Source organism: Streptomyces sp. NRRL B-24484, assembly GCF_000717715.1.
Taxonomy (GTDB): Bacteria; Actinomycetota; Actinomycetes; order Streptomycetales; family Streptomycetaceae; genus Kitasatospora.
Genome location: NZ_JOAI01000051.1, coordinates 1 through 115,343 on the forward strand (window position 1 = coordinate 1; position 115,343 = coordinate 115,343).

General features: G+C 74.3%; 94 protein-coding genes, 6 tRNA genes and 2 pseudogenes (1 of these 102 running past the window's edge). 49 read left to right on the forward strand and 53 right to left on the reverse strand.

Translation table 11 applies throughout. The annotated features are described in order from the left end of the window. Positions 1-191: 191 nt before the first annotated feature. A complete protein-coding gene (locus tag IE98_RS0134490) occupies positions 192-944 on the forward strand; it encodes an MBL fold metallo-hydrolase (RefSeq protein ID WP_030275735.1) in 753 nt (250 codons plus the stop codon). A gap of 22 nt (positions 945-966) precedes the next feature. On the opposite strand, the gene IE98_RS0134495 is transcribed toward IE98_RS0134490, so the two are convergent. Then, positions 967-1,872: a branched-chain amino acid transaminase gene (locus IE98_RS0134495; RefSeq protein ID WP_030275736.1), complete on the reverse strand. Its 906-nt coding sequence runs from the start codon at positions 1,870-1,872 to the stop codon at positions 967-969. A 139-nt stretch (positions 1,873-2,011) separates the two neighbouring features. Between IE98_RS0134495 and IE98_RS0134500 the strand changes: the two genes are divergently transcribed. Continuing rightward, complete coding sequence (locus tag IE98_RS0134500; protein WP_052391369.1) at positions 2,012-2,968, forward strand: helix-turn-helix domain-containing protein; 957 nt, start codon at positions 2,012-2,014, stop codon at positions 2,966-2,968. Here the strand turns inward: IE98_RS0134500 and IE98_RS0134505 are convergent. From IE98_RS0134505 to IE98_RS0134525, 5 genes are all read right to left on the reverse strand, one after another. Continuing rightward, positions 2,965-3,453 carry a hypothetical protein gene (locus IE98_RS0134505; protein ID WP_052391370.1) on the reverse strand — a complete coding sequence of 163 codons (489 nt, stop codon included), beginning with the start codon at positions 3,451-3,453 and terminating at the stop codon, positions 2,965-2,967. The genes IE98_RS0134500 and IE98_RS0134505 overlap by 4 nt on opposite strands. Further along, positions 3,450-3,974, reverse strand: coding sequence for an RNA polymerase sigma factor (locus IE98_RS0134510; RefSeq protein WP_052391371.1), 525 nt, complete (start codon positions 3,972-3,974; stop codon positions 3,450-3,452). The genes IE98_RS0134505 and IE98_RS0134510 overlap by 4 nt, the downstream gene beginning before the upstream one ends. Next, on the reverse strand, positions 3,967-4,446 hold the full coding sequence (locus IE98_RS43515) for a DUF3995 domain-containing protein (protein WP_078661528.1): 480 nt from the start codon (positions 4,444-4,446) through the stop codon (positions 3,967-3,969). Before IE98_RS43515 ends, IE98_RS0134510 begins: the two co-directional genes overlap by 8 nt. Before the next feature lie 187 nt (positions 4,447-4,633). Continuing rightward, complete coding sequence (locus IE98_RS0134520) at positions 4,634-5,908, reverse strand: PTS transporter subunit EIIC (RefSeq protein ID WP_030275741.1); 1,275 nt, start codon at positions 5,906-5,908, stop codon at positions 4,634-4,636. Positions 5,909-6,142: 234 nt separating this feature from the next. Beyond that, complete coding sequence (locus IE98_RS0134525) at positions 6,143-7,435, reverse strand: PTS transporter subunit EIIC (protein WP_030275742.1); 1,293 nt, start codon at positions 7,433-7,435, stop codon at positions 6,143-6,145. A gap of 347 nt (positions 7,436-7,782) precedes the next feature. Here IE98_RS0134525 and IE98_RS0134530 point away from each other — a divergent pair, with 347 nt between their 5' ends. The 4 genes from IE98_RS0134530 (at position 7,783) to rdgB (ending at position 10,022) form a co-directional block, all read left to right on the forward strand. After that, a complete protein-coding gene (locus IE98_RS0134530) occupies positions 7,783-8,019 on the forward strand; it encodes a glucose PTS transporter subunit EIIB (protein ID WP_030275743.1) in 237 nt (78 codons plus the stop codon). 83 nt (positions 8,020-8,102) lie between these two features. After that, a complete protein-coding gene (rph, locus tag IE98_RS0134535; RefSeq protein WP_030275744.1) occupies positions 8,103-8,837 on the forward strand; it encodes a ribonuclease PH in 735 nt (244 codons plus the stop codon). A 149-nt stretch (positions 8,838-8,986) separates the two neighbouring features. Continuing rightward, a complete protein-coding gene (locus tag IE98_RS0134540) occupies positions 8,987-9,376 on the forward strand; it encodes a hypothetical protein (RefSeq protein ID WP_030275745.1) in 390 nt (129 codons plus the stop codon). Positions 9,377-9,413: 37 nt separating this feature from the next. Beyond that, positions 9,414-10,022: an RdgB/HAM1 family non-canonical purine NTP pyrophosphatase gene (gene rdgB, locus IE98_RS0134545; RefSeq protein ID WP_030275746.1), complete on the forward strand. Its 609-nt coding sequence runs from the start codon at positions 9,414-9,416 to the stop codon at positions 10,020-10,022. Positions 10,023-10,087: 65 nt separating this feature from the next. Here the strand turns inward: rdgB and IE98_RS0134550 are convergent. Continuing rightward, a tRNA-Leu gene (locus tag IE98_RS0134550) sits at positions 10,088-10,169 on the reverse strand. 53 nt (positions 10,170-10,222) lie between these two features. Then, positions 10,223-10,879, reverse strand: coding sequence for an HNH endonuclease (locus IE98_RS0134555; RefSeq protein ID WP_030275747.1), 657 nt, complete (start codon positions 10,877-10,879; stop codon positions 10,223-10,225). A gap of 364 nt (positions 10,880-11,243) precedes the next feature. Here IE98_RS0134555 and IE98_RS0134560 point away from each other — a divergent pair, with 364 nt between their 5' ends. After that, positions 11,244-13,598 carry a chitinase C-terminal domain-containing protein gene (locus IE98_RS0134560; RefSeq protein ID WP_052391388.1) on the forward strand — a complete coding sequence of 785 codons (2,355 nt, stop codon included), beginning with the start codon at positions 11,244-11,246 and terminating at the stop codon, positions 13,596-13,598. 99 nt (positions 13,599-13,697) lie between these two features. Here IE98_RS0134560 and IE98_RS43520 read toward each other — a convergent pair whose 3' ends face one another. Both IE98_RS43520 and bcp read right to left on the reverse strand, forming a co-directional pair. Then, positions 13,698-14,375 carry a hypothetical protein gene (locus IE98_RS43520; RefSeq protein ID WP_052391373.1) on the reverse strand — a complete coding sequence of 226 codons (678 nt, stop codon included), beginning with the start codon at positions 14,373-14,375 and terminating at the stop codon, positions 13,698-13,700. 204 nt (positions 14,376-14,579) lie between these two features. Then, positions 14,580-15,053 (reverse strand): thioredoxin-dependent thiol peroxidase, encoded by a 474-nt coding sequence (gene bcp, locus IE98_RS0134570; protein ID WP_030275750.1) that lies wholly within the window; start codon positions 15,051-15,053, stop codon positions 14,580-14,582. Between the two features lie 133 nt (positions 15,054-15,186). Here bcp and IE98_RS0134575 point away from each other — a divergent pair, with 133 nt between their 5' ends. Beyond that, positions 15,187-15,534 carry a DUF3618 domain-containing protein gene (locus IE98_RS0134575; protein WP_420706249.1) on the forward strand — a complete coding sequence of 116 codons (348 nt, stop codon included), beginning with the start codon at positions 15,187-15,189 and terminating at the stop codon, positions 15,532-15,534. Positions 15,535-15,804: 270 nt separating this feature from the next. Then, complete coding sequence (locus IE98_RS0134580) at positions 15,805-16,107, forward strand: GroES family chaperonin (RefSeq protein WP_052391389.1); 303 nt, start codon at positions 15,805-15,807, stop codon at positions 16,105-16,107. Between the two features lie 76 nt (positions 16,108-16,183). Here the strand turns inward: IE98_RS0134580 and IE98_RS0134585 are convergent, their stop codons facing one another. After that, the gene (locus tag IE98_RS0134585; protein ID WP_052391374.1) at positions 16,184-18,664 is read right to left on the reverse strand and encodes a transglycosylase domain-containing protein; all 2,481 of its coding nucleotides are present in this window, start codon (positions 18,662-18,664) and stop codon (positions 16,184-16,186) included. A 280-nt stretch (positions 18,665-18,944) separates the two neighbouring features. Here IE98_RS0134585 and IE98_RS0134590 point away from each other — a divergent pair, with 280 nt between their 5' ends. The 8 genes from IE98_RS0134590 to mycP all read left to right on the forward strand — a co-directional run bounded on the left by IE98_RS0134590 (position 18,945) and on the right by mycP (position 28,246). Beyond that, positions 18,945-19,787 carry an ABC transporter permease gene (locus IE98_RS0134590; RefSeq protein WP_234443788.1) on the forward strand — a complete coding sequence of 281 codons (843 nt, stop codon included), beginning with the start codon at positions 18,945-18,947 and terminating at the stop codon, positions 19,785-19,787. Further along, complete coding sequence (locus IE98_RS0134595; RefSeq protein WP_420706250.1) at positions 19,780-20,646, forward strand: ABC transporter permease; 867 nt, start codon at positions 19,780-19,782, stop codon at positions 20,644-20,646. Before IE98_RS0134590 ends, IE98_RS0134595 begins: the two co-directional genes overlap by 8 nt. 61 nt (positions 20,647-20,707) lie before the next feature. After that, the gene (locus IE98_RS0134600) at positions 20,708-21,667 is read left to right on the forward strand and encodes an ABC transporter ATP-binding protein (RefSeq protein WP_030275756.1); all 960 of its coding nucleotides are present in this window, start codon (positions 20,708-20,710) and stop codon (positions 21,665-21,667) included. Between the two features lie 89 nt (positions 21,668-21,756). Beyond that, positions 21,757-23,064 (forward strand): DUF445 domain-containing protein, encoded by a 1,308-nt coding sequence (locus tag IE98_RS0134605; RefSeq protein WP_234443789.1) that lies wholly within the window; start codon positions 21,757-21,759, stop codon positions 23,062-23,064. A gap of 38 nt (positions 23,065-23,102) precedes the next feature. Further along, positions 23,103-24,140, forward strand: coding sequence for an adenosine deaminase (locus IE98_RS0134610; protein ID WP_030275758.1), 1,038 nt, complete (start codon positions 23,103-23,105; stop codon positions 24,138-24,140). Positions 24,141-24,465: 325 nt separating this feature from the next. Beyond that, positions 24,466-25,059, forward strand: a complete 594-nt coding sequence (locus IE98_RS45345; protein WP_052391375.1) for a hypothetical protein — start codon at positions 24,466-24,468, stop codon at positions 25,057-25,059. 34 nt (positions 25,060-25,093) lie between these two features. Beyond that, positions 25,094-26,698: a WXG100 family type VII secretion target gene (locus tag IE98_RS52365; protein WP_052391376.1), complete on the forward strand. Its 1,605-nt coding sequence runs from the start codon at positions 25,094-25,096 to the stop codon at positions 26,696-26,698. Between the two features lie 111 nt (positions 26,699-26,809). Further along, positions 26,810-28,246: a type VII secretion-associated serine protease mycosin gene (gene mycP / locus IE98_RS0134625; RefSeq protein WP_030275761.1), complete on the forward strand. Its 1,437-nt coding sequence runs from the start codon at positions 26,810-26,812 to the stop codon at positions 28,244-28,246. 126 nt (positions 28,247-28,372) lie between these two features. On the opposite strand, the gene IE98_RS0134630 is transcribed toward mycP, so the two are convergent. Further along, positions 28,373-29,443: a Gfo/Idh/MocA family oxidoreductase gene (locus tag IE98_RS0134630; RefSeq protein WP_030275762.1), complete on the reverse strand. Its 1,071-nt coding sequence runs from the start codon at positions 29,441-29,443 to the stop codon at positions 28,373-28,375. A 36-nt stretch (positions 29,444-29,479) separates the two neighbouring features. Beyond that, positions 29,480-30,520: a lytic polysaccharide monooxygenase auxiliary activity family 9 protein gene (locus IE98_RS0134635; protein WP_030275763.1), complete on the reverse strand. Its 1,041-nt coding sequence runs from the start codon at positions 30,518-30,520 to the stop codon at positions 29,480-29,482. A 379-nt stretch (positions 30,521-30,899) separates the two neighbouring features. Here IE98_RS0134635 and IE98_RS0134640 point away from each other — a divergent pair, with 379 nt between their 5' ends. After that, on the forward strand, positions 30,900-31,679 hold the full coding sequence (locus IE98_RS0134640; protein WP_030275764.1) for an HAD-IIA family hydrolase: 780 nt from the start codon (positions 30,900-30,902) through the stop codon (positions 31,677-31,679). A 100-nt stretch (positions 31,680-31,779) separates the two neighbouring features. Here IE98_RS0134640 and IE98_RS47160 read toward each other — a convergent pair whose 3' ends face one another. Continuing rightward, positions 31,780-32,316 (reverse strand): excalibur calcium-binding domain-containing protein, encoded by a 537-nt coding sequence (locus IE98_RS47160; protein ID WP_234443790.1) that lies wholly within the window; start codon positions 32,314-32,316, stop codon positions 31,780-31,782. A gap of 416 nt (positions 32,317-32,732) precedes the next feature. Between IE98_RS47160 and IE98_RS0134650 the strand changes: the two genes are divergently transcribed. Further along, positions 32,733-33,977, forward strand: a complete 1,245-nt coding sequence (locus IE98_RS0134650; protein WP_234443791.1) for a low temperature requirement protein A — start codon at positions 32,733-32,735, stop codon at positions 33,975-33,977. A gap of 171 nt (positions 33,978-34,148) precedes the next feature. After that, positions 34,149-34,859, forward strand: coding sequence for a uracil-DNA glycosylase (locus tag IE98_RS0134655; protein ID WP_078661529.1), 711 nt, complete (start codon positions 34,149-34,151; stop codon positions 34,857-34,859). A gap of 91 nt (positions 34,860-34,950) precedes the next feature. Here the strand turns inward: IE98_RS0134655 and IE98_RS0134660 are convergent, their stop codons facing one another. After that, positions 34,951-35,694, reverse strand: coding sequence for a CoA transferase subunit B (locus tag IE98_RS0134660; protein ID WP_234443797.1), 744 nt, complete (start codon positions 35,692-35,694; stop codon positions 34,951-34,953). A gap of 113 nt (positions 35,695-35,807) precedes the next feature. Continuing rightward, positions 35,808-36,569, reverse strand: a complete 762-nt coding sequence (locus IE98_RS0134665) for a CoA transferase subunit A (protein ID WP_030275769.1) — start codon at positions 36,567-36,569, stop codon at positions 35,808-35,810. Positions 36,570-37,115: 546 nt separating this feature from the next. Here IE98_RS0134665 and IE98_RS0134670 point away from each other — a divergent pair. From IE98_RS0134670 to IE98_RS0134695, 6 genes are all read left to right on the forward strand, one after another. Continuing rightward, a complete protein-coding gene (locus tag IE98_RS0134670; protein WP_030275770.1) occupies positions 37,116-38,324 on the forward strand; it encodes an ABC transporter substrate-binding protein in 1,209 nt (402 codons plus the stop codon). Between the two features lie 188 nt (positions 38,325-38,512). Beyond that, on the forward strand, positions 38,513-39,271 hold the full coding sequence (locus IE98_RS0134675; RefSeq protein WP_234443792.1) for an ABC transporter ATP-binding protein: 759 nt from the start codon (positions 38,513-38,515) through the stop codon (positions 39,269-39,271). An 86-nt stretch (positions 39,272-39,357) separates the two neighbouring features. Further along, a complete protein-coding gene (locus IE98_RS0134680; RefSeq protein ID WP_078661532.1) occupies positions 39,358-40,119 on the forward strand; it encodes an ABC transporter ATP-binding protein in 762 nt (253 codons plus the stop codon). Continuing rightward, a complete protein-coding gene (locus tag IE98_RS0134685) occupies positions 40,116-40,982 on the forward strand; it encodes a branched-chain amino acid ABC transporter permease (protein WP_030275773.1) in 867 nt (288 codons plus the stop codon). The genes IE98_RS0134680 and IE98_RS0134685 overlap by 4 nt, the downstream gene beginning before the upstream one ends. A 107-nt stretch (positions 40,983-41,089) precedes the next feature. Continuing rightward, positions 41,090-42,196 carry a branched-chain amino acid ABC transporter permease gene (locus tag IE98_RS0134690; RefSeq protein ID WP_052391397.1) on the forward strand — a complete coding sequence of 369 codons (1,107 nt, stop codon included), beginning with the start codon at positions 41,090-41,092 and terminating at the stop codon, positions 42,194-42,196. Next, the gene (locus IE98_RS0134695) at positions 42,193-43,098 is read left to right on the forward strand and encodes an alpha/beta fold hydrolase (RefSeq protein WP_030275775.1); all 906 of its coding nucleotides are present in this window, start codon (positions 42,193-42,195) and stop codon (positions 43,096-43,098) included. Before IE98_RS0134690 ends, IE98_RS0134695 begins: the two co-directional genes overlap by 4 nt. A gap of 207 nt (positions 43,099-43,305) precedes the next feature. Here the strand turns inward: IE98_RS0134695 and IE98_RS0134700 are convergent, their stop codons facing one another. After that, positions 43,306-44,571: a hypothetical protein gene (locus IE98_RS0134700; RefSeq protein ID WP_030275776.1), complete on the reverse strand. Its 1,266-nt coding sequence runs from the start codon at positions 44,569-44,571 to the stop codon at positions 43,306-43,308. 384 nt (positions 44,572-44,955) lie between these two features. After that, a complete protein-coding gene (locus tag IE98_RS0134705; protein ID WP_030275777.1) occupies positions 44,956-45,555 on the reverse strand; it encodes a DedA family protein in 600 nt (199 codons plus the stop codon). 550 nt (positions 45,556-46,105) lie between these two features. On the opposite strand from IE98_RS0134705, the gene IE98_RS0134710 reads away from it, so the two are divergent. Further along, positions 46,106-47,344 (forward strand): LLM class flavin-dependent oxidoreductase, encoded by a 1,239-nt coding sequence (locus IE98_RS0134710; RefSeq protein WP_078661533.1) that lies wholly within the window; start codon positions 46,106-46,108, stop codon positions 47,342-47,344. A gap of 69 nt (positions 47,345-47,413) precedes the next feature. Here the strand turns inward: IE98_RS0134710 and IE98_RS51370 are convergent, their stop codons facing one another. After that, positions 47,414-49,591 (reverse strand): putative bifunctional diguanylate cyclase/phosphodiesterase, encoded by a 2,178-nt coding sequence (locus IE98_RS51370; protein WP_234443793.1) that lies wholly within the window; start codon positions 49,589-49,591, stop codon positions 47,414-47,416. A 434-nt stretch (positions 49,592-50,025) separates the two neighbouring features. Next, positions 50,026-50,451, reverse strand: coding sequence for an OsmC family protein (locus tag IE98_RS0134720; RefSeq protein WP_030275780.1), 426 nt, complete (start codon positions 50,449-50,451; stop codon positions 50,026-50,028). A 247-nt stretch (positions 50,452-50,698) separates the two neighbouring features. On the opposite strand from IE98_RS0134720, the gene IE98_RS0134725 reads away from it, so the two are divergent. Further along, on the forward strand, positions 50,699-51,073 hold the full coding sequence (locus IE98_RS0134725; protein WP_078661534.1) for a chorismate mutase: 375 nt from the start codon (positions 50,699-50,701) through the stop codon (positions 51,071-51,073). A gap of 304 nt (positions 51,074-51,377) precedes the next feature. Continuing rightward, complete coding sequence (gene lepB / locus IE98_RS0134730) at positions 51,378-52,193, forward strand: signal peptidase I (protein ID WP_052391380.1); 816 nt, start codon at positions 51,378-51,380, stop codon at positions 52,191-52,193. A gap of 33 nt (positions 52,194-52,226) precedes the next feature. Here lepB and IE98_RS0134735 read toward each other — a convergent pair whose 3' ends face one another. Beyond that, positions 52,227-53,288, reverse strand: coding sequence for an EamA family transporter (locus IE98_RS0134735; RefSeq protein WP_078661535.1), 1,062 nt, complete (start codon positions 53,286-53,288; stop codon positions 52,227-52,229). 142 nt (positions 53,289-53,430) lie between these two features. After that, positions 53,431-55,788, reverse strand: coding sequence for a transglycosylase domain-containing protein (locus IE98_RS0134740; protein WP_052391381.1), 2,358 nt, complete (start codon positions 55,786-55,788; stop codon positions 53,431-53,433). Between the two features lie 242 nt (positions 55,789-56,030). Here IE98_RS0134740 and IE98_RS0134745 point away from each other — a divergent pair, with 242 nt between their 5' ends. Beyond that, positions 56,031-56,855, forward strand: a complete 825-nt coding sequence (locus IE98_RS0134745) for a hypothetical protein (protein WP_030275785.1) — start codon at positions 56,031-56,033, stop codon at positions 56,853-56,855. Positions 56,856-56,926: 71 nt separating this feature from the next. Here IE98_RS0134745 and IE98_RS49665 read toward each other — a convergent pair. Then, positions 56,927-57,016: transfer RNA gene (locus IE98_RS49665), tRNA-OTHER, on the reverse strand. Positions 57,017-57,090: 74 nt separating this feature from the next. Continuing rightward, a tRNA-Lys gene (locus tag IE98_RS49670) sits at positions 57,091-57,161 on the reverse strand. Between the two features lie 390 nt (positions 57,162-57,551). On the opposite strand from IE98_RS49670, the gene IE98_RS0134750 reads away from it, so the two are divergent. Both IE98_RS0134750 and IE98_RS0134755 read left to right on the forward strand, forming a co-directional pair. Further along, positions 57,552-58,775, forward strand: coding sequence for a low temperature requirement protein A (locus tag IE98_RS0134750; protein ID WP_030275786.1), 1,224 nt, complete (start codon positions 57,552-57,554; stop codon positions 58,773-58,775). A gap of 101 nt (positions 58,776-58,876) precedes the next feature. Further along, entirely contained in the window at positions 58,877-59,527 is a 651-nt protein-coding gene (locus IE98_RS0134755; protein ID WP_030275787.1) for a pentapeptide repeat-containing protein, read from the forward strand. Positions 59,528-59,555: 28 nt separating this feature from the next. On the opposite strand, the gene IE98_RS0134760 is transcribed toward IE98_RS0134755, so the two are convergent. Beyond that, a complete protein-coding gene (locus tag IE98_RS0134760) occupies positions 59,556-60,212 on the reverse strand; it encodes an NAD(P)H-binding protein (protein WP_030275788.1) in 657 nt (218 codons plus the stop codon). Between the two features lie 185 nt (positions 60,213-60,397). Here IE98_RS0134760 and IE98_RS0134765 point away from each other — a divergent pair, with 185 nt between their 5' ends. Then, entirely contained in the window at positions 60,398-62,449 is a 2,052-nt protein-coding gene (locus tag IE98_RS0134765; RefSeq protein WP_030275789.1) for a phosphocholine-specific phospholipase C, read from the forward strand. A 121-nt stretch (positions 62,450-62,570) separates the two neighbouring features. Continuing rightward, entirely contained in the window at positions 62,571-62,777 is a 207-nt protein-coding gene (locus IE98_RS0134770; protein WP_030275790.1) for a hypothetical protein, read from the forward strand. A gap of 97 nt (positions 62,778-62,874) precedes the next feature. On the opposite strand, the gene IE98_RS0134775 is transcribed toward IE98_RS0134770, so the two are convergent. Then, positions 62,875-66,090, reverse strand: a complete 3,216-nt coding sequence (locus tag IE98_RS0134775; RefSeq protein ID WP_030275791.1) for a S41 family peptidase — start codon at positions 66,088-66,090, stop codon at positions 62,875-62,877. Positions 66,091-66,337: 247 nt separating this feature from the next. Between IE98_RS0134775 and IE98_RS0134780 the strand changes: the two genes are divergently transcribed. Together IE98_RS0134780 and IE98_RS0134785 are read left to right on the forward strand one after the other, a co-directional pair. Next, a complete protein-coding gene (locus IE98_RS0134780; RefSeq protein ID WP_043175818.1) occupies positions 66,338-68,029 on the forward strand; it encodes a chitinase in 1,692 nt (563 codons plus the stop codon). 111 nt (positions 68,030-68,140) lie between these two features. Beyond that, positions 68,141-69,100, forward strand: a complete 960-nt coding sequence (locus tag IE98_RS0134785) for an N-acetylglucosamine kinase (protein WP_030275793.1) — start codon at positions 68,141-68,143, stop codon at positions 69,098-69,100. Between the two features lie 106 nt (positions 69,101-69,206). Here the strand turns inward: IE98_RS0134785 and IE98_RS0134790 are convergent. From IE98_RS0134790 to IE98_RS43540, 3 genes are all read right to left on the reverse strand, one after another. Beyond that, positions 69,207-69,268, reverse strand: a tRNA-Lys gene (locus tag IE98_RS0134790). Beyond that, on the reverse strand, positions 69,239-69,814 hold the full coding sequence (locus tag IE98_RS45800) for a YdeI/OmpD-associated family protein (RefSeq protein ID WP_199923011.1): 576 nt from the start codon (positions 69,812-69,814) through the stop codon (positions 69,239-69,241). The genes IE98_RS0134790 and IE98_RS45800 overlap by 30 nt, the downstream gene beginning before the upstream one ends. A gap of 40 nt (positions 69,815-69,854) precedes the next feature. Beyond that, the gene (locus tag IE98_RS43540; RefSeq protein WP_052391382.1) at positions 69,855-70,706 is read right to left on the reverse strand and encodes an alcohol dehydrogenase catalytic domain-containing protein; all 852 of its coding nucleotides are present in this window, start codon (positions 70,704-70,706) and stop codon (positions 69,855-69,857) included. Between the two features lie 156 nt (positions 70,707-70,862). On the opposite strand from IE98_RS43540, the gene IE98_RS0134805 reads away from it, so the two are divergent. Beyond that, positions 70,863-72,440: a Na+/H+ antiporter gene (locus IE98_RS0134805; protein ID WP_030275795.1), complete on the forward strand. Its 1,578-nt coding sequence runs from the start codon at positions 70,863-70,865 to the stop codon at positions 72,438-72,440. A gap of 139 nt (positions 72,441-72,579) precedes the next feature. After that, positions 72,580-74,241, forward strand: a complete 1,662-nt coding sequence (gene pgi, locus IE98_RS0134810) for a glucose-6-phosphate isomerase (RefSeq protein WP_030275796.1) — start codon at positions 72,580-72,582, stop codon at positions 74,239-74,241. Positions 74,242-74,338: 97 nt separating this feature from the next. Here pgi and IE98_RS0134815 read toward each other — a convergent pair whose 3' ends face one another. The 7 genes from IE98_RS0134815 to IE98_RS0134845 form a co-directional block, all read right to left on the reverse strand. Next, the gene (locus IE98_RS0134815) at positions 74,339-74,680 is read right to left on the reverse strand and encodes a hypothetical protein (protein WP_030275797.1); all 342 of its coding nucleotides are present in this window, start codon (positions 74,678-74,680) and stop codon (positions 74,339-74,341) included. A gap of 80 nt (positions 74,681-74,760) precedes the next feature. Further along, a tRNA-Lys gene (locus tag IE98_RS0134820) sits at positions 74,761-74,833 on the reverse strand. After that, positions 74,819-75,391 (reverse strand): bifunctional DNA primase/polymerase, encoded by a 573-nt coding sequence (locus IE98_RS45365; protein ID WP_234443794.1) that lies wholly within the window; start codon positions 75,389-75,391, stop codon positions 74,819-74,821. The genes IE98_RS0134820 and IE98_RS45365 overlap by 15 nt, the downstream gene beginning before the upstream one ends. Before the next feature lie 158 nt (positions 75,392-75,549). Continuing rightward, positions 75,550-75,951, reverse strand: coding sequence for a hypothetical protein (locus tag IE98_RS43550; protein ID WP_043175824.1), 402 nt, complete (start codon positions 75,949-75,951; stop codon positions 75,550-75,552). A gap of 156 nt (positions 75,952-76,107) precedes the next feature. After that, entirely contained in the window at positions 76,108-77,460 is a 1,353-nt protein-coding gene (locus tag IE98_RS0134835) for an AAA family ATPase (RefSeq protein ID WP_030275800.1), read from the reverse strand. 8 nt (positions 77,461-77,468) lie between these two features. Beyond that, positions 77,469-79,052, reverse strand: coding sequence for a hypothetical protein (locus IE98_RS0134840; RefSeq protein WP_030275801.1), 1,584 nt, complete (start codon positions 79,050-79,052; stop codon positions 77,469-77,471). Positions 79,053-79,089: 37 nt separating this feature from the next. Beyond that, positions 79,090-80,289 carry a hypothetical protein gene (locus tag IE98_RS0134845; protein ID WP_030275802.1) on the reverse strand — a complete coding sequence of 400 codons (1,200 nt, stop codon included), beginning with the start codon at positions 80,287-80,289 and terminating at the stop codon, positions 79,090-79,092. Positions 80,290-80,494: 205 nt separating this feature from the next. Here IE98_RS0134845 and IE98_RS0134850 point away from each other — a divergent pair, with 205 nt between their 5' ends. Then, positions 80,495-81,133, forward strand: coding sequence for a histidine phosphatase family protein (locus IE98_RS0134850; protein ID WP_030275803.1), 639 nt, complete (start codon positions 80,495-80,497; stop codon positions 81,131-81,133). Between the two features lie 34 nt (positions 81,134-81,167). Here the strand turns inward: IE98_RS0134850 and IE98_RS49675 are convergent, their stop codons facing one another. Beyond that, complete coding sequence (locus IE98_RS49675; RefSeq protein WP_030275804.1) at positions 81,168-82,556, reverse strand: hypothetical protein; 1,389 nt, start codon at positions 82,554-82,556, stop codon at positions 81,168-81,170. A 313-nt stretch (positions 82,557-82,869) separates the two neighbouring features. Between IE98_RS49675 and IE98_RS51375 the strand changes: the two genes are divergently transcribed. Together IE98_RS51375 and IE98_RS0134865 are read left to right on the forward strand one after the other, a co-directional pair. Next, positions 82,870-83,364, forward strand: a complete 495-nt coding sequence (locus IE98_RS51375; protein WP_052391383.1) for a hypothetical protein — start codon at positions 82,870-82,872, stop codon at positions 83,362-83,364. 93 nt (positions 83,365-83,457) lie between these two features. After that, positions 83,458-84,357 (forward strand): spermidine synthase, encoded by a 900-nt coding sequence (locus tag IE98_RS0134865; RefSeq protein WP_420706251.1) that lies wholly within the window; start codon positions 83,458-83,460, stop codon positions 84,355-84,357. Positions 84,358-84,387: 30 nt separating this feature from the next. Here IE98_RS0134865 and IE98_RS49680 read toward each other — a convergent pair whose 3' ends face one another. The 5 genes from IE98_RS49680 to IE98_RS0134890 form a co-directional block, all read right to left on the reverse strand. Further along, a complete protein-coding gene (locus IE98_RS49680) occupies positions 84,388-85,125 on the reverse strand; it encodes a hypothetical protein (RefSeq protein ID WP_030275807.1) in 738 nt (245 codons plus the stop codon). A 57-nt stretch (positions 85,126-85,182) separates the two neighbouring features. Then, the gene (locus IE98_RS0134875) at positions 85,183-86,646 is read right to left on the reverse strand and encodes a GH1 family beta-glucosidase (RefSeq protein WP_030275808.1); all 1,464 of its coding nucleotides are present in this window, start codon (positions 86,644-86,646) and stop codon (positions 85,183-85,185) included. Positions 86,647-86,692: 46 nt separating this feature from the next. Then, entirely contained in the window at positions 86,693-87,571 is an 879-nt protein-coding gene (locus IE98_RS0134880; RefSeq protein ID WP_030275809.1) for a carbohydrate ABC transporter permease, read from the reverse strand. 3 nt (positions 87,572-87,574) lie between these two features. Then, the gene (locus IE98_RS0134885) at positions 87,575-88,582 is read right to left on the reverse strand and encodes a carbohydrate ABC transporter permease (protein WP_030275810.1); all 1,008 of its coding nucleotides are present in this window, start codon (positions 88,580-88,582) and stop codon (positions 87,575-87,577) included. A 106-nt stretch (positions 88,583-88,688) separates the two neighbouring features. Then, entirely contained in the window at positions 88,689-90,017 is a 1,329-nt protein-coding gene (locus IE98_RS0134890; protein ID WP_030275811.1) for an ABC transporter substrate-binding protein, read from the reverse strand. A gap of 560 nt (positions 90,018-90,577) precedes the next feature. Here IE98_RS0134890 and IE98_RS0134895 point away from each other — a divergent pair. After that, positions 90,578-91,648: a LacI family DNA-binding transcriptional regulator gene (locus IE98_RS0134895; RefSeq protein ID WP_030275812.1), complete on the forward strand. Its 1,071-nt coding sequence runs from the start codon at positions 90,578-90,580 to the stop codon at positions 91,646-91,648. Positions 91,649-91,836: 188 nt separating this feature from the next. On the opposite strand, the gene IE98_RS0134900 is transcribed toward IE98_RS0134895, so the two are convergent. The 4 genes and pseudogenes from IE98_RS0134900 to IE98_RS51380 form a co-directional block, all read right to left on the reverse strand. Continuing rightward, positions 91,837-92,283 carry a YiiD C-terminal domain-containing protein gene (locus tag IE98_RS0134900; protein WP_030275813.1) on the reverse strand — a complete coding sequence of 149 codons (447 nt, stop codon included), beginning with the start codon at positions 92,281-92,283 and terminating at the stop codon, positions 91,837-91,839. Positions 92,284-92,412: 129 nt separating this feature from the next. After that, positions 92,413-92,488 (reverse strand) — tRNA-His (locus IE98_RS0134905). Between the two features lie 205 nt (positions 92,489-92,693). Next, the gene (gene orn, locus IE98_RS0134910) at positions 92,694-93,296 is read right to left on the reverse strand and encodes an oligoribonuclease (protein WP_030275814.1); all 603 of its coding nucleotides are present in this window, start codon (positions 93,294-93,296) and stop codon (positions 92,694-92,696) included. A gap of 437 nt (positions 93,297-93,733) precedes the next feature. Then, a pseudogene (locus IE98_RS51380) lies at positions 93,734-94,924 on the reverse strand (helix-turn-helix domain-containing protein); the annotation flags it as partial. Positions 94,925-95,716: 792 nt separating this feature from the next. Here IE98_RS51380 and IE98_RS45375 point away from each other — a divergent pair. After that, positions 95,717-96,535, forward strand: a complete 819-nt coding sequence (locus IE98_RS45375; protein ID WP_052391385.1) for a GNAT family N-acetyltransferase — start codon at positions 95,717-95,719, stop codon at positions 96,533-96,535. On the opposite strand, the gene IE98_RS48530 is transcribed toward IE98_RS45375, so the two are convergent. Next, entirely contained in the window at positions 96,502-97,620 is a 1,119-nt protein-coding gene (locus IE98_RS48530; protein ID WP_159401160.1) for an HAD family hydrolase, read from the reverse strand. The two genes, IE98_RS45375 and IE98_RS48530, sit on opposite strands and share 34 nt — an antisense overlap. Positions 97,621-98,523: 903 nt before the next feature. On the opposite strand from IE98_RS48530, the pseudogene IE98_RS0134930 reads away from it, so the two are divergent. Beyond that, positions 98,524-98,961: pseudogene (locus tag IE98_RS0134930) on the forward strand (universal stress protein); the annotation flags it as partial. A gap of 30 nt (positions 98,962-98,991) precedes the next feature. Here the strand turns inward: IE98_RS0134930 and IE98_RS0134935 are convergent. The 4 genes from IE98_RS0134935 to IE98_RS0134950 form a co-directional block, all read right to left on the reverse strand. Further along, a complete protein-coding gene (locus IE98_RS0134935; protein WP_030275819.1) occupies positions 98,992-100,176 on the reverse strand; it encodes an acyl-CoA dehydrogenase family protein in 1,185 nt (394 codons plus the stop codon). A gap of 60 nt (positions 100,177-100,236) precedes the next feature. Further along, positions 100,237-101,232, reverse strand: a complete 996-nt coding sequence (locus tag IE98_RS0134940) for a hydroxymethylglutaryl-CoA lyase (protein ID WP_420706252.1) — start codon at positions 101,230-101,232, stop codon at positions 100,237-100,239. Continuing rightward, entirely contained in the window at positions 101,229-103,430 is a 2,202-nt protein-coding gene (locus tag IE98_RS0134945; protein WP_030275821.1) for an acetyl/propionyl/methylcrotonyl-CoA carboxylase subunit alpha, read from the reverse strand. The genes IE98_RS0134940 and IE98_RS0134945 overlap by 4 nt, the downstream gene beginning before the upstream one ends. Positions 103,431-103,589: 159 nt before the next feature. Further along, complete coding sequence (locus IE98_RS0134950; RefSeq protein WP_078661538.1) at positions 103,590-105,311, reverse strand: carboxyl transferase domain-containing protein; 1,722 nt, start codon at positions 105,309-105,311, stop codon at positions 103,590-103,592. Positions 105,312-105,440: 129 nt separating this feature from the next. On the opposite strand from IE98_RS0134950, the gene IE98_RS0134955 reads away from it, so the two are divergent. Then, a complete protein-coding gene (locus IE98_RS0134955; RefSeq protein WP_030275823.1) occupies positions 105,441-106,094 on the forward strand; it encodes a TetR/AcrR family transcriptional regulator in 654 nt (217 codons plus the stop codon). Between the two features lie 243 nt (positions 106,095-106,337). After that, on the forward strand, positions 106,338-110,219 hold the full coding sequence (locus tag IE98_RS0134960) for an ABC transporter ATP-binding protein (RefSeq protein ID WP_078661539.1): 3,882 nt from the start codon (positions 106,338-106,340) through the stop codon (positions 110,217-110,219). Between the two features lie 129 nt (positions 110,220-110,348). Here the strand turns inward: IE98_RS0134960 and IE98_RS0134965 are convergent, their stop codons facing one another. Beyond that, complete coding sequence (locus IE98_RS0134965; protein WP_030275825.1) at positions 110,349-111,233, reverse strand: ATP-grasp domain-containing protein; 885 nt, start codon at positions 111,231-111,233, stop codon at positions 110,349-110,351. 158 nt (positions 111,234-111,391) lie between these two features. Here IE98_RS0134965 and IE98_RS43570 point away from each other — a divergent pair, with 158 nt between their 5' ends. Next, complete coding sequence (locus IE98_RS43570; RefSeq protein WP_078661540.1) at positions 111,392-112,087, forward strand: NUDIX hydrolase; 696 nt, start codon at positions 111,392-111,394, stop codon at positions 112,085-112,087. 33 nt (positions 112,088-112,120) lie between these two features. On the opposite strand, the gene IE98_RS0134975 is transcribed toward IE98_RS43570, so the two are convergent. Beyond that, positions 112,121-113,038 (reverse strand): hypothetical protein, encoded by a 918-nt coding sequence (locus IE98_RS0134975; protein ID WP_159401161.1) that lies wholly within the window; start codon positions 113,036-113,038, stop codon positions 112,121-112,123. Positions 113,039-113,355: 317 nt separating this feature from the next. Here IE98_RS0134975 and trpS point away from each other — a divergent pair, with 317 nt between their 5' ends. Beyond that, positions 113,356-114,369: a tryptophan--tRNA ligase gene (trpS, locus tag IE98_RS0134980; protein ID WP_234443795.1), complete on the forward strand. Its 1,014-nt coding sequence runs from the start codon at positions 113,356-113,358 to the stop codon at positions 114,367-114,369. A 196-nt stretch (positions 114,370-114,565) separates the two neighbouring features. Next, positions 114,566-115,343 carry the 5' portion of a S66 peptidase family protein gene (locus IE98_RS0134985; RefSeq protein ID WP_052391402.1) on the forward strand. The gene runs 221 nt beyond the window's last position, so only the first 778 of its 999 coding nucleotides appear in the window; the start codon lies at positions 114,566-114,568; the stop codon falls past the right edge of the window.

Consider the following 115,343-nt stretch of genomic DNA (forward strand, 5'->3'; position numbering starts at 1 on the left):
CCCCTCGCCCGCCCCCCGCCCGGCCCGCCACCGGGCCCGGCCCGTTCTGGTGATTCCAGCCACAGCCCGGCACGGAGACGGGGGCAAAGTGCCGCCCGCCCCTTACCCTCGACAACGCGAAGGGGCACCGCTACCGAGAGGTAGTGCCCCGCCGGCGTGGACCATGACCCATCGGGGCGGAGGGGCTCGGCATGAAACTGACCGTGGTGGGGTGCTCGGGGAGCTTCCCGTCCGCCGACTCGCCCTGCTCCAGCTACCTCGTCGAGGCCGACGGCTACCGCCTGGTCATCGACCTCGGCAACGGCGCCCTCGGCGCCCTGCAGAAGTACACCGGCCTCTACGACGTCGACGCCGTCCTGCTCAGCCACCTGCACGCCGACCACTGCATCGACCTCTGCGCCTACTGGGTCGCCCGCAACTACCGGGTCGAGGGCTGCCCCGAGCCCCTCCCCGTCCACGGACCCCACGGCACCGCCGACCGCCTCGCCCGGGCCTACGACATGCCGGAGGAACCCGGCATGAAGGAGGTCTTCGACTTCCTCCCGCTCGGCAACCGCACCTTCGACCTCGGCCCGCTGCGCATCACCAGCGCCCGGGTCAACCACCTCGACACCGAGGCCTACGGCTTCCGTATCGAGCACGGCGGCGCCTCCCTCGCCTACTCCGGCGACACCGGCGAGTGCGCCGACCTCGTCGACCTCGCCCGCGGCACGGACCTCTTCCTCTGCGAGGCCGCCTACACCGACGGCAAGGAGACCTACGAGGCGATCCACCTCAACGGACGCGAGGCCGGCGAACACGCCGCGGCCGCCGGCGTCGGCCGCCTCGTGCTCACCCACATCCCGCCGTGGACCGACGCCGAGCAGAACCGCCGCGACGCCGCCGCCGCCTTCCCCGGCCCCGTCGAGATCGCCCGCCCCGGCGCCGTCTACGACCTGACCTGACGGGCCGCTCCTCCCGGCCCGCTCACACCCGGGTCAGCCAGTGCCCGTACCGCGGCTCCTCGCCCGACACCGCCGCCCGGTACAGCTCCGCGAGCCGCTCCGTCACCCCGCCCGGCGCCGCCGGCAGCCCGCGGTCGTCCAGCGACGCCACCGGCACGACCCCCGCCGCCGTCCCGCACACGAACACCTCGTCCGCGGCGTACAGGTCCGACCGCAGCAACCGCTCAACCCGCACCTCGATCCCCAGGTCCCGGGCCAGCACCAGCACCGTGTCCTGCGTGATCCCCTCCAGCGCACCCGCCGCCACCGGCGGCGTCCGCAGCACCCCGTCCCGCACCACGAACACGTTCTCCGCACTGCACTCGCTCACCGAGCCGTCCGCCGCCAGCAGCAGCGCCTCGTCGTACCCCGCGTCCGTCGCCTCCCGCCGCGCCAGCACCGAATTCAGGTACGGCCCGGTCGCCTTCGCCGCCGGCGGCACGCTGTTCGGATCCGTCCGCCGCCAACTGCTCGTCTTCAACCGCAGCCCGCCCGACGGCCGCTGCTCCGGCCACTCCCACGCGGCGATCGCCGTCCTGGTCCGCACCCCCCGCATGTCCAACCCCATCGAACCGTCCCCCAGGAACGCGAAGTGCCGCACGTAGCAGGCGCCCTGACCGTTCGCCCGCAGCAGGTCCACCGTGCCCGCCGCCAACTCGTCCACCCCGTAAGGCAACGGCATCCGCAGCATGTGCGCACTGCGCACCAGCCGGCGCAGATGGTCCTCCAGCCGGAACACCGCCGGACCGCCCGCCGTCCCGAACACCCGGGTGCCCTCCAACACCCCCGTCCCGTAGTGCAGACCGTGCGTCAGCACGTGCACCTGCGCCTCCTGCCACGGCACCAGCGCACCGTCGAACCAGATCCTCGAAGCCGCGTCCGTCGTCATGCCGCCATCCTGACCGCGGCACCGCCCCGCACCACCCGCCCCGCGGGCGGCAGAACCGGCCATGGCCGGGACCGGAGCCGCCGTCCCGGATGGTGGAATCCACCGTTCGCCCACCGACCGGATGGCTATCGTCCCCGCCGTGGAGCACAGCACCGCCCTCTACCGCCGCCTGCGCACCGACCCGAGCCGCCCGCTGCCCGAACTGCGCAGCGAACTCGGCTGGGACGAAGCCGAGTTCGACACCGCACTCGGTGAACTCCGGCAGCTCGGACTGCTCCGGCCCACCCCCGCCACCGGCAGCGGACTCACCGCCGTCTCCGTCGCCACCGCCGTCCGCCACCTCCTCGCCGACGCCGACGGACACCTCGCCGACCTCTTCACCGCCGTCCGCCGCACCCGCGACACCGTCGAACACCTCCACACCCGCTACCTGCCGGCCCAGACCGACACCGACGACGGCGGCACCCGCCACCTCGTCCACGGCGCCGACCGCATCGCCGCCCTCCTGGAGGACGCCGCCCACAGCGCCCGCACCGAAGTCCTCTCGCTCCGCCCCGGCCAGGACCACTCCCGTACCGCCCTCGACGGCAAACTCGCCCGCGAACGCATCGCCCTCGCCCACGGCGTCCGGCTGCGCACCGTCTACCCGGCCGCCGCCCTGCACCACCCGGACGTGCTCGACCACGTCCAGCGGCTGACCGGCGCGGGCGCCGGCATCCGGGTCGCGCACACCCTGCCGCTGTGGCTGATCGCCGTGGACAGCACCATGGCGGTGCTGCCCGCGCCCGGCGGCGCCCCGGACACCGCGCTGGTCGTCCGGGACGAGGCCGTGCTCGCCGTGGTCCGCGAACTCTTCGAGTACTTCTGGACAGCCGCCTGGGTGCCCCCGGACCTGCTCGGCCGGCCCGTTCCCGACGACCGCCACCGCGAGGTGCTCCGACTGCTCGCGGCCGGCCTCACCGACCAGGCGATCGCCCGCAAACTGGAGATCTCCGAACGCACCGTGCGCCGCCTGGTCTCCGACCTCACCACCGACCTCGGCGCCCAGAGCCGCTTCCAGGCCGGCGTCCACGCCGCCCGCCTCGGCTGGATCTAGCCGGGACCTACCCGCTCTCCGCCGCCGCTCTCCACCCGCTGCCGCAGCCGGGCCAGGGCCTGCCGTGGCTCGCGGCGGGTGCCGAGCGGGACGAGGGCCGCCCGGCCGGGCACCCGGACGCCGCCGGTCAGCGCGACCCGGGTGGTGCCGGTGCCGTCGGTGACGGCCGCCATCCCGATGACCACGAACCGGCTCTGCAGCCAGCACCAGCCCGGCCGGAGCACCCCGTCGAACCGGGCCCGCATCCCGTACCGGCTGCGTGCCAGGGCCTCCACCCGGTCGCCGTCCCGACGGGTCACGCGCAGGCTCCGCATGTCGGTCTGGAAGCGGCCGAACTCGCCCTCCAGGTCGGCCATGACCGTCCACACCCGGTCGAACGGCGCGTCGACCACGCCCTCGGTGACGTGGGCGCCGCGGATCCCCGCGGCCATCACGTGCAGCCGCCGCACCGGGTCCAGCGCGGTCGTCGGGTCGTCCGTCGTCATGCCGTCCACATCCTTCGGAATACGGTCCGGGCACGGTGCAGCCGGGACTTCACGGTGCCCTCGGGGATGCCGAGCAGCCCGGCGGCGGCCCGCTCGTCCAGGCCCTCGACGTCGCGCAGCAGCAGCACGGCCCGGTGCTCGGGGGTGAGCCGGCCCAGCACGTCGCGGATGTCCGCGGCGAGCTGGGCGTCCCCCGGCGAGGGCAGCTCGGCGAGTTCGGCGGGGGCGTCCCGGCCGTCCCGGCGGGCCACCCGCACCGCCTCCCGGACGGCCAGCACCCGGACCCAGCCGTACAGCGCCTCCGGGTCCCGCAGCGAGCGCAGGCCCCGGAAGACGGCGGTCAGCGTCTCCTGCACCGCGTCCGGGCGGGCGGCCGCGCCCGCGGGCCCGCAGATCCGTCCGCAGAGCCGCCCGACGTAGGGCGTCAGGTGGTCCAGCAGGTCGCTCATCGCGAGGGTGTCCCCGCGCCGGGCGGCGCGGGCCAGCGCCACACCGCGCGAGCGCCCGTCGGGATCAGCCACGGCGGAAGTCTCGCACCGGCCGGCGCGATCCGGCCCCGGCCGCCCCGGCCGTCAGGGCCGCCGCCGCGCCGAAGCCGAGGCAGAGCGGGGTGTAGAGCACCAGGTTGAGCAGGTGGAAGGTGCTGCCGGGCTCGGTGCCGACACCGCAGGCCCACGCCAGCCCGGCGGCCCCGCGGAGCAGCAGTCCGGCCGCCACGGCGGCGGTGGCGGGCCGGCAGAGCCGTGCGGTGCGGGGGCCGCCGAGGCCCTGCGCGTGGGCCAGCACGGCGGCCGCTGCGGCCAGCAGCAGGGCGGCGAGCGGCAGCACCACGGGCGGGGTGAACGGGACGTCGGCGTTCAGGACGGCCTGCGAGAGCGCCCGGCCGTCGGCGGCGGGCCAGGTGAGGCCGGTGGCCCAGTACAGGTGGAGCGCGGCGTCGGCGGCCAGCAGGCCGGCCACCGCCGTTCCGGTGCGCTGTGCGGTGCGGTTCACCAGGTCCCCCTCGGTACGGTCGGCCGGGTCGGCCGGTCGGCACCGTCCTGTCGACGGGCCGTCACCGCAGAGGGAGGGGCGGCCGGGGCCGGACGTTCCCTGTGTCCTGCCTCACACCGGCCGGGAACGGCGACGGACCCCGCCCTGAGCAGCGGGGCGGGGTCCGTACGGGGGTGGGGGAGGGGCGTCAGGCCTTGGTGACGTCCTCGACCTCGGTGTCGTCCTCGCGACCGGGGGTCTTGAGGTTGAACTTGGTGATCGCGAAGCGGAAGAGCACGTAGTACAGGCCGGCGAAGACCAGGCCGATCGGGATGATCAGCAGCGGGTGGGTGGCCTTGCTGAAGCCGAGGCCGTAGTCGATCAGGCCGGCGGAGAAGGTGAAGCCGGCGTGCACGCCGAGCGCCCAGGTGACGGCCATGGAGACGGCGGTCAGCACCGCGTGGATGGCGAACAGGACCGGGGCGATGAAGAGGAAGGCGAACTCGATCGGCTCGGTGACGCCGGTGACGAAGGAGGTCAGCGCCAGCGACATCATCATGCCCATCACCGCGGCGCGGCGCTCCGGGCGGGCGGCGTGCGCGATGGCCAGGGCGGCGGCGGGCAGCGCGAACATCATGATCGGGAAGAAGCCCGACATGAACTGGCCGGCGGTTGGGTCGCCGGCGAAGTAGCGGGTCAGGTCGCCGTGCACCACGGTGCCGTCGGCCTTGGTGTAGTCACCGGTCTGGAACCAGGCGTAGGAGTTCACGAACTGGTGCATGCCGACCGGCAGCAGACCGCGGTTGATCAGGCCGAACGCGCCCGCACCGAAGGCGCCCGCACCGATCAGGGAGTCGTTGAGGCTGCCGATCGCGTCGCCGACCGGGCCCCAGACCAGGGCGAAGACCACGCCCACGGCGGTGCCGACGAAGGCCATGATGATCGGCACCAGGCGGCGGCCGTTGAAGAAGCCCAGCCAGTCCACCAGCTTGGTGCGGTGGAACTTCTGCCAGAGCACGGCGCTGAGCAGGCCTATCACGATGCCGCCGAGCACGCCCGGGTTCTGGTAGGTGGGTGCGACCCACTTGCCGTCGGCGATGTGCCCGTCGGTGATCGGGAACGCGGTGAGCACGTTCTTGTACACCAGGAAGCCGACCAGGGCGGCGAGGGCGGTCGAACCGTCGGCCTTCTTGGCGAAGCCGATGGCGATGCCCACCGCGAAGAGCAGCGGGAGGTTGCTGAACACGGCGTCGCCCGCCGTGCTGAACACCGCGGCGACCTTGTCCCAGCCGAGACCGTCCTTGCCGAACACGTCGTCCTGGCCGAGACGGAGCAGCAGGCCCGCGGCCGGCAGCACGGCGATCGGCAGCTGGAGGCTGCGGCCGATCTTCTGCAGGCCCTGGATCGTGCTCTGGCCGATCTTCTTGATCGGGGAGGGGGCCGGTGCCGCAGCTGGCGCCGGTGCCTGCGCAGTCGTACTCATGGGGTGGTTCCTAACGGCAGGGCGGGTCGGTGGGGGGTGCATCGGGGGCCGACTCGCGAACTGGTCTACACCACGAGTGGTGTAGACCAGTTTTTAACACGCGCCTGACGGAGGGGGGAACCCCGGAAAGCGCCGCAGGTGGGAAGCGCTATGAAATCGAAACCTTGTTGCGGATCTTCGGTCGTGACTGTGCTCGGTCATTCGCCATTTTGGCGAGTTGCGCAACAAATGCCCTCAGGCCTTGGTCACGTCCTCGACCTGGTCGTCGTCCTCCCTCCCCGGCGTCTTCAGGTCGAACCGGACGATGACGAACCGGAACAGCGCGTAGTAGACGGCCGCGAAGGCCAGCCCGATCGGCATGATCAGCCACGGTTTCGTGGCCAGCCCCCAGTTGATCACGTAGTCGATCAGGCCCGCGGAGAAACTGAAGCCGTCGTGCACGCCGAACGCCCAGGTCACCGCCATCGAGGCGCCCGTCAGCAGGGCGTGCAGCACGAACAGCGCCGGCGCGATGTAGGCGAAGGAGTACTCGATCGGCTCGGTCACGCCGGTGACGAAGCTGGTCAGCGCGACCGAGGTCATCAGGCCGTAGATCTCCTTGCGCCGGTGCGGCTTCGCCGAGTGCGCGATCGCCATCGCCGCCGCGGGCAGCGCGAACATCATGATCGGGAAGAAGCCCGAGGTGAACTGCCCGGCCGTCGGGTCGCCCGCCAGGAAGCGCGGGATGTCGCCGTGCACCACCTCGTCCGTGCCCGGCTTGTGGAACTCGCCGAACTGGAACCAGACGAAGGTGTTGATCAGCTGGTGCATGCCGATCAGCAGCAGCGCCCGGTTCGCCACGCCGAAGATCCCCGCGCCGCCCGAGCCCAGGTCGGCCAGCCACTGCGAGAAGTCCGTCATCGCCCGGCCGATCGGCGGCCACACCCACAGCCCCAGGCAGGCCAGCGCCAGCCCCGCCACCGCCGTGATCATCGGCACCAGCCGGCGCCCGTTGAAGAAGCCCAGCCAGTCCACCAGCTTCGTCCGGTGGTAGCGCATCCACAGCCACGCCGACATCAGGCCGATCAGGATGCCCCCCAGCACCCCCGGATTCTGGTAGACCGCCGCACTCGACGTGTGCGCCGAGTAGTCGATGCACTGGTTGCCCACGATCGTGCCCGTGCACTGGTCCCGGTCCGGGAAGGCCAGCAGCACGTTGTGGTAGACGAGGAAGCCCGTCACCGCCGCCAGGGCCGTCGACCCGTCCGCCTTCTTCGCCATGCCGATCGCCACGCCGATGCAGAACAGCAGCGGAAGGCCCAGGTTGGAGTCCAGCAGGGCGCCGCCCGCCGCCGCGAACACCTTCGCCACGTTGTCCCAGCCGAGACCGTCCTTGCCGAACACGTCGTCCTGGCCCAACCGGTTCAGGATGCCGGCGGCCGGCAGCACCGCCACCGGGAGCTGCAGGCTGCGGCCCATCTTCTGCAGCCCGCCGTAGAAGGACTGCCACCACGGTGTCGGTGCGGGCGCCGTGCCTGCTGTACTCATGGGAGTCCTCCGCGTGCGGTCCACGGCTCGGCCCGGGGGTCCGTTCCGCCGCCCCGGCCCTGCACCTACTATTGGTGTAGACCACTTGGGAGACGGGTGGACGCCGGACGGCAGCCCGATGATCGCCATCCTCGGGTCCCGGCGCACATCCGTGCGCGCCAAAATGGGCCAAAAGTGGACTGACGTGGCAAACCCTCCCCAAACGGGAAATGCTTGTCGCGCCGCCGGCCGACACGGAACCTGAACCCGCGTCACCACCACCGGCACACCGCACCACCGCACCACCGCACCGAGCGGCACGGCACCCGACACCACCCGCCGAACCGCCGACACACAGGGAGACACACATGGCCAGCAAGGCAGAGAAGATCGTCGCCGGCCTCGGCGGAATCGACAACATCGAAGAGGTCGAAGGCTGCATCACCCGCCTGCGCACCGAAGTCGTCAACCCCGACCTCGTCGACGAAGCCGCCCTCAAGGCCGCCGGCGCCCACGGCGTCGTCAAGATGGGCACCGCCATCCAGGTCGTCATCGGCACCGACGCCGACCCCATCGCCGGCGAGATCGAAGACATGATGGACTGACCGGCCGCCACACCGGCCACGGCCCGCCGCCCCACCGGGACGGCGGGCCGCACCGCACCCCGCAACGGCTACGCTCGGTGCCTATGTCACGCATCGACGGCCGCACCCCCGACCAGCTCCGCCCCGTCACCATCGAACGAGGCTGGAGCAAGCACGCCGAAGGCTCCGTCCTCGTCTCCTTCGGCGACACCAAAGTCCTCTGCACCGCCAGCGTCACCGAAGGCGTCCCCCGCTGGCGCAAGGGCAGCGGCGAAGGCTGGGTCACCGCCGAATACTCCATGCTGCCCCGCGCCACCAACACCCGCGGCGACCGCGAATCCGTCCGCGGCAAGATCGGCGGCCGCACCCACGAGATCAGCCGCCTCATCGGCCGCTCGCTGCGCGCCGTCGTCGACCACCGCGCCCTCGCCGAGAACACCATCGTCCTCGACTGCGACGTCCTCCAGGCCGACGGCGGCACCCGCACCGCCGCCATCACCGGCGCCTACGTCGCCCTCGTCGACGCCGTCGCCTGGGCCCGCGACAAGAAGCTCCTCCGCGCCAAGGGCAACCCCATCACCGGCGGCGTCAGCGCCGTCAGCGTCGGCATCATCGACGGCACCCCCATGCTCGACCTCCGCTACGAAGAGGACGTCCGCGCCGAAACCGACATGAACATCGTCTGCACCGCCGACGGCCGCTTCGTCGAGGTCCAGGGCACCGCCGAAGGCGCCCCCTTCGACCGCGCCCTCCTCGACCGGCTCCTCGACCTCGGCACCCTCGGTTGCGCAGAACTGGACGAAATTCAGCACAAAGCCCTCCGCGACCTCGAGAACTGACCCCGCACCGGGCCGCGGGCGCGCATCCTGTACACGGCGCGCCCGCAGCCCGTAGCGTTCCCGACGGAACCCGCGGAACCGTCGGCGCACCACCCGCCGTCCCACACCACGGACCCAGCACGCGCCCACCACACCACGGAGGACACACGATGCCGGACAGCCTCACCCGCTCCGCCACCCTCGCCGCGGCCGGCCTCGTCCTCCTCCTCCCGCTCAGCGCCGTCAGCTGCTCCGCCGCCCAGAAGGCCCTCGACTGCGGCAACACCGCCGTCCGCATCACCAACGACGTCGCCCAGGCCGGCAACGCCTTCAACAACGCCGCCAACGACCCCGACGCCGCCGGACGGGCCCTGCAGACCCTCAAGAAGGACCTCGACCAGATCGGCCGCAACTCCAGCGACACCGACGTCTCCCAGGCCGTCACCGACCTGCAGACCCAGGTCGACAAGGCCCAGCAGGCCATCGACAACAAGCAGGTCCCCGACCTCAAGCCGCTCGGCGACGCCGCGAGCAACCTCAGCAAGGCCTGCACCGGCTGACACCCCGGGCACCCGGCCCCTCGCTAGGGTGGGCCGCATGACTGCACGACGCCTCGTCCTCGCCACCCGCAACCGCCACAAGGTCGCCGAACTCCGCGACATCCTCGGCGACGCCGGACTCGACGTCGAACTCGTCGGCGCCGACGCCTACCCCGAGATCCCCGACGTCCCCGAGACCGGCGTCACCTTCGCCGAGAACGCCCTCCTCAAGGCCCACGCCCTCGCCGAGGCCACCGGCCACCCCGCCGTCGCCGACGACTCCGGCCTCTGCGTCGACGTCCTCGGCGGCGCCCCCGGCATCTTCTCCGCCCGCTGGTCCGGCAAGCACGGCGACGACCGCGCCAACCTCGACCTGCTGCTCGCCCAGCTCTCCGACATCGCCGAACCCCACCGCGGCGCCCACTTCGCCTGCGCCGCCGCCCTCGCCCTCCCCGACGGCACCGAACGCGTCGTCGAGGGCCGCCTCCTCGGCACCCTCCGCACCGTCCCCGCCGGCGACGGCGGCTTCGGCTACGACCCGATCCTGCAGCCCCTCGGCGAGAGTCGGACCTGCGCCGAACTCACCCCCGCCGAGAAGAACGCCATCAGCCACCGCGGCCAGGCCTTCCGCGCCCTGGCACCGGTCGTCCGCGAGCTGCTCGGCTGACCCACGGAACGCCGAAGGCCCGCCGGAGGGATTCCGGCGGGCCTTCGTTTCTTAAGGCACGTACGTGCGGCCGAAGGGATTCGAACCCTCAAGCCCTCACGGGCCAACGGACCTAAACCGTTTGCGTCGCCATTGCGCCACGGCCGCTTGTATCGCAACCGACATGCTACAGCCGGACGCGTCCGGATCGGTCGGCCGGTTCAGCGAGTTCCGCGTCCCCGGTTCCGGCCGCAGTAGGTCTCCGTGGTGGCATGGCAGTTCGGGCACAGCAGGCGGAGGTTCTCGGCCCGGTTGTCCAGCCAGTCGCCGTTGACGTGGTCGACCTCCAGGGTCAGGGGTCGCCCCTGCCACACAGCCCCGGTGCCGCAGCCGGCGCAGACGTCCGGCCGCCCGATGTGCACGAGCATCGCGCGCAGTTGGCGCCCCCGGATGCGATGGCTGCCCGGCGGGCGGCGGACCAGGAGTTCCTCCGGCCTGCGCAGCGGCCCCGTCCTGCGCCCCCGGTTGTGGGCCGAGCCGGTGAAGTGCGACGTGTCGATCCGGTGTTCCAGCAGTGCGGCCTTCACCGCGCTGCGGCTGCTGCCGGTGTCGGGCAGGCCCAGGGCGCGCAGCACCGCGGCGATGCCGGTGCTCGCGGCGGCGGCCTCGGCGAGCCGCTCGGGCGGCAGGACCCGGCCGCGGCGGCGTGGCGGTTCGGCGAAGTGCGAGGTGTCGATCCCGTACTCCCTGAGTCGCCGGCTCAGATAGCCGTGGGTGCCGCCGGCGAGCGGTACGCCGAGTCGTCGGAGCATGTCGTTGACGCTCACCGCCCCCGCCGCCGTCGTGGCGAGCAGTTCTCGGGTGTATCTGATCCGCATGTGTGCCCCCGTGTGGGTTCCTGTGCCCGGTACCCGTCCCCCGGTGTGGGAACGATCGGGCGGGGCGGGGGTCACGGGGGAGTTCAACGGCCTATTGGTACAGACCTATTGACCCGGATGGTCCAGACCACATAGCTTCGGCGCACTCTGTGGTTCGGCGGCCGGGCGGTTGACGGTGCGTCGGCCGCGGTGTGTCCGACCCTCCCCCACTTGCGTGCCCCGACACCCCTCCCGGGCGCGCCGACACTCTCTCCTGGAGGACCGAGTGTTGAACCGAACCCTGACGGCGCAGCGTCCCCCTGCCGTCGGTACCCGCCGGGCCTCAGGCAGGCGGGTTGCGGCGGCCGCCACGGCGGCCACGGGCCTGGCCGGTCTGCTGCTGGCGACGCTGGGTGCGTCGCCCTCGCAGGCGGCCGCCGACAACCAGTCCTGCCGTCCCGACGGCATGTACACCACCCCGGGTGTGGACGTCCCGTACTGCGACGTCTACGACACCGCGGGCCGCGAGAAGATGGGCGCCGACCACCAGCGCCGGATCATCGGCTACTTCACGGGCTGGCGGACCGGGCAGGACGGCACGCCCGCCTACCTGGTGAACAACGTCCCGTGGGACAAGGTCACCCACCTCAACTACGCCTTCGGGCACGTCGGCAGCGACAACAAGCTGTCGGTGGGCGCGGATTCGCCGACCAACGCGGCGACCGGGATGACCTTCCCCGGCGTGGCGGGTGCGGAGATGGACCCGAGCCTGCCGTACAAGGGCCACTTCAACCTGCTGGCGAAGTTCAAGAAGCAGTACCCGAACGTGAAGACGCTGATCTCGGTGGGCGGTTGGGCCGAGACGGGCGGCTACTTCGGGGACGACGGCAAGCGCGTCGCCTCGGGCGGCTTCTACTCGATGACGGTGAACGCGGACGGCTCGGTCAACCAGGCCGGCATCAACACGTTCGCGGACTCGGCGGTCGACTTCGTCAAGAAGTACGGCTTCAACGGCGTCGACATCGACTACGAGTACCCGACGTCGATGAAGGACGCCGGCAACCCGCTGGACGCCACGATCTCCAACGCCAAGCGCGGTTCGCTGGTCAAGGGCTACGCGGCGCTGATGAAGACGCTGCGCGAGAGGCTCGACCGGGCGGGTGCCACGGACGGTAAGTACTACATGCTGTCGGTGGCGGCGCCGTCCTCGGGCTACCTGCTGCGCGGCATGGAGACGTTCCAGGTGACGCAGTACCTGGACTACGTGAACATCATGTCGTACGACCTGCACGGTGCCTGGAACAAGTACGTGGGGCCGAACGCCTCGCTGTACGACGACGGCAAGGACGCCGAGCTGGCCGCGGCGAACGTGTACGGCACCTCGCAGTACGGCGGCATCGGCTACCTGAACACCGACTGGGCGTACCACTACTTCCGCGGGGCGATGACGGCCGGCCGGATCAACCTCGGTCTGCCGTACTACACCCGCGGGTTCAAGAACGTCACGGGCGGCACCAACGGTCTGTGGGGCACCGCCTCGACGTCGACGTGTCCGGCGGGTTCGGGCCTGACGGCGTGCGGTGACGGCGCGGTCGGCATCGACAACCTGTGGCACGACCTGGACGACAACGGCAAGGAGGCCCCGGCGGGCTCCAACCCGATGTGGCACGCCAAGAACCTGGAGAAGGGCGTCGTCCCGGACTACCTCTCCAAGTACGGGCTGACCGACACCGCGCTGCAGGGTTCCTACACCCGCAACTACAGCTCCCAGCTGGTGGCGCCGTGGCTGTGGAACGACAGCAAGAAGGTGTTCCTGTCCACCGAGGACGAGGAGTCGGTGGCGGCGAAGGCCGACTACGTGGTGAACCAGGGCGCCGGCGGCGCGATGATCTGGGAGCTCGCGGGCGACTACAGGTGGGACGCCGCGGCGAACGGCGGCAAGGGCGAGTACGTGCAGGGCTCGACGCTGACCTCGCTGATGTACGACAAGTTCAAGGCGGCCTCGCCGTACGGTGCGACGCGTTCGACGATCGCGCTGCCGCAGCAGACGCTGCCGATCGACGTGTCGTTCACCAACTTCGCGCTGGGTGACTCGAACTACCCGATCAACCCGAAGATCCACATCGTGAACAACTCGACGCTGACCCTGCCGGGCGGCACCGAGTTCCAGTTCGACTACGCCGACTCGGCGCCGGGCAACGCCAAGGACCAGTCCGGCTTCGGCCTGGCGGTGATCCGGCAGGACCACACCGCGGCGAACAACGTGGGCGGTCTGAAGGGCGTTTACAACCGCGTGTCGGTGAAGCTGCCGAGCTGGCAGTCGCTGGCGCCGGGTGCGTCGGTCGACATGGACTTCGTCTACTACCTGCCGGTCTCGACCCCGGCGAACTGGACGGTCAACGTCGCCGGCACGCTGTACGGCCTGACCGGTGACCTGACCCGCGGCAGCACCGGTGCGACCTCGTCGCCGAGCGCGTCCGCGTCCTCCTCCGCGAGCCCGTCGGCCTCGGCCTCGGCGTCGGCGAGCCCGTCCGGCTCGGCGAGCAGCTCGCCGAGCACCTCGGCCAGTCCGACCGGCGGCACCTGCACGGCGCCGAGCTGGAACGCGGCGACCGTCTACGCGACCACCACCACGGTGTCCTGGAAGGGCCGCAAGTACAGCAACAAGTGGTGGACCCAGGGCGAGGACCCCTCCACCACCGGCCAGTGGGGGGTGTGGAGCGACCTCGGTCCGTGCTGACCGGTCCGGGGTGAACAGCGGCGGTGGCGGTCGACCCGGTCGGGGGGTCGGCCGCCACCGCTCCGTTTCCCGCCCTCGGTCGGGCGCCGTGCCGGGCGGCTACTGCTCCAGGTCGGCCCGCATGGCGGCGAACAGCTTGGCGGCCTGGGCCGGCGAGGACTGCGGGAAGAGCGCGACGGCGGCGGTCGAGGAGTCGGCCCAGCCGCACAGGGCGTCGGCGCCGTACGGCAGGCACTCCAGGCTGCCGCCGAGCGGGCCGGGGGCGTAGGGCGTGCCGGTGCCGGGGGTGCCCGTCGAGCCGTTGCCGGCGGCGTAGTCGATCAGTCCGCGCCAGAGGTGCTCGCGGCGCTTGCCGGTGTCCTCGGGGACGTTGTCGACGCCGACGAAGAGGATCCGCCGGCCGGAGGTCTGGCCGGCCCGGTCGTAGTTCTCCACCACGAGGTTCATGCCGTCGCGCATCTCGCCCGGGTCGACGGGTACGTCGCTGATCGTGCCGTCGCCGCTGGACTTGGTGAGGCCGGCGGCGTGCTGGGTGGAGATCACGGTTCGCTTGCCGCCGGAGGGCTTGCCGCTCGCCTTGGCGGTGGCGGTGGCGGTGGCGGAGGTGGCGACGGGCGCGGGGCTGCTCGGTGCGGCGGTGGTCGCGGCGGCGGTGGGGGCCGGTGCGGCGTCGGTGCCGGGGTCGGACTCCGGGTCGCAGGCGGTGAGGGCGAGTGCGGCGACCAGGGTGCCGGCGGCGAGGAGGGTGCGGGCGGTGCGTGATCCGGTGCTCGGCACGGTGTCTCCCGGGTGGGTGGAGGGCTCGGGCTGCTCGGCCCGACGCCCGCCGACGCTAGTGGCGCGGGGTGCGCGCCCGCCGGGTCTTGTCCTTCCCACGACCGCTTCGGAACCGGACGGTGACAAGGTGACGGGCCGTCGACCCCCGGGAACGCCGCGGCGGGCACCGGGAGACCCGGTGCCCGCCGCGGTGCCGGCGGTCGGTCAGGCGCCGATCCGCAGGTCGCGCAGCAGCTTGGCGACGTGGCCGGTGGCCTTGACGTTGTACAGCGCGTGCTCGACCTTGCCCTCCTCGTCGACGACGACGGTGGAGCGGATCACGCCGACCACGGTCTTGCCGTACAGCTTCTTCTCGCCGTACGCGCCGTAGGCCTCCAGCACCGACTTGTCCTCGTCCGCGACCAGGGTGACCTCAAGGTTCTCCTTCTCGCGGAACTTCCCGAGCTTCTCCGGCTTGTCGGGGGAGACGCCGATGACGTCGTAGCCGGCGCCGGTGAACACCGCCAGGTTGTCGGTGAAGTCGCAGGCCTGGGTGGTGCAGCCGGGAGTGAGCGCCGCCGGGTAGAAGTACACGATCACCTTGCGGCCGAGGTGGTCGGCGAGGGACACCTGGTTGCCGTCGGCATCGGGCAGGGTGAAGGCGGGGGCGGTGTCGCCCGCCTTGAGGCGCTCGCTCACGGTGGATCTCTCCTCGTGCTGGACGGGTGGTCGTACCCCGGCAAACCTACCCCGCTCGGTGGGTGGCGCTGCGCGGCGCGTGGGGGGAGCTGACAGACTGTGCGTGTCGCACAGGACAGCATCAGTGATTGGGGTGGCTCTCGTGGCCCAGGCGAGCAAGGACAAGTCGGCGCGAACGACGGCCCAGATCGAGGCGGACATCGCGCAGGCCCGTGAGCGGCTCGCGTCGACGCTGGACGAGCTGGCGATGCGGGTGCACCCCGCGACGGTCGCGGCGCAGACCAAGGCGCGGATGCTCGGCGCCGTCGAGCAGAAGGTCGGCCGGGCGTACGTGGCGGCGAGCGGTGCGCTGGAGCAGGTCAAGGCCGGCTTCACCGACGAGAAGGGCCGGCCGCGGCCGGAGCGGGTGGTGCCGGTGGCGCTGGTCGGTGTCGGCGTGGTGCTGCTGGCGGCCTCGGCCCGCAGGCGGCGCCGCGGCTGAGGCGGGCTTCCGGGGCCGGGACGCACGGGCGTCCCGGCCCTTTGCCGTGTCCGGGGGCTCGGCCCGCCGCCTGGTCGGCACAGGGCCGGTGTCGCCGTGGTGTCCCGACCGTGTCGCGGGGCCGTTCCGGATGGCGGGCACCTGCGGGCCCGCCGTGCACCCGGGGGCCTCCGGGCGGGTACGGTCGGGTGCGTGAGCAAGAACGACGAGCAGAGCGCGCGGCACGAGGAGCCCCGGCACGACCGGCTGGGGGAGAAGCTGCCGATCAGGATGTTGCACGACCGGGTGCTGGTGAAGACGGACGCCGGCGAGGGGGAGCGGCGCTCCACCGGCGGCATCCTCATCCCGGCGACGGCGGAGCTGTCCCGGCGCTGTACCTGGGCCGAGGCGGTGGCGGTCGGCCAGAGCGTGCGCACGGTGGAGCCGGGCGACCGGGTGCTGTACGACCCGGAGGACAAGCTGGAGGTCGAGGTCCGAGGGGCGACGTACGTGCTGCTGCGCGAGCGCGACCTGCACGCGGTGGCGGCCGAGCGGCTGTCCGGTGCGGAGGGGTCGACCGGCCTGTACCTGTGAGGCCGCCGGGCACGTGAGCGACGCCCCGGACCGCGTGTGCGGTCCGGGGCGTCGCCGGTGCCGGGCGGGGTGCGGCTCAGGGCCGCAGCCCGACGGTGGGCCGCGGGGCGGGCGGCGGGCCCGGGGCGGGTGCGGGGGCCGCGGCGGGCCGGGCGGCCGCGGGGCGCTTGACGGCGGGTGCCTTGGGCTTGGGCTTCGGTTGCGGCTTGGGCTTGGGCTTGGGTTTGGGCGCGGCGGGGGGCTGCGGGCTGGGCGTGGGCGGTTCGGTGTTGCCGGGGCCGGGCTGCAGGTCGAACTGGCCGACCGGGCTGCCGCCGAGGGCGGCGCCCATGTAGGAGGTCCAGATCCGGGCGGGGAAGGTGCCGCCGTTGACCCGCTCGTAGCCGGCGGTGCCGGCCAGCGACTCCTTGGCGTGGGTCTTCTTGTCCTCGCGGAACAGGCCGACCACCGTGGCGAGTTCGGGGGTGTAGCCGGCGAACCAGGCGGAACGGTTGTCGTCGGTGGTGCCGGTCTTGCCGGCGGCGGGCCGGCCGAGGGTCTGGGCGGTGGCGCCGGTGCCGCGCGGGCCGACGGTGTCGCGCAGGACGTCGGTGACGGCGTCGGCGCTGGTGCGGCTGACGGCGGTGGTGGCGTCGTGGGCGGGCAGGACGGGCCGGTCGCCGGTGCCGGGGCGTTCCAGGGCGGTGACGGCCCAGGGGCGGAAGGCCTGGCCGTGGTTGGCGAGGGCGGCGTAGACGGCGGCGAGGTCGAGGGCGCTGGGGGTGGCGGTGCCGAGCGTCATCGAGCTGTGGTCCGGGTCCATGCCCTGGAGGCTGTCGGGCAGGCCGAGGCGGATCGCGGTGCGGCGGACGTTGTCGAGTCCGGCGTCGATGCCGAGCTGGGCGTAGACGGAGTTGACCGAGCGCATCATGGCCTCGCGCAGGGTGATCTGCCCGTGGTTCTCGTTGTCCTCGTTGGGCGGGGCGTACGGGGTGGGACCGCCGACGACGAGGCGGCCGCTGGTGCCGTCGTACGGGGTCTGGGTGGTGATGGGTTTGCCGTCCTGGGTGGTGCGGTCGCCCTCCAGGGCGGCGGCGAGGTCGATCGGCTTGAAGGTCGAGCCGACCTGGTTGTCCTGGCGGAGCGCGTCGTTGTAGGGCTGCACGGCGTAGTCGGGGCCGCCGTACGCGGCGACGATGCGGCCGGTGCCGGGTTCGACGGAGGCGCCGGCGACGCGGACGTCGGTGTCGGTGCGGGGGCGCTTGGCGGGGTCGAGTTCGGCGGTGAGCTCCTGCTTGACGGCGTTGACGAAGGCGTCCTGGCGGTTCTTGTCGAAGGTGGTGGTGATCCGCCAGCCGCCGGCCTTGAGGGTGGCGGTGTCGAGGACGCCGGTCCCGGTGAGCCAGTCGTCGGCGATGTCGACGAGGTAGCCGGCCTGGCCTTCGAGGCCGCCGGCGGGCTGCGGGTCGAGGACCTCGGGGAAGGCGGTCGCGGCGCGGGTGGCGGGGTCGAGGAAGCCGAGCGAGACCATGCCGTCGAGGACGTAGTTCCAGCGGGCGACGGCCTTCTCCCGGTTGGCGGGGGAGGCGGTCTTCACGTCGTAGGCGCTGGGGGCCTGCAGCAGGGCGGCGAGGTAGGCGCCCTGGGCGAGGTCGAGGTGGGCGGCGTCGGTGCCGAAGTAGGACCGGGCGGCGGTCTGGATGCCGTAGGCGCTGCGGCCGAAGTAGCTGGTGTTGAGGTAGCCGGCGAGGATCTCGTCCTTGCTGTCCTGCCGGTCGACCTTGAGCGAGATGAACAGTTCGCGGGCCTTGCGGCTGAGCGTCTGCTCCTGCGTCAGGTAGTAGTTCTTGACGTACTGCTGGGTGATGGTGGAGCCGCCCTGGAAGGCGCGGCCGCTCTGGCCCAGGTGGCTGACGTTCTGCCAGGCGGCGCGGACCATGCCCTTGAGGTCGATGCCGCGGTTGCGGAAGAACGTGCGGTCCTCGGCGGAGACGACGGCGTCGCGGACGTGCACCGGGACCTGGTCGAGGGAGACGTCCTCGCGGTTGACGGCACCGGTGCGGGCGATCTCGGTGGTGCCGTCGGCGTAGTAGTAGACGTTGCTCTGGGCGAGGGCGTGCGCGTTGGGGTCGGGGACGGGCACGGCCAGGTAGAGCGCGGCGAACGCCCCGGTGGAGAGCAGCAGTCCGCCGCCGAGCAGGGTCAGCGAGGTCCGCCAGGTGGGGACGGTGCGGCGCCAGCGCGGGAGGCTGCGGCGGTGGTCGCGGCGGGCGCGGCGGCGCAGCCGGCGGCGGTCGCGGCGGGTGCCGGGAGCGCCGGGGGCGGTGCCGGGTCCGTCGGGCCGGTCGGTCTCGCGGTCGGGGCGGCGCGGGCCGGGAGCCCGGCCGGGCGCCGGTGCGGGCGCGGGTGCGGGGGTGGCACCGGTCGCCGGGGCGGCCGCGGCGGTGGGCCGGGCGGGGGCGTCGGGGGGTGCGGCGGTGCCCCGTTGGGCGGGCGGATCGGTGCGCGTGGCGGTGTCCTGCCCGGGGCGGTGGTGGCTGTTGCCCGCCGGGTTGTTGGCTCGCTGCGCTCGGGTCATGGGGCGATTATGGGCGATTTGACCCGTAATCAGGCGTTTTGGCCGGTCGGCTCGGGCGTGCCGGAATTCGCCTGCGCGGGCCCGCGCCCGGCGCTACGGTGAAAGGTGACAACCGCAGACCGCTGAGACACCGCTCAGCTCCGCCCGCCGCTCCGGACCCCCGGGGTGTGCCCGGTCGGAGCCGATCGGGGCTGCCCGCGCGCCCGCGTGCGGGCTGCTCGGCGTGCGCCCGTACCGGTCCGTGCACGACTGCGGGCCGAAAAGTCGACAAGGAGACATCATGGCGATGGCAGTGCAGACCGGACGGCGGGAAGGGGGCGGCGCGGCGGTCCACCTCGCGGTCGCCGCCGGCGCCTTCCGCCGCTACGCCACCTACCGCGCCGCGACCCTCGCCGGCACCGTCACCAACACCGTCTTCGGCTTCATCCTCGCCTACACCTTCCTCGCCCTGTGGCAGGCCCGCCCGGGCCTCGGCGGCTACGACACCGCCCAGGCCGTCACCTACATCTGGATCAGCCAGGCGCTGCTCGTCACCGTCGCCGTCTGGGGCGGCGGCTTCCAGGACGACGTCCAGGAACGGCTGCGCACCGGCGACATCGCCGTCGACCTGCACCGCCCCGTCGACTTCCAGACCTGGTGGCTCGCCACCGACCTCGGCCGCGCCGCCTTCCACCTGCTCGCCCGCGGCACCCTGCCGACCCTCGCCGGCGCCCTCGCCTTCGACCTGCGGCTGCCGGCCTCGCCCCTGGTGTGGGCGGTCTTCCTGGTCTCCGTGGTGCTGGCCGTCACCGTCAGCTTCGGCCTGCGCTTCCTGGTCGTGCTGACCGGCTTCTGGCTGCACGACTCCGACGGGGTGCGGGCCGTGGTGCTGGTCGTCGCGATGTTCCTCTCCGGAATGCTGCTGCCGATCGGGCTGTTCCCCGGCTGGCTCGGCACCCTCGCCGCCGCCCTGCCCTGGGCCGCGGTGATCCAGACCCCGGTCGACATCCTGGTTCAGCACCGCACCGGCGCCGCCGTGGCCACCGGCATCGCCGGCCAACTCGCCTGGGCGGCCGCACTCCTCGCCGCCGGACGGCTCACCCTCGCGCTCGCCGTGCGCAAGGTGGTGGTCCAGGGTGGCTGAGCTCCTCCTCGCACCGCACCCCGGCCGCGGGCCCGTCCGCGCCGCGTGGGCACGCGCCCGCTGGGCCGTCCGCGCCTGGTGGCTGATGGCCGGCATGTGGACGCGGTCCTCGATGTCCTACCGGACCTCCTTCGTCCTCATGCTCCTCGCCAACCTCGCCACCACCTCCCTCGACTTCCTCGTCGTCGTCCTGATGTTCCGTCACACCGCGACCCTCGGCGGCTGGACCCTGCCCGAACTCGGCTTCCTCTACGGCACCTCCGCGTTCGCCCTCGGCGCCGCCAACCTCTTCGTCGGCTCCGTCGACGCGCTCGGCAACCGGATCCGCACCGGCACCCTCGACACCATGCTGGTCCGGCCCGCCCCGGCGCTCGCCCAGGTCTGCGCCGAACGCTTCTCGCTGCGCCGCCTCGGCCGGCCGCTCCAGGCCGCCGCCGTCCTCGGCTGGTCGCTCACCGCCCTGCCCGTGCACTGGACGGCCGACCGGATCCTGCTCGTCCCGGTGCTGCTGCTCTGCGGCACCGTCATCTTCGCGAGCATCTTCGTCGCCGGCGCCACCCTGCAGTTCTGGTGGGGCGACGCCGGCGAACTCCAGCACTCCCTCACCTACGGCGGCGCCACCCTGCTCCAGTACCCGCCGACCGTCTTCGCCAAGGAACTCGTCGCCGGCACCGTCTTCGGCGTGCCGCTGGCCTTCGTCAACTGGCTGCCCGCGCTGCACGTCCTCGGCCGGCCCGACCCGCTAGGCCTGCCCACCGCCTTCCAGTACGCCTCGCCCCTCGCCGCCGCGCTCTGCGTGCTCGCCGCCGCCCTCGCCTGGCGGGCCGGGCTGCGCGCCTACCAGGGCGCCGGCAGCTGAACCGGCCCCGAACCGGGCCCACCACCACGCCGAGCAGAAGCCGAGAAGAAGGAGACACCCCATGGCACTCATCGAACTCGACGACGTCCGCCGCAGCTTCACCGTCCGCACCCGCGCCGGCCGCTTCCGCCGCGCCCGCCGCGAGGTGCACGCCGTCGACGGCCTCAGCTTCACCGTCGGCGCCGGCGAGTGCGTCGGCTACATCGGCCCCAACGGCGCCGGCAAGTCCACCACCGTCAAGATGCTCACCGGCATCCTCGTCCCCAGCTCCGGACGGCTCCGCGTCGCCGGCGTCGACCCCGCCCGCGACCGCACCGCCCTGGCCCGCCGGATCGGCGTCGTCTTCGGCCAGCGCACCACCCTCTGGTGGGACCTCCCGCTGCGCGACTCCTACGAGCTCGCCCGCCGCATCCACCGCATCCCCGACGCCCGCTACCGCGCCAACCTCGACCGCTGCGTCGACCTGCTCGACCTCGGCGCCCTCCTCGACACCCCCGTCCGGCAGCTCTCGCTCGGCCAGCGGATGCGCGGCGACCTCGCCGCCGCGCTGCTCCACGACCCCGAGGTGCTCTACCTCGACGAGCCGACCATCGGCCTCGACGTGGTCAGCAAGGCCAAGGTCCGGGCCTTCCTCAAGGAGGCCCACCGCGACCACGGCACCACCGTGCTGCTCACCACCCACGACCTCGTCGACATCGAGCAGCTCTGCGACCGGGTCATGGTGATCGACCACGGCCGGCTCGTCCACGACGGCGACCTCGACGGGCTGCACGCCGCCGGCGACAGCGAACGGACCCTGGTCGTCGACCTCGCCGAGGTGCGACCGCCGATCGCGGTACCCGGCGCCCGCACCGTCCGGGTCGACGGGCCCCGCCAGTGGCTGGCCTTCCCGGCCCGGGAGAGCGCCGCGCCGATCGTCGCCGCGGTCGCCGCCCGCTACCCGCTGGCCGACCTGTCCGTCCGCGAACCCGCCATCGAGGACGTGATCGCCCGGATGTACGCGGGCGCCGTCATCGGCTGAGCCTTCCGGCCCGCCGGCCCGGCCGTCCCGATCGCACCGCCCGGCCCGGCGACGCGATCGGGACGGCGGGCGCGGGGCAGACTGTCCGGGTGAGCGTCGAACAGAGAACCGGAACGGCCTCCCGACCTCCCACCGGGGTCAGCTTCACCGAGGCCGACGAGCGCAAGCGCCACGGCGTACGGCGGATGAAGACCATCGCCACCGGCCTGCTGGCCTTCGCCACCGTGGTCTTCGCCCTCGCCACCTGGGCCTCCGCCGCCGGGGCCGGTGCCTGGGCGGGCTACGTCGCGGCCGCCGCCGAGGCCGGCATGGTCGGCGCGCTCGCCGACTGGTTCGCGGTGACCGCGCTGTTCCGCCGACCGTTCGGCCTGCCGATCCCGCACACCGCGATCATCCCGACCAAGAAGGACGCCTTCGGCAAGTCGCTCGGCGACTTCGTCGGCGACAACTTCCTCTCCCCGCCGGTCGTCCGCGCCCGCCTGGAGGCCATCGGCATCTCCCGCCGGCTCGGCGAGTGGCTCGCCGCCCCCGGCAGCGCCGAACGCGTCACCCGGGAGGCCGCCGCCGCCCTGCGCGGCGTCATCGCCGTCCTGCGCGACGAGGACGTCCAGGCGGTCGTCGCCGAGGCCGTCACCCGCCGGGCCGCCGCCACCCCCGTCGCCGAACCCGCCGGCCGGCTGCTCGGCAAGGTCGTCGCCGACGGCGGCCACCACGGCGTGGTCGACCTGGTCAGCGTCCGCGTCCACCACTGGCTCGCCGAGCACCACGAGGACATCGTCGAACGGGTCACCCGCAAGACGCCCGGCTGGACGCCCAAGTTCATCGACCACCAGGTCGGCGAACGCGTCTACAAGGAGCTGATGCGGTTCGTCACCGACATCCGCGACGACCCGCAGCACCCCGCCCGCGGCGCCATCGACAACTTCCTCGCCGACTTCGCCACCGAGCTGCAGCACGACCCCGACACCATCGCCCGGGTCGAGCACGCCAAGGCCGACCTGCTGGAACGGCCCGAGGTGCAGGACCTCATCGCCTCCTCCTGGGCCGCCGTCCGCACCCTCGTCCTCGGCGCCGCGGAGGACGAGGAGAGCGAGCTGCGCCGTCGGCTGCGCGACGCGCTGCGCTCGCTCGGCCGCCGGCTGGCCACCGACCCGAAGCTGCAGGCGAAGGCCGACGGCTGGCTGCAGGACGCCGCCGAGTACGTCGTCGAGACCTACCGCGAGGAGATCACCGCGCTGATCTCCGACACCGTCGCAGGCTGGGACGCCGACGACGCCTCCCGCAAGATCGAGGCCAACGTCGGCCGCGACCTGCAGTTCATCCGGATCAACGGCACGGTCGTCGGCGCCGCCGCCGGGCTGGTGATCCACACCGTCGCGGTGGCCCTCGGCGGATAGCATGCAGAGTCAGTTGGACCTGCGAAGGAGCGTGTGTGGTGACCGAGGGCAGCAACCCGATCGAGGCGTTCATCGCCGGCATGCCGAAGGCCGAGCTCCACGTGCACCACGTCGGCTCCGCCTCCCCGCGGGTGGTCGCCGAGCTCGCCGCCCGCCACGAGGGCCGCACCCGGGTGCCCGCCGACCCGGCGGCCCTGGCCGAGTACTTCACCTTCACCGACTTCGCGCACTTCATCGAGGTGTACCTGAGCGTCGTCGACCTGATCCGCGACGCCGAGGACGTCCGGGCCCTCACCTACGGCGTCGCCGAGGACATGGCCCGCCAGCACATCCGCTACGCCGAGCTCACCATCACCCCGTACTCCTCGGTGAACCGCGGCATCCCCGACGTCGCCTTCATGGAGGCGATCGAGGACGCCCGCAAGGCCGCGGAGAAGGAGATCGGCGTCGTCCTGCGCTGGTGCTTCGACATCCCCGGCGAGGCAGGCCTCGCCGCCGCCGAGGAGACCGCCCGGCTCGCCGTCGACCTCGCCCCCGAGGGCCTGGTCAGCTTCGGCCTCGGCGGACCGGAGATCGGCGTGCCCCGCCCCCAGTTCAAGCCCTACTTCGACCGGGCCCGGGCGGCCGGCCTGCGCAGCGTCCCGCACGCCGGCGAGACCACCGGCCCGCAGACCGTCTGGGACGCCCTGCGCGACCTCGGCGCCGAGCGGATCGGCCACGGCACCCAGGCCGTCCAGGACCGCGCGCTGCTCGACCACCTCGGCGAGCACCGGATCGCGCTGGAGGTCTGCCCGACCTCCAACATCGCCACCCGCGCCGTCGAGCGGATCGAGGAGCACCCGATCAAGCAGATGGTCGACGCCGGCCTGCTCGTCACCGTCAACAGCGACGACCCGCCGATGTTCGGCACCGACCTCAACACCGAGTACGCCGTCGCCGCCCGGCTGCTCGACCTCGACGAGGCCGGCGTCGCCGCGCTCGCCAAGAACGCCGTGGAGGCCTCCTTCCTCGACCAGGCGGGCAAGAACCGGCTCGCCGCCGAGATCGACGCCCACCTGGCCGCCTGGCGCGGCTGACGTCCCCGCGCCCACCCCGGTCCGGCGGGCCGCCGGACCGGGGTGCGGCGTTCCCGGGCGGGGAGACGCCCACGGCGGGAACAGGACGCCCGGGCGGGGATGTTGTGAGCGTCCGGTGACAAGTGGGTACCGATGCCCCGCCGGGCGTCCGGGCCCCCTGACGGGCCGTCCGTGCGGGCCGCTATGTTACGGGTGGGGGTTGCTGCCGCCCGTTTCGGTGCGCACAACCGACCGGACGTGACCGACCCCGATTCCGGGGGTCGGAGAGATGTGGTGGTACGGCGGGCCGCGGCGGGGCCCACCGGACACGGGGGAGGTTTGAACGATGGTGAACGCGGCGGACTCCGGCGGCGGTGGCGGCGGCGGAACGTCCGGGATCTTCTACAACGTCGTCTCGACGGTGACGGCCGCTCAGACGGCGGCCATGGTCGCCCAGTCCAAGGCCCTCGCCGGCCAGGTCGGCAGCCAGGCGGTCAAGGTCGAGGTCGAGAACCTGCAGACCTTCAAGAACAAGGTCGACGCGATCCTCAAGGACCTCGACGGCTCGCCCGCGAGCCACGGCGAGGTCTCCCAGCAGCAGCTGCAGTCCTGGCAGCTCGGCCAGAACTTCGGCCAGGCCGGCAGCCTGATGAGCGCCTACGCGACGGTGCACGCCAACCTGGAGCAGCTGTCCAGGACGCTCTCCCTGCAGATCGAGGCGATGAGCGCCAGCATCGACATGGCGGCCCGCGGCTACGACAACGCCGACGAGGAACAGCGCCAGAAGTTCCACTCGATCCTCAACCAGGCCGGCACGCAGTCCCAGATGCCGCCCGCGGGCGGCTACCGGGCCGCAGGCGGCGGCACGTACGCCCAGCCGGCCTCCTACCCGCAGTCGGCCGCGCAGCCGACCACCGGCACCCAGCAGGGTGCGTACTGATGTCCGCTCCGGCAGCGGAGAGGGGGAGTGAGGCATGACCGAGAAGCGATTCGTCAGGTTCCACCGCGAGGGTGACGACTTCGGCGGCGCCAGTCACGAGCAGCTGGTGGCCATGGTCGAGAGCGCCGACCCGGTGGCCGTCATGCAGGTCGGCCAGCGGCTGCTGCTGGCCGCGCAGAAGATGGACGAGATCAGCAACGAGCTGCACGCCCACATGGGCGGCCTGGAGTGGGAGGGCCAGGCGGCCGACGGATTCAAGACCTGGGGCGGCAACGTCTCCAAGTCCACGATGCAGCTCGCCGACTACTCGCGGAACGCCGGCACCTACATGGCGACCGCCGGCGAGACGCTCAGCGAGGTCAAGTCGAGCATGCCGAACGTGCCGACCTCCGACATGGAGGTCGTCCGCCGGTACGAGGCGCAGCCGAACACCGCGGTGAGCGTCGGCGGCTTCATCGCCGGCGGCATGGCGATGCCCGGCATCGGCAGCGTGGTCGGCGGCTGGGCGGCCGACAAGGTCGCCGGCATGGTCGACTCCGACTGGGTCACCGAGGAGCAGGCGCAGGCCGCGCAGAAGCGCGTCGACCAGGCGCACCAGGACGCGATCCAGCAGATGGCCAAGCTGGGGCAGTCGTACGACCAGTCGGTGACCCGGCTGAACTCGGCGGAGCCCCCGGTCTTCCCGCCCCCGCCCGGGTCCGAGACCGGCGGTTCGGAGAACGTCCCCGTCGGCGGCGGCACCGGCGGTACCGGCGGAGGTTCCGGCGGCTCGGGCCGGCCGGCGCAGATGCCCACGTGGACGCCGCCGTCGGGCCACCAGGCGGTGCCCACGACGCCGGTCCACCAGATGCCGACCGGGCCCGGCGAGCTGCACACCATGCCGTACCCGTACACCGGCCAGATGCCGAGCACCGGCATCGACCACGCGCCGACCATGCCCACCTCGCCGACGGCGCCGACCCTGCCCGGCGGGAACCCGCCCGGTGGCACCCAGCCCGGTGGCGGGCACCCGCTGCCCGGCGGCGGCAACCTCGGCGGAGGCCTGCCCGGTGGCGGCCTGCCCGGGGGTCTCCCGGGCGGCGGTCTCCCGGGTGGCGGCGGCCTGGGCGGTGGCCGCGGCGGTGCCGGCGGCGGCGGTCTGCCCGGTGGCCGAGGTGGCGGTGGCAGCACCGTCGGCGCGGGTCGCGCGGGCGGTACGGCCGGAGCGGGCGGCACGGGTGCCGGGGCGCGTCCCGGTGGCGGCGCAGCCGGCAGCACCCCGGGGACGGGCCAGTCGGGCCGTCCCGGTGCGCCCGGCATGGGCGGCATGCCGCACGGCGGCGGTGCCGGCGGTGCCGGTGCCGGCGGCGGTGGCGGCCGTGCGGGCGGCGGCCTGGTGGGCCGGGCCGGCGGAGCGGTCGGCGGACGCCGCGGGCCCGCGGCCGGTGGCGAGTTCACCCAGGGCGGCACCGGTCTGCGCGGCCGGGCCGAGCGGGGCGCGGACGGCCGCTCCGGCCAGGGCGGCTTCGGCGGCGGCCACGGTGCCGGCGGCGCGGGCCGCAAGGACCGGAACCGCGGGAACCGTCCGGACTACCTCGTCGAGGACGAGGACACCTGGACCTCCGGTTCGGGACCGGTCAACCCGGGCGTGATTGAGTAGGGATCAGGTCGACTGCCCGGCCGCGGGGCCACGAGTCGCCTTGCGGCCGGGCAGGTCCGTGCGTCGGTGGGCGCGCCGGGCCGACGGCGACGGCTGACGAGGGAGAGCAGGATGCGGCGAACGGGCACGGCAGTGCGGGGGCGGCGGCTCGCCGCGGCGATGGCGGTGGCGGCACTGGCCGTCGGAGCGGCGGCCGGTCCGGCCGCGGGCGTGGACTCGATCCGCGAGCAGCAGTGGCACCTCGACGCCATGCACGCCCCGGACATGTGGAAGACCAGCACCGGACAGGGCATCACCGTCGGCCTGGTGGACACGGGTGTCCAGGGGGACGCCCCGGACCTGCAGGGCCAGCTCGTCGAGGGCACCGACCTCAGCGGGCTCGCCAACTCCGGCGGCGTGCTGCACGACACGGTCGGCCACGGCACCGGCATGGCCACCCTGATCGCCGGCAGCGGCAAGGGACTCGGCGGCAAGGGCGCCTACGGTCTGGCGCCCGGAGCGAAGATCCTCCCGGTCAAGGTCAACGCCGGATCGGAATTCACGGCCGCCGCGGCCGACTACGCCACGCAGCTCGCGAACGGCATCACCTACGCGGCCGACCACGGCGCCAAGGTCATCAACCTGTCCCAGGGCATCCACGCCAGCCTGGTCAGGCCGGCGGACCTCGAAGCGCTGAAGGCGGCCGTCCAGCACGCCAACGCCAAGGGCAGCCTGGTCGTCGCCTCGGTCGGGAACGAGGGCGACAAGGGCAACCCGGTGAACTACCCGGGCGCACTGCCCGGGGTGGTGGGTGTCGCCGCGACCGACCGGGACGGCAAGACGACGGCCGAGTCCGAGCGCGGCGCGCAGGTCGCCCTCGCCGCACCCGGCGCGGACATGTACCACGCGTGCACCGGCCCGTCCGGCTACTGCAAGACGCACGGCACCTCCGACGCCGCCGCCGTGGTCTCGGCGTCCGCGGCGCTCCTGTGGGCCGCGCACCCCGACTGGACCAACAACCAGGTCCTGCGGGTGCTGATCAACACCGCCAGCAACCCGAAGGAGCGCAGCGACTTCATCGGCTACGGCGCGGTGCGCCCGCGGATCGCGCTGAGCGACCCGGGTGACCCGGGTGCGGCCGGGGAGTTCCCGTTGAAGGCCGCGGCGGCCGCCGACCCGACCCCGGGTGCGGGCACCGGCGGTGCCTCGGCGCCCGCGACCGGGCAGGGACAGGGGCAGACGCCCGGGTCCTCGCAGCCCGCCGCCGCGTCCGACTCGGACTCCGGCAGCAGCATGCCGCTGATCCTCGGCGGGGCCGCGGTCGCCGTCGTCCTGCTGGTGATCGTCGTCGTGGTGCTCGCCAAGCGGAACCGTCCGGCCGCGGCCGGCTCCGCGCCGGTGCCGCCGGCCGCGCCGTACGGGGCGCAGCCGCCGTACCAGGGCCCGGGCTTCCCCGCGCAGCAGCCGCCGGCCGGCCCGTACGGCCAGCAGCCCCCGGCTCCGGGCGGCTACCCGCCGCCGCAGGGACAGACCCCGCCGCCTCCGGGCGGCAACCCGTACGCCCGCTGACGTGCGAGGACAGCACGGCCCCGGGGCCGGCCGCGATCCGCGGCCGGCCCTCGGCGTTCCCCGGACCGGCGGCGTTCCCCGGACTCGTGGTCTTCCCCGGACCCGGGCCGGCCCGTGGCGCGACCGTCAGCCGAGGCGGACGACGCTGCCGGTGGCGGCGGAGGTGCGGGCCGCCTCCAGGACGGTGAGGGCGGCGACCGCGTCCCGCGGGTCCACCGGCGGCGGGGTGCCGTCCGCCAGTGCAGCGGCGATGCCGGCGTAGTAGGCGGGGTAGTCACCCGGGTCGGTCGGGATGCGCTCGGCGGCCTCGTCCGTGCCGAGGGTGCCGTACGCGGCGGGGTCGTCGGCGCCCCACGGGTAGCCGTCGCCGGGGGTGCGGCCCGCCCTGAGGTCGCTCTCCTGCGGGTCCATGCCGAACTTGACGTACCCGGCGCTGTCGCCGAGGACGCGCAGACGGGGGCCGCCGACCGCGGCGACGGCGCTCGTCCACAGGTGGGAGCGGACGCCGGAGGCGTGGGTGAGGGCGAGGAAGGCGTCGTCGTCGACCACCGCGCCGTCGCGGCGGGTGTCGATCTCCGCGTACACCGACTCGGCCGGGCCGAAGAGCGTGAGTGCCTGGTCGACGAGGTGGCTGCCCAGGTCGTAGAGGGTGCCGCCGACCTCGGCCGGGTCGGCGAGCTCGCGCCAGCCGGGCTTGGGCTTCGGCCGGAACCGCTCGAAGCGCGACTCGAAGCGGTGCACCCGGCCGAGCGCGCCCTCACCGATCAGCCGCCGGACGGTGAGGAAGTCGCCGTCCCAGCGGCGGTTCTGGAAGACCGAGAGCAGCACCCCGGCCCGCTCCGCCGCCGCGCACAGCCGGGCCGCCTCGACGGCGGAGCCGGCGAGCGGCTTGTCGATCACGACCGGCAGGCCGGCGGCGACGGCGGCCTCGGCGAGCGGCACGTGGGTGCGGTTGGGGGAGGCGACGACCACCAGGTCGAGGTCCTCGGCCCGGTCGAACAGGTCGGCCGGGGTGTCGAGCGGCTGCGCGCCCGGGTGGGTGCGGTGCAGCCGGTCGCGGCGGTCCGGGTCGGCGGTGACCACCGCGACCAGCTGCAGTCCGGGGGTGGTGGCGATCAGCGGGGCGTGGAAGGCGGAACCGGCCAGGCCGTAGCCGATCAGGCCGACGCGGAACGGGGTGCGGGGCACGCTGCTCATGCCCCCACTCAACCACGGACGCGCCGGCCGGCCGGGTCAGCGCGTGTGCGTGCCGCGGGCGCGGTTGCGGCGGCGCAGCACGGCCATCGCGGCACCGGAGAGCACGAACGCCGTGCCGACGGCGGCGATCAGGCCCGTGGAGCGGTCGGTGCCGGTCTGGGCGAGCTGCTGTCCGGCCGGGACGGCGTCGGTACCGGCGGGCGTCCCGGAGGCGGCCGGGGTGCCGGAGGTGCCGGGAGTGCCCTGTCCGGCGCCGGTGGGGGCACCGGTCGCCGCGGCGGGCACGGCAGCCGGGGTGCCGGCGCCCGTGCCGGTGCCGGTTCCCTTGCCGGGACCGGTGGTGACGGGGGCGGGGGCGGAGTCGTGGACGTGCGGGGTGCCGCTGCCCGAGGGCGGGACCGGGGCGGTGCCGGCGGTCCTGCCGCTGCCGTCGAAGACCACGTCGGAGCAGGAGTAGAACGCCTCCGGGCTGTCCGAGCGCTGCCAGATCGCGTAGATCAGCTGGCGGCCCTTCAGCCCCGCCGGGACCTTGCCGGGGAGCACGTACTGGCCGTCGACCAGCTGCGGGTCGGTCACGGTCAGGAACGGCGTGGACTGCAGGTTCGACCAGGCGAGCGGCTTCGCCGGGTCGTACGTGCCGTTGGTGACGTACAGCCGGAAGGTGCCGCGGTGCGGCGCGGTCGCCCGGTACCGGAAGGTGAACGGGGCGCCGGCCGTCAGGTTGGTGGCCGGCCAGTCCGCGCGCGGCAGGTCCAGGCCGGTGAACTCGGCGTTGTTGGCGCTGCACAGCTTGCCGTCCGGGATCAGCTGCTGGTGGCGGCCGTTGGCGTCACCGATCCGCACACCGTTCCAGTCGTACAGCGCCTGGGTGCCGCCGCGGGCGACCACCGCCGCGCAGGCCGCCGACTTCGGGTGCTCCGGGCCCTCCAGGTAGCAGCCCTCGACGCGGCTCAGCGGGTTCTGCATCGAGCCGTGCGCGGCGGCCGTGCCGGTGCCGAGCGTGCCGGACAGGGCCAGGCCGGCGAGGGCGCCGGCGAGGACGGTGACCCGGCGGCGGGCGGAGGGACGAGCGGACATGGCGGCGCTCCAGGATCGAGGGTGAGGGACGCTGTGCCAGCACGCTAACCACTGCCGACGGGCGGATTGACGGGTGATCAGTGCTGTTATGGGGTCTTTAAGGCCTTCTTGAGGCGGCGGGGGCGGGGGCTGCTGCCCGCCCTGGGGCCGGTCGACGGGTGCCGTTCCGGTGCCGGCCGGCCGGGCCGGGGCGGGCCGCGGTGGGTTGCAGCGGAGTCCGCCGGTCGGGACGTACTCCCGTCGGGCAGGCGTGCGGATTAGGCTGGTCGCGTTGGGGCAGCCAGTAGGACCCCCACACGTCGCGGAGGGCCGGCAACGGGCACCGGGCGCGAGGGGTGCAGTTCCGTACGACCACCGCACGACCTCGGGAGACACGCACGTGGCAGACCGCAAGCCCATCGAGTCCTGGCTGACCGACATGGACGGCGTCCTCATCCATGAGGGCACGCCGATCCCCGGCGCGGAGGAGTTCCTCCGCCGCCTCCGGGAGTCCGGCAAGCCGTTCCTGGTGCTCACCAACAACTCCATCTACACCCCGCGCGACCTCAGCGCCCGCCTCGCCGGCATGGGCCTGGAGGTGCCGGAGGAGTGCATCTGGACCTCCGCCCTCGCCACCGCCAAGTTCCTCAAGAGCCAGCGGCCCGGCGGCACCGCGTACGTGATCGGCGAGGCAGGCCTCACCACCGCGCTCTACCAGGCCGGCTACGTGCTGACCGACAAGGACCCGGACTACGTGGTGCTCGGCGAGACCCGCACCTACAGCTTCGAGGCGCTCACCAAGGCGATCCGCCTGATCAACGGCGGGGCCCGGTTCATCTGCACCAACCCGGACGAGACCGGCCCGTCCACCGAGGGCGTGCTGCCGGCCACCGGCTCCGTCGCCGCGCTCATCACCAAGGCGACCGGTGTCGAGCCCTACTTCGTCGGCAAGCCGAACCCGCTGATGATGCGTGAGGCGCTCAACACCGCCGGGGCGCACTCGGAGACCGCCGCGATGATCGGCGACCGGATGGACACCGACGTGGTCTCCGGCATGGAGGCCGGCATGGAGACGATCCTCGTGCTGACCGGCCTCACCTCGCCGGCCGACGTCGAGCGGTTCCCCTACCGCCCGACGCGCGTCGTGAAGTCGATCGCCGACCTGATCGACGAGATCTGACCGCCGGGAACGGCCGCACCGCCCCCACCAGCGGGTTACCGCAGGTGGGGGCGGTGTTCGTCTGCTTCCCGGGTGCCGGTCGGCCGCACGCGGGGACCTGCTAGCGCTCGCAGGCGACCCCGTCGCCGTCGCGGTCGAGCCCCGAGCGGTAACCGGGCTCTCCGCGGTGGAGCGGGGCAGCACCGGCGGCCTTCACCGCGTCGCAGTTCTTGTAGTAGACGGACGCCGGCCGGGTGGTGCGCTCGGGTTCGGGGGCGGCCGGTTCGGTCGTGGGCACCACGGCGGGCGCTTCGGTCTCCTGGACCGGCGGTGCGGTCTGCGTGGGTGTCGGCGTGGGTGTGGGTGTCGGTGTCGGTGTCTCAGGTACCGCCGTGGGCGACGGGGTGGCCGTGGGGCTGGGGACGGGACTCGGGCTCGCGCTCGGCGTCGGGCTGGCGGCAGCCGGGGGCCCGGTGGCCGCAGGGGGTCCGGCGGGACCGCCCTCCTTGCTCGGGCCGACGATCGCCCCCAGCCAGAAGAGGGACATGAACAGGCACCACACGGTCAGCAGGACCTTCACGGCGCTGTGCAGGCGACGCGAGCGCCAGGTCATCACGGCCGCGACCGGCGGCAGGAAGACCAGCAGGAGTATGCGCACCAGCCGGTTTGCTCCGGTTCGTGGAGCCGGGTGGCCTGGGGGCACGCTGTACGGGTTCACGGGCGCGATCCTCGTTCTGCTGCGGAGGTGGGTGCGCGAATCATTGCGCACCTGCGGGGCGCGGTAGTTGAGTGCCGCGGTGTCGTTATCAAACGGCGACGGGCGCCGGCTGAACCGCCGTCCGATGCCCGCCGGGGCCGGCGTGCAGCGCCGGTGCCGCCCGCTCCGCCGCAGGCCACCGTGGTGCGCGTCCGTGCCGTCGTAGGGTGCGTGGCGCAGGGGACGGACCGGCGACGTCCGGGCCGGATCCGGTGGCCGTGCTGCTGCCACGGGCGGGCCGCGTCGGGCCGGTGCGGTGGCGGGGGCTTCGTTCGAATCGAGGGGGAACAGTGGAACGGGCAGCAGGAGTGGCAGGAGTGGGAAGACCGCGGACGGAACCGGGAGACGCGGTCGGTCCGGGGCTGACGGGGGCGGTCGTCGAGGTGGTGGACGTCCCGGCGGTGCCGGGCGGGGCGGAGACGCCCGGGGGTGCGGACGAGAAGCGGGTGACCTGGGCGGAGCTCTACTTCGACCTGGTCTTCGTCTTCGCCGTCACGCAGGTGTCCCAGCTGCTGCACCACCACCACGACTGGGCGGGCGTGGGCCGGGCGCTGGTGGCCTTCGCGCCGGTCTACTGGTGCTGGGTCGGGACCACCGTGCAGGCCAACGTCCGGGACGTCGACACCCCGCGCGACCGGGTCGGGATCTTCGGGGTCGGCCTCTGCGGACTGTTCATGGCCCTGGCGCTGCCCGGCGCCTACGGGAGCCGGGGGCTGCTCTTCGGCGCCGGCTACTGGGCCGCCCGGCTGGTCCTGCTGTGGCTGGTCCGCGGCATCCGCCGGGTCTGGATCGGCCCGTACGGCGTCGGGGCCGCCGTCAGCGGCCCGCTGATGCTCCTCGGCGGCACCGTGGACGGCCCCGCCAGGACCGTACTGTGGGCCGCCGGCGCGTGCTGCGACCTGGCCGCGCCGCTGGTGTTCCGCCGACGCCTGGCCGGCGTGACCTACCACCCCGGGCACCTGCCCGAGCGGTTCGGGCTGTTCCTGCTCGTGGCCCTCGGCGAGTCCATCGTGGGCATCGGCGGACCGGTCGCCGGCTCTGACCTGCACACCGGCCAACTGCTTTCGGTGGCCGTCGCCTTCGTGATCTCCTGCGCGCTGTGGTGGCTGTACTTCGGCTTCGCCTCGGACGCCATGCGGTTCGCCGTGGAGACGGCCGCCTCCCGCCGCGACATGATCCGCCGCGTGTTCTCGTACGGCCACCTGCTGCTGATCGCCGGTGTCATCGCGGTCGCGGTCGGCTTCGGCGAGACCGTCGCCGAACCGGGCAGCGCCCTCGGCCTCGGCACCGTCGCCCTGCTGTACGGCGGCTGCGTGCTCTACCTGCTCTCCTTCAGCTACACGCGGTGGATGATGTTCGGCAAGGTCTCGCCGACCCGGCTGGCGGCCGCCGGCCTCGTCCTCCTCCTGCTGCCGCTGATGCCCGACCTGCCGGCCTTTGCCGCCCTGACCGCACTGGCGGCCGTGCTCGTCGGCCTCAACGCGGTCGAGCACCTGCGGGTGCGCCGGGCCCGCACCCGGACGGACACCGGGCCGGACGCCGACGCGGGTCCGGCGGCCTAGCATTCCGCGGCGAGACCGGTGCGGATTCCGGGCGGATCCACCGGGGATCCGGCGCGGAGGCGGGCGGGCGGCGCGGGCTGTCGGTCCGGGTGTGTAGCGTTCAGGGTCGTAGGAAGTCGTACGTCGGAGGCGACCGCTGCGCAGTGCGGCGCGGTCGGTGGGAGGTTAGTCGTGACGGATCTGGCTGAGGCGGCCGTGGACGCCGGTTTCGAGCTGCCCGAGTCCTGGCAGGACGTGCTCGCGGACGAGGTCGGCAAGCCGTACTTCGCCCAGCTGGCCGCCTTCGTGGCCGGCGAGCGCGCCGAGCACCAGGTCTTCCCGCCGAGCGGGCAGGAGTTCTCGGCGCTGGAGGCGACCCCCTACGACAAGGTCCGGGTGCTGGTTCTCGGTCAGGACCCGTACCACGACGACGGCCAGGCCCACGGCATGAGCTTCTCCGTCCTGCCGGGCACCAAGACCCCGCCGTCGCTGCGCAACATCTTCAAGGAGCTGGACGCCGACCTCGGCATCCCCGCCCCCGACAACGGGTACCTGATGCACTGGGCCGAGCAGGGCGTCCTGCTGCTCAACGCGGTGCTGACGGTGCGTGCGCACGAGGCCAACTCGCACAAGGCCAAGGGCTGGGAGAAGTTCACCGACGCGGTGATCAAGGCCGTCAGCGAGCGCGAGGAGCCCTGCGTCTTCGTGCTGTGGGGCAACTACGCGAAGAAGAAGCTGCCGCTGATCGACACCACCCGCCACGTCGTCGTGCAGGGCGCCCACCCGTCGCCGCTGTCCGCGAAGCTCTTCTTCGGCAGCAAGCCGTTCTCCCAGATCGACGCGGCCCTGGAGGGCTTCGGCGCCGAGGCGATCGACTGGAAGATCCCGAACCTGAACGACTGACCGACCGGCTGAACGACCGACCGGGGTACGGGACGGCCGGCCGCGCGCTGTGAGGGCAGCGAGCGGCCGGCCTTCCGCGTCTTCGGGAGGCTCAGGCCGGGACGGCCGGGACGGCGGGGGCGTCGGCCGGGGTGCCGGAGTCGGAGAGGGCGTTGGCGTCGGTCGGGGCGTCGGCCGATAGCCCGGGGGAGAGGCGCAGCGGGGGTTCGGTGGCGGCGCGGACCTCCTCGACCGTGCGGCCGGGAGCCACCTCCACGAGCACGAGGCCGTCCGGGGTGACGTCGAGCACGGCGAGGTCGGTGACGATCCGGTGCACCACGCCCCGCCCGGTGGCCGGGAGCGACAGCTCGTCGACGATCTTCGGTGAGCCGTCCTTGGCGGTGTGCTCCATCACCACGATCAGTCGGCGCGCACCGTGGACGAGGTCCATGGCCCCGCCCATGCCCTTGACCATCTTGCCGGGGATCATCCAGTTCGCCAGGTCGCCCGAGGCGGACACCTGCATCGCACCGAGCACGGACACGTCGATCCGGCCCGCCCGGATCATGCCGAACGAGAAGGCCGAGTCGAAGTAGGAGGCGCCGGCCTCCACCGTCACCGTCTCCTTGCCCGCGTTGATCAGGTCGGGGTGCTCGGTGCCCGCCTGCGGGTACGGGCCCACGCCGAGGATCCCGTTCTCCGAGTGCAGGACGACGTGCACACCGGGAGGCAGGTGATTGGGGATCAGGGTCGGCAGGCCGATCCCGAGGTTCACGTACTGGCCGTCGCGCAGTTCCCGGGCGGCCCGGGCCGCCAGCACGTCCCGGGGGTCGGGTCCGGCCGCGGGAGCGAGCAGTGCCGCGTCCGCGGACGTGGACGTGGACGTGGACCGGTTCGGGGCCGGGGGCTGCGGCGGGAGCGGCGGCAGCGGCGGGGTCTGCCGGGGCAGGTCGTGCGGAGCGGGCATGGTCAGGCCTCCTGGGCGCTCGGGCGGACGGTGCGGCGCTCGATGCGGCGGTCCGCGGGATCGGCGGCGACGACCCGGTCGACGTAGACACCGGGCAGGTGCACGGCGTCCGGCGGGAGCTCGCCCGGTTCGACGATCAGATCGGCCTCGACCACCGTGACCCGTCCGGCGGTGGCGCACAGCGGATTGAAGTTGCGGGCGGCCGCGTGGAAGACGCAGTTGCCGTGACGGTCGGCGACCTCGGCCCGGACCAGCGCGAAGTCCGCCGTGATGGCCTCCTCCAGCAGGTAGCGCCGCCCCGCGAACTCGCGGACCTCCTTCGCGGGCGAGGCGAGCGCCACCGAACCGTCGACGGCGTACCGCCAGGGCAGACCCCCCTCCTCGACCTGGGTGCCCACGCCCGCCGGCGTGTAGAAGGCGGGAATGCCGGCGCCCCCGGCGCGCAACCGCTCGGCCAGCGTGCCCTGCGGGGTCAGCTCGACCTCCAACTCGCCGCTCAGGTACTGCCGAGCGAACTCCTTGTTCTCGCCGACGTACGAGGACGTCATCCGGGCGATCCGGCCCGCGCGCAGCAGCAGGCCGAGGCCCCAGTCGTCGACGCCGCAGTTGTTGGAGACGACGCGCAGCCCGGAGGTGCCCGCCGCCGCGAGCGCGCCCAGCAGCGTGCTCGGGATGCCGCAGAGGCCGAACCCGCCGACCGCGAGGGTCGCTCCGTCCGGGATGTCCTCGACGGCGCGGTCGGGGGAGTCAAGGACCTTGTCCAAGGGGTCACCTCACTGAGGGCGGGGGCGTGGGAGCTGCGGCCCGACGGCCCGACGGCCCGACGGCCCGACGGCCCGACGGCCCGACGGTCCAACGGCCGTGCAGGCGTGGGGCCGTGCGGCCGGGGCGGTCGGCTGCGAGCCGTTCCTCGGGCCGTTGTGTGCTTCCGGCCGGCGTCGGGCCTGGTCGGGCCACTCCACCCTCGTTGCGGGAGGCGGCCGGAGCCATGGCGGTACCCGACATCCGGTGCGCTCCGCCCATGGCGCCGCGCCACACGGGTCGCCCTCCGGCGCACCGACATGGCTGAGGGCCACACAGCGGGCGCGGTCGGTGCGTCGTCCGGCCATATGTCCTCGGCCCGGTCGCGCTCCTACGGTTCCGGCATCCACCCCCGCAGCGATCCCCAGGAGCCGGCCGCCATGCGCAACACAGGAGTTCCCCGCGTCAGATCCACCGGTGCGGCCCCGGCCGTGTCCACGCCTGCGTCCCCGACCGCGTCCACGATCGCGTCTGGCCCGGGTGTCGCCGGGACCGGAGCCTCGCGCCGCATCGGGCGCCGGATCGCCGTCCTGGCGGCCTGCAGTGTGCTGGCGGTCGGGTGCGCCAAGGCCGGGACGGCGGGGACGGACGCCGCGGGTGCGAGCGGTGGGGCGTCGAGCCCGGTCAAGGTCGGCCTGCTCTACTCCAAGACGGGCCCGCTCGCCGCGTACGGCAAGCAGTACCTGGAGGGCTTCAAGGCGGGCCTCGACTACGCGACCAAGGGCACCGGCGCGGTGGACGGGCACCCGATCGAGTTCGTCGAGCAGGACGACGCCGGCGATCCCGCCAAGGCCGTGTCGGGCGCCAAGGAACTGATCGGCAAGGGCTACAAGATCCTCGCCGGCTCCACCGCCTCCGGCGTGGCCCTGCAGGTGGCGCCGTTCGCAGCGCAGAACAAGGTGCTCTTCATCAGCGGCCCGGCCGCCGCCGACAAGGTCACCGCGCTCAACAAGTACACCTTCCGCTCCGGCCGCCAGTCCTACCAGGACACCCTGACCGCGGCCTCGTTCGTGGGCGACGCCAAGGGCAAGAAGGTGACGGTACTCGCACAGGACAGCGCCTTCGGGCAGGCCAACGTGGCCGCCGTCAAGGCCGTGCTCGGCAAGGAGGGCGCCACGGTCGACGCCGTCCTCGCACCGCCCAGCGCGACCGACCTGACGCCGTTCGCCACCCAGGCCAAGGCCGCCAAGCCCGACCTGCTGTACGTGGCCTGGGCCGGCGAGACCGCCTCCGCCCTGTGGACCTCGCTCAACCAGCAGGACGTCTTCTCCGCCACCCGCGTGGTCACCGGCCTCGACCTCGCCGCCTCGTACCCCCTCTTCGGTCCGGCGGGAGAGAAGATCTCCTTCCTGAACCACTACTTCGGCGGCGCGGCCGGGACGGACGTCGAGAAGGCGATGACCGAGGCCGTCGCCAAGGGCGGCAGCAAGCCGGACATCTTCACCCCCGACGGTTTCACCGCCGCCCAGATGGTGGTGCACGCCCTTGAGGCCAACAAGGGTTCCGCCGATGACACCGCAGCCCTGGTGAAGTCGCTGGAGGGCTGGAGCTTCGACGGTGTGAAGGGGCACCTCACCGTCCGTGCCGAGGACCACGCCCTGCTGCAGCCGATGTTCCAGGTGCGCCTGACCGGCACCGGTGCCGCCGCCAAGCCCACCGTGGAGAAGGTGCTCCCCGCCGAGCAGGTCGCCCCGCCCGTCCTCGCCATGGTGGGCTGACCGTGAGGCAGCCATCCGCGGCGGGACCCGGCCCGCGGCAGCCCGCTGCTGCCGGACCGGCCGGCCCCACCGGTGAGGCCCGCGGGGCCGGACCGGGCGGGGTTCCCGGGCCAGCCGACGTTCCCGGTACGGCCGGGGCTCCCGGTGAGGTCGGCGCCCGCCGACCCGTGGGCGGGAGTGCGGCTGCCGTGCGGACCCGCGAGCCGGTGCTCCGACTGACGGGGCTCGGCTGGTCGGTCCGCGGGGTGCCGATCGTCGAGGACGTGTCCTTCGCCGTGGGGGAGGGCGAGTTCGTCGCCTTCATCGGACCCAACGGTGCCGGGAAGACCTCCCTCTTCAACCTGATCTCCGGGATCTACCCGGCGAGCCACGGCACGCTGGAGCTGGACGGGGCGGACATCACGGCCCAGCCCGTGCACGCACGGGCCCGGCGCGGGATCGGACGGACATTCCAGACCTCCTCGCTGTGGGGTGGGACGACGGTCGCCGAGCACGTCCGGCTGGCCGCGCAGGCCGCGGCCGGCCCGGCCGCCTCGTACCGGTTCTGGAGCCGGGCCGACCGGTACTCGGCAGAGGTCGCCGAGACCCTGGAGCGGACCGACCTCGCGCACCGGGCCGACACCCTGGCGAACGCCCTCTCGCACGGTGAGAAGCGCAAGCTCGAACTGGCCGTGCTGCTGGTCGCCGAGCCCCGGCTGATCCTGCTCGACGAACCGATGGCCGGCGTCAGTGCGGAGGAGGTGCCCGCGCTCACCGAACTGATCCGCTCGGTGCACCGGGAGTCGGGCCGGACGGTGCTGATGGTGGAACACCACATGGACGTCCTGCTCGGCCTCGCCGACCGGCTCGCCGTGATGCACCACGGCTCACTTCTGGCATTGGACACGCCTGCCGTCGTGATGGCGGACGCCACCGTGCAGCAGGCCTACCTGGGTGAGGCGCTGTGACGGACGACTCCTCTCTGACACGGCATCGGGAAACGGCGGCGGACGGTCCGGCACCCGGCGCCGCAGCGCCGGAGCCGTTGCTCGCGTTGCGGGACCTGCGGGTGGTCATCGACGGTCTGCACATCCTGCACGGCGTCGACCTCGACGTCGCACCCACGGGCGTGACCGCCCTGCTCGGCCGCAACGGTGCGGGCAAGACCACCACGGCCAAGGCGATCATGGGCCTGGTGCCGCGGACGGGGAACCTCCTCTTCGACGGAGTCGAACTGGCCGGCCTGCCGACGCACCTGGTGGTCCGCCAGGGCATCGGCTACGCGCCGGAGGACCGCGGCATCTTCGCCGGCCTCACCGTTGCCGAGAACCTCCGGCTGGCCGAGCGCGACGCCGATCCCGCCTACGACCTGGTGCACGAGCTCTTCCCCGAGCTGCGGAAGCGCGCCCGACAGGCTGCCGGAACGCTCTCCGGCGGCCAGCAGCAGATGGTGGCGATCGGCCGCACCCTGCTCAACCGCAACCGGCTGATCATCGCCGACGAGCCCACCAAGGGCCTGGCGCCGAAGATCGTCTCGGAGGTCGCCGAGGTGCTGGCCCGGGCGGCGGAACGGGTGCCGATCCTGCTGGTCGAGCAGAACCTCGCCCTGGTGCGGCGGCTGGCCGGCCGCTGCACCGTCCTGGCGGACGGCCGGACCGTCCACCGGGGCGACACCGCCGACCTGCTGGCCGACGAGGAGGCCTCCCGCCGACTGCTCGGTGTCGGCAGCAGGCGCGCTTCTGTCGCCGACGTGCAGTCCGGGGCCGGGGAACCGGCCCGTCCCGTCGAATCCGCTACGGAGGTGACCTCCACATGAACACCGTCGTCCTCCTCGTCTGTACGGGTCTGGGTCTGGGCGCTCTCTACTTCCTGGTGGCCTCCGGGCTGTCGCTGATCTTCGGTCTGATGGACGTGCTCAACTTCGCCCACGGAGCCCTGCTGTCCGTGGGTGCCTACGCCGCCTGGTGGGCCTCCGCCGAGGCGGGCGCGGGCTTCTGGCCGGCCGTGCTGTTCGGCACCGTGACGGGTACCGCTGCCTCCGTTCTGCTCGAACTGGTCGTGATCAGGCCCCTCTACAGCCGTCCGCGTGACCAGATCCTGGCCACCGTCGGCGTCGGCCTGGCCCTGCCCGCCCTGATCATGGGCATCTGGGGCGCCGACGCGCGTCCCTTCCAACCGCCGGCCGCGCTGGCCGGCACCGTCTCCCTGCTGGGTGCGGTCGTTCCCGTCAACCGCTTCGTCCTGATGGGCGCCGCCCTCGTGGTGCTGGTGCTGCTGCGCCTCTTCCTGAGCCGTACCCGGTACGGCCTCGTCGTCCGGGCCGGGGTCGAGGACCGCGCCATGGTCACGGCCCTCGGTATCGACGTGCGTCGCGCGTTCACCCTGGTCTTCGCCATCGGCGGAGCCGCCGCCGCACTCGGCGGCGCGCTCGCCGGCCTCTACTTCGGTTCGGTCAACCCCGGCCAGGGCACCGGTCTCCTGATCTTCGCCTTCGTCGTGGTCGTCATGGGCGGCATGGGCTCGGTCACCGGCGCCGCCGTCGCATCGGCCGCAGTGGGCCTGGTGCAGCAGTTCGCCAACTACTACACCGCTGCAGGGCTGGGCGATCTCTCCGTCGTCGTACTCCTCGCCGTACTGCTCCTCGTACGGCCCCGCGGACTCACCGGGAGGCTCGCGTGACCGCCAACAACTCGATCACGGGCACCGACGGCCCGACGGGCATCACATTCCTGCCGCCCGGCAGTTCTCCTGACGGAGATTCTGGAACAGCAGCAGGCGGGCGCACCATCCCTCGAACAGGTGAATCATTCGGTGACGGCTCGACTACGCTCCGTCGAGCGCTACGCTGGTGGCCGATCGCCCTGCTGATCCTGTTCCTTGTCGCCCCATACAGTGCGCTCCCCGTTCCCGGGCTCCTCGACGGGCCGCTCGGCAGCCCCGGAAGCCTCCAACTGATCGCCCTGTGCCTGCTCTACGGGGCCCTCGCCACCGGCTACGACCTGCTCCTCGGCCGGACGGGCCTGCTCTCCTTCGGCCACGCCCTCTACTTCGCTGCGGGTCTCTACTGCACCGACCTCGCCATGCTCGAACTCCGCCTCCCCCTTTTGCCGGCCGCCGCCGCCGGCATCGCCTGCGCCACGCTGCTCGCCCTGCTGCTGGGCGCCGTCAGCCTCAGGGTCACCGGCATCGGCTTCTCCATGGTCACCCTCGCCTTCGCCCAGGCCGGGGCGATCCTCGTCCAGCGCAACCCCGGCGGTCTCACCGGCGGCGAGGAGGGGCGCGCCGCCCCGGCCGACCTCCTGCCGCCCTCGCTGGTCGGCATCGGCAACACCGCCAACCTCTACTGGATCGCGCTGGGGTACCTGGTCCTCACTCTCGCGATCGTCCACCGCACCGTCGGCTCGCCGATCGGCCGGGTCTGGGCCGGCATCAGGGAGAACGAGCGACGCGTCGAGGTCCTCGGTCTCCGGCCGTACGGCTACAAGCTGGTCGCGTTCGTCGTGGCCGGAGCCCTGGCCGGCGCCGGCGGAGTCGTCTACCTGCTGCTCACCGGCGGCGCGACCCCGCAGACCGCGAGCTCCGACGCCACCCTCGCCCTGCTGGTGATGGTCGTGCTCGGCGGATCCGGCACGCGCTGGGGGCCGCTGCTCGGCGGCGTCCTCTACACCTGGGCCGGCCACCGCCTCGGCGACCTCGCCAACTCGTCCGCCGTCGCCGACCTGCCCGCCGCGCTGCGCGTCCCGCTCTCCCAGCCGCTCTTCCTGCTCGGGGCCCTGTTCGTCGTGGTGGTCTACCTCCTGCCGGGCGGCCTGGCTAGACTGCCGGCCCGTCTGCGTGCCGCCCGTGCCGGCTCGGCGGTGCCTGCTCGAATCCGTGGAAATGAGGCAGCGTGAGCATCTCCGGAGGACCCGTGCACGACGAACTGTCCGTCCCCGTGCCCGGTGGGGACCTGGCCGTCCTGCGCTGGCCGGCCCGGGTGCCGGACGCACCCACGGTGGTCGCCGTCCACGGCATCACCGCCAATGCCCTGGCCTGGGGCGAGATCGCCGACCGGCTGGCCGGTCGCGTCACCCTGGTCGCGCCCGACCTCCGCGGCCGGGCGGACAGCCGTGCGGTCGACGGCCCGTTCGGCCTCGCCCGCCACGCGGACGACGTGGCGGAGGTCGTCCGCACCCTCGGCCTCGGCCCCGTCCAGCTGGTGGGTCACTCGATGGGGGCGTGGGTCTGCGCCCTGACCGCCGTGCGCCACCCCGGGTCGGTGAGCCGGGTGCTGCTGGTCGACGGGGCCGTGAGCTTCCCGCTCCCGGCCGGGGTCCACGAGGACGACGCGCTGGCAGCCGTGCTCGGCCCCGCCCTCGCCCGGCTGTCCATGACCTTCCCGGACCGGCAGGCCTACCGGGAGTTCTGGCAGGCCCACCCCGCCTTCGGCGACGGCTGGTCCGCGCGCATGGACGCCTACACCCAGCGCGACCTGGTCGGCACGGAGCCCGAACTCCGCTCCTCCTGCGTCCCCGAGGCCATCCGGCAGGACGGCCGCGAGGTCCTGCTGGACAAGGAGGCCGCGGCCGCCGTCCACCAGCTGCCCTGCCCGGCCGAGCTGCTCTGGGCCGAACGCGGGCTGCTCGACGAGCCGCAGGGGCTCTACGACGCCGGCCGCCTCGGGGCGGCCGGCCTGGACGAGGGCCGTGTCCCGGCCACTCCCGTCCCCGGCACCAACCACTACTCGATCATCGGCGGGGTGGACGGTGCCGATGCCGTGATCGACCGGCTGCTGCGCGGCGCCGCAGCCGGCTGACCGTCGCAGCCTGCTGACCGCTGAAGCAGGCCCACACGACGAGCCAGGACCGCACAACGAAGCAGGCCGACCCGCCGAAGCCGGTCGGTGGCCCGGAGCCGTCGGGGACGGCCCGGGCCCGCATCGGCCGGCACCGGCCCGCCAACCGGTCAGACTGATCGGCTGGTCGGCAATCGGCCGGCCGACCGGCCGAGGAGGCGGGCCGGATCAGCCCGCCGTCCCGAGGAAGCTGCCCCAACCGCCCGTCGGCGCCTTGCCGACGTTCAGGGTGCGGAGCTTCCGCAGCGTCGACTGGTCCTGGACCTCCAGCCACTCGACCAGTTGTCGGAAGGAGACCAGCCGGACGTCCGGCTTGCCGGCGATCTCCTTGATGGTGTCCTCGACGGCGTTCATGTAGATGCCGCCGTTCCACTGCTCGAAGTGGTTGCCGATGAACAGCGGCGCCCGGTTGGTGGTGTAGGCCCGGTTGAAGCCCGCCACGTAGGCGTCCTTCGCCTGCGCCTGCCACTCCGCGTGCTTGGACGGGTCGCCCTTGGTCGAGCCGTGCGACTGGTTGGCGAGGATGTTGTAGTCCATGGAGAGCACCTGGAAGCTGTGCCCGGGGAACGGGAGGCCCTGGAGCGGGAAGTCCCAGATCTTGCCGTCCTGGACCTTCTGCGGCCAGATCTGCAGGCCGCCGGGCGAGCTCGCGTCGTACTTCCAGCCCAGCTTCGCCGCGGTCGGCAGCAGGCCCTTCTGGCCCTGGAGGCAGGGGGTGCGGCCGCCGATGAGCTCCTTCTTGTAGTCGAAGGGCAGCGGATCGACGTCGGTGAAGCCGGTGTTGGTCTTCCACTGGGTGACGAACGACACGGCCTGCTCGATCTCGTGCTCCCAGTCCTCCGGGGTCCACTTGTTCACGGCGTTGCCGTCGTCGGGCTGCCGCGCGCAGAAGTGGCCGTTGAAGTGGGTGCCGATCTCGTGGCCGGCCAGCCAGGCCTGGCTGATCAGCTTGATGGTGTTGCGGACGGCGTTCGCGGAGAGGAACGGGATGTCCGAGGCGCCCACGGGGTGGCGCGGCGGGTGGTAGAGGCTCGACTTCTCCTTCGGCACGGTGTAGATGCCGGAGAGGAAGAAGGTCATCGAGGCCTTGTGCTCCTCCGCGATCTTCAGGAACCGGCTGAACTGGCCGTCGTCCGTGGCGCCGGCACCGTCCCAGGAGAACACCACGAACTGCGGCGGCTGCTCACCGGGCTTGAGCTTCTCGGGCTTGGGCTGGTTCGGCTGGGCGCCGGTGTCCGACGTCGAGCCGTCTCCGATGGGCGTGCCCTTGACGGGCTTGGCCGTCGAGGTGCTGGCGGCCCCGTCCCCCGAACCGTTGCCGGGGCCCGAGGCCTTGCCGTTCGACCCGCCGTTGCTGGAACAGGCGGCGACAGCACTGAGTGCCGCGGTGGCCGCCCCTGCACTCAGCACAGTCCTGCGCGAGATGCTGCTCATGGTCTCCCCTACCCGCGTGGTGCCCGCACCCAGCAGACGTCCGGACACCTGAGAGGCATCCGGACGGCGCCGACATAATCGGACAATTGATCTGTATTCCTGCTCAAGGATGTCATGCGCGCGTGGGCCGGTACAGCGCGCCTCCCCACCCCCACCCCACCACGCAGGTCATACCCGCGGCGGCTCCACCACCGACCGTACTGTTGCGGTCCTGAGACAGATCGTCGGGCGTGCGGGCAACCGCCGCGCCCCCCGGCATGCGGCGGGCGCCTCCTGCGCGCCCTCGGAGCGCGATCCCTGGGCGGAGAGCGGCCGACGGGCCGACGCGGGGTCAGGCAGTCTCCGTGCGGCCGCCCCGGCGGGCGCGGCCGGAGACCCGGACGGTCAGCAGGCCGCCGCGGCCCGGCGCCGGCGGCGGACGACCCGGGCGATGCTGCCGCTGATCAGCGTCGCGGCCGCGCACGACACGACCAGGCTCAGCCAGGCGGTGTCGAACCAGTGACTGTTGAGCCAGCCCAGGCTGACGATGTACGCGGCCCACACCACGGCCGCCAGGGCGGACCAGCGGAGGAAGATCCGCGACGAGGCGGGCGAATGCCCGACGGCCAGGTCGAGGACGGTGCGGCCGGCCGGGACGAACCGGGCGACGATCACGATGACCGCCGCGGCCCGACTGGTGCGCTGCGCCAGGCTGGCCTGCATCCGCTCGACGCTCGTCGCCAGCTCGGGGCGCCGTGCCAGGCGCCGCCGTACGGCCGGAGCGCCGCGCCGGGCCAGGTTCAGCAACAGGAGATCGCCGAGGAAGGAGGCCACGGCCACACCGAGACCGAGCAGCAGGGGTGCGCCCTTGACCTCGGAGGTGCGGAGCACGGCGAGGATCACCAGCGTCCCGCTCGGAAGGAAGGGGAGGAAGGCGTCACCGAGCACGGCGCACAGCGCCAGCGCGCAGATCCATGACGGGCCGAGTACGGCTGCGGCGTCCAAGGTCGAACTCCCTCCAGACCGCCCGGGAGAGAGCAGTGCTGCAGGGAGTAACGCTAGCGAGTCGAACTTTCATGCCATGAAGCACCCCCCGTGTGGCGCGGCTCACGGCCCGTCCCCGGCCGGCCCCGGAACCACCGTGGAGCCGCCGCGGACCCGGTCGCCCCGACCGGGCGGAACATGGCACGAGCCCCCGGAGCGGGGTGCCGCTCCGGGGGCTCGCGGGGACCGCCGGTGCTGGTCCAGCCCGGTGGTCTTCGTCAGGAGTGCGGTGATGCATGCACCGCACTGATGAGTAACTTTGCCCGATCCCAGTTCCTGACGCGACATCAGGAACTGGCGACTTCCCGCGCTGGCATGAAGTCGCCAACCGCCCTCGCCCGGGGCCTCGCCCGGAGCCTCGCCCGGGGCTCGCCCGGCCCTGGACCGGTCGGAGGGCCGGGGAAACCGGTTCGCGAACGAGGGAACAGGCCCGCCCGGATCCGGGTTGTCCCCCGTCGTCGGTCGTCCGACCGGCGACCGAGGACCCGCAGCGACCAGGAGGACGGGCGGCATGAGCGGCGAGCACACAGGCGGAACGCAGCACCACACGGAGACGGCGGCATCCGCCACCGACCGCGCACCCGCCACCGACCGCGCACCCGCCACCGACCGCGCATCCGCCACCGACAGCGTCCCCGCCGACGACCCCGTCCGTGGACGTGCCCGCGGATCCGCGCCCGCCCCACTCTCCATCCTCGACCTGGCCACCGTCGGCGCCGGCTACTCGCCGGCCGACGCCCTCGCCGCCACCACCGAACTGGCGCGGGCTGCCGAGGACTGGGGGTACCACCGCTTCTGGGTCGCGGAGCACCACGGCATGCCCGGGGTCGCCAGCTCGAACCCCGCGGTGCTGCTCGCCCACCTCGGCGCCCACACCCGCACCCTGCGGCTTGGCTCCGGCGGGGTGATGCTCCCCAACCACGCGCCGCTGACCGTCGCCGAGCAGTTCGGCCTGTTGGAGGCCCTGCACCCCGGCCGGATCGACCTCGGCCTCGGCCGGGCGCCCGGCACCGACCAGGCCACCGCCCGGGCCCTGCGCCGCGGGCTCGCCGACGGCGCCGACGACTTCCCCCAGCAGCTGGCCGAGCTCACCCACTTCCTCGACGGCGACTTCCCGGACGGCCACCCGTACGCCCGGCTGCAGGCCGTCCCGCAGAACGACGCCCGGCCGCCGATCTGGCTGCTCGGCTCCTCCGGCTTCAGCGCCCGCCTGGCCGGTCGCCTCGGCCTGCCCTTCGCCTTCGCCCACCACTTCAGCGCGTCCAACACCGTTCCGGCGCTGGACCTCTACCGCAGCACCTTCCGTCCGTCCGCCGTCCTGGACGAGCCCTATGCGCTGATCGGTGTCAGCGCCGTCGCCGCCGACCGGGAGGCCGAAGCACTGCGCCTGGCCCGCTCGGCCGGCCTCGCCATGCTCCGGCTCCGCCAGGGCCGCCCCGGGCTGATCCCCACCCCGGACGAGGCGGAGGCCCACCCCTACACCGAGATGGAGGCGGACTTCCTGACGAGCTGGCTCGGCAACGTCGTCCTCGGCACGCCCGGGCAGGTGGCCGACGGCCTGGAGGCCCTCCGCAAGCGGGTCGGCGCCGACGAACTCATGGTCACCTCGCACATCCACGGCCACACGGCCCGCCACCGTTCCTACGGCCTGATCGCCGAGGCGTACGGGCTGACCACCGCCGAGCCGACCACGCCGGCGCCCGGAGGCGGTCCCGCCCGCACGAGCCGCGCAGAGACCCCGGCCCGCTGAGCCCGGCCCGCTGATCCGGGCCCACTCGTTCCGTCCTGCTGGTCCCGGGCGGCCGTGGTGGTGTCCGGCTCAGTCGGGGAGGCACTCCCGGAGCATGTCCGCCACGATCTCGGCGTCGCCGGGCTTGGCGAAGTACCAGCCCTGGGCGGTGTCGCAGCCGGTGAGCCGGAGCCGCTCGGCCTGGGCGGCGTTCTCGATGCCCTCGGCGGTGACCGTCAGGCCGAGGGCGTGGGCGAGCTGCACCATGGCGCCGACGATCTGCTCGTCCGCCTCGGTGCGGCGGGCCCGGGCGCCGTCCGGGTCCGGGGAGGCGGATCGGCCGCCGGGGAGGCCGGTCGTGCCGGCGTCGCGGAAGGCCTCGACGAAGGTGCCGTCGAGCTTGAGGACGTGCACCGGGAGCCGGGAGAGGTAGGCGAGGTTCGAGTAGCCGGTGCCGAAGTCGTCGATCGCGATCCTGATGCCCATGTCGGCGAGGGCCTGCAGCGCCTGGATGGGGCGCCCGCCCGGGCCGAGCAGGGCGCTCTCGGTGATTTCCAGCTGGAGGAGTCCGGCGGGGAGACCGGTCCGGTCCAGGACCTCCGCGACGTCCGCGACGACGTCGGAGTCCCAGATCTGACGGGCGGCCAGGTTCACGCTGACGAAGGTGTCCGCGTCCGGGAACTCCGCCAGCCAGCGTCTCGCCTGTCTGCAGGACTCCTCCAGCACCCACTTGCCGAGAGGGACGATCGCTCCGGACTCCTCGGCCAGCGGGATGAACCGGTCGGGCGAGAGGGTGCCGTACCGCGGGTGCCGCCAGCGGACCAGCGCCTCGGCCCCGTGCACCAGGCCGTCCGAGAGCCCGACCAGCGGCTGGTACTCGACGATGAACTCGCCGCGCTCCAGGGCCGGCCGCAGCGCGGTGGAGAGCAACTGCCGGGTCAGCTGGTGGGCGCCGCGCGCCGGGTCGTAGAGCGTCCACCGCGCCCGGCCGTCCGCCTTGGACCAGTACAGCGTGGAGTCGGCGTCCTTGAGCAGGTCGGTGGGGGAGGTGCCCTCGACCGGCCGCTCCACCACACCGACCGAGGCGGTCACGGCCAGCCGGTGCCCGCCGATCTCGAACGGCTTCTCCAGCGACTTGATCAGCCGGCCGGCGAGCGAGGTGAGCTGCTCGGACCCCTCGCTGTCGGTGATCAGGACGGCGAACTCGTCACCGCCGAGCCGGGCGACGAGCTGTCGCTCGCCACGGGCGAACCCGCTCTCCAGCCGGGCCGCCACCGCGACCAGCAACTGGTCCCCGACGTGGTGGCCCAGCGTCTCGTTGATCACCGCGAAGCCGTCGAGGTCGAGGTAGCACAGCCCGATCCGGGGATGCCGCTCTCCGTCGGCGGCCTGCGCCACGCCCTGCGGCCCACCCCTGGCAGCTCCGTTCGCGGCGCCGTTCGCGGCGACCTGCCCGGAGCCGTTCGTGGCGCCCTTCGCCGAACCGTTCGCGGACCCGGACCCGTTCGCCTTGCCCGGCCCAGTACCGTTCGGCGGGCGTCCCGGCGTGCGGTCCGTCCGGGCGCCCACGGCGAGGAACGCGGCCTCCAGCCGCTCGAAGAAGAGCGTGCGGTTGGGCAGCCGGGTCAGCGGGTCGTGCAGCGCCTGGTAGGCGAGCCGGTCGCCGAGGAGCCGCTGCTCGGTGACGTCCTCAACCATGGCGAGGGTGTACAGCGGATGCCCGGCGCCGTCCCGGATCAGGGAGAGGGTCACCTTGCTCCACACCGAGCGGCCGTCCCGGTGCTTCAGCCGCTTCTCGACCCGCAGCCGGTCCCGCTTGCCCTGCACCAGGTCGCGGTAGAGGCGCCGCGGGGTGTCCTCGGGCTCGATGATCTCGTAGATGTGGGTGCGGGCGAGGTCGGACGGCTCGCGGCCCAGCATCGCCGCGAACGCGGGGTTGGCCTCGATGATCCGGTCGTCCGCGTCGATCAGGGCCATCCCGATGCCGGCGTCCGCGAAGGCCGCCCGGAACCGGGACTCGCTCGCCCGGAGCGCGGACAGCAGGCGCGCGGTACTGCCGCCGACCGGCCCGGCGCAGGTGGGACAGGAGAGCAACGGCTCGACCGGCGGGGGCGGTTCGGCCCCGGGCTGTGCCGTCGACGCCCCGACCCGGCCGGACTGTGCACCCGTACCCGGCCGCTCGGCGGTGTGCGGTTCGGGGCGCCCGGGCGGCGAGTGCGGGGGTTCGGCGCGGCCGAGGCGCGCGCGGTTCAGCTCCTCGTGCCGCACACCCGTGGGGTGTGCGTCGACCCCCTCGTTTCGCCCCGGCACGGCACGCTCCCGTCCGCTGCTCCCGCTGATCCGGACGGCTGCCGTAGTGCAGTTGTCCGTGTCCACGGCGGTCCACGCCCTCGTCCGATCCAACCCCTCGATCGAACCCCTCGGGTCGGTCCACCGCCGCCGATCATAGGCGCCGCGGAGAATCGGCGGCGACCGCCGCCAGGGTGATTCGTCGGCTTTCTGACGGACCGTGGGCGGACGCGGCGACGCCCCCGCCCGCCGCGGAAGGGCGGCGGACGGGGGCGCGTGCGCATACGGCCTGCTCGTCCGGTGTGTGGCCGGGCGAACGGATGTCCGGTGCACCGGTGGTGGGCGTCCCGGCGCGGGGCCGGTGGGAGCGTTCCGACGATTTCGGAGCGCTGTCACCGACGGCGTGTCGCGGGTCAGGCCAGCTTCGCGGTGAGGGTGATCGTGGTGCCGGTGAGGGCCTGGCTGACCGGGCAGTTGGCCTTGGCGTCCTCCGCGGCCTTGACGAAGCCGGCCTCGTCCAGGCCGGGGACCTCGCCGGTGACGGTGAGGTGGATGCCCGTGATGCCGGTGCCGGGCTGGAAGGTGACGTCGGCCTGGGTGTCCAGCTTGGTGGGCGGGGTGCCGGCGCCGGCCAGGCCGTGCGAGAGCGCCATCGAGAAGCAGGAGGAGTGGGCGGCGGCGATGAGCTCCTCGGGGCTGGTCTTCCCGTTCGGGGTCTCGGCGCGGGCCGGCCAGGACACCGGGTACTCCCCGATGCCGGAGGAGGCGAACGTCACCACGCCCTTGCCCTCGAGCAGGTTGCCTTCCCACGCGGTGCGTGCGGTACGGGTGGTTGCCACGATCAGGTACCTCCTGTGCTGGAAGAACTGCTGGGTCGTCACGTCCTGTGGCGCCGCGCACAGCCTACGCGGCGACGGTCCGCCCGCACGGCCGCTCCGCCGCACCCGCCGCGCGTTGTCCGGATGGTGGACGACTGGTCCGAAAGGTGGGAGTTCCGGGGGTGCCCCCTGTTAGATTTGCCGAGGCCCGCGCCGGTCTCCGGCCGTCGGGCGTGTCCAGCCCAGCAAGCTCCGGAGCGATTGTCCGATGACCGATCAGCCCACCGACCCCGCCGCCGACGCCGTGGCCGCCGATGTCGCCGCCGCGGACGCCGCCGAGGCGATGGCGCAGGTCGACGAGGCGGTCCGCGCCGAGCTGACCAGCCTGCGCGAGAGCATCGACAACATCGATGCGGCAGTCGTCCACATGCTGGCCGAGCGCTTCAAGGCGACCCAGCGGGTGGGCCGGCTGAAGGCCGACCACAAGCTGCCCCCGGCCGACCCCACCAGGGAGCGCGAGCAGATCACGCGCCTGCGCGAACTGGCCGCCGGTGCGCACCTCGACCCGGTCTTCGCCGAGAAGTTCCTGAACTTCATCATCGCCGAGGTGATCCGGCACCACGAGGCCATCGCCCGCTCCTGACGGGACGCCCGCCACACACCGCACCACTGCACGTACCACTACGCACCACCGCACCCGCCACTGCCGTACGCCGCACCGCCGCGTACGGCAGTGGCGCACACGCACGGCCGTGTGTTCACCGCCCCGGACGAACCCCTGTCCGGATGTCGGCTGGGGCTAAAGACGGGATTTCCCGTGGGGGGCGCACGGCGCTAGCGTGCTGTTCTCTTCGACCGGCGATCTCGAACCACCGGCGGGGCAGTCGCCGAGCCGGCCCGCCGGGCCCCGGCGCGGCCCGGCGGTGGCGCGGAGGGTGGCACTGCAGATGACCAGCTACGTGGGCACCCCCGGCGCGGAGCCGTCGACGGGCCCCGAGCCCTCCCGGCACCCGGACACCCCGGCGGACGCCCGCCCCGCGGACCGCCTCGCGGACCGGCCCGCGGACGGTCCCACCGACCACGGCAGCGGCAGCGGCAGCGGCCGCGGCAAGGGTCCCCGGCGCCGCTGGCCCTGGTGGGTCGAGCTGCCGGTGATGGCCGCCTTCGGCCTGGTGGTGGCGCTGGTGATCAAGACCTGTCTGTTCCAGGTGTTCACCATCCCGTCCGGTTCGATGGAGAACACGCTGCGGATCCACGACCGGGTGGCGGTCAACAAGCTGGCCGTCCTCACCGGCTGGGAGCCCAGGCCGGGCGAGCCGGTGGTATTCCGCGACCCGGGCAACTGGCTGCCGAACCAGCCGGAGTCCTCGGGCACCCTGCCGGGCGCCTTCGACGCCGTGCTGAGCTTCGTCGGCCTGCTGCCGCCGAAGGACGACAACTACCTGGTCAAGCGGGTCATCGCGACCGGCGGTCAGACCGTCCAGTGCGCCGGGACGGTGCTGCGGGTGGACGGGCACCCGGTGGCGGAGCCGTACCTGCACGTCGGGGACGACTCCTGTTCGGGCCTGGACTTCGGTCCGGTCACCGTGCCGCAGGGGTACGTCTGGGTGGAGGGCGACCACCGCAGCAACTCGGCGGACTCCCGGTACCACCGCGACGGGCCGGGCGACGGCGCGGTGCCGGTGGCGAACGTGGTCGGTCCGGCCGCCGCCGTGGTGTGGCCGCTCGGGCACGTCGACTGGTTCGGCTGGTCCGGCCGCTGACGGCGGGCCGACCGGGACACGCCCGGCAGGAGGTCAGGCGGATCCGCGGACGGCGTCCCTCGGCACGTCCTCGACGTCCACGCCGTCCTCGGCGTCGCGGCCCCCGCCACTCCCGGTGACCGGGTCGGACGCGCCGGCGGCGGCCACCGTCCGCTCAGGTGCCGGTGCCGGGGCGGGCTTGCTGGTCTGGGCCGCGAAGGCGCCCGCCAGGACCAGTGCGCCGCCGAGCAGCTGCGGCGCGCCGAGGTGCTCGCCGAGCAGCACCCAGGCGAGGACGGTCGCGACCACGGCCTCCAGGTTGGCGACCACACCGGCCACCGGCGGGGACAGGTGCTGGACGGCGACCACACCGGTCAGGTAGGCCAGCACGGTCGCGACCAGCACCATCCAGGCGGCGGGCAGCACCGCGGGCAGGCTGTGGCCGTTCATGGTGACCGAGCCGCCGAGCAGGCTCCAGTCCGCCTGCCACGGCCGGGTGAAGGCGGTGAGCACGACGGCACCGATCAGCAGGCCGTACGCGCTGACCGCGATCGGGTCGATCGGCTTGTCGCCGCGGCGGCCGGCGTCCGCGAGCACGAAGTAGCCGACCTGGCAGCAGGCCGCGCCGAGGGCGAAGGCGACGCCGAGCGCGTCGAAGCCGAGCCCGTTCCAGACCTCGACGACGCAGGCCAGGCCGGTGACGGCGACACCGGCGCCGATCGCGGCCCCGCGCGAGACGGGACGGCGCTGCACGAACTTCACGTAGGCGAGCAGCAGCGGCGGCCCGAGGTACTCGATGAGCAGCGCGACGCCGACCGGGATCCGGGAGATCGCCGCGAAGTAGCAGGCCTGCACGCCCGCCACGGCCAGCAGGCCGAAGCCGAGCAGCAGACCGGGGCGCTGGCGGACGGCGTCCCGGTGCCGGTAGGCGAGCGGCAGCAGCACCACGGCGGCACCGGTCACCCGCAGCCACACCACGTGCAGCGGTGAGAGACCCGCCTCGATCAGCGGTTTCGCGGCGGTGCCGGAGCCGCCGAAGGCGAAGGCCGACACCAGGGCCAGGGAGAGGCCGAGCGAGCCGATGCCACGGGTGGGGGAGGGGGAGGAGCTGCGCACCGACGCATTGTGCCAGTCCGTGGACGCACTTGGTAAGGTGCCATCTCACCTAATGGTCCTGTGCGCCGTCGCGTGCGGGTGGCCCCGGGCCGGTCCCGCAGCGCCGGCGGCCACCAACCGGCGGCCGCCGGTCCGCCCCGGGCTACCCCCGGGTGCCCGGTGCCGTGCCCGTCCCGCCACCGGTGGAGGTCCCGCCCGAACCGGACCCCGTCCCGCCCGAACCGGAGCCGGACCCCGTCCCCGAGCCGTAGCCGAGCAGACCGCCCCCGCCGCCCGTGCTGCCGCCCGAGCCCGTTCCGCCGCCCGAGGTGCCCGTCCCCGTCCCGGTGCCGGGGCGGCCCGCGCCCGGCACCGCGGCACCCTTCGACGCCCACGGGCGCTCGGGCTGCTCGCTGGGAACCGCCTCGGCCGGCGCACTGGCCGTCGGCGAGGACGGCGCGACGGACGGTGCTGCCGGGGCGCTGCCGGTCGGCGACGGCTCGGCCGGCCGGGTGCGCACCTGCTTCGGCGCCGTGAAGTCGGAGACCGGCTCGCCGGCCAGCGCGGCCTTCATGTAGGCGGCCCAGATCAGCGTCGGGTAGCGGCCGCCCGCGGCCTCGCCGGTGCCGCCGACCCCGTCCAGGGTGACCTGGGCGCCGGTGGCCGGGTCCTGGCCGAACAGCGCGACGGCCGTGACCAGCTCGGGGGTGTAGCCGACGAACCAGACCGACCGGGAGTTGTCGGTGGTGCCGGTCTTGCCGGCGACCGGCCGGTTCAGGGCGCCCGCCCGCCAGCCGGTGCCGCCCGGGTCGTCGACGACGCCCTGCAGCATCGCGGTGGTGGCCCGGGCCGCCTCGGCGCCGACCGCCTGGGTGGTGCTGTGCGCCGGCAGCGGCACCTGCTCGCCCTCCACGCCGACGGACTTCACCAGCCACGGGGTGATCTGCTTGCCGTCGTTGTCGAGCGCCGCGTACGCCCCGGCCATCTGCAGCACGCTGGGTGTGGCCGCGCCGAGCGGGATCGACGGGACGGCGGACAGCCCCGGGGTGTCGGCGGGCAGGCCGAGCGCGACGGCGGTCCTCCGGACGGTCTCCAGCCCGGTGTCCTGCGCGAGCTGCGCGTAGACGGAGTTGACCGACCAGTCGGTGGCCTGCTGCAGGGTGATCTGCCCGTAGTCCTTGCCGCCCTCGTTCGGCGGGGCGTACGGCGTGCCGGTGCCGCCGCGGACGGGCCGCCCGCTGGTGCCGTCGTACACGGTGTCGGCGGTGATCCGGCGGCCGGCCTGGGTGCGGGCCTCGCTGTCCATCGCGGCGGCCAGCGCGATCGCCTTGAAGGTGGAGCCGGCCTGGTAGTCCTGCCGGGTCGCGTTGTCGATCCAGTGCCGGGTGGCGTCGCTGCCGCCGTAGAGCGCGAGCACCGCCCCGGTCCTCGGGTCCAGCGAGACGGCGCCGGCCTGGGCGTCGGCGTCCTTCTTGCGCTTCGCCGGGTCGAGGTTGTCGGTGAGCTGGCCGCGGACGGCGGCCTGCAGCTGGCGCTCCCGCTCGGCGTCCACGGTCAGGGTGATCGTGTAGCCGCCCTGGGCGAGCTGGGCGTCGCTCAGGACGTGCTGCGAGGTCAGGTAGTCGGTCGCGGCGGCGACCAGGTAGCCGGCCTGACCGGAGAGACCGGGAGCGCTCTTCGGCTGCTGCACCTCGGGGAAGGCGGTGGCGGTCCGCTCCGCGGCGGACAGCCAGTGCTCCTGCACCATGCCGTCCAGCACGTAGTTCCAGCGGTTCGTCGCGTTCTGCCTGCCCTGCGGGGTGGCGGTGGCGACGTCGTACGCGCTGGGCGCGTTCAGCAGCGCCGCCAGGTAGGCGCCCTGGGCGGCGTCCAGCCGGTCCGCGTCGATCCCGAAGTACGCCTGCGCGGCCGCCTGGATGCCGTAGGCGCCGCGTCCGTAGTACGCGGTGTTGAGGTACCCGGCGAGGACGTCGTCCTTGCTCTCCGTCGCGTCCACCTTGATCGCGATGAAGAGCTCCTTCACCTTGCGGGTGACGCTCTGCTTCTGGCTGAGGTAGGTGTTCTTGACGTACTGCTGGGTGATCGTCGAGCCGCCCTGGGTGGCCTTGCCGGTCGCGGTGTTGAACGCGGCCCGGGTCAGGCCCTGCAGGTTGACGGCGCCCTCGTGATAGAAGTTGCGGTCCTCGGCGGCCAGGGCGGCGTGCCGGGCGGCGGGGGAGATCCGGTCGAGCGGCACGTTCTGCCGGTTGGTCTGGCCGGTCCGGGCGATCAGCGTGCCGTCGGAGTACAGCCAGGTGTTGCTCTGCGCCGTCGCGGCGGCGTGCGCGTCCGGCACCTGCACCAGGGTCAGCCCCAGCGCGAAGAGGCCGACCGCGAGCAGCACCGCCGCCACCGAGCCGGCCAGCGCCGTCCGCCAGGTCGGGACCAGCCGCCGCCAGCCGGTGCGCCGCTGTCCCGTCCGGCGGCCGGACCACCGTCCCCGGGGCGCGCCGGGACCGCTCTGCTGCGAAGTACGGGGCACCGGAGTTCCCTTCCTGCGAGCCCCGCAAAGGTCGCTCACCCGTCGGACGGCATGGACCGTCCCACCCTGCCTGATCGACTTGTCAGGCGTTAGGGACTTATGTCCCATTTTTCCTTACCGTTCCCTCACCTCGCGGCGGCCGCCCCGCCGACCCGCCGGTGCCGCTCCGCCGCCCTCCGCGCCCGCCGCCCCGCCGTGGCGGGGCGGATAGGGTGCCCGGACCCGCCCGCACGAGGAGCACCATGGCCCGCCCGAGCATCCTGTACGTGACCGACCTCACCTATCCGGCCCGCGGCCGGCGTTACGGCGACGAGGACACCCACCTCTCCGCCGCGCTGCGCACCGACTTCGCCGTCGCCCTCTGCCACCCGCTGGATGCGGCCGGCCTGATGGACTCCTTCGACGGCGTCGTGGTGCGCAACAGCGGCCCGGTGCTGCACTACCAGGAGCAGTACGACGCCTTCCGGGCCGAGGCGCTGCGGCGCGGCACCCGTGTGTTCAACGAGCTGACCGGCCGTGCGGACATGGCCGGGAAGCAGTACCTGCTCGACCTGTCGGCCGCCGGCCACCCGGTCATCCCGACCGCGGAGGCCCCGGACGAGCTGGACCGCCTCCCCGACGTCGCCGAGTACGTGGCCAAGCCCAAGCTCGGCGCCGACTCCATCGGCCTGGAGGTCGTCGGCCCGGACCGGATCGCCGGGATCGCCGCCGCCGGCGGCATGCTCATCCAGCCCAGGATCGACTTCCGCTACGAGGTGTCCTTCTACTTCGTCGACCGGGAGTTCCAGTACGCCCTGCACACCCCCGACAAGGACGTGCGCTGGCAGCTCGCGCCCTACCGCCCGAGCGCGGAGGACCTCGCCTTCGCCCGGCGCTTCGTGGCCTGGAACACCATCGACCACGGCATCCAGCGCGTCGACGCCTGCCGCACCGCCGACGGCGACCTGCTGCTGGTCGAACTGGAGGACCTCAACCCGTACCTCTCGCTCGACCTCCTGGAGGCCGGCCAGCGCGAGTCGTTCACGGCCGCGATGAAGGACTCCCTGCACCGCCTGCTGCGCCGCTGACCCGGAACGTCGGCGCAGCCCCGGGGAACGCCGAAGGCCCCCCGCTTCCGCGAGGGGCCTTCGACCGTCTGTGCGCCGCCAGGGACTCGAACCCCGGACCCGCTGATTAAGAGTCAGCAATACACGGTTCCGAGGGGCCTCCCGCACCATCCGGCGGCCGCCCGCGGCCCGCGGTGGGTGCCGCCCGGGGAACGCCGAAGGCCCCCCGCTTCCGCGAGGGGCCTTCGACCGTCTGTGCGCCGCCAGGGACTCGAACCCCGGACCCGCTGATTAAGAGTCAGCCCCGGCGGCTGGCCCGGCGGCTGCCCGGAGGCGACCGGCGACGACAGGGCGGCGGCGACCGCGCGCCGGCAGGCAGCGCGGTGATCACGAGGCGGCCGCGGCGCACGGGGCCGTGCGGAGAGACCGCCCCCGTGTTCCGACCTCCGCCTTGACCTTCCGCGTTGCCCGCAGACCGCCCGTGTCGTCGTTCCAGTCGCCAGGGAATCTAGCGGGCGAACCGGGAGGGAGCGGAACACCTCGGCGGGCACACGCCGCGCCGCACGGTCCTGTCACCCGGTTCGCGCACTCCGCCGTCAGCCGGGGTTGACGGTGGTCCGCCCGGCGGCACCGCTGCCCCGGATGCGTGCGCACGGCCTGCGGGAATGCCAGGATCACGGGGCAGAGCCCCGGTCCGAACTCCCCGAAGGCGGCACCATGACCAGCGAAGCGGACGGGCCGCCGACCGCGGCGGCCGGCACCCCCGCCCACCTCCAGCACGCCCGCCCGGTCCGGCGGATGGCCCCCCGCTCGCGCAGCGAACCGCACCGCACCGCCACCCCGCTGGAGCTCTTCTTCGACCTCTGCTTCGTGGTCGCCGTCGCCCAGGCCGGGGTCCAGCTCGCGCACGCCCTCGCCGAGGGCCACGCCGCCACCGGCGTCCCGCGCTACCTGTTCGTCTTCTTCGCCATCTGGTGGGCCTGGATGAACTTCACCTGGTTCGCCTCCGCGTACGACGTCGACGACGTCCCGTACCGCCTGACCACCCTGGTGCAGATCACCGGTGTGCTGGTGCTCGCGGCCGGCGTGCCCCGGATGTTCCAGAACCAGGACCTGGTGCTCTCGGTGGTCGGCTACGTGCTGATGCGCTTCGCCATGGTCACCCAGTGGCTGCGCGCCGCCGCCTGCGAGACCGGGGCGGCCCGCACCGTCGCCCTGCGCTACGCCCTCGGCATCACCCTCTGCCAGATCGGCTGGGGGCTGATCCTGCTCGTCCCGCACGCCGCCTACGCGTACGTCATCCCGCTCGGCATCCTGGCCGAGCTGGCGGTGCCGGTGCTGGCCGAGCGCAGCGCGCAGACCACCTGGCACCCGCACCACATCGCCGAGCGGTACGGCCTGTTCACCCTGATCGTGCTCGGCGAGACGGTGGCCGCCGCGACCCTCGCCGTGCAGACCGCGCTGGACGAGCACGAGGCGATCGGCGACCTGCTGCCGATCGCCGCCGGCGGCGTGCTGCTCTGCTTCGCCGCCTGGTGGATCTACTTCGCCGAGCCCGTGCACGGCCGGCTGCGTTCCAACCGGCAGGCCTTCCTCTGGGGCTACGGGCACTACCTGGTGCTCGGTTCGGCGGCCGCGATCGGCGCGGGCCTGGAGGTGACGGTGGAGTTCTCCGTCCACCAGGCGCACATCGGCGCGGTGGCCGCAGCCGCGGCGGTGACCGTGCCGGCCGCGCTCTACCTGTTCACGGTCTGGCTGCTGCAGTCCCGGCACTTCAAGCAGGGTGCCGAGCAGGCGGTGCTGCCGGCCGCCGCGGTCGCCGTGCTGGCCTGCACCGCCCTCGGCCGCGACGCCGTCCTCGCGGCCGGCCTGGTCGCCGCCGCCACCGTGGCCGTCGGCATCGCCCTGCGCGCCCGCCGCCTCAACCACCGCCCGGCCTGAGGCCCACCGAGCCGCCACCGACCACCGGCGGGGCCGCGGGTTGTCGGTGGCGGCTGCCAGGATGGCGGCAGCAGCCCGTCCCCGCACAGATCGGCCCCGCCATGCCCGCCGTCCCCGAGCAGCTCGCCGACCTCCCGTACGCCGAGCTGCTGAGCCCGCACACCGGCCGGCTCCACGGCGACGGGCGCTACGACACCGTGCACTTCGACGGCGGCACGTACGACGGCCGGGCGGGCGGCGCCGGCTTCCTGGAGTGCGCCTTCACCGGGGTCGAGCTGGACGGCACCGGCCTGCGCCACGCCCGCTTCAACGAGGTCTGGCTGCAGGGCTGCCGCCTGGTCGGCGCCGACCTCGCCGAGAGCGAGTGGCAGGACGCGACCCTCCTCGGCTCGGTGCTCGCCGGGATCTCCTGGTACGGCTCGGCGCTGCGCCGGGTGGTGCTGCGCGGCTGCAAGCTGGAGGCGGTCAACCTGCGCGGCGCCGTCCTGCGGGACGTCGTCTTCGAGGACTGCCTGCTGCGCGACGTCGACCTCGGCGAGGCGAAGCTGACCTCGGTGTCGGTGCCGGGCTCCACCCTCGACGGGGTCCGGTTCGCCGGCGCCCGGATGGAGAAGGTGGACCTGCGCGGTGCGGCGGCGCTGGGCCTGCCCGACGCCCACCTCGGCCTCTCCGGCGCCGTCCTGAACACCGGCCAGCTGTTCGAGCTGGCCCCGCTCTTCGCCCAGGCCCTCGGCATCACCGTCAAGGACTGAGCGGGCGGGCGACGGGCCGCCCGGAGGATCAGAGCGCGGCGAGCGCCTCCGCGACCGTCCGGTCGCCCGACATCAGTTCCAGGGTCCGCCCGACCGCGGGCGCGGGCTCGGTGAGCAGGGCGGCCAGCACCGCCGCCACGTCCGCCCGCGGCACCGGGCCGCGTCCGACGGCATCGCCGAGCCGGACGAGGCCGGTGGGCGGTGCGTCGGTGAGCGGGCCGGGGCGGAGCACCGTCCAGTCCAGTGCGGTGCGCCGCCGCAGGTCGTCGTCGGCGGCGCCCTTGGCACGCAGGTAGGCGCCGAAGACCGGGTCCGACCCGTCCGGTGCGGAGGCGTCCGCGCCGATCGAGGAGATCATCAGGTAGCGCCGGACGCCGGCGAGTTCTGCGGCGTCGGCGAGCAGGGCGGCGGCCGCGCGGTCCACGGTGTCCTTGCGGGCGGCGCCGCTGCCCGGCCCCGCGCCGGCCGCGAACACCACCGCGTCGGCCCCGTCCAGGACGGCGGCGAGCGTCTTCGGGTCCGTGGCCTCCAGGTCGAGGACGACCGGCTCGGCGCCGCGCTGCCGCAGGTCGTCGGCGTGTTCGGTGCGCCGGACGAGCCCGACCGGGGTGTCCCCGCGGTCGGCGAGCAGCTGCTCTAGGTGCAGGGCGATCCGTCCGTGTCCACCGGCGATGACGATGCGCATACCGGCCACGCTATCCCCGTTCACCGTCCGGTCGCCGGGCGACGCGGCGGCGAACAGTCCGTCAAACTTCCGGCACGGCCATGGCCATGGCACCCCGCCCTGCGTGACGATTCTCCGCGACCGATGGCACGGCAACGTGTTCATACAACATCACCGGACATCATCACCGAAGGGACGGCGGCCCGATGGCTGAGCTGAGTCGCAGGAAGTTCATGGCGTTGTCGGCGAGCGCCGCGGCGGGAGCCGCGGTGGCCTCCACCGCGCTGGGCGGCACCACCCGGGCCTCGGCGGCCGGCCTCAGCACGACCGGCACCATCGCCGACGCCCGGCACGTCGTCATCCTGATGCAGGAGAACCGCAGCTTCGACCACTACTTCGGCATGCTGAAGGGCGTCCGCGGCTTCGCCGACCGCAGCGCCATCCAGGTCGCCGGCGGCTACAGCGTCTTCAACCAGCCGAACGGGCTGGGCCGGCAGTACCCGTGGCAGTTCAGCGCCACCAAGCCGGCCGGCGGCGCGGACCCGGAGCGCCTGGCCCAGTGCAACGGCGACCTGTCGCACGCCTGGTCCGACCAGCACAAGGCGTGGAACGGCGGCAAGCTCGACTCCTGGGTCTCCGCCAAGGGCAACGTCCGCACGCTCGGCCACCTGACCCGCGCCGACATCCCCTTCCACTACGCGCTGGCCGACAACTGGACGGTCAACGACGCCTACTTCTGCTCGGTGCTGAGCGCGACCGGCCCCAACCGCACCTACCACTGGTCCGGCCAGATCGACCCGGACGGCACCGCGGGCGGCCCGGCCCACGACGGCGGCGACGAGTCCGGGCTGCGCTGGCAGACCTACGCCGAGGCGCTGGAGGCGGCCGGCGTGAGCTGGAAGGTCTACCAGAACGCCGCCGACAACTACGGCGACAACGCCCTCGCCTACTTCACCCAGTTCAGCTCCGCCCCGGCGGGCAGCCCGCTGGCGGTCAAGGGCATGGGCTCCGTCCCGAAGAAGACCGGGAGGACCCCGGACGACATCGCCGCCGCGATCCGCGCCGACGTGGTGGCCGGCACCCTGCCGCAGGTCTCCTGGATCGTCCCCGACCAGGCCTCCTCCGAGCACCCGTACGCCACCCCGGCCGACGGCGCGCACTTCGTGCACATGGTGATGGACGCGCTCAACGCGGACCCGGACGTCTTCGACTCCACCGTCCTCTTCCTCAACTACGACGAGAACGACGGCTTCTTCGACCACGTCCCGCCGCCGGCGGCCCCGGCCGGCACGGCCGGCGAGTTCTACAACGGCACCAACATCGGCCTCGGCTTCCGCGTCCCGCTGATCGCGATATCCCCGTGGACCCGCGGCGGCTGGGTCAGCTCCGAGGTCTCCGACCACACCTCGGTGCTGCGCTTCCTGGAGAGGTGGACGGCCGCCGTCGGCAAGCCCGCCACCTGCCCCAACATCAGCGCCTGGCGCCGCAAGGTCTGCGGCGACCTCACCGGCATGTTCGACTTCGCCAACCCGGTGTACGGGCTGCCCGCCCTCCCCAACACGGACGCCACCATCGGCCTGGCGGCCTGCGGCCCGCTGCCCAACCCGGCGCCGGTCGACAACAAGCTGCCCCAGCAGGAGCCCGGCACCCGCCCGGCCCGCGCGCTGCCCTACCAGCCGAACGCCAACCTCGACCACCTGGAGTTCGGCTCCGGCGGCGTGATGAAGGTGTGGATCGCGATGGCCAACCCTGGCGCCGCCGGGGCCGCGCACTTCGCGGCCTACGCCAACGCCTACCGCAGCGGCGGCCCCTGGCAGTACACCGTCGACGGCGGCGGCTCCACCAGCGACTTCTTCAACTGCGGCACCGGCTTCGGCGGCGGCCCGTACGACCTGGGCGTGGTCGGCCCGAACCGCTTCCTGCGCCGCTTCAAGGGCGACGCCACCAAGCCCGGCAAACTGGTCTCGGTCACCGCCTCCTACGCGAACGCCCCGACCACCGGCAAGCTCGCGCTCTGGTTCGCCTTCGCCAACACGGGCACCGCGGCGGTCACCTTCACCGTCACCTCGACCAACTACCGCACCGACGGCCCCTGGACGTACACCGTGCCGGCCGGCGGCACCGCCTCGGACTTCTTCAACGCGGTGGCCTACAACAACGGCTGGTACGACTTCACGGTGACGGTCGACTCGGACCCGACCTGGTCCCAGCGGTTCACCGGCCACCTGGAGACCGGCGCCGCCAGCGTCTCCGGCTGAGCCGAACGGGGGACGCCCGCCCGCGCCGCCGCCCGCGGCGCGGGCGCCCCCGGTGGCATGCCCCGCGGCGTAGTGTGACAGTGAGGGAGGCCCGGGTCGGACTGCACGCGAGGAGGAAGACATGGGCATCTTCGACAGGTTCCGGCACAAGGCGCACGAGTCGGGCGATCCGGCCGGGCGCGCGGCGCTCGCGCACGACGAGGCAGCCGACGCCTTCGGCGACACCGCCGAGAAGAGCCGCATGGACGCCCAGCACCGGGTGGAGCAGATGGAAGAGGACCGCAGGGCCGCGGCCGACATGACCGCCGAGGGCGATCCCTGGGACTGACCGACCCGACCACCGACCCGATCGCGAACACCGATCCGCACCCGAGGGGGCACGGCCGCCGGCCGTGCCCCCTCGGCCCTGCCCCGCCCCCGCGGGTTCAGTCGCGCGGCGGCAGGGGCGGGCGCCGCAGGTCGGGCCGGGGCGTGTCCCCCGGCGGCGGCACGGCCGCGTGCTGCTCCGCCAGCAGCTCCATGGCGAGTTCGACCGCGGCCGCCAGGTCGGTGTGCTCGCCGCGGGCCCAGCTGTGCGGGGTGCGCAGCACCTCCACGTCCGGTTCGACGCCGTGGTTCTCCACCGACCACCCGATGCCCTCGGTGAACCAGGACGCGTTCTTGGGCACCGAGATCTGGGTGCCGTCGCCGAGCACGTGCCGGCCGGTCATCCCGACCACACCGCCCCAGGTGCGGGTGCCGACCACCGGGCCGAGCCCGAGCAGCTTGATGGCGGCGATGATCACGTCGCCGTCCGAGCTGGTGGCGTGGTCGGCGAGGGCGACCAGCGGGCCGCGCGGCGCGTCCCGGGGCCAGCGCACCGGGTGCCGTCCGCGGGTGAAGTCCCAGGCCAGCACCCGGCGGTTCAGCTTCTCCAGGACCAGCTCGGAGACGTTGCCGCCGGCGTTGCCGCGGACGTCCAGGATCAGCGCCGGCTTGGCCAGTTCGCTGCGCAGGTCGCGGTTGAACTGGGCCCAGCCGGAGCCGCCGAGGTCCGGGATGTGCAGGTAGCCGCAGCGGCCGTCGCTGAACTCGCGGACCAGCTTGCGGCGCTTCACCACCCAGTCCTGGTAGCGGATCGGCCGTTCGTCGGTGAGCGGGGTGACGGCGATCCGCCGGAGCCGGCCGGAGTCCTTGCAGCGCAGGGTGAGTTCGACGGTGGTGCCGCCGGTGCCGGCCAGCAGCGGGGCCGGGCCGCGCAGCGGGTCCGGCGGGCGGCCGTCGACGGCGACCAGTTCGTCGCCGTCCTGGAGGCCGAAGCCGGCCAGCGGCGCCCGGGCCCGCGGGTCGGAGGACTCCCCGGGCAGGATCCGGTCGACCAGCCAGCGGCCGTCCGGGTCGCGGTGCGCGTTCGCGCCGAGCAGCCCGAGCGGCTGCTGGAGCAGCTGCGGGCCCTCGCCGCGGCGCGAGGGCGTGACGTAGGCGTGCGAGGTGCCGAGTTCGCCGAGCAGTTCGCGCAGCAGGTCGGCGAAGTCGTCGGGGCCGGCGATCCGCTCCAGCAGCGGCTCGTACTGGGCGATCAGCTCGGGCCAGTCCAGGCCGCACATGTCCGCGTCCCAGAACTGGTCCCGGACGATCCGGGCCGCCTCGTGGTAGGCCTGCCGCCATTCGGCGGCGGGGTGCACGATGTGGGTGATCCGCCGCAGGTCGACGGTGATGGGGGAGCCGAGCGGCAGCGGGTGCAGCTTGAGCACGCCGGCGGAGAACACCAGGACGGAGCCGCCGTCGCCGGAGACCGAGAAGCCGTCCAGCTGGTCGGCGACGGTCGAGCGGGTGCCGTGCGCGAGGTCGAAGTACTCCAGCGAGGGCTTGCCGGAGGTGTCGGTCGGGCTGGCGAAGGTCTGGCCGAGGGCGCCGGAGATCGGCCAGCGAAGCCAGAGGACCCCGCCGCGGACGGGCGCCGTCGCCGAGTACTTCGAGGCGGTGACGGGGAAGGGCACCAGCCGCTTGGTGAGGCCGTCCTGGTCGACGGTGACGGTGCCGTCGCCGGTGGCCTCGTCCGGGTCCAGCCCGACCGCGGGGCGGCCCTCCACCGGGGCGGCGAAGGGGGACGGGGTGTCGGCGGACAGCGGGACGAGGTAGGGGCGGCAGCCCAGCGGGAAGGACATGTCGCCGGTGTGCACGTCGTGCACCGGGTCGAAGCCGCGCCAGGAGAGGAAGACCAGGAAGCGGCCGTCCCGGGTGAAGACGGGGTGCTCGTCCTCGAACCGGCCGCCGGTGACGTCCACGATCCGCTCCGCGGCGTCCACCCGGGTCAGCCGGATCGCCCGCAGCGACCGGCCGGCGACCGGTTGCGACCAGGTGAGCCACTGGGAGTCCGGGGAGAAGGCGGGGCTGCTGACCGGGCCGTACTGCGAGGACGCCACCTCGCGGACCTCGCCGTCCTCGGTGGCGACCAGCAGCAGCCGCCCGTCGGAGGCGGCCACCGCCAGATGGCGCCCGTCGGGGGCGGCGGACAGCTCCTGGACGTGGCCGATCCGGCCCGCGGCGATCCGCCGGGACGGGCCGCCGTCGCTGCCGCGGGAGGGCAGCGGGGCGATCTCGACGGCGTCCTCGCCCTCCGCGTCGGTGATCCAGGCGACGTGGCCGCCGAACGCGGGCAGCACCGGCAGCCGGGTGCGCACCCCCGGCGTGTCGGCGAGCACCCGGGCCGGGCCCTCGCGGTGGGTGAGCCAGTACAGGCTGCCGCGGACGTTGACCACCCCGGCCCGGCCGGTCGGGTCGCAGACCAGGTCCTTGACGTTCAGCGCCGCCGACACCTGGTACGGGCGGCGGCCGGCCCGGGAGCCGCCGAGCGGCACGTCGAGGCGGTGCGGTGCGGGGGAGTCCAGGCCGTCCAGCAGCCAGAGGTCCCCGGCGTGCTGGTAGACGATCCGGGTGCCGTCCGAGGCGGCCTCGCGGGCGTAGTACGAGGCGTGGTCGGTGTGCCGGCGCAGGTCGGAGCCGTCGGGGCGGCAGGAGTAGACGTTGCCGACGCCCTCGTGGTCGGAGAGGAAGGCGATCCGCGGGTCGTCCGGCTCACCGACCGGCATCGGCGAGGCCAGGTGCCCGGTGTGTCCGGGCAGCAGCTCGCCGTGGTCGAGCCAGAGCCGGCCGGTGGCGCCGCCACGGTAGCGCTTCCAGGAGGCCGGGCCGTGCGGTGCGGCGCAGGTCAGCAGCACCGTGTGGGCGAGCCCGGCCTGGGCGTCGTTGACCGGTCCCCAGGGCATCCGGCGGCCGGGCGCGCCGTTCGGCGGCAGCGCGTACGCCCAGGTGTAGTGGGCGAAGGGCTCGTGGTACGAGGTCACGGCGAGGACCTCGCCGTTGGGCAGCCAGCTGCGGACGCGGGTGTCGTGGCTGCCCCAGAAGGTCAGCCGGACGGCCTCGCCGCCCTCCGCCGGGGCCGTCCACACCTCGGGGGTCAGCGCCTGCCAGCTGGTCCAGGCGACGGTGCGGCCGTCGGGGGAGAGCCGGGGGTGGCTGACCCGGACGCGGTCGCAGCTCACCCGCCAGGCGCGTCCGACGGTGCCGTCCGGGCGCAGCGGCGCCACCCACACGTCGTCCTCCGCGGTGAAGGTGAGCAGATCACCGCGAACGTGGGGGTACCTCAGATATCCGGACACTTCTCCATGGTTCGGCGGCCTCGGGGGCCGCGCAACCCGCCGCCCTACTCGGCCTGCGACGGCGCGCCCTGACGGTGCGCCGACTCCATTGACAGGGCCGCGGGGATTCCGCTTCAGTGGTCTAGTCCAAGTGTGGTCCAGTCCAATGCGGCGCCTCCTGCCGCGGCGGCCGCACGCCCGGCCGGCCCCCACCGCGCCCGGACACCCCCTTGTCTCACGGCTGTCCCACGGCAGGAGCATCCCCCACATGCGCGCTACCGCCAGACCCTCCCACGCCGCACCGCCCGGCCGCCGCCTGCTCGCGGCCGCCACCGCCTGGACGGTCGCCGCAGCCGGCGCCGTCGCGCTGACCGTCGGCCTCGCCAACTCCGCCAGTGCCGGCGAGTTCCTGGCCAACGGCGGCTTCGAGAGCGGCTCGCTCGCTCCGTTCAGCTGCACCGGCGGCACCGGCAGCGTCGTCACCGGCCAGTCCCACAGCGGAAGTTACGCCCTCGCCGGGGCCGCCTCGGCGAGCGACAACGCCCAGTGCACGCAGACCGTCGCGGTCGCCCCCAACACCGCCTACACGCTCAGCGCCTGGGTGAAGGGCGCCTACGTCTACCTCGGCGTCGACGGCGGAGCCTCGACCTGGACGCCGAGCACCGGCGGCGCCTACCAGAAGCTGACCGTCAGCTTCACCACCGGCGCCAGCCAGACCAGCGCCACCGTCTTCACCCACGGCTGGTACGGCCAGGGCACCTACTGGGCCGACGACATCTCGCTGGACGGCCCGGGCGCACCCTCGCAGCCGCCGACCAGCCAGCCCCCGACGTCGCAGCCGCCCACCTCCCAGCCCCCGACGTCGCAGCCGCCGACCAGCCAGCCGCCGACCTCGCAGCCGCCGACCTCGCAGCCCCCGACCACCCAGCCGCCCGGTGGCGGACTGCCCGCGCACGCGCTGGTCGGCTACCTGCACGCGAGCTTCGCCAACGGCGCCGGCTACACCCGGATGGCGGACGTCCCGGCGTCCTGGGACGTCATCAACCTGTCCTTCGGCGAGCCGACCTCGGTGACCTCCGGCGACATCCGGTTCAACCGCTGCCCGGCGACCGAGTGCCCGACCGTCGAGTCCGACGCCGACTTCAAGGCGGCCATCGCCGCCAAGCGCGCCCAGGGCAAGAAGGTGCTGATCTCGATCGGCGGCCAGAACGGCCAGGTCCAGCTCACCACCACCGCCGCCCGCGACGCCTTCGTCTCCTCGGTCTCGGCGATCATCGACAAGTGGGGCCTGGACGGCCTCGACATCGACTTCGAGGGCCACTCGCTCTCCCTCAACACCGGCGACACCGACTTCAAGAACCCCACCACCCCGGTGGTGGTCAACCTGATCTCGGCACTGAAGACGCTCAAGGCCAAGTACGGCGCCGGCTTCGTGCTGACCATGGCCCCGGAGACCTTCTTCGTCCAACTCGGCTACCAGTACTACGGTTCGGGCCCCTGGGGCGGCCAGGACCCGCGGGCCGGCGCCTACCTGCCGGTCATCCACGCGATGCGCAACGACCTGACCCTGCTGCACGTCCAGGACTACAACTCCGGCTCCATCATGGGCCTGGACAACCAGTACCACTCGATGGGCGGCGCGGACTTCCACGTCGCGATGACCGACATGCTGCTCAAGGGCTTCCCGGTGGCCGGCAACACGGCGAACGTGTTCCCGCCGCTGGCCGCCTCGCAGGTCGCCATCGGCATGCCCGCCACCACCAACGCGGGCAACGGCTACGTCGCCCCGGCCGAGGTGAACAAGGCGCTGGACTGCCTGACCAAGGCCGTCAACTGCGGCAGCTACGTCCCGCGCGGCGGGGCGCAGCCGAACCTGCGCGGCCTGATGACCTGGTCGATCAACTGGGACCGCTTCGGCGGGCAGGAGTTCTCCAAGAACTTCGACGCCTACTTCGGCTGACCCGCACCCACCGGGCCCCGGGCGGACCTTCCGCCCGGGGCCCGGTGTCGTTGACGCCCCCGCGGCGGCGGCCGATCATGGGGACAGCCCGACCACCAGCAGGGAGAGCCCATGATCGGCCCGCTCGTCCTCGGCCTCGACGCCGGCGGCACCGGCAGCCGGGCGGTCGTCGCCGACCTGCACGGCCGGGTCCTGGGCCGGGCCCGCGGCGAGGGCGCCAACCCCGTCGCGCACGGCCGGGCCGCCGCCGCCCGGGCGGTCGGCGCCACCCTGCGGGCCGCCCTCGCCGGCCTGGACGCGTCCGAGGTCGCGGCCGGCGTGGTCGGCCTGGCCGGTGCGCTGGTCGCCGAACCCGGACTCGACGGGCTCTGGCCCGAGGTCGGACTCTCCGTCACCCCCCGTACCACCAGCGACCTCGCGCTCGCCTACACCGCGGGCACCGGCAGCCCGGACGGCTCCGTCCTGATCGGCGGCACCGGTGCGGTCGCCGCCGAGGTGCGCGACCACACGCCCGTCCGGCTCGCCGACGGCCACGGCTGGCTGCTCGGCGACCTCGGCTCCGGCCAGTGGCTCGGCCGGGAGGCCGTCCGCCTCGCACTCACCGCCGTCGACGCCGGCCGGCCGCTCGCCGGTACCGCGGCGGCGGCCGCCGTGGAACTCGCCGGGCGGTCCGCCGGGGACGGCCTGCGGGCCGCGCTGCTCGGCGCGGTGTACGGCGAACCGCCCGTCCGACTGGCCCGGCTCGCCCCGCTGGTGCTGGAGGCGGCCGCCGCCGGCGAGGGCGAGGCGCAGCGGCTGGTCGACGAGGCGGCCCGCCATCTGCTGGCCACCCTGGAGACCGTCCGCCCGGCCGGATCGGCACGGCCGGTGGTCCTCGCCGGCGGGGTGCTCGGCCCGACGTCCCCGCTCGCCGACGCCGTCCGGGCGGGCGTGGCCGCACGCTGGCCGGCCGCCGGGGTCCGCACCGCGGGCAGCACCGCCGGCGCGGCCGCCTGGCTCGCCGCCCGCACCCTCGGCCCCGGCGCCGCCACCGAGGAACTCCACCGCACCCTGGTCGCCTCCGGCGCCTAGGGATCCGTCTTCACCGGGCAGTCGGGCAGCCGACCATGTGCGCGGGGAAGGTCCCGGGAACGCCGAAGGCCCCCCGCTTCCGCGAGGGGCCTTCGACCGTCTGTGCGCCGCCAGGGACTCGAACCCCGGACCCGCTGATTAAGAGTCAGCTGCTTCCCCGGCGGCCAGCATGGCCACGAACTTCTCGATGCGACGGGCCCGGGTCTCCGGCCGCTTGGCCTCCTGCACCCGGTGCAGGATCGAGTACCGGTTGGTGCCGTCCAGGGCGGCGAAGTTCTCCGCCGCGGCAGGCACCGCGGCCAGGGCCGCGGCCAGGTCGTCCGGCACGGTCGCCGAGCGGGGGCTGTCGTAGGCGGCGTCCCACCGGCCGTCGGCCCGGGCCCGCTCGACCTCGGCGAGGCCGGCCGGGCGCATCCGGCCGGCGGCGGTGAGCGCCTGCACCTTCTCCCGGTTGATCTTGGACCAGCGGCTGCGGGCCGTACGGGGCGTGAACCGCTGCAGCCAGTGCCGGTCGTCGAAGGACCGCTTCTGTCCGTCGATCCAGCCGAAGCAGAGCGCGGCGTCCAACGCCCCGGGGTAGTCCAGCGAGGTGACGCCCGGGGTCTTCTTGCGGAGCTTCAGCCAGATCCCGGGGGAGGAGTCGTGGTGCGCGTCGAGCCAGGCCTCGAACTCCTCGGCGGAGTCGAAGGCGAGCGTGTCCGGCAGGTCGGCCATGCCCGCAGTGAACCACAGCGCACCGACGGATGAGGCGGGATCAGGTCCAGGGGGCGACCACCGCGAGCAGCCCGCCGCCCGGCGGCGGCCGGTGGGCGGCGGCCTCCGCCAACCCCAGGACGGCGTCCGGCACCAGCCGGAAGGCCCCCTCCTCCCACAGCTCCACCAGTTCGCCCAGCTCCGCGGACTCGGCGGCGCCGACCGTCCGCCCGCCCGGCGGCGGCACCGGCGCAGCCACCCGCTCCGGGCCGCCCGCCAGCTCCGGCCAGAGCGTCGCGGTGCCCGGGCCGACGGCGTCCAGCACCGCGTCCACGCCCTGCGGCGCGGCGGCCCGGGCACGGTCGGCCAGCTGCGCGCCGTAGCCGATCGGCACGGCGCCGGCCTCGCGCAGCGCCGCGTGCTCCCGTTCGGCCGCCACCGCCAGCACCGCGGCGCCGCGCCGCAGCGCGAGCGAGACGGCCGCCCGGCCGGCCGCCGCCCCGGCGCCGTGCACCAGCAGGGTCCGGCCGCGCCGCACCCCGAGCCGGTCCAGGGCGGCCCGGACGCCCGCCGCGGTGACCGGCAGCACCGCCGCCTCGGCCCAGAGCAGCGCGGCGGGCCGGTGCGTCACCCGGTCGGCGTCCGCGGCGACGTACTCGGCGCAGGCACCCGCCGGGCAGTGGCCGAGCACCTCGTCGCCGACCTCCAGGCCGTACGTGCCCGGGCCGAGCTGCACCACCACCCCGGCGAACTCCAGCCCCGGCACCCCGGCCGGGGCGCCGCCGACCGGCGGCAGCCCGGCCGTCTCCACCCGGACGAGGACCTGCCCCGGGCCCGGCCGCGGCACCACCGCCTCGACCGTCCGCGGGAGGCCGGCCGCACGGCCCGGTCCCGGGTACTCCAGCGCCCGCACCGGTCACCTCCCGCTCCCGTGCCCGCTCCCGTGCCCGCTCCCGTCCGTGTGCCCGGCGAGCCGCGCCGGGCGGGTGCTTAGTCACATTTATGCTGATCTGCGGGGTAGGGGACCGCATGTCGCACGGACCGGGGCGTACGGACAGGGAGTGGATGGGTGGCCCAGCTGTCGCTGCTGTTCCTGGTGCTCCTCGCGTCCGTGGTGACGATGCCGCTGGCCCGCCGCATCCACGTGCCGCAGCCGGTGCTGATGACCCTGCTCGGTCTGGCCATGGCGCTCGTCCCGCAGATCCCCAACGTCCGGGTCGACCCGGACTTCATCCTGCCGCTGGTGCTGCCGCCGCTGATCTTCGCGGTGGCCCGGCGCTCCTCCGTCCGCTACTTCCGCGCCAACGTCCGGCCGATCCTGCTGCTGGCGGTCGCCCTGGTCGCCGTCACCACGACCGTGGTGGCCGCCGTCTTCCAGTGGCGGGTGCCCGGCCTGCCGCTCGCCGCGGCGGTGGCGCTCGGCGCGCTGGTCTCGCCGCCCGACCCGGTGGCCGCGGTCGCGGTGGCCGGCTCGATCGGCCTGCCGCGCCGCCTGGTCGCGGTGCTGGAGGGCGAGGGCCTGTTCAACGACGTCACCGCGATCGTCATCTACTCGCTGGCCATCGAGGCGGTGGTCAGCGGCCACTTCTCCACGGCGGACGCCGCCCTGCGCCTGGTGCTCTCCGCGGTGGTCGCCGTCGTCCTGGGGATCGCCCTGGGCTGGCTGAACACCTGGCTGGCCGGCCGGCTCGACGACCCCACCCAGCAGGTCGCGCTCAACCTGCTCGTCCCGTTCGCCGCCTACACCCTCGCCGAGGAGGCGCACGGCTCGGGCGTGCTCGCCGTGGTGGTCTGCGCGCTGTACCTCGCCGACCGGGCCGCCGACGCGGACGACGTGTCCTTCCGGCTGGTCGGCAACGCCTTCTGGGAGATCGTCGAGATCCTCATCACCGGTGTGGCCTTCGGCCTGATCGGCCTGGAGCTGAGCACCGTGCTGGCCGACGTCCGCTCCAGCTGGCGCGGCATGCTCGGCGACACCGCCTGGGTGGTCGCCGCGGTGGTGCTCGTCCGGCTGCTGTGGCTGCTGCCCGCCGCCTGGATCTCCGAACGGCTCACCCACGGCGAGGAGGACACCCCGATCAGCTGGCGCGAGACCGTGGTGCTCTGGTGGTCCGGGATGCGCGGGGTGGCCACCGTGGCGCTCGCCCTCGCGGTGCCGCTCACCGTGCACGGCGGGCCCTTCCCCGACCGCAGCGAGATCGTCTTCGTCGCCTTCTCCGTGGTGCTGTTCACCCTCCTGGTGCAGGGGCTCTCGCTGCCCTGGCTGGTGCGGCTGCTCGGCCTGCGCGACCACCCGGACGTCCACGACGAGGCGCTGCGGGTGCTGCGCTGGCGGGCCGCGAAGGCGGGACTGCACCGGCTGGAGGAGCTGGAGGAGGAGCGACGGCTGCCCGCCGAACTCGTCGACCGCCTCCGCGAACGCCAGCACGACCGGCTCGCCCGGCTCTATCCCGAGCGGTACGAGGAGGACGAGGCGGCCGAGGCCAAACGCCGTCTGGCCCGCTGGCGACAGGCGGCCGAGGTCGAGCAGGAGATGATCGCCGCCTCCCGCCGGGAGGTGCTGACGGCCCGTGGGGAGCCGGGCAGTGACCCCGGGATGGCCGACCGGGTGTTGCGCGAGCTCGACCTCCGCTCGGCGCGCAAGTGAGCGGGCCGGCCGGGGATAGGCTGGCGGCGGGCAAGGCCGTCAACGGAGTCGGCGCCACGCACCACGCTGCCGCACGTCCTCGCGCACCCTCCCGCCGGGCCCTGCAGGTAACGCATCCGGATGATTCAAGGAGCAACCGATGTCGGAGAACCGTCCCGGCTCTCGCATCCCCCTGGACCGCACGCCCCAGTGGGCCGCGCTGGCCAAGCACCGCGAGGAGCTCGGTGAGCAGCACCTGCGCGGGCTGTTCGAGGCCGACCCCGAGCGCGGTGAGCGGTACACCCTGACCGTCGGCGACCTGCACGTCGACTACTCCAAGCAGCTGGTGACCGACGAGACGCTGGCCCTGCTGCGCGAGCTCGCCGGGGCCACCGGCGTGGCCGCCCTGCGCGACGCGATGTTCCGCGGCGAGAAGATCAACATCACCGAGGACCGCGCCGTCCTGCACACCGCGCTGCGCGCCCCGCGCAACGCCGTGGTCGAGGTGGACGGCGAGAACGTCGTGCCCGCCGTGCACGCGGTGCTCGACAAGATGGCCGCCTTCGCCGACCGCGTCCGCAGCGGCGAGTGGACGGGCCACACCGGCAAGCGCATCCGCACGGTCGTCAACATCGGCATCGGCGGCTCCGACCTCGGCCCGGCGATGGCCTACGAGGTGCTGCGCTCCTTCACCGACCGCGGCATCGACGTCCGCTTCGTCTCCAACGTGGACGGCGCCGACCTGAACGAGGCACTGGTCGGCGCGGACGCCGAGGAGACGCTGTTCGTCGTCGCGTCCAAGACCTTCACCACCATCGAGACCGTCACCAACGCGGTCTCCGCGAAGAACTGGCTGCTCACCGAGCTGCGCGCGGACACCGACGCGGTCGCCAAGCACTTCGTCGCGCTCTCCACCAACGCGCAGGGCGTCGCCGACTTCGGCATCGACACCGCCAACATGTTCGAGTTCTGGGACTGGGTGGGCGGCCGCTACTCCTACGACTCCGCCATCGGCCTCTCGCTGATGATCGCCATCGGCCCGGAGCGGTTCCGCGAGATGCTGGACGGCTTCCACCTGGTCGACGAGCACTTCCGCACCGCTCCGCCGGAGCAGAACGTCCCGCTGCTGCTCGGCCTGCTCGGCGTCTGGTACGGCGCGTTCTTCGACGCCCAGTCGCACGCGGTGCTGCCGTACTCGCACTACCTGTCGAAGTTCACCGCCTACCTGCAGCAGCTGGACATGGAGTCCAACGGCAAGTCGGTGGACCGCGAGGGCCGGCCGGTGACCTGGCAGACCGGTCCGGTGGTCTGGGGCACCCCCGGCACCAACGGCCAGCACGCCTACTACCAGCTGCTGCACCAGGGCACCAAGGTGATCCCGGCCGACTTCATCGGCTTCGCGAAGCCGGTCGAGGCCCTGCTGCCCGGCCTGGTCGCCCAGCACGACCTGCTGATGGCCAACTTCTTCGCGCAGACCCAGGCGCTGGCCTTCGGCAAGACCGCCGAGGAGGTCGCGGCCGAGGGCGTGCCTGCCGAGCTGGTGCCGCACAAGACCTTCCGCGGAAACCACCCCACCACCACCGTGCTGGCCGCCGAGCTCACCCCGTCGGTGCTCGGCCAGCTCGTCGCGCTCTACGAGCACAAGGTGTTCGTCCAGGGCGCGATCTGGAACATCGACTCCTTCGACCAGTGGGGCGTCGAGCTGGGCAAGGTGCTGGCCAAGCGGATCGAGCCGGTGCTGCTGACCGGCGAGGGCGCCGAGAAGCTGGACAGCTCCACGGCCGGGCTGGTCGCGCGCTACCGCGCGCTGCGCGACCGCTGATCGCGCGGGTGGCGGTGCCGCCCCGGTCGGGGCGGCCCCGCCGCCGTGTCCGGACCCGCCGCGTCCCGGGTTGCCGCGGCGGCACCTTGACGGGTGGTCAGCGCCCCGCCGTCCAGCAGTTCGGGCAGCCGCCGGGCTGGTTCGGCGGGCAGCAGGCCGAGGCCGGCGAGGTCGGCCCGGCCGAGGCGCGCGGGGAGCCGGTGGCGGTCGCCGGGCCCGGCGGCACCGGGGTGCGGCGCAGCTCCGCGGAGCGCGGGAGCAGCGCCAGCAGCACGATCAGCGCGGCCCCGCCCAGCACGGCCAGGGCCACCAGCAGCCGGTGGCGCCACACGGCGATCCGGTGCGCGCGCAGCGCGGACGACTCCAGGCCGGCGAGCTCGGCGCGGAGCCACTCCTCCCAGCCCGGCGGCGTACTGCGCGCGGGATCGTCGGGCGCCATGGACGGCGAGATTAGCAGTCGTGGACGCACCACGGAACGCCGAAGGCCCCCCGCTTCCGCGAGGGGCCTTCGACCGTCTGTGCGCCGCCAGGGACTCGAACCCCGGACCCGCTGATTAAGAGTCAGCTGCTCGCGGGCTCAGGCCGACGGCGCCGGGTGCAGCACCCCGGCGGGCTCCTCCGCCACCTGCGGGGGGAGCGCCGGCAGGGCCGCCGCACGGGCCTCGCCGCGCGCCGCCCGGACGCAGGCCCACAGCACCACGGCCGCCCCCGGCAGCCACGGCTCGCGGGAGTCCGGGGCGACGATCCAGCGGCCCGCGCCGAGCCCGGGCGAGTCCGGGGCGTCCACCATCCGCTGCACCGGCGGCACGGTCACCGCGTCGCCCTTGCCGTGGCAGAGCAGCGGCGGGACGTCGCGCGCCCACTCCTCCCAGGCCAGCAGGGTGCGCAGCCGGGGCGCCGCGCCCGGCTGGACGAAGAGCAGGGTGCGTCCGCGGAAGGCGGCGACCGGGCCGCAGCCCGGGCCGGAGGACCACAACTCGTCCAGCACCCGGCGGCCGAACAGCGACGGCATGCTGATCACGTCGAAGGCGCGACCGCAGGGCAGCACGGTGGAGGCCCAGGGACGCGCCTCCCACAGGGCCCGCATGGAGCGCGGGTACTCGCTGGCCGAGGCCAGCCAGGCCTCGCCGGCGACCGTGACGTACTCCACGGATTGATACGTCCAGATGTCCACCCCAGCAGCGTGGACCGTACCGCCGCCGGAACGGACGGAAAACCCGGTTCGCCGGACACCGCACCGCGCCACGGCGTACCCTTACCGGCCGCATATGCCAGAGGCCCGGTTCGGCGGCGCCGGGGCGGGCCGGCTCAGTGCTCCGCGCTGCGCTGCTTCTGCAGGCCGCGGCCGTACTCGACCATGCGCACCGCGTAGTCGGGCGTCCAGTCCGCGCGGGCGGCGATCTCCGTCGGGCTCAGCGCGTCGAAGCGACGGGTGTCGGCGAGCTGCGCGGCGGCGATCGCCTGGAAGTCGGTGGCGCGCTCCGCGGCCGCCCGGAACGCCAACGCCAACTCGGTGGAACGGCGCAGCAGTTCGGCCGGGTCCTCGATGGACTCCAGGTCGAAGAAACGCTCCTGCTCCGGCTCGTCGGCCTGCGGCTCGAAGAGCAGCTGGGCCGGCCGCAGCCGACGTGCAGGAGGGGTACCCGGGCCCGGGGCGGCCTGCGCGGGGACACCGCTCTGGTCGGACGCCTGCGCATGGGGATCGGGCATGGACGGACACCTCCGGAGACGCCGGTGACAGGAAAGGGCCGTCGTCCATTGTCGCGCGGCGGCGGCCCGTAGCGGAACGGTGTGCACCAGGTCGCTATTCCCCGCCGGGGCGCACGTGTCACCTGCGGCGCGCCCCCGACCGGCCGCCGTCCGCCGTCAGGACAGCGGCACCCGGTGCGCGGCCAGGTGCGCCAGCACCGCGTGGTTGGCCTCCCAGCCGTCCGGGAACTTCACCGCCACCCCCAGCTGCACCGGCTCCGTCGACGGATGCTCGTCGAGCAGCTCGGCGATCCCCGCCCGGGCCACCACGATGCAGGCGTGCCGGTGCCGCGAGGCGAGCACGCACAGCCGGCCGGTCTCCAGGTGGAAGGCCGTCGCGTCGGGCCGTCCGGAGAGCGGGTGCAGCACCACCGTCACGTCGTACTCGCGGCCCTGCAGCCGGTTCGCGGTGTCCACCGTCACCGCCGGACCGACCGCCGCGTCCACCGGCACGTCCAGCGCCACCAGTGCCTGCCGCACCGCAGCGGCCTGGTCGCGGTGCGCGGTGCCGACCGCGATCCGGCCCGGCGCCACCGGGGCGGAACCCTGCTCGGAGTGCGCCGTCAGCCCGCGGTCCAGCAGTCGCCGGACGACCGCCGCGACCGCGGCCACCGCCTGCGGATCCGTCCGCACGGTGTGCCGCGCGGGCAGCTCCAGCAGCGCCCAGCCGCTCTCCACCGCCTCGTCGATCGCCGCGTCCACCGGCGAGCCGTCCGCCCGGACGCCCGCCGTCAGCCGCCGCTCGCCCTGCCCGGTGCCCGAGCGGAACGGCGTGTACGGGTAGAACGCCGCCGAGATCAGCGGCGCCGCCGAGGCAGGCAGCCGCCAGGACACCGGCAGCCGGTGCGGCCGGATCGCCGGGTTGTGCGCGAGCAGCGTCACCACCGCGCTGCTCGACGGGTCGTACGACAGCCCCGCCCACTGGTCGGTGCCCACCACGGTGAACGGGTCCAGCTGGCCGGGGTCGCCGACGAACAGCGCCCGCTCGAACAGCCGGGCCACCGCCAGCAGCGCGTCCGAACGCATCTGGTACGCCTCGTCCACGATCGCGTGCCGCCACGGCGCCTCGGTGCGCACCCACTGCCACTTCGCCGCGGTGGAGACCACCACGTCGTGCTCCAGCAGGTCGGCGACCTTCTCCGAGGCCGTCACGTTGCCGTGCCGCAGCGCCTCCGGTGCCGGGCGGGAGTCGCCCGCGTGCAGCCGGCCGATGCCGAGGTCCGGCCCCTTGGCGGCCAGCCGGTCCACCAGGTCGTCGACCTGGCTGTTGGTCTGCGCGACGATCATCAGCCGCTCGCCGGAGGCCACCAGCTCGCGCGCCGCGCGCACCACCAGCGTCGACTTGCCCGCGCCCGGCGGCGAGTCCACCACCACCCCGCGCGGCGCACCCGGCGCCGGCCGCACCGCGGCCTCCAGGATGGCCGCCACGGCGGCGTCGGCGACGGCGCCCGGCGCCTGATCGGCAGTCATGCCCGCGGTCATTCCCACTCTTCCGTACTGTTCGCCGACATCGGGGCGGCGCCCGGCGGGCCGCCGTGCGTCCACGGGGTGTCCTCCGGCTCCGGCAGCGGCGCCGACTGGCGGGACGTCAACTCGAAGAGCGTGAACACCACCCGCTCGCCGACCTCCGGCAGGCTGCCCGGCTCCGGCTCCTTGCGCCGACCCATCCCGGACACCACCCGCACCGTGACGGTGCCCGCCTCCGGGTCGAAGCCGGCGACCACCCCGCGCTGCGGCGTCGCCGCACCGACCCGGTGCACCTCCCGTCCGGCGTCCGCGTGCGGACGGTCCGCGGTGTGCACCACCAGCAGCGGCCGCGGTTTCGCCGACCGGCCCGAGGTGTCGTACTCCGGCACCACCGCGACCACCTCGCCCGCGAAGGCCTCGCCGGCCAGCCGGTGCTCGGCCATCGCCAGCGGGTCGTCCAGCGCCTCCTGCACCTCCAGCCGGACCTGCTCGCGCTCGCGCTGCGCCAGCTTGCGGGCGGCCGTCACCGCGTCGTCCTGCCTGGGCTGCGGCGGCTCGCCGGCGGCCAGCCGGTCCCGGTGGCCGGTGAACGACCAGCGGTCGCCCTCCCAGCGCTCCGCGACGTGCCCGCCCTCCGGCAGCGCCCGCAGCAGGTCGATGCCCTGCCAGACGTCCGCCCAGGTGGGCAGCAGCACCTGCTCCAGCACGCCGTGCAACTGCTCCCCGGCCCGCTTGACCACCAGCTCCGCCCGGGCCGCGTCCGCGGGGGCGGCCGTCCGGGCCGCGGCCAGCGCCGCGTCGTGCCGCACGATCGCCGGCGCCAGCACCAGCTCGTCGAACTTGGGGTCGGTGGCCGGGCCGGCCGGCGGGCGCAGCAGCTGCCCGTGCACGTCGCGCTCGCTCTCGGCCCGCTCGGCGGCCTCCGCGCCGGTCAGCCCGGCCGGCGGCAGGTGCCAGGCCAGCAGGGCGGCCAGGTGCTGGTCCTCCAGGTGGCTCTGCCCGGTCGCCCAGTGCCGGGACAGCAGGGCCGTCATCGGCAGCAGCAGGCTGGAGCCGGGCACCTGCGCCCGGTCGGTGAAGTGGGTCAGCCAGCGGCCCAGCAGCGGCACCTGGGTCGGCGCCGGGTAGGGGCCCGGATCGACGTCCTCCGCGGTGCGGCGGAAGCGGGTGGAGCGGCCGATCAGCGCCAGGTGCCGCACCGAGCCGGTGTTCGGCACGATCAGCTGCGGCGCGTCGGCGCACAGCTCCCGCACCACCGGATTCTTCTCACCCGTCTCGGTGTCCCGCTCGGTGCCCTCGACGTGCTCCACCTCGTCGGCGAAGGACTCCAGGTACGGCAGCAGGTCCGCGCCGAAGCGGGCCAGGAAGTCGAAGCGCTGGTCGCGGTTGAGCGGCTGCGGCACGATGTGCAGCCGCGGCGCCTCCCGGTCGGTGCCCAGCATCACCGCCAGCGGCGCACCGGCCTCGCCCGCCGCGGCCAGCGGCACCACGACCATCGGACGCTCCGACACGTGCCGGTGGCGCACCGTGGCCAGCGGCTCGGCGCGCCCGCTGCGGACGGCCTGCAGCCGGGCCAGCGTGGAGAGCAGGCTCACCGGGCCCACCGCCGGCGGATCGCACGGCCCGAGGGGCTCACCGGACCACCTGTCCGAGCGCCTCGGCGCGCAGCGCGGCGGCGTACCGCAGCCGGGCGGCGGCCTCGTCGGCCTCCGCGTCCTCCGGGCCGCCGCCCGGCTCGGCCCGGGCGGCCTCCAGCGCCGCACCGACGGTGCGGATCGAGCCCAGCTCGCCGCGCACCCCGCGGCCCAGCTGGTCGACCGCGTCCGAGCAGCGCGCCTGGGCCCGGCAGTGGAACGCCAGCTCGCAGGTGGAGAGGCAGTCCGGGCTGTACGCGGCCGGGACGGAGCCCACCGCGGCCGCCAGCTCCTCGGCCGGCCGGGTCGGCGCACCGCCCTCGTCCGGCACCAGGTCGAAGCTGGTGCCCTCGGGCAGGGCGGACACCAACTGCCCGATGCCGGTCATCCGGGACAGCTGGCGGCGGGTGGTGGAGAGCTCGCGGCGGACGTCCACCGCGGCCGCGGTCGGCCGGTTGGAGAAGTCCTTCGGGCAGACCAGCAGCACCGTGGTCGACGGGCTGCCCGGCAGCTCCTGGGCGCGGTACGGATCCTGCTCGACCGGCACCCCGGCCAGCGCCGCCGCCGTCTCCTGCAGCGCCAGCACGTACACCGCCGCCTGGCGGGCCGCCGCGCCGACCTTCGCCGGGTCCGCGGAGCCGTCCAGCACCGGGAAGGACTTGATCTCCACCACCGTGCAGCGGCCGCCGTGCACCAGCACCGCGTCCGGCTCCAGGTGGGCCGGGCTGCCGGCCACCGTCAGCCGGAGCATCGGGTGGTCCAGCAGCGTCCACCCCGAGGGGTCGGCGGCCGCCTCGGCCAGCGCCTCCCGGGTGCGCTCGGCGCGGACGGCCGGCGAGGAGCGGCGCAGCAGGTCCGGCACGGCGAGCGGGGCGGCGCCCTCCGCCGGCAGGCCGAGGTGGCGGCGGAGCGGTTCGAGCAGGGCCGCGTAGCCGTCGTCCTTCAGCCGGGCCTCGAAGACGTTGCCGCGGGCGAGCGCGAAGGGGGACTGGCCGAACGGGGCCGGGCGGCCCAACTGCCGGGCGACGGCGCCCTTGTCGACGCCGGCGGCGTCCAGCAGCGAGCGGCGGCGGCAGCCCGGATTGGCGGCGAGCGCGGCGAGGGCGCGGGCGTCGAGACTGCGCTGCGGCGCCCGGCCGCGCAGCTCGGAGAGCCGCTGCGCGAGCGGCTCTGACTGCCCCAGGAGCGAGACGTTCATGGTGCGGCCCAGTGTTGCATCCGCCACCGACAATCGGGGGCGGGACCTCCGGATCGGCTGCCTCGGCCGGGCCCTGGACCGGCCCCGCCGCGAGCGGGCGACAGAACGGCCCCCACCGGCGGGCGGCCGCGGGGTGCGGGATCATGGTGACCCGGCCCTCAATGGCGAGCAGGCCGCCGCGAACCCTGCTGCGAGGAGTCCCCCCATGCCCGCCCGCATCGTGCTCGTCCGCCACGGCGAGACCGCATGGTCGGTCACCGGCCAACACACCGGCCGCACCGACGTGCCCCTCACCGAGGAGGGCCGCGCGATGGCGCGCGCCCTCGGCGAGCGGCTCGCCCGCGCCCCCTGGAACGGCCTCACCGACGCCGTCGTCTACACCAGCCCGCTCTCCCGCGCCCGCGACACCGCCGAACTCGCCGGATTCGGCGAGCGCGCCGTCGACCGCCCGGAGCTCCTGGAGTGGGACTACGGCCAGTACGAGGGCCGGACCGGCCACGACATCCGCGAGACCGACCAGCCCGGCTGGCTGATCTGGCGCGACGGCGTGCCCGGCGGCGAGAAGCTCTCCGAGGTCGCCGCCCGGGTCGACGGCCTCCTCGACGAACTCCGCGGCACCCACGGCGTCCCGCACCCCGAGACCACCACCATGCACGCCGCCGACTGCGACGTGGTGCTCTTCGCCCACGGCCACCTGCTGCGCATCCTCACCGCACGGTGGCTCGGCCTGGCGCCCGAGAACGCCCAGCGCTTCAAGCTCGGCACCGCCGCCCTCTCGGTGCTCTCCTGGGAGTACGGCCTGCCCGCCGTCGAGATCTGGAACGACCACAGCCACCTCGAGTGACGGCCGCACCTGGCGGTCCGTCCCGCACGGACCGTCAGGCCGCCCCCACCGCACCGTCGTACGCGGCGAGGAACTCCGCCACCTCCGGCACCGCACCGTGCCCGCGCAGCCGCCCGGCGGTGCCCGCGAGCATCGCCCGGATCCGCGCCGACCGGACACCGTCGAGAAGCACCACCGCCGCCGAACCGTGCTCCGCCGCCCCCGCCACGTCGCCCAGGCCCAGCCGGTCGTGCGCCAGCTCCGCCGTGTACAGCGCCCGGTTGCGGACGAACTGCGGCTCCTGCAGGGCCATCGCCAGCTCCGCCTGCCGCCCCGCGAGCTCCCACTCGCCCAGCGCCGACCAGCACTGGGCCTGCAGCCCGGCCAGCTCCGCCTCGCCGAAGAACGACATCCACTCCGGGTCCGCCTCCGACGTCCCCCGGTCGAACAGCGCCGACGCCCGCGCCAGGGCCCGCTCGCAGGACGGACGGTCCCTCAGCACCGCCCACCCGCCCGCCTCGCGCAGCGCCAGCAGCGCCAGCAGGCGGTCCGAGCCGAGCCCGCACGCCGCCGACTGCCCCGCCTGCGCCGCCCGCAGCGCCTCCCGTGGCCGCCCGGCGTCCCGGGCCAGGAAGGCGCTGTTGCAGAAGACGTGCGCCTCCAGTGCGGCGTCCCCCGCCATCCGGGCGGTCGCCAGCGCCTCCGAGTAGAACGACCTGGCGTCCGCGAGCCGGTTCGAGTCGTGCGCCAACCAGCCCACCGAGATCGCCAGTTCACCGGCGCCCGACTGCAGCCGGCGCTCCGCCGAGGCCGAGTACAGCCCCTCGTTCAGCAGCACGTACGCGCTGCGCAGGGACTGCCCGGCCCGCTCGAACAGGGCGTCCGCGCCCTGTGCGTCGTCCAGCAGCCGGATCTCCCGGACGGCCCGCTCGACCCCCTCGATCTCGGCCGCACCCACCCGGCGGGGCGCCGGTACGGGCAGCGTGGGCGGCCCGGCGAAGGCGGCGGCCGGGGCCGTGCCGTCCAGGCCGAGCGCGGCCGCCAGGGCGGTCGGGCCGCCGGTCAGGAACGTACGGCGGTGCACGTCGTCGTTCTCCTCGTCGCAGTGGTGCGGATCGCCGGGAGCGGGCACGGCCGGCACCGCGGCCTCCGCCGGGCGGTCGCGGACGGACGTCCGCGGCACGAAGCCCAGGTCGGCCAGCGACCGGCCCGGCCACATGTGCCGGAACACCCGCTCGTAGGCGTAGTTGGGGCAGCGGATCTCACCCGACTCGACCCGGCCGACGTAGCGCGCGTCGCAGGACACGTGCTCGCCGATCTCCCGCGCCGCCCGGCGCACCGCGGTGGCGAACTCCCCGGGGGAGAGGTCGCCGCGCAGGTCGCGCATCACGGAGTTGGGGACGGTCGGCTCGGGTCGTGGCCCGCCGGGACTCCTGGCTGCCATGGCTGCGCTCCGAGAGTCGTGCAGGGTGGCGCCGCGGCGAATGCCGCGCCCGGGGCCGGTGGGGACCGCCCGGTGCCGCCACGACAGTACCGGCAGTCACCGGTCGGCTGCGGCGGGTGAGCGGAACCGTCCGGGGCAAACCCGGGCAAACGGCACGGAGCTGCCGGGTTCTGCCATGAAATGCCATGTCTTGCTGTAGACGCGCCCGTGGCCTTGCGTGCCCTCCCCGCGTTGTCCTGTTACGTGGACGCCCCGCACCCCGTCCCCCACACGAGCGGGCCCGGGCTTCCGACCTGACGACAGGAGGTCCCCAATGGCCGCCCGAGCACCGCAGTACCGCCGGCCGAGCGCCCCCGGGCTGCCCGCGGGAGTGGCCCCGGCCCTGCTGCCGGAGGGCGCGGACGGCACCCGGTCGGCCGGCGGGGGCGGCACCACGGGCTCCCGGGCCGGGCAGGCGGCCGCGGCGGGAGCGGTCGGGGTCGGCTACGACACCGTCACCGTCTCAGTGCGGCACGGACTGGAGACCGTCGACATCCTCCGGCTCCGCGGGGCCTGCGGCGCGGTGCTGCAGAGCCGCGGCGGCGCCGCCGTCTCCTTCCTCGTCCCGGCCGGGACGGCCCGCGGCTGGCACCTGCCCGGCAGCTCCTGCAGCCCCGGCGCCGTCCTGCTGCCGGCCACCGACCCCCGGTGGATCATGGCCCCCGCGGGACCGCAGGCGCTGGCCCGGCCCACGGACGCCTGGGTGCTGCGGTCCGCCCTCTGCGAGGCCGCCGGCACCCTCACCGCCGGCGGCCTCGGCCCCTTCTGAGCCTCGCTGCCCGGCCCGGAGCCCGGGCGCCCCTCGTGGTGCACCGCCCTGTCCCGCGCCCCTGGACGATCGGGGCCCTGGATAATCGGGGGCATGGGACGTGGCAGGGGCAGGGCCGAGGCGGTGCCCGAGATGACGGCGGCGGACGGGCGGAGCCACCGGCAGGGGCCGTTGACCGTACGGGTGGACTCCGGGACGGCCGAGCTGCGGCCCGACCGGGACCGGCCGCGGGCCTGGCAGCTGCTGCTGGACGGCGCCCCGCAGTCCCTGGTCGACCTGGCCGACCCCACCCACCTCGGCTTCGAGTACCAGCGCCGGATCGGCCACCTGATCGACCTCGCCGCCTCGCCCGGCCGCCCGATCACCGCCCTGCACCTGGGCGGCGGCGCCCTCACCCTGCCCCGCTACGTGGCGGTGACCCGCCCGCGCTCCCGGCAGCAGGTCGCCGAGATCGACACCGCGCTGACCGAGCTCGTCCGCACCGAACTGCCGCTGGAGCGCGGCTGGCAGATCAAGGTGCGCGGGGCGGACGCCCGGACGGTGCTGGAGCGCGCCCCGGAGGGCGGCGCCGATCTGGTCGTCGCCGACGTCTTCTCCGGCGCCCGGGTGCCGGCGCACTGCGCCACCGCGGAGTTCGCCGGACTGGCTGCGCGGGCGCTCGCCCCCGGCGGGCGGCTGGTGGTGAACATCACCGACGGTTCGTCACTGGCCTTCGCCAGGTCGCAGACCGCCACCCTGCTCGCGGTGTTCCCGGAGGTCTGCCTGGTGGCGGATCCGGCGGTGCTGCGCGGGCGCCGGTTCGGGAACCTGGTCCTGGTGGCCGGGGCCGCGCCGCTGCCGCTGGAGGAGCTCGGCCGCAAGGTCGCCTCGGACGCGGCGCTCGGCCGGGTCGAACACGGCCGTGCCCTGGCCGACTTCACCGCCGGAGCCGCCGCGGTGACGGACGCCTCGGCCGTCCCCTCCCCGGCGCCCCCGCCGGGCGTCTTCCACTGACCCGGGGCCCGCGCGGCGTCCCGGACGCGGTCAGTGGCCGCTGGGCAGGCCGCGGTGCTTGTACGTGGCGAGGGCGGTGAGCAGCAGGCCGGCCAGGATCGGGACGGCCACGGCGACGGCGTCCGCGCCCTCGGCCCGGACGGTCGGCGCGGCACCGAAGGCGTCCCCGGCCGCGGCGGGCCGGGGCCGCTGCCGCTCGGCGGAGGCCCCGCGGGCGTCGGCCGCCGGTCGGACGGCCGTTCCGGGAGGCCGGGTCGGCCGGGGGGCCGCGGCGGACCCGTCGGCGGGGGAGGCCCCGGCGGGAGCGGCAGCCGCAGGCGCCGGGGAGACCGGGGCGGCGGAGGCGTCCGTGGCGGGGGCGGGAACGGCACCGCCGTCCCCCCGCGGTGGCGGGGAGACGGCGGGGAGCAGACCGGCGGCGATGGCGAAGGCGTCGGGCACGGCGGCGACCTGTCCCGGCAGGGGCAGGCCGTCCACCCTGATCCGGTCCCGGAGCACCTCCTCGACCGGTCCGGTCCGCTGCTCGACGGCGGGGACGGTGTCCCCGCCGAGGCGGTGGAGGAGGGCCGGGGCGCCGACCCGGTCGATCAGGTCGGGCCCCGGCCCTTCGGCGGCACCGGCGGCGCGGACTCCTGGCCCAAACCCCCACAGCTGGGCGAGGAGCGCGCCGCCGGCCGCCAGCTTCCCGGCCCGCCGGAGGACGTCCCGGCGGGGAGGTCCGCCGCGCGGGCGGTCGGGCCGCGGTGGTGCCGCGTGACGGTGTCGCACGTGAGAGGAGAACGAGCGAACCCGGTCGGAGTCACGCGGCGCGGTGACGCACCGTCATCACCGCGGCGGGATCCCGTGGTCCAGGCGGCCGGTGCGGATCGCCTCGGAGTACCAGCGGGCGCTGGTCTTGGGCGTGCGCACCAGGGTGTCGTAGTCGACGTGGACGATGCCGAAGCGCTTCTCGTAGCCGTACGCCCACTCGAAGTTGTCGAGCAGCGACCACAGGAAGTAGCCGCGGACGTCGGCGCCGGCGGCGATCGCGTCGGAGACGGCGCCCAGGTGGCCCTTCACGTAGGCGGCCCGCTCCGGGTCGTGGACGCTGCCGTCGGGGGAGACCTCGTCCTCGAAGGCGGCGCCGTTCTCGGTGACCATCAGCGGCAGGCCGAATTCGCGGTGCAGGGCGACCAGCGAGTCGGACAGCCCGGTCGGGTCGATCGGCCAGTTCATCGCGGTGACCTCGCCGGGCGCGAGGTGGAAGGCGACCTCGTCGGCGCCCGGCCAGGGCGAGGAGGGGCTCTCGCCGTGGCCGTCGTGGCGCGGCAGGTTCTTCGCGTTCTCGACCGAGGAGACCAGCGTCGGGTTGTAGTAGTTCAGGCCGAGCAGGTCGATCGGGCGGGAGATCTCGGCGAGGTCGCCGGGCTGCACCAGGGTGTCCCAGTCGACCAGGTGGGCGGTGTCGGCGAGCAGGTCCTCGTCGTACCGGCCCTTGAACATCGGGCTGGTCCAGATCCGGTTGCCGACCGCCTCGATCCGGCGGGCCGCCTCCAGGTCGCCGGGGTGCGCGCTGTGCGGCCGCACCGCGTGCAGGTTGAGCGAGACGGCCAGCTGGGCGGAGGCGGGCAGCGCGGCGCGCAGGGCGCCGACGGCGAGGCCGTGGCCCAGGTTGAGGTGGTGGGCGGCGCGCAGCGAGTCGCCCGGGTCGGTGCGGCCGGGGGCGTGCACGCCGGAGGCGTAGCCGAGGAAGGCGCTGCACCAGGGCTCGTTGAGGGTGGTCCAGGTCCCGATCCGGTCGCCGAGGGCCTCGGCGGCGATGCCGGCGTACTCGGCGAAGCGGTACGCGGTCTCGCGGTGCGGCCAGCCGCCGGCGTCCTCCAGCTCCTGGGGGAGGTCCCAGTGGTAGAGCGTGGCGACCGGGGTGATGCCGTGGTCGAGCAGTTCGTCGGCGAGGGCCCGGTAGAAGTCCAGGCCGCGCTCGACGGCGGGGCCGCGGCCGGTGGGCTGGATCCGGGGCCAGGAGAGCGAGAAGCGGTAGGCGGTGAGGCCGAGGTCGGCCATCATCCGGACGTCCTCGCGGAAGCGGTGGTAGTGGTCGACCGCGGTGTCGCCGGTGTCGCCGTTGGCGACCTTGCCGGGGGTGTGGCTGAAGGTGTCCCAGATCGAGGGGGTGCGGCCGTCCTCGGCTGCGGCGCCCTCGATCTGGTAGGCGGCGGTGGCCGCACCCCAGGCGAAGCCCGGCGGGAAGGCGCCGGCTCGGTCCTCGGCCGCGAGGTCGGCCGGGGTGTGCGGATCGGTGACGGTCATACGGGAGCGCTCCCATAGTCAGGTGTGGGACGGGATGGACGGCGGGTCAGCTCTTCACCGCGCCGGCCGTGATGCCGCCGACGATGTGCTTGCCCAGGACGGCGAAGATCAGCAGCAGGGGCAGGGTCCCCACCAGTGCGCCGGTCATGATCACCGCCTGGTTGATGTCGTGGCCGCTGCCGCCGCCGATGGAGGACAGCGCGACCTGGACGGTCGGGTTCTGCTGGGTCAGGACGACGAAGGGCCAGAAGAAGTCGTTCCAGGACTGCACGAACACCAGCATGCCCAGCACGGCCATCGCAGGGCGCGCGATCGGCAGCACGACGTGCCAGATGATCCGCAGACTGTGCGCGCCGTCCACCCGGGCGGCCTCGATCAGCTCCAGCGGGAGCGCCTCCAGCAGGAACTGCCGCATGAAGAAGACACCGAACGCGGCCACCAGCGAGGGCAGGATCACGGCCTTGAGCTGGTTGCCCCAGTTCAGGTCGGTGATGATCCGGTACAGCGGGATCACGCTGAGCTGCGGCGGGATGGTCATGGTGGCGACGACCAGGGTCAGCAGCGCGTTGCGGCCGCGGAACTGCAGCTTGGCGAAGGCGAAGCCGGCGAGGGTGGAGAACAGCACCGTGGAGAGCGAGACGCAGCCCGCGACGACGGTGGAGTTCAGCAGCGCCTTGCCCATGTCCGCCTGGTTCCAGGCGGTGGTGATGTTGGTCCAGAGCTCGCCGCTGGGCAGCATCGGCGGCGGCGACTGGGCCACCCGCTCGCCGGTGTTGCTGGCGGCGACGAACGTCCAGTACAGCGGGAAGAGCGAGACCACGGCGGCGATCGCGAGGACCGCGTACGTCAGCGGGCCGGCCTTGTCCTGGTCGCCGGCGCCGGGGCGCAGCCGCCGGCGCAGCGGGGCGGTGGAGATGACGGCCATGGTTCAGCCTCCCAGCTTGGTGCGGTTGCGGCGGGCGATCAGGGTCTGGACCGCACCGATCAGCAGCAGGATCAGCAGCATCGTCCAGGCCACCGCCGAGGCCCGGCCCAACTGACGGCTGGGCCAGCCCAGCTCGTACATGTAGAGGCCGAGGGTCTGGTACTGGTGGGCGGAGCCGCCGCTGACGCCGACACCGCCGCCGAAGAGCAGCGGCTCACCGAAGAGCTGGGTGGCGCCGATCGTCGACACGATGATCGTGAACAGGATGGTGGGGCGGATCGAGGGGATCGTGACCTTGGTGAACTGCTGCCAGCGCGAGGCGCCGTCCAGGCTCGCGGCCTCGTAGAGGTCCTTCGGCACGGCCTGCATCGCGGCCAGGTAGATCAGCGCGTTGTAGCCCGTCCACCGCCAGGTGACGATGGTGGCGATGGCGATCTGGGACGGCCAGCTCTCCGAGTACCAGTCGGTGCGGTCGACCCCCACCATGGACAGCAGCCAGTTGATCATCCCGTAGTCGGGGTTGAAAAGCTGGACGAAGACCAGCGTCGCCGCGGCGATCGAGGTCGCGTACGGGGCGAGGACGGCCACCCGCAGGAAGCCGCGGCCGCGCATCCGGTAGTTCAGCAGGTGGGCCAGGCCCAGGGCCATCAGCAGCTGCGGGACGGTGGAGAGCACCCCGATGGTGAAGGTGTTCCACAGGGCCGTCCAGAACTGGTCGGTCTCCCAGAGCCGGGTGTAGTTGTCGACGCCGCGCCAGTCCATGACGTCCTGGTTGAGCAGGTCGACGCGGTGCAGCGAGAGCCAGCCCGTCCAGATCAGCGGGAACAGGCCGAACGCGGCGAAGCAGAGGAAGAACGGCGCGATGTACGCGTACGGCGACGCCTTGAGGTCGAAGCGGTAGAGGCGCGAGCGCCAGGCGGAGCGCTGCGGGGCGGCCGGGGTGCGGGGGCCGTCGGGTGCGGTGGTCGGCGCCGAGCCGTCCTCGGCCGCGGCTCGGATGGAGGTGGCCACTGGGTAGGTCCTTCCCGGGAGTGGCTGTCGGCGGTGGTGCGGGCGCCCGGCCGGGCGCGGGGCCCGGCCGGGCGGGGCGGACCGGCGGGTGGCCGGTCCGGGTGGGTCAGCCGTTGACCTTGTCGTCGACCAGCTTCACGACGTTCGTCCAGGCCTTGGCCGGGTCGGTGCCGTGCTCCTCGATGTCGAGGATGCCGTTGTCGGTGATGATCGTCTTGACGGTGCCGTCCTGCTCGCCGATCGGGGCGGGCTGGATGCTCTTCGCGGTGGAGGCGAAGATCTGGCCGGTCGGGGTGTCGCCGAAGTAGTCGAGCTTCGCGCTCTGGACGGCGGGCAGCTCCAGGCCGGCCGTGGTCGAGGGCAGGTTGCCGACCTTGGTGAAGACCTTGGCCTGCTGCTCCGGCGCGGTCAGCCAGGCGGCGAGGGCCGCGGCCTCCTTCTGGTGCTTGCCGGCCTTCGGGACGGTCAGGAAGGCGCCGCCCCAGTTGGAGGCGACCGGCGGGGCGGCGATGTCCCACTTGCCCTTGCCGGAGTCGCCGGAGTACTTGCTGATGATGCCGGTCATCCAGGACGGGCAGACCACGGTGGCGAACTTGGCGTTGGCGAACGCGGAGTTCCAGTTGTCCTGGAACTGGCGCAGACCGGCGCTGATCTTCGCCTGCGAGGCGCTGACGGCCACGTTCCAGGCCTTCTTGACGCCCGCGCTGTCCTTGTAGACGAGCTTGCCGGAGTCGTCCGAGTACTGCTGGGTCTCGGCCGAGAGCGCGGCGTTGAACAGGCCGCTCGCCGAGTCGGTGAAGAAGGTGCCGGCCGGGGCCGTGGCCTGGTAATGCTTGCCGGCGTCGACGAACTTCGACCAGTCGCCCGCCCACAGCTTGGCGACCTCGGTGCGGTCGGTCGGCAGGCCGGCCTGCTGGAAGAGGTCCTTGCGGTAGCAGACGGCCATCGGGCCGATGTCGGTGCCGAGGCCGATCAGCGAGCCCTTGGCGGTGGTGGCCTGCTTCGACTTCCACGGCAGCCAGGCGCCCGCGTTGACGCCGTCGGTCTTGGAGAGGTCGGTGAACTTGTCGCCGAGGGTGCCGGTGGCCTGCGCGATGTAGCCCACCTCGACGGCCTGGATGTCGGAGAGGCCGCTGCCCGAGGCGAGGTGCGTGGTCAGCGCGTCCCAGTACTTCTGGCCGTCCTGGGTGGTGTCCGCCTTGATGGTGATGTTCGGGTGGGCGGCCATGTACGCGTCGTACAGGCCGGCCTCCTTGTAGCCGAAGGTGCCGAAGTCGCCGACGGTCAGGGTGACCTTCTCGCCCGCGGCCGACGAGGCGCCGTCCGACCCGCCCTTGTCGCCGCTGCTGCTGCACGCGGTGAGCAGCAGCGCGGAGGAGGCGATGACGGCGGTGGCCAGGACGGCCGCTCTGCGGGGGCGGGAAGTGGTGCGCATGGCGTTCTCCTTGTTCCGGGTGGGGCATCGGGTGGTGCTGCGCGATGGGTGGTGCGGTGCGGCTCGGGAAGGTGGTGCGGTGCTGTTGCCGGGGTGTCGCCCGGGTGCTTCGGGTGTCCCGGGCGTCGCCGGGGTGTGCGTGCCGGTCGCGGTGGTGCCGACCGGGGGAGACCGGTGCCGGTGGTCCGTCGGACGTGTCCGCCGGACCGCCGCCGGGGCGCTGTTGCCGGGGGCGATTCGCCACTAGAGTGTGGGAGCGCTCCCACAGCGCATGCCGGAAGGTTCCTTCGTCGCGGGGTCGGGTGTCAAGGGCTGACGTCGTATCCGTTGCCGGAGCGTGTCCTGGGAGTCGCGAAACGGTGTCCTGGCGACACCGGTCTCCGGCCGGCGCGGACCTCCGCGTACGGTCGGGCACAGGGCCCCGCACACCGGTCGGACCGGCCGGCGGGCCCGGTCGGGGCGGGCGGGGTCGTACCGCGGGTTCCCCGGCGGCCGAAAACGGCCACAATGAGCAGCAATCGGCCCGCAAGGCGCCATGAGGACTTTCCAAGAGGTGAGCGATGAGCCAGACCGCACAGCCCCCCGCAGGGCCCCTGGGCGGCGCCGGGGCGGGCGGCAGGAGCTCCGCGCGCCCCACGCTGGAGGAGGTGGCCGCGCTGGCCGGGGTCGGGCGCGGCACGGTGTCCCGGGTGATCAACGGATCGCCCCGGGTGAGCGACAAGGCCCGCGAGGCCGTCCAGGCCGCCATCGCCGAACTCGGCTACGTGCCCAACCGGGCCGCCCGCACCCTGGTCACCTCACGGACCGACTCGGTCGCCCTGGTGGTGCCCGAGGCGGAGACCCGGCTCTTCTCCGAGCCCTACTTCTCCGACATCATCAGCGGCGTCTCGGCGGAGCTCGCCGAGACCGACATGCAGCTGCTGCTGATCCTCGTCCGCAACCAGCGCGAACGGGAGCGGCTTTCGGCCTATCTGACCGCGCAGCGGGTGGACGGCGTACTCCTCGTCTCCGTGCATCAGGACGACCCGCTGCCGAGCCTCCTGGAGAGCCTGGAGATCCCCTCCGTGCTGGCCGGCCGCCGCGGCGACCTGGAGCCGCTGAGCTACGTGCACGCCGACAACGCGGGCGGCGCCCGGATGGCCGTCCGGCACCTGCTGCGCCGCGGCTGCCGCGAGGTGGCCACCATCACCGGCCCGCTGGACATGGAGGTCGCCCAGGCCCGACTCGGCGGCTACCGCCGGGCCCTGGAGCAGGCGGGCCGGCCCTACGACGAGGAACTCGTCGGGCTCGCCGACTTCACCGAGGAGGGCGGTCGGCTGGCGATGCGTGAGCTGCTGGAGCGTCGGCCCGACCTGGACGGCGTGTTCTGCGCCTCGGACCTGATGGCCGCGGGTGCGATGCAGGTGCTGCGGGCGGCGGGCCGCCGGGTGCCCGACCAGGTCGCGGTGATCGGCTTCGACGACTCGATCGTGGCCCGGCACACCGACCCGCCGATGACGAGCGTCCGGCAGCCGATCGAGGAGATGGGCCGGACGATGGCCCGGCTGCTGCTCGACGAGATCTCCGAACGCGGCCGCGCACGGCGTCAGGTGGTGCTGGCCACCGAGCTGGTGGTGCGGGACTCGGCCTGAGGCCGGCGGGGCCGGCGGGGCCGCGGCGCCGTCCCGGGCCCCCGGCGGGCCCGGCCCCCGGCGGGCCCGGTCCCCGACGGGCCCGGAACGGCCGGGGCCGCCCTGGTCCGCCGTCCGGACCCGCAGGGGGTCGGGGCGGTGGCCGGGCGGCCGGTGCTGCCCGGGCGTGCGGCCGGGCTGCCGGGGGCTCAGGCGTTGGGGCGGAGCGTCCAGGTGATGGTCATCACGCCGGTCACGGCGCCGTCGGCGCGGGTGATCTCCACGGTGACCGGGAACTCGGGCCGCTCGCCCGCGTCCAGCTCCGCGACGACCTCCTCGATCGTGCGGCCGAGGGTGGCGGTGGCGGTCACCTCGCCCATGGCGAGCTTCTTGTAGGCGATCTCGGCCTTCACCGCGAGCGGCACGGCCCGCGACAGCTGGTCGGAGAAGGCGGCCAGCACGATGCAGCCGCTCGCCGATTCGGCCAGCGTGAACATGGCGCCCGCGTGCGGGCCCGCCACGTGGTTGTGGAACGCGGGCTGGTCCGGCAGCCGGAGCACGGCCCGCTCGGGGGTCGTCTCCAGGTACTCCAGCTTGAGCGTGCGGGCCATCGGGACGGTGGAGTCGAGCAGCTGCCCGATCGAGGGTGTGGTCATGGCGGTTATGTTACTTGTCGGTAGCTTCGCTGGGGAGGGGTGTCCCGGGCCGCAGACTCTTCCGTGTCGCCCCGTGCGCGAAAACGCCGGATGGCCCGATCTCGTGAGGAGATCGGGCCATCCGGCTCGTGGGGTGAGTGACGGGACTCGAACCCGCGGCCACCTGGACCACAACCAGGTGCTCTACCAACTGAGCTACACCCACCATCATTCGGGGCGTTCCCGCTCCGACAGGAAGAACTCTACAGGATCCGGAAGGGTGCTCGCGCCAGGGTTTCGAACCGGGTGCCCGCACTGATGCTCTGGTGGGAGCCGGTGCGCGGCGGCCCGCCGTCCGGCCCGGGCCCGGGCGCGGCGGCGCGGCACCCGGCGGACGGCTCGGCCCGCCCGGTGCCCCGCCGTGCGGGCGGTCAGTCGACGGGCCGCTGGTACTTCGCCGCGATCTCCCGCGCCGCGTCCCCGTCCGGGCCGGGCTGCGGGACGAACACCGCCTCGCGGTAGTACTGGAGTTCGGCGATGCTCTCGCGGATGTCGGCGAGCGCGCGGTGGCTGCCGCCCTTCTGTGGGCTGTTGTAGTACGCCCGCGGGTACCAGCGGCGCGACAGCTCCTTGATCGAGGACACGTCCACGATCCGGTAGTGCAGGTGGCCCTCCAGCGCGGGCATGTCCCGCGAGAGGAAGCCGCGGTCGGTCGCCACCGAGTTGCCGCAGAGCGGCGTCTTGCCGGCCTCCGGGGCGTGCTCCCGGATGTAACCCAGCACCAGCTCCTCGGCCTCCGCCAGGGTCACCCCGTCCGCCAGCTCGTCGAGCAGCCCGGACGCCGTGTGCATCGCGCGCACGACGTCCGGCATGGTCTCCAGCGCCGCCGCGGGCGGACGGATCACCACGTCCACGCCCTCGCCCAGGACGTTCAGCTCGGAGTCGGTCACCAGCGCCGCGACCTCGATCAGGGCGTCCCTGTCGAGGTCGAGGCCGGTCATCTCACAGTCGATCCACACCAGACGGTCATTCACGCCACTCACCCTACGGCGCGATCGCGCGAGCCGGACAGCGTCCGGGCCGCCCGGTCGCGCCGTGCCGCACCCGCCGGGCCCTCGCCGTCCGCCGACGGACCGGCGGTCCGCCGCTCGGACGGCGCCGGGTGACCGGCCCCGCCCGCGGCCGTGTGCTCCGCACGGTGGCCCTGCCCCTGGCCGCGGGCGCTCGGCTGGTCGTAGCCGGTCTCCTCGGCCACGGCGTGCTCCACCGGACGGTCGGCGGCCCGGCCCCCGGTGCGGTCGCCGACCCGGGCGCCCGGCCGTTCGGCGACCCGCTGGCCGGGTTGCTCGCCGACCCGCTCCGGTGCCGGCCGCGGACGGCGCACGGCCGCCGGACCGGGCTGTGCGGGCACCACGGGCGGCCTGCGCCGCACCCCGCCCGCCGGTCCGGCCGGCGCCGCGCCGGCCGCCGCGGAGGGACCGCCCGGCACCGCCTGGCCCGGGCCGCCCGGCGGCTGGTGGGCCGGCTGCGGATGACCGCCGTGCGGACCGTGGCCCGGGGCGGCGGCCGGGTGCGGCGCGGGGCCGCCGGCGAGGCGGTCGGCCGGACCGCCCTGCACCGGGACACCGGCCGGCGCCGGGGCCGGAGCGGGGCGCCGGGCGCGGTAGCTCGTCCGGTACGCGGCGGGGGAGACGCCCAGCTGGCGGCGGAAGTGCCCGCGCAGCGCCACCGGCGAGCGGAAACCGCAGCGCCGGGCGACGTCGTCCACCGAGAGGTCCGAGGTCTCCAGCAGCCGCTGCGCCTGCAGCACCCGCTGGGTGATCAGCCACTGCAGCGGGGCGCTGCCGGTGAGCGTCCGGAACCGCCGGTCGAAGGTGCGCCGGCTCATGTACGCGCGGGCCGCCAGCACCTCCACGTCGAACTGCTGGTTGAGGTTCTCCAGTGCCCAGGTGACCACCTCGGCCAGCGGGTCGTTGCCGATCTCCTCCGGTAAAGACTGGTCGATGTACTGGGCCTGTCCTCCGCCGCTGCGCCGGTTCGGCACCACCAGGCGGCGGGCCAGCGCGTTGGCCGCCTCGGCGCCGTGGTCGGTGCGCACCACGTGCAGGCAGAGGTCGATGCCGGCCGCCGTGCCGGCCGAGGTGAGCACGTCGCCGTCGTCCACGAACAGCTCGCGCGGGTCGACGTGGACCCGCGGGTAGCGCTTGGCCAGCGTCGGCGCGTACATCCAGTGGGTGGTCGCCGGGCGGCCGTCCAGCAGGCCGGCCGCGGCCAGCACGAAGGCACCGGTGCAGAGGCCGATGATGCGGGCCCCCTCGTGGTGGGCCTTGCGCAGCGCCGCGATCGCCTCGACCGGCGGCGGCTGCGAGATCGAGCGCCAGGCCGGAACGACGATGGTGCCGGCCCGGGACAGCGCCTCCAGGCCGTACGGGGCGGTCAGCGTCAGTCCGCCGGTGGTCGCCAGCGGGCCCTCCTCGCCGGCGCAGACCAGCAGCCGGTAGCGGGGCACGCCCGCGTCCTGCCGGTCCACGCCGAACACCGAGAGCGGGATCGAGCTCTCGAAGATCGGCGCCCCGCCGAAGATCAGCACGGCCACCGTCTCCCGGCGCCGCCGGCCGGACAGCTTGCGGGTGGGTGCGGGATGGTGCAGGGCGGACAGCACGGCCGGGGCGCCGTGCCCGGCGGCGGTGCCGCCGTCGGCCGGCCCACCGGCGAAGTGCGACTGCGCGGAGCCGAACTGACCGTGCGACGGGAACGGGGAGCCGTGCGAGCCGTGGGCCTGGTGCGGTGCGGAGGTGGCGGGCGATCCGGCCGAGGGGGTGAGGTGACCTGACGTCAGGGCGGTTCCACCGGACGGGGTGCCGCCGTGCGGGCCGGCCTGGCCGGGCAGCGGCGAACCGGTGAGCGGGGAGGGTGTGCGCCCCGGGGCGACGGCGCGGGCTGCCGACCCGTCGACTCTGGCGGACCGGCCCGGGAGGCCGGTCGGCGGCTGACCGCCGTCAGGACCCGCGTCGCTCCTGCTCACCCTGCTCAAGGCGTTCCAGCCCCCTCGGTGGTGTGGTGTGGTGGTGCGGCACTGCCCGCCAAGATCGAATCTAGTGGGTGGACCGTTGCTGTTGTGACAAGTTCACCATCCGACGCTATGTCGACATGGCAATTTGGCGTGATGCATTCGATCACGAAGCGTGGCACCCGTCGACCCCTCTGGGAAGGGGGCGGGCGCAACGCTGGCTGGTTGTCGCACGACCGATCCCGGGCACCTGTGGACCCGCCGCCCCCACCGGCGGCCCTGGGCTGCGGCTTTGGCCAACAGCCGGGCACCACATCGAAATTGGCCGAAAACAGGCGGTACGAAACAGGGCGCACAGGACGCGCCCGTGCGCCGGTGCGAGCCCTTCTGCGCAGGGCGGGGCAGCCCCCGCCGGGGGACACGGCCGGCCGCTAGCGTTGCCCCATGGACACGCGCAGCCGGCTCGAACTGGCCAACGACAACGCCGCGGGATTCTGGCTGGCCCAGGCCCCGGTGCACGGCTGGGAGTCCGTCCGCACACCGCGGTTCGCCGGGGTCCGCTGCGAGGGCGAGGCCGAGGTCCACCGCATCGTCGTCACCCGCCCGTACGACGAACCGGAGGCGCTGAAGCAGGAGTTGCTCGGCGTCCTGCGGGAGTGGCGCACCCGGCGGCTCTGCCTGGAGGATCCGTACGGGGGCCTCGACCTGCGCCCGCAGGGCTGCGAGGCCTCCCTGGGGCAGGCAGTGATGGTGCGTGAGCCCGGCGGTGGGCCCGCGCCGGAGAGCGGCGCCGACCCCGCCGTCCCGCGCGGACGGCGCGGGGTGCCGGCGGGCCGGCTGACGGTCCGCGAGGCCCGGTGCCCGGAGGAGCTCGCCGAGGCCGAGCGGGTCGTCGTCGACGGCTTCCCGATGCCCGCACGGCTGCTGCTCGCCCCCGGCACGATGCTGCCGCCCGGGCTGCTGGAGGCCCCCGGCCACCGCACCTGGGTGGCCCGGGTGGACGACCGTCCCGCCGGGGCCTGTGTCAGCTACGACGACGGCACGGCCGTCGGCGTCTACTCGGTGGCGACCCTGCCCGAGCACCGCTCCCGCGGTATCGGCCGGGCCGTGGTGGCGGCCGCCCTGGCCGCCCGTCCCGACCGGGTGGCCACCCTCACCTCGACCCTGCTGGGCGAACCGCTGTACCGCCGGCTCGGCTTCGCCGAGCACGGCGTCGCGCGCTGGTGGCGCTACCCGGCGACCCCGTCGTCGATGACCGTGTAGCCGGCCGCCACGACCGGTCCGACGGCCGGCGGCGCGGCGAAGCGGGTCAGCACCGGCGTCGCGGCGTCACCGCCCGCGCTCGCGGGGCCGCCGGCGGCGACGGCGTGCGCGGCGGGGGACAGCGGGGCAGCCGAGGCGTGCAGGGCGGCCGCGGCGGCGGGGCCGAGCCGTACGGCGGCCGACTGCGCCGCGGTGCGCCCGGCGCCCATCGGCGTCGTGCCGCCGACCGAGGGGAGCTGCACGACCGCCGGGACGGTGCCGCCGGCTGCTCTGGTCCGCAGCGCCTGCCCGGTCGCCGCGGCGTTCACCGGCTCGGCGCCCATGGGGGTGGAGCCGATCGCCCCGGCGGCCCGCCGCGCGGCGGCCTGCTGCGCCACGGCGCGCCGGACGGCCCCGCGGCGGACGGTGTCGACGGTGGGCGCGCTGCGGGCACCGAGGACGAGCCCGACGGCCTCCGGCAGCCCGGCGGCGCTCAGCGTCGGGCGGTAGCCCCGCTCGGCCCACGGGCGGCCCAGGTGCAGCCAGACGCTGCGCAGCCCGGCGACCTCGGCCCCGGCGACGTCCGCCGGTCCGTGGTCGCCGATCATCCAGGTGTTGGCCTCCCAGCCGGGCGAGGGGGCGACCCCGCAGCGGCGGGCGGCGATCTCGAAGATGAGCGGGTCCGGCTTCACACAGCGGGCCTCCTCCGAGATCACCCAGCCGTCGACGATGCGGTCGAGGCCGGTGCGGCGGATCTTCTCCGACTGGGGCTTGGTGCCGCCGTTGCTGACGATGCCGAGGGTCCAGCCGGAGGCCCGGGCGGCGTGCAGCGCGTCGATGTGGGTGGCGGGGCAGTGGATGTGGCCGTTGATGCCGCGGCGGTAGTGGGCGAGCAGCAGGTCCATCGAGTGGTCGAGGCCGTAGCGGCGCTTCGCGGCGCCCAGTACGGTGCTGCGCGGCACGTAGCCGCTGCCGTCGATGGTGGTGAACCAGTCGATGTCGGCGGCGGGCAGGCGGTGTTCGGCCAGGAAGTCCTGGGCCCAGGCCCGGTAGGCGGCGTCCCTGGGCAGCAGGGTGTTGTCGAGGTCGAACAGGAGCAGCGGCATGTCGAGCATGCTGCCAGTGCCGACACCTATGCACGTGGCAATTGCCAATCGCCGACCCGTCCGCGAGGTGGATTGGCCGGATCCGGACGGTGACCGACCGGTGGCCGAACGCAATGTTTCGCGCAGGCTGTGACGGGTGGTGTGCCTGTGACGCAGATGCACTGGTGAGGGCCGTGCGACCGGCCTCCGGGGCGGTGTCCGGCGACCGTTCCGGGCCCTGCCGCGACCGCGGGGGTGTCTCTCGATGACGGTCGGACCACGTTGTGTGTTCGGCCTGTTGCGTTATCGGGGGTTCTCGGTCAAGCTCCTGGGAACCTCCGTGACCGGTGGCCTCCGGCCGGCGTGCGCGGGGGGCGCACAGAGCGCGGTGCACGCGGTCCGTTTGCGGGAACCCCGGCCGGCCGGGGCCCGACTGCTGGGCCGCGTTCCGCGCTCGTCGTACTCTGAGAGGAACAGGTCGCGTTCAGTGGTGCTCGGCGGAGATCGGCTCGGTGCCGTTGGTGGGCCTGCTGCCCCGGCGGCGCTCCCGTGCTCCGTCGGCCCGTCCTTCCCGAACAGCTGTGAGCGATGGCTGGTTCTGAGCCTCCCGTACCCGCCGGTGCGGACGCTGCCGGCGCCGGTGCGCTGCCCGTCCACGGCGGGCCCCTCGGCGGCCGTTCCCAGGCCCGCAGGGCCGCCCTCGCCGCAGCCCGTGCCGCAGCCCTCCGTGCCTGGCCGCTGTCGCGGCGCCGGACGGGCCTGCACGGCCCCTCGGCGGGCGTCTCGGGGCCCGGCGGCCCGGTGCCGGGCGGCGGCCGCGCACGGGGCGTCGGAGCGGGCGGGGGCGGCCCGATGAGCGAAGGGCCCGGTCCGGTGACGGGCCGCACCGAGGGCGACGGCGAGCACCTGTTGAAGGACCAACCGGCCCGCGCCTGCGACCCGGTGTTCCAGCACGGCGTGGTGGTCGGCTTCGACGGGTCGCTGTCGAGCGAGCGCGCGCTGGCCTACGCGGTCGGCATGGCGCGCCGGTCGCAGTGCGGCCTGGTGATCGTCCACGTGGCGAACCGGCTGCCGGCCACGGTCTGGGCGGGCTGCGAGCCGCCGGTCTTCGTCGACCTGCCGGACCACCGCACGGAGATCCTCGGCCTGGAGCTGGCCTGCGCGGACTTCCTCGCCGGCGTGCCGTGGATCCTGGTCGAGCGCGGCGGCGACATCTGCCACGAGATCGAAGAGGTCGGCCGCGAGTACGCCGCCGACGCGATCGTCGTCGGCAGCACCCGCGGCCTGCTCGGCAAGGTCTTCGGTTCGGTGTCCGGGCGGCTGGCGCGGCGCGCCAACCGCCCGGTGATCGTCATCCCCTGACGGACCGCCGGGGAGGTCGACCCGCTCGGGTCAGGAGGTCACCCCGAGCTCCCGCGCGATCAGCATCCGCTGGACCTCCGAGGTCCCCTCGCCGATCTCCAGGATCTTGCAGTCGCGCCAGAACCGGGCGACCGGGAACTCGTTCATGAAGCCGTACCCGCCGTGGATCTGGGTGGCCTCGCGGGCGTTGTCCACCGCGGCCTCCGAGGCGTACAGCTTCGCGATCGCGGCCTCCTTCTTGAACGGCTCGGAGTGCAGCAGCCGGGAGGCGGCGTCGCGCCAGGCCAGCCGGGCGGTGTGGGCGCGCATCTCCATGTCGGCCAGCTTGAACTGGATGACCTGGTTGGCGCCGATCGGCCGCCCGAAGGCGCGCCGCTGGCCGGCGTAGGCGACGGACTGGTCGACGCACCCCTGGGCCAGGCCGGTGGCGAGCGCCGCGATCGCGATGCGCCCCTCGTCGAGGATGCGCAGGAACTGGGCGTAGCCGCGGCCGCGCTCGCCCAGCAGGTTCGCCGCCGGGACGCGGCAGTCGGTGAAGGACAGCTCGCGGGTGTCGGAGGCGTTCCAGCCGACCTTGGAGTACTTCTTGGAGACCTGGAACCCGGGGGTCCCGGCCGGCACGATGATGGACGAGATCTCCCGCGTGGGCGAGAGGGCCGCCCCGTCCGTGCGGGTGGACGGCTCGGTCAGCGCGGTCACCGTGACCAGGCCGGTGATGTCCGTGCCGGAGTTGGTGATGAAGCACTTGGTGCCGTTGATCACCCACTCGTCGGTCGCCTCGTCGTAGCGGGCCGTGGTGCGGGTGGCGCCAGCGTCCGAGCCGCCCTCGGGCTCGGTGAGGCCGAAGGCACCCAGCATCTCGCCCGAGGTCAGCTTCGGCAGCCAGGTGCGCTTCTGCTCCTCGGTGCCGAACCGGTACACCGGCATGGCGCCGAGCGAGACGGCCGCCTCCAGGGTGATGGCGACCGAGGAGTCGACCCGGGCCAGCTCCTCCAGGGCGATGCCCAGGGCGAAGTAGTCGCCGCCCATGCCGCCGTACTCCTCGGGGAAGGGCAGGCCGAACAGGCCCATCTCGCCCATCTCGCGGACGATCTCGTACGGGAACTCGTTCTGCTCGTAGAACTCGCCGATCTTCGGCGCGACCCGGTCGTTCGCGAACTCCTCGACGGTCCGCCGCAGTTCTTCGTACTCGGTGCTCAGCCGGTGGTCGAGCATGGGGATCCTCCTGGATCACGGCCGGTCGGGCCGGGGTGACGACGGTGTTGACGGGGTGTGTCAGGCGGACGGGCCGAGCAGGGCCCGGACGGTCCGCGACTGGCTGGGGCGTCCGAGCTGCCCGGCCATCCAGCCGCTGGTGGCGGCGAGGGCGGCCAGGTCGACGCCGGTCTCGATGCCGAGGCCGTGGAGCATCCACACCAGGTCCTCGGTGGCCAGGTTGCCGGTGGCGCTCTTGGCGTACGGGCAGCCGCCGAGGCCGCCGGCCGAGGCGTCCACCACGGTCACGCCGCAGCGCAGCGCGGCGAGCGTGTTGGCCAGCGCCTGGCCGTAGGTGTCGTGGAAGTGCACGGCGAGCCGGTCCATCGGCACCCCGGCCTCGGCGAAGCCGGTCAGCAGCGCGGTGACCTGGCCGGGGGTGGCGGTGCCGATGGTGTCGCCGAGGCTCAGCTCGGCGCAGCCCATCTCCAGCAGGCGCAGCCCGTGGCCGATCACCTGCGCGGCCGGGACGGGGCCCTCCCACGGGTCGCCGAAGCACATGGAGAGGTAGCCGCGGACGGGCACGCCGGCGGCCGTGGCGCGGGCCACCACGGGCCGGAACATCGCCATGGCCTCGTCGGCGGAACGGTTGAGGTTGCGCCGGGCGAAGGTCTCGGTGGCGCTGGCGAAGACCGCGACCTCCGCCGCGCCGTGCGCGAGCGCCCGGTCCAGACCGCGCTCGTTCGGCACCAGCACCGGCAGCCGCAGGCCCGGGTACTGCCCGGCCAGGCCGGACAGCCGGGGCATCAGCTCCTCGGCGTCGGCCAGCTGCGGCACCCACTTCGGGTGGACGAAGCTGGTCGCCTCCACCGTGCGCAGGCCGGCGGCGGCCAGCCGGGCGACGAACTCGGCCTTCACCTCGACCGGGACGAGCCCGCTCTCGTTCTGCAGACCGTCCCGCGCGCCGACCTCGTGGATCCGCACCCGGGCCGGCAGCGACGGGTCGCGCACCGGGTCCGGCAGGCCCAGCTCCAGCACGCCGGGCTCCGCCGCCGTCCCGTCCTGCCCGGCGGTCACGAGGCCACCCCGGCGTTCTCGCCGTCGCCCTCGACCGGTGCGACCACGGCCAGCAGTTCGTCCATGGCGACGGTCGCGCCGGCGGTCGCCCGCAGCTCGCTGACGGTGCCGTCGTGCGGCGCCGCGATCACGTGTTCCATCTTCATGGCCTCCAGGACCAGCAGGGTCTGACCGCGGGTCACCCGCTCGCCGGCCGCGGCCTTGACCACGGTGACGGTGCCCGGCATCGGCGCGGTCAGCGCGCCGTGATGGGCCCCGCCCGCGGTGGCGCGGTCCGCCACCGGGTCGTACACGTGCACCGCCCAGGCGTCGCCGTCCACGGCGAGCCAGTCGACGCGGCCCGCGGGCCCGTTGTCAGTGGTGTGTGCGAACGTCGTCTGCAGGCCGTCGAGGGAGACCTGCAGGCGGCCGCCGGAGCGGTGGGCCGTGGCCCGCCGCACCGGTCCGTCGCCGACCTGCACCTGCAGGGCGGTGGTGCCGGGGGCGGTGTCGCCGGCGGCCTCGGCCACCGCGCCGGGTGCGGTCGGCCGCACCCGGACGGTGACCGGCTCCTGGCCGGCGAGCCGCAGACGGTGGGCCGTCCACGCGGCGCCGCCGCCCAGCCGCCAGCCGGAGGGGACGGAGAAGGGGTCGGTCCAGCCGTCCGGGGCGACGGCCGGGCCCAGGTCCAGCTGCCGGGCGACCGCCGCGGCGATCGGCAGCAGGTCCGCGGTGTCCCCGTTCGGCGGGGTCACGGCGTCGGCACCGGTGCGGGTGTAGGGGGAGCTCAGCAGGACGGGGGTCTGCTGAGCGGTCCGCTCCACCAGCCCGGTGTCGAGCCGGCCCGCCACCACGTCGGGGTGGGCCAGCAGCCGCCGCAGGAAGCCGGTGTTGGTGGTGACGCCCAGGATCCGGGTGTCGGCCAGCGCCGCCCGCAGCCGGCGCAGCGCGGTCGCGCGGTCCGGCCCGTACGCGATCACCTTGGCGAGCATCGGGTCGTAGAGGCTGCCGACCTCGGTGCCCGCGGCCACGCCGGAGTCCACCCGGACGCCCTCGCCGGCCGGCTCGTCCAGCCGCAGGATGCGGCCGCCGGTCGGCAGGAAGTCGCGGTCCGGGTCCTCGGCGCAGATCCGCGCTTCGATCGCGTGGCCCTGGAAGGAGACGTCGTCCTGGCCGAAGGGCAGCGCCTCGCCGGCCGCCACCCGCAGCTGCCACTCGACGAGGTCGAGCCGCTGCGGCTCCGCGCCGCCGCCGCGCACCGCGATCGCCAGCTCGGTGACGGGGTGCTCCACCTGCAGGCGGGTGTTCATCTCCATGAAGAAGAAGTCCAGGACGCCCTCGGGGACCTCCGCGCCCGGCTCCAGGCCCGGCACGATGAACTCGACCGTGCCGGCGCCGGTGTAGCCGCAGGCCTCGGCGGCCCGCACGGCCGCCGCGCCCATGGCCGCCCGGGTCTCCTCGTTGAGGAGGACGGAGGGCGCCTCCTCGATCAGCTTCTGGTGGCGGCGCTGCAGGCTGCACTCGCGCTCGCCGAGGTGCACCGTGGTGCCGCGGGCGTCCGCGAGCACCTGCACCTCGATGTGGCGCGGCCGGTCCACCCAGCGCTCCAGCAGCAGGGTGTCGTCGCCGAACGCGGTCCGCGCCACGCGCCGCGCCGCGTCGATCTCGGCCGGCAGCTCGGCGGGGTCGCGGACCAGCCGCATGCCCTTGCCGCCACCACCGGCGGACGGCTTCAGCAGCACCGGGTAGCCGATCTCCTCGGCGGCCGCGACCAGCTCGGCGTCGCTCGGCGAGCCGCCGCTGCTGCCGGGCACCACCGGCACGCCGGCGACCCGGACGGCCTCCTTGGCGTTGATCTTGTCGCCCATCAGCTCGACCGCGGCCGGCGGCGGCCCGATGAAGGCCAGGCCGGCCTCGGCGCACGCCCGGGCGAACCCGGGGTTCTCGGCGAGGAAGCCGTACCCGGGGTGCACGGCCTGCGCGCCGGTGCGGCGGGCGGCCTCCAGCAGCAGGTCGGTCCGCAGGTAGGTCTCGGCCGCCGAGCTGTCGCTGCGCCCCTCCGGGCCGAGCCGGACGGCGAGGTCGGCCTCGCGGACGTGCGGGGCGCCGGCGTCGGCGTCGCTGTGCACGGCGACGGAGCGGATGCCGAGCCGCCGCAGGGTGCGGATCACCCGGAGGGCGATCTCACCCCGGTTGGCGACCAGAACGGTGTCGAACATGGGAGGTCTTCCTCCGAGTCGGGGGACGGCGCTGCCGGTGCGGCGGTGGCGGGCCGGGCGGCGCGGGTGCGGCGGTGCGGCGGGTGCGGTGCCGCGGGGTGCGCGGCGGGGGCCGGGTCGGGTCGGGCCGGGCGGCGGGTGTCCGCCCGGCCCGACCGGTCACATGCGGAAGACGCCGTACGGGCGGGGCTCGGCGAGCGGGGCGTTGGCGCAGGCGGTGAGCGCCAGACCGAGGACGGTCCGGGTCTCCATCGGGTCGATCACGCCGTCGTCCCAGAGCCGGGCGGTGGCGTAGTAGGCGTTGCCCTGCCGCTCGTACTGCTCGCGGACGGGGCGCTTGAACTCCTCCTCCGCCTCGACCGGCCAGTCCTGGCCCTGCGCCTCGAACTGGTCCCGGCGCACGGTGGCGAGGACGGAGGCCGCCTGCTCGCCGCCCATCACGGAGATCTTGGCGCCCGGCCACATCCACAGGAAGCGCGGCGAGTAGGCCCGGCCGCACATCGAGTAGTTGCCGGCGCCGTACGAGCCGCCGATGACGACGGTCAGCTTGGGCACCCGGGTGCAGGCCACGGCCGTCACCATCTTGGCGCCGTGCTTGGCGATCCCGCCCGCCTCGTACTGCCGGCCGACCATGAAGCCGGTGATGTTCTGCAGGAAGAGCAGCGGGATGCCGCGCTGGTCGCACAGCTCGACGAAGTGCGCGCCCTTGAGCGCGGACTCGGCGAAGAGCACGCCGTTGTTGGCGACGATGCCGACCTGGTGGCCGTGGATCCGGGCGAAGCCGGTGACCAGGGTGGGCCCGTACTCGGCCTTGAACTCGGCGAAGCGGCTGCCGTCGACCAGCCGGGCGATCACCTCGCGCACGTCGTACGGGGTGCGCGGGTCGACCGGCACCGCGCCGTACAGGCCGGCCGGGTCCACCACGGGCGCCTCCACCGGGGCGAGCGGCCACGGCTTCGGGCTGCGCGGGCCGAGCCCGGCGACGATGGTGCGGACGATCGACAGCGCGTGCGCGTCGTCCTCGGCCAGGTGGTCGGTGACGCCCGAGGTCCTGGAGTGCAGGTCGCCGCCGCCCAGCTCCTCGGCGGTGACCACCTCGCCGGTCGCCGCCTTCACCAGCGGCGGGCCGCCGAGGAAGATCGTGCCCTGGTTGCGGACGATCACGGCCTGGTCGCTCATGGCGGGCACGTACGCGCCGCCGGCCGTGCAGGAGCCCAGCACCGCGGCGATCTGCGGGATGCCCGCGGCGGACAGCCGGGCCTGGTTGTAGAAGATCCGGCCGAAGTGGTCCCGGTCGGGGAAGACCTCGTCCTGCATCGGCAGGAAGGCGCCGCCCGAGTCGACGAGGTAGACGCAGGGCAGCCGGTTCTCCAGGGCCACCTCCTGCGCGCGGAGGTGCTTCTTCACCGTCATCGGGTAGTAGGTGCCGCCCTTGACGGTGGCGTCGTTGGCGACCACCACGACCTCGCGGCCGGCCACCCGGCCGATGCCGGCGATCACGCCGGCCGCCGGGGCAGCGCCGTCGTACAGGCCGTCGGCGGCGAGCGGGCACAGCTCCAGGAAGGGGGAGCCCGGGTCGAGCAGGGTGTCCACGCGGTCCCGCGGCAGCAGCTTGCCGCGCGCCGTGTGCCGGTCGCGGGCCTTCGCCCCGCCGCCCAGCGCGGCCGCCGCGAGCTTGCTGCGCAGCTCGTCGACCAGCTCCCGGTGGGCGACCTCGTTGGCGCGGTAGGCCGCGGAGCCGGGGTCCGCGGCGGACTCCAGCCGCGGCGCCGGTGCGGCGGCGGCACCCGGAACGGCGTGCCGCGGGTCGGTGCCGGCGGCCGGGCCGGTGAACGGGCCGGCCGCCGGGCCGACGGCGGATCCAATGGATGAGAGGACCATCCCAAGAGCTCCCTTGCCCTCGGAGCCGAGTGGACGTGCGGAGGGATGGTCCGCCGCCCGAAGGTTAATGAGCGTTAACTCCTGCGGCCAGGTTAACCGCCGATAACGCGGCTGTCTACGATGGGCAGCATGCCGAACGTGCCAGCAGCCTCCGCGCTCCCACGCCGCGACCAGATCCGCAAGGAGGCCGCGCGGCTCTTCGCCGCCCGCGGCTTCCTGGGCGTCGGTGTGGACGAGATCGGCAAGGCCGTCGGCATCAGCGGCCCCGGCCTGTACCGGCACTTCGCCGGCAAGGACGCGATGCTCGCCGACCTGTTGATCGGCATCAGCGAACGCCTGCTGGAGGAGGGGCGGCGCCGGGCCGGCGAGGCCGACGGCGCCCGGGGGCCCGCCGGGGCGCTGGACGCCCTGATCGGCGGCCACGTGGACTTCGCCCTGGACGACCGCGACCTGATCATCCTGCACGACCGGGAACTGCTCCATCTGAAGGAGGAGGACCGCCGCCGGGTCCGCCGGCTGCAGCGCGGCTACGTCGAGCTGTGGGTCGGCGTCGTCCGCGAGGCCTTCCCGGCGCTCGCCGAGCCCGGCAACGAGCCGCTCGCCCGGGCCGCCGTCCACGCGGTGTTCGGCCTGCTCAACTCCACCCCGCACAGCGCCGCCCCGGCCTCCGGCCAGGCGGACCGCTCCGGGCTGCCCCGTGACGCGATGGCCGCCCTGCTCCACAGCCTCGCCCAGGGCGCCTTCGCCGCGGCCGCGGCCGGCGCCGCCGCGGCGGCGGCGTAGGGGCTGCTTCCCGCGCTGCCCCCGGGGTCGACCCCGGGCCCGGCCCCCTGGCCGACCGCGCATCCGGGCGTAGGACCAGCGCCGGAGGGCCGGCCGGTCCGGCGGACCGTGCGTCCGGGCGGGTGGATCGGCGACCCTGGGAAGAGGCGGGAAGGTTTCGCGGACCCCTCGTCGTTGAGCCTCCCGGGCGTCCGTCGAAACGCGATGGACGGCGGTCGAGCCGAATGGTTAGTATCCCTAAATATGCCTGAGACTCATGGTTCTACTGCGGAGATTTCCCGGGACGCCGACCCTCAGAGCAGCCGGTCCGGCCAGACGCCCCTGCGCCGCCGCCGGTCCGGAGCGCCGCGGAGCCCCGGCACCCCGGACGAGTCCCGCTGGCTGCGCAGACTGGGCGGCTACTCCTGGCGCTACCGCAAGAACGTGCTGCTCGCCTTCGGCGCCTCGCTCGTCGGCATGGCCGTCAGCGCCGTCGTCCCGCTGATCACCAAGCTGATCATCGACGACGTCATCACCGCGCACACCCGCCCGCTCGCCCCCTGGGCCGTCGTGCTGCTGCTCGCCGCGGCCGTGGTCTTCCTCTGCGCACAGATCCGCCGCTACTACGGCGGACAGCTCGCCCTCGACGTCCAGCACGACCTGCGGGCGGACCTCTTCACCTCGCTGACCCGGCTCGACGGCCGCCGCCAGGACCGCCTCGACACCGGCCAGGTCGTCGGCCGCGCCACCTCCGACCTGCAGCTCATCAACGGCCTGCTCTCGATGCTGCCGATGATGACCGGCTACCTGCTGATGTTCGGCATGTCCCTCGCGGTCATGCTCTGGCTCTCGCTGCCGCTCACCCTGATCGCCCTGGTGATGGCACCCGCCCTGTGGTGGTGCGCCGCCCTCAGCCGCAAGCGGCTCTTCCCGGCCACCTGGGCCGCCCAGCAGGAGGCGGCCGCGGTCGCCGGGGTGGTCGACGCGGCCGTCGGCGGCGTCCGGGTGGTGAAGGGCTTCGGCCAGGAGGCCCAGGAACGCGCCAAGCTGGAGAAGGTCTCCCGCGGCCTGTACGCCGCCCGGCTCCGCTCGATCCGGCTGAACAGCCGCTACACCCCGGCCATGCAGGCCGTCCCCGCCCTCGCCCAGGTCGCCGTGCTCGCCCTCGGCGGCTGGCTGGCCGTCCGGGGCGAGGTCTCGCTCGGCACCTTCGTCGCCTTCTCCACCTACGTCGCGCAGATGACCGGCCCGGTGCGGATGCTCGCCATGGTCATCACCGTCGGCCAGCAGGCCCGCGCCGGCGTGGAGCGCGTCCTCCAGCTCATCGACCAGCGCCCGCACGTCCAGGAGCGCCCCGACGCCCGGCCGCTCACGCCCGCCGACACCGACCCCGGCGCCACCGGGCCCGGCGCGCCCGCCGCCGGCACCGCCGCCCTGGAACTCGACCGCGTCGACTTCCACTACGAGGGCCACGAGGACGCCGTCCCCGTCCTGGACGGCCTCAGCCTGCGCCTCCAGCCCGGCGAGACCCTCGCCCTGGTCGGCGCCTCCGGCTCCGGCAAGTCGACCGTCGCCCAGCTCGTCCCGCGCTTCTACGACCCCACGGCCGGCAGCGTCCGGCTGTACGGCCACGACCTGCGCGACATCACCCTCGACTCGCTGCGCGCCACCGTCGGCATCGTGCCCGAGGAGAGCTTCCTCTTCTCCGAGAGCGTCCGCACCAACATCGCGTACGGCCACCCCGAGGCGACCGACCGGCAGATCGAGGCGGCCGCCCGCGTAGCCCGGGCCGACGGCTTCATCCGCGACCTGCCCGACGGCTACGACACCAAGGTCGGCGAGCAGGGACTCACCCTCTCCGGCGGCCAGCGGCAGCGGATCGCCCTGGCCCGCGCCATCCTCACCGACCCGCGGATCCTGCTGCTCGACGACGCGACCTCCGCCGTCGACCCGCAGGTCGAGGCCGAGATCTTCGACGCGCTCCGCTCGGTCATGGCCGGGCGCACCACCCTGCTGATCGCGCACCGCCGCTCCACCCTGCAGCTCGCCGACCGGATCGCCGTCCTCGACCGCGGCCGCCTCGTCGACGTCGGCACCCACCACGAGCTCGACGACCGGTGTCCGCTCTACCGGGCCCTGATCACCGACCCGGACGCCGCCGACGCCACGGCCCGCAGCGCCGCCGAGGCCGCGGGTGAGGCCGGGGCCTCCGGTGCCGGGGCTCCGGGAGCCGAAGCCGAGGGCTCCGGGTCGACCGGCACCGCGGCCGCCGACACCGGTGGCGCCACCGCGGCGAAGAAGCCCGCGGGCGACACCGAACTCCTCGCCAAGGTGGCCGCCCTGCGGCCCGCCACCGACACCCCCGACGTCCGGGTCGAGGACGCCGAGGCCGGCGACATGCGCTTCAACCTCGGCCGGCTGCTCGCGCCCTTCCGCGGCCCGCTGACCCTCGCCCTGCTGCTGGTCGCCCTGGACACCGCCGCCGGCCTCACCCTGCCGATCCTGATCCGGCACGGCATCGACGACGGCGTCAGCAAGGCCGCGATGACCGGCGTCACGGTCGCCGCCCTCGGCGCCCTGGTCGTCGTCCTGCTGGACTGGCTGGTGCAGAGCGCCGAGACCCGGGTCAGCGGTCGCACCGGCGAGCGCGTCCTCTACACCCTGCGGCTGAAGATCTTCGCGCACCTGAACCGGCTCGGCCTGGACTACTTCGAGCGCGAGCTCACCGGCCGGATCATGACCCGGATGACCACCGACGTCGACTCGATCTCGACCTTCCTGCAGACCGGCGTCGTCACCGCGGTGGTCAGCCTGCTCACCTTCTTCGGGATCTTCGCCGCGCTGCTGATCCTGGACGCCGGCCTCGCCCTGGTGGTCTTCGCCGTCCTGCCCGTGCTGGTCGTCGCCACCCTGGTCTTCCGCCGCAAGTCCACAACCCAGTACCAGATCTCCCGGGACCTGATCTCCACCGTCAACGCCGACCTGCAGGAGAACGTCGCCGGCATGCGGATCGTCCAGGCCTTCCGCCGGCAGGACGTCAACACCGCCCGCTTCGTCGCCCGCGGCCTGGAGTACCGGGACGCCCGCGCCCGGGCCCAGCTCTACATCTCGCTGTACTTCCCGTTCGTCCAGTTCCTCTCCAGCGTCGCCTCCGCGCTCGTCCTGATCGCCGGCGCCGCCCGGGTCGACGCCGGCACCCTCACCATCGGCGCCCTGGTCGCCTACCTGCTCTACATCGACCTGTTCTTCGCCCCGGTCAACCAGCTCTCCCAGGTGTTCGACGGCTACCAGCAGGCCAGCGTCAGCCTCGGCCGGATCGGCGAACTGCTGCGCACCCCGACCAGCACCCCCGAGGCCGACCCGCCCGTGCCGGTCACCCGCCTCAAGGGCGACATCCGGCTCGACGGCGTCGGCTTCGCCTACAACGGCGACGGCGAGGACCTGCCGAACGTGCTCACCGGCATCGACCTGCACATCCCGGCCGGCCAGACCGTCGCCCTGGTCGGCGAGACCGGCGCCGGCAAGTCCACCCTGGTCAAGCTGGTCGCCCGGTTCTACGACGCCACCGCCGGCACCGTCCGGGTCGACGGCACCGACATCACCGGCTACGACCTCTCCCAGTACCGCCACCGGCTCGGCGTCGTCCCGCAGGAGGCATACCTGTTCGCCGGCACCGTCCACGAGGCGATCGCCTACGGCCGCCCCGGGGCCACCCGGGCCGAGGTCGAGGCCGCGGCCCGCGCGGTCGGCGCCCACGAGATGATCCTCGGCCTCTCCGACGGCTACGACCACGAGGTCGCCCCGCGCGGACGGAACCTCTCCGCCGGACAGCGCCAGCTCGTCGCACTCGCCCGCGCCGAACTCGTCGACCCCGACATCCTGCTGCTGGACGAGGCCACCGCCGCGCTCGACCTCGCCAGCGAGGCCGCCGTCAACCAGGCCGCCGACCGCCTCAGCGGCGGCCGCACCACCCTGGTCATCGCGCACCGCCTGACCACCGCCGAACGCGCCGACCGGATCGTCGTCCTCGACCACGGCCGGATCGTCGAGGACGGCACCCACGGCGAACTCCTCGCCGCGGGCGGCACCTACCACCGGCTGTGGCAGGCGTTCGTCTCCGACGGCCGGGCCACCCCTGTCGGCTGACCGCCGCGCCCCTGCGGACCCGGGCGGGTGCGCAGGGGCGCACTCCGCCGCCGACGGGGTGCCCGACCGGGCCGGACCGCGAGCAGCGCGGCGTGCCGGGCCGGACCGCGAGCAGCGCGGCGTGCCGACTCAGACCGCGAGCAGCGCGGCGTACAGCGAGGCCGCGTCGGCGCCCCGCGGCAGGTCGCTCACCTGGCCGTCGCCGACCTCCACCACCCGCCAGCCGGAACCGTCCGCCCGCCGCGCCAGATCGGTGGTGACGAACCGGCAGCCCAGTGTGTGCACCAGCGGCCCGACCTCCGACAGGTCGGCGTGCGGGGCCGGCCCCGGCGCCGCGTCCGGGTGGGCGCCGCGCAGCACCGGCTCGCCGTCCACCCACCAGACCCGCGCCTCCTCGGCCCGACCCTGCGCGTCCCGCACGAACTCCTCGTACCGGCGCAGCACGATCCCGCCGGTCGGGGCACCGTCCTGCAGCTCCACGAACCGCGCCACCACCGCGCACAGCCGGTCGGTGTCGGCCAGGTCCGGGACGAAGCAGGCCTCCTCCCACTCGTACTTGCGGGACTTCACGTAGTCCTTCACGATCGCCGGCCCGCTGCCGCCGAGACGCCCCGCCAGCGCGGCGAGCTCCTGCCGGGACGGCGCCGCAGGCCCCGGCAGCCAGCGGCTCTCCGGCGTCGCCCCCTCGAACACCCCGTACCAGCCGGGGAGTTCATGGGCGTCCCCGTACCCGGCCGGCGTGGTCAGCAGCACCCCGCCGCGCACCGCCAGCGCCCGCGCCAGCTCCTGGTACGCCGGCACCGGCACCATCCAGCCGCGGTACCAGAGCGGCCCGGCGCCGGACGGCACCCGCCGCACCGCCGCCTCCGCGTCGCCCGCGAGCAGCGCGTCGTGGTCGAGCAGCGCGCAGCTACCGCCGAGGTCGCGCACCAACTGCGCCTCCCACACGTAGTGCGGGTCGGGCCTGCGCGGCGACAGCGGATCGGCGGGCAGCAGGACGGCCGGGGTGGTCATGGCCCACAGGGTACGGCCGACCGTCCCGCACACACCCCGCTGCGCGCACGCCACCCGGGTACCCGGCCGGCGACACCCGTTCCGCGGCCGGCCGGGACCGGTCGCGGGCGCGGCGAATACGGGTCGACACCCCCGGCGGCGCGTGCCACGGTGATCCGATGCCGAAGCTGCAACGACTCCTGGGCCCCGTGCTGGACCGGCTCCTCGGACGCCCACCGGGCCGCCCCGTTCCACGACCTGACGGTGCGCCGAGCGGGCGCCGGCCGAGGGCCGCGGCCCGCACGGTCGTCCTCGCCCCGGACGGCGCCGTCTTCCTGCTCCGCAGCGACAACGCCGAGGTCGGCGTGCACTGGACGGCACCCGGCGGCGGCCTGGAGGAGGGCGAGACCCCGACCGCCGGCGCGCTGCGCGAACTGCACGAGGAGACCGGCTGGACGGACATCGAGCCCGACCGCCTGCTGTGCACCTGGGAGCACGACTTCACCTGGCACGGCATCCCCGTCCGCCAGCACGAGCACATCTTCCTGGCCAGCGGCCCGCGCCGCGGACCCGTCGGCGACGTCAGCGGGGCGCACCGGGCCGACGGCATCCTCGAATGGCGCTGGTGGAGCCCCGAGGAACTCGCCTCGCCCGACGCCGACGCGCTCTGGCCGCCGCAACTGCCGGCACTGATGGCCGCCGTCTCCGCCGGGGCGGGCGCTGCCGCGACGGGTGCCGACGGGACGCTCATGGACGGGACGCTCATGGACGGGGTGGGAACCGGCGGTGCCGTGGGGCCGGTGCACCTGGGTCACGTCCCGCAGGGCACACCGAACAGTCGCCCGGACGAGCCGCTCGCGACACCCTTCAGCTGATGGCCCGTCACTGCGTCGGGGGTGCGAACCGGTTCAGTGCGGCTGGTCCGCCTGCCAGCCGTGCAGCCCCAGATCGCGGTCGTGCAGCGCCTCCGGATTGATCAGTACGGAGAGGCGCGCACCCGCCAACTCCTCGGCGGCCAGCCCGGTGGAGGCGAGCAGCCGCTCGGTCGGCACGGCCACGGCGATCGCCTCCCGCCAGGCCGGCAGCACCACCAGGCAGGTACCGGCGCCGACCCGCACCAGCCTCGCGTCGACCCGCTCGGGCTGCCGCGCTCCGGCACCCTGCGCCGACGACGAACCGCCGATCAATATGCCGAGCGGCGGCCCGTCCCCGGGCCCACCGCCCAGGGGCCCGCCCTCCCGGGACAGTCCGCCCCCGCCGGCCGGGTGCCACAGTTCCTGCCGCTCCGGCGGACGCGGGTGCAGCCGGCGCAGCCGACGCGAGGGCACCGGCCGGCGGGCCCGTCTCAGTTGCCGGCCGTCGTCGCCGGGGGTGCCGACCGGGCTCCCGGGCGTGCCCGGGGCGTCGCCCACCGGTCGGGCCGCATCGAGATCGGCCCCGGCCACCGCCAGCAACCGGCGCACCTCCGCCTCCGACCGGTGGCAGGCCGTCGCCAGGTCGGCCGGGTGCGTGCCGCACTCGTACGCCCCGCGCAGCCGGGCCGCCAGCCCCGCCAGCAGCCGCGCCGCGGTGGGATCGGCCGGCTCGGCCCCGGCCGCCCCGTCTGCCGCCCCCGGTGCTTCCGGGACTACCGCCCCCGGGTCCGCCGCCGTGGAGTCCGCCGCCCGGGGGACCGCGGTCGCCGCTGCCCCGGCCGGACGCTCCGCGGAGCCGCGGTGCCCGAAGTGGCCGGAAGTCGCGTCCGTGGGGACGGGATCGCCGCAGGAGCGGTCGGAGGCTGGCGGGTCGAGCGGGGTCATGGGTGCGGGCCCTTCGGTCTGCGGCACGAACGATCCTGCCGCAGACGGCCCTTGGGAGCCAGGGCGGTCCACGATGTGTCGGCCGCGGACACACCCGTCCGGCGCTCCGGGCGCCGCGCGGCGGAGCATCGGCCGAAAACCGATGCGGGGAACGGCCGGACGTACGCGTACCCTGATGCCATGAAGCGTCAGCCGTGCCTGAACTGGTGGCCGTCCTAGGACGGCCACCCCTCACGCATGACCACAGGGCCGTCCGTACGGGCGGCCCTGGCGCGTTCCATCCCCGGGGCGGCGACGCCCGGCGGACGGTGCCACCACCCGCCCGCCACCCGAGGAGAACCTCCGTGATCACCACCGTCGACCGCATCCGCCGCAACCCCGAGCAGCACCGCGTCCTCACCGGGGACCGGCCGACCGGCCCGCTCCACCTCGGCCACTACTTCGGCACCCTGCAGAACCGCGTCGAGCTCCAGCGCCTCGGCGTCGAACTCTTCCTCGTCGTCCCCGACTACCAGGTCCTCACCGACCGCGACCGGGCCGAGAACCTCGCCGAGCACACCGAGAACCTCGTCCTCGACTACCTCGCCGCCGGCGTCGACCCGGACCGCGCCACCGTCTTCGCGCACAGCGCCGTACCCGCGCTCAACCAACTGCTGGTGCCGTTCCTCAGCCTGGTCAGCGTCGCCGAACTCGGCCGCAACCCCACGGTCAAGGACGAGATCGCCCACTCCGGCCGCTCCACCGTCAGCGGCCTGATGTTCACCTATCCCGTCCACCAGGCCGCGGACATCCTCTTCTGCAAGGCCGACCTCGTCCCCGTCGGCCAGGACCAGCTCCCGCACCTGGAGACCACCCGCACCGTCGCCCGGCGGTTCAACGAGCGCTACGGCGCGCCCGTCTTCCCGGTACCCGACGCCCTGCTGTCCGCAGTCCCGCTGCTGCTCGGCACCGACGGCGGCAAGATGAGCAAGAGCCGCGGCAACTCCGTCCCGCTCGGCGCCACCGAGGACGAGACCGCCCGTCTGCTCCGCGCCGCGACCACCGACGCCGACCGCCGCATCACCTACGACCCCGAGCACCGCCCCGGCGTCGCCGGCCTCCTCCAGCTCGCAGCCCTCTGCCAGGACCGGACACCCGTGGCCGTCGCCGAGGAGATCGGCGACGGCGGAGCCGCCCAGCTCAAGAAGCTCGTCACCGAGGCCGTCAACGAGTACTTCCGCCCGCACCGGGCCCGCCGTGCCGAACTCGCCGCCGACCGCGGGCACCTCCGCGCCGTGCTGCGCGCCGGCAACGAACGCGCCAACGCGGAGGCCGACGCCACCCTCGCCGAGGTCCGCGAGGTGATGGGCACCGTGTGAAGCCGTGGCATTCCCGGTGCGGGGGTGGATCGGTCCACCCCCGCACCGGGGAATACCGTGAGCAGACGAACCTGCGACCACGGGGAAGGAGCTGTCGATGGATCAGCTGACGACCGGCGGTGCCGCGGACGGCCACGACTCCGGCCACGATCCCGGTCACGGCCACGGTCACGGCCACGGTCACGGCCCCGGGCCGATGCCGACTCCTGCACCACTCCTGCAGGCTCAGGGCCCGGCCGCTCCCGGCTTGCGGCGGCGTCCGCGGCGGCTGGCCGTCGGCGACCGCGTCGCCCTGGTCGCCCCCAGCGGCCCGGTCGACCCGCAGCGCCTCGCCGCGGGCACCGCTCTGCTCCGCTCCTGGGGCCTGCACGTCGACCCCGGCGCCCACCTGCTCGACCGCCACCCCGTGCACGGATACCTCGCCGGCACCGATGCCGACCGGGCCGCTGACTTCCAGCGGGCCTGGCTCGACCCCCGCACCTCGGCCGTCGTCTGCGCCCGGGGCGGCTACGGCGTCCAACGGATGGTCGACCTCGTCGACTGGGACGCCCTGCGCGCCGCGCCGCCCAAGATCCTCGTCGGCTTCAGCGACATCACCGTGCTCCACGAGACGGTCGACCTCCGCCTCGGCGTACCCACCCTCTACGGGCCGATGGGCACCGCCGCCGCCTTCCTCGACGACCCCGCCACCGCCGACCACCTGCGGCGCACCCTCTTCGAACCCACGACCACCCGCGTCCTCACCTCCGCCACCGCCGAGCCCCTCGTCCCCGGCCGAGCCGCCGGGACCACCGCCGGCGGCTGCGCCTCCCTGCTCGCCACCGACCGCGGCAGCCGGACGGCCCGCCGTTCCTTCGCCGGCACCGTCCTGCTGCTGGAGGACGTCAACGAACAGCCCTACCGGCTCGACCGCACCCTGACCCAGCTGCTCCGGTCCGGCGCGCTGGAGGGCGTCGCGGGCATCGCACTCGGCT

Bases quoted from the DNA above. Each gene is read 5' to 3' on its own strand.
- IE98_RS0134530 (WP_030275743.1), top strand. From the start codon at position 7,783: ATGGCCAGCAAGGCAGAGAAGATCGTCGCCGGCCTCGGCGGAATCGAC.
- IE98_RS0134900 (WP_030275813.1), bottom strand. From the start codon at position 92,283: ATGACCACACCCTCGATCGGGCAGCTGCTCGACTCCACCGTCCCGATG.
- IE98_RS0134845 (WP_030275802.1), bottom strand. From the start codon at position 80,289: ATGAACGTCTCGCTCCTGGGGCAGTCAGAGCCGCTCGCGCAGCGGCTC.
- IE98_RS0134955 (WP_030275823.1), top strand. From the start codon at position 105,441: ATGCCGAACGTGCCAGCAGCCTCCGCGCTCCCACGCCGCGACCAGATC.
- IE98_RS49675 (WP_030275804.1), bottom strand. From the start codon at position 82,556: ATGGCAGCCAGGAGTCCCGGCGGGCCACGACCCGAGCCGACCGTCCCC.
- IE98_RS0134685 (WP_030275773.1), top strand. From the start codon at position 40,116: ATGAACACCGTCGTCCTCCTCGTCTGTACGGGTCTGGGTCTGGGCGCT.
- lepB (WP_052391380.1), top strand. From the start codon at position 51,378: ATGACCAGCTACGTGGGCACCCCCGGCGCGGAGCCGTCGACGGGCCCC.
- IE98_RS0134785 (WP_030275793.1), top strand. From the start codon at position 68,141: ATGATCGGCCCGCTCGTCCTCGGCCTCGACGCCGGCGGCACCGGCAGC.
- IE98_RS51375 (WP_052391383.1), top strand. From the start codon at position 82,870: ATGGCCGCCCGAGCACCGCAGTACCGCCGGCCGAGCGCCCCCGGGCTG.
- IE98_RS0134540 (WP_030275745.1), top strand. From the start codon at position 8,987: ATGCCGGACAGCCTCACCCGCTCCGCCACCCTCGCCGCGGCCGGCCTC.
- IE98_RS0134585 (WP_052391374.1), bottom strand. From the start codon at position 18,664: ATGACCCGAGCGCAGCGAGCCAACAACCCGGCGGGCAACAGCCACCAC.
- IE98_RS0134935 (WP_030275819.1), bottom strand. From the start codon at position 100,176: ATGCTCGACCACCGGCTGAGCACCGAGTACGAAGAACTGCGGCGGACC.
- rph (WP_030275744.1), top strand. From the start codon at position 8,103: ATGTCACGCATCGACGGCCGCACCCCCGACCAGCTCCGCCCCGTCACC.
- IE98_RS0134495 (WP_030275736.1), bottom strand. From the start codon at position 1,872: ATGACGACGGACGCGGCTTCGAGGATCTGGTTCGACGGTGCGCTGGTG.
- IE98_RS0134525 (WP_030275742.1), bottom strand. From the start codon at position 7,435: ATGAGTACAGCAGGCACGGCGCCCGCACCGACACCGTGGTGGCAGTCC.
- IE98_RS0134490 (WP_030275735.1), top strand. From the start codon at position 192: ATGAAACTGACCGTGGTGGGGTGCTCGGGGAGCTTCCCGTCCGCCGAC.
- IE98_RS0134635 (WP_030275763.1), bottom strand. From the start codon at position 30,520: ATGTCCGCTCGTCCCTCCGCCCGCCGCCGGGTCACCGTCCTCGCCGGC.
- IE98_RS45345 (WP_052391375.1), top strand. From the start codon at position 24,466: ATGGTGAACGCGGCGGACTCCGGCGGCGGTGGCGGCGGCGGAACGTCC.
- IE98_RS0134710 (WP_078661533.1), top strand. From the start codon at position 46,106: ATGAGCGGCGAGCACACAGGCGGAACGCAGCACCACACGGAGACGGCG.
- IE98_RS0134760 (WP_030275788.1), bottom strand. From the start codon at position 60,212: ATGCGCATCGTCATCGCCGGTGGACACGGACGGATCGCCCTGCACCTA.
- IE98_RS43550 (WP_043175824.1), bottom strand. From the start codon at position 75,951: ATGCCCGATCCCCATGCGCAGGCGTCCGACCAGAGCGGTGTCCCCGCG.
- IE98_RS52365 (WP_052391376.1), top strand. From the start codon at position 25,094: ATGACCGAGAAGCGATTCGTCAGGTTCCACCGCGAGGGTGACGACTTC.
- IE98_RS0134770 (WP_030275790.1), top strand. From the start codon at position 62,571: ATGGGCATCTTCGACAGGTTCCGGCACAAGGCGCACGAGTCGGGCGAT.
- IE98_RS0134950 (WP_078661538.1), bottom strand. From the start codon at position 105,311: ATGGTCCTCTCATCCATTGGATCCGCCGTCGGCCCGGCGGCCGGCCCG.
- IE98_RS0134755 (WP_030275787.1), top strand. From the start codon at position 58,877: ATGCCCGCCGTCCCCGAGCAGCTCGCCGACCTCCCGTACGCCGAGCTG.
- IE98_RS0134865 (WP_420706251.1), top strand. From the start codon at position 83,458: ATGGGACGTGGCAGGGGCAGGGCCGAGGCGGTGCCCGAGATGACGGCG.
- IE98_RS0134590 (WP_234443788.1), top strand. From the start codon at position 18,945: ATGGCGATGGCAGTGCAGACCGGACGGCGGGAAGGGGGCGGCGCGGCG.
- IE98_RS0134520 (WP_030275741.1), bottom strand. From the start codon at position 5,908: ATGAGTACGACTGCGCAGGCACCGGCGCCAGCTGCGGCACCGGCCCCC.
- IE98_RS0134745 (WP_030275785.1), top strand. From the start codon at position 56,031: ATGGCCCGCCCGAGCATCCTGTACGTGACCGACCTCACCTATCCGGCC.
- IE98_RS0134965 (WP_030275825.1), bottom strand. From the start codon at position 111,233: ATGACCACCCCGGCCGTCCTGCTGCCCGCCGATCCGCTGTCGCCGCGC.
- IE98_RS45375 (WP_052391385.1), top strand. From the start codon at position 95,717: ATGGACACGCGCAGCCGGCTCGAACTGGCCAACGACAACGCCGCGGGA.
- IE98_RS0134700 (WP_030275776.1), bottom strand. From the start codon at position 44,571: ATGAGCAGCATCTCGCGCAGGACTGTGCTGAGTGCAGGGGCGGCCACC.
- IE98_RS0134895 (WP_030275812.1), top strand. From the start codon at position 90,578: ATGAGCCAGACCGCACAGCCCCCCGCAGGGCCCCTGGGCGGCGCCGGG.
- IE98_RS0134960 (WP_078661539.1), top strand. From the start codon at position 106,338: ATGCCTGAGACTCATGGTTCTACTGCGGAGATTTCCCGGGACGCCGAC.
- mycP (WP_030275761.1), top strand. From the start codon at position 26,810: ATGCGGCGAACGGGCACGGCAGTGCGGGGGCGGCGGCTCGCCGCGGCG.
- IE98_RS0134750 (WP_030275786.1), top strand. From the start codon at position 57,552: ATGACCAGCGAAGCGGACGGGCCGCCGACCGCGGCGGCCGGCACCCCC.
- IE98_RS0134875 (WP_030275808.1), bottom strand. From the start codon at position 86,646: ATGACCGTCACCGATCCGCACACCCCGGCCGACCTCGCGGCCGAGGAC.
- IE98_RS0134505 (WP_052391370.1), bottom strand. From the start codon at position 3,453: ATGACGACGGACGACCCGACGACCGCGCTGGACCCGGTGCGGCGGCTG.
- IE98_RS0134765 (WP_030275789.1), top strand. From the start codon at position 60,398: ATGGCTGAGCTGAGTCGCAGGAAGTTCATGGCGTTGTCGGCGAGCGCC.
- IE98_RS0134850 (WP_030275803.1), top strand. From the start codon at position 80,495: ATGCCCGCCCGCATCGTGCTCGTCCGCCACGGCGAGACCGCATGGTCG.
- IE98_RS0134555 (WP_030275747.1), bottom strand. From the start codon at position 10,879: ATGCGGATCAGATACACCCGAGAACTGCTCGCCACGACGGCGGCGGGG.
- IE98_RS0134725 (WP_078661534.1), top strand. From the start codon at position 50,699: ATGACCGATCAGCCCACCGACCCCGCCGCCGACGCCGTGGCCGCCGAT.
- IE98_RS0134835 (WP_030275800.1), bottom strand. From the start codon at position 77,460: ATGACTGCCGATCAGGCGCCGGGCGCCGTCGCCGACGCCGCCGTGGCG.
- IE98_RS0134780 (WP_043175818.1), top strand. From the start codon at position 66,338: ATGCGCGCTACCGCCAGACCCTCCCACGCCGCACCGCCCGGCCGCCGC.
- pgi (WP_030275796.1), top strand. From the start codon at position 72,580: ATGTCGGAGAACCGTCCCGGCTCTCGCATCCCCCTGGACCGCACGCCC.
- IE98_RS48530 (WP_159401160.1), bottom strand. From the start codon at position 97,620: ATGCCGCTGCTCCTGTTCGACCTCGACAACACCCTGCTGCCCAGGGAC.
- IE98_RS0134630 (WP_030275762.1), bottom strand. From the start codon at position 29,443: ATGAGCAGCGTGCCCCGCACCCCGTTCCGCGTCGGCCTGATCGGCTAC.
- IE98_RS43570 (WP_078661540.1), top strand. From the start codon at position 111,392: ATGCCGAAGCTGCAACGACTCCTGGGCCCCGTGCTGGACCGGCTCCTC.
- IE98_RS0134600 (WP_030275756.1), top strand. From the start codon at position 20,708: ATGGCACTCATCGAACTCGACGACGTCCGCCGCAGCTTCACCGTCCGC.
- IE98_RS0134815 (WP_030275797.1), bottom strand. From the start codon at position 74,680: ATGGCGCCCGACGATCCCGCGCGCAGTACGCCGCCGGGCTGGGAGGAG.
- IE98_RS45800 (WP_199923011.1), bottom strand. From the start codon at position 69,814: ATGGCCGACCTGCCGGACACGCTCGCCTTCGACTCCGCCGAGGAGTTC.
- IE98_RS0134880 (WP_030275809.1), bottom strand. From the start codon at position 87,571: ATGGCCGTCATCTCCACCGCCCCGCTGCGCCGGCGGCTGCGCCCCGGC.
- IE98_RS0134945 (WP_030275821.1), bottom strand. From the start codon at position 103,430: ATGTTCGACACCGTTCTGGTCGCCAACCGGGGTGAGATCGCCCTCCGG.
- IE98_RS0134890 (WP_030275811.1), bottom strand. From the start codon at position 90,017: ATGCGCACCACTTCCCGCCCCCGCAGAGCGGCCGTCCTGGCCACCGCC.
- rdgB (WP_030275746.1), top strand. From the start codon at position 9,414: ATGACTGCACGACGCCTCGTCCTCGCCACCCGCAACCGCCACAAGGTC.
- IE98_RS0134580 (WP_052391389.1), top strand. From the start codon at position 15,805: ATGTTGCACGACCGGGTGCTGGTGAAGACGGACGCCGGCGAGGGGGAG.